We start from the raw sequence: 115,343 nt of genomic DNA, 5'->3' as shown, positions 1-115,343 counted from the left end.
ACATGGCTGGGGGCATGGCCCATACCGAGACCTTTGACCCCAAAAAATACACCCCCTTCCGGAAAGGTATGGAGTCCAAAGAAGTCTTGAGTACGTTCAAGTCTGTTCCTACAGCCCTGGACGGAATTTCCTTTTCAGAAGGCCTTGAAAATATTGGACAGATCATCGACAGGGGAACCCTTATCCGTTCCTACGTTGCTGCCGACCTGGGTCATATCCTGCACACCCGCCACCAGTACCACTGGCATACCTGCTACGAGCCACCACAATCTGTGGCAGTACCGCATATGGGGTCCTGGATGGCAAAAGAACTGGGGCCGGTCAATCCGGTAATTCCGCCCTTTATCAACATCGGGCAACGCTTTACTGTAGGAGAAGGCGAGGAGCTGAAAGCCTTTCACAGCGCCGGATTTCTGGGTAGCGAGTACGGCCCGTTTCTGATACCTGACCCTACTTCAGGGCTCGATAGTGTGCGGCCACCCGTAGGCATGACTACCAAAAGATTTGAAGCCCGTAACCGGCTGTACGAGCAATTGGTACAGGAAAGTGCCATGGGTGAATTCGGATCCGACTACCAGAAGGAATCGCTTAAAAGGTCCATGGAACAGGCTTACATGCTGCTGAATTCGCCTGAAGCAAAAGCCTTTGACCTGAGCCAGGAGCCCAAAGAAAAATATGACATTTACAATACCGGCAAGTTTGGACTGGGTTGCCTGATGGCGAAGCGCCTGGTGGATCAGGGAGCCAGATTTATCAGTGTCACTTCCGAGTATGAGCCTTTTATGGGCTGGGATACGCACGAAAACGGCCATACCCGTCTGAAGGACATGAAGAAGATGATCGATGCACCCATAGCGCAGCTGATCAAAGACCTGGATGAAAGTGGCAGGTTGGACCGGACCATGGTGATCGTTGCCAGTGAATTTAGCCGCGACATGCTGACCGAGGGTAGGCCAGGTGCCAAAGTAAAGGATCAGGTAGAAGTACCCGATATCATAGATGACATGAAAAATTACGGCATGCACCGGCATTTTACCGATGGCTGCTCTGTACTTATGTTTGGCGGCGGAATCAAAAGGGGGCATGTATATGGCAAAACCGCAGATGAAAGACCATGTAAAAGCATTGAGAAACCGATCAAAATTGCAGCACTACACCAAACCATCTACCATGCCCTGGGTATAGACCCGGAAACCAATTACGAAATAGAAAAAAGACCTTTTTATACCACACCGGATGGTGATGGAGTGGCAGAAATGGATTTACTGGCTTAAAAAATTAACATGAAAGACAACTTAAACCCAAGAAGGGAATTTATCAGGAAAACCGGCCTCTCGGTACTCGCAGGTGCGGTGGTTCCCAATATCATTATCAACAAATCCTACGGCATGAAAAAAGAAACCATAATAGGACACGGATCCCACCGCTATCGGGTCATTGAAGGATGGGGAAATCTGGACCCTTCCAAAAACCCTGTCAATGACTGCCACGAGATGGTGGAAGATGCCCGGGGCAGGTTGATCCTTCTCACCAATGAGACCAAAAACAATGTCATCATCTACGACAAGTCCGGAAAATTACTGGAGACCTGGGGCAACAGCTATCCTGGCGCCCATGGCCTGACCATAAGCGACGAGGGCGGTGAGGAGTTTTTGTACATTGCCGACAATACCCGCAGTCAGGTCATCAAAACCGATCTGAAAGGGAAAGAAATTATGGTACTGGATTACCCCAAAGAAACGGGAAATTATGATTACCCCCGGCAGTTTGTACCTACCGAAACAGCCATCAACCCCGCCAATGGAGACATTTACATCGTTGACGGCTATGGAAAGAATTACGTGACACAGTACGATGCCAATGGAAAACTTATCCGGCAATTTGGGGGTTCCGGCAATACAGACGATACCTTTAATTGCTGTCATGGTGTGCTGGTAGACACCAGGGATAAAGCAAACCCTACCTTGCTGATCACGGACCGGGGTCACATGCAATACAAGCGGTTTACCCTGGATGGAAAATACATCAAGACCATACCTACACCAGGTTCCTTCGTCTGCAGACCAGTACTGAGAGGAGACAATATCTATGCAGCCGTATACAGGAGTACCTCGCAGTCCTATCCCAACTCTGGCTACATCACCGTGCTGGATGGCAACGACAAGGTGGTATCTACTCCTGGAGGTACGGCTCCGGAATATGTGGGAGGTAAACTGCTGGAGCAGCGAAAGGACCTGAGCTTCCAGGGCTTTATGCATCCCCATGATGTTTGTGTAGACAGAGACGAAAATATCTATGTCCCTCAATGGGCTTCTCAGAAAACCTATCCGGTGAAGCTGGAGCGGGTATAGGTTTTTGTAGTTAGCATCTGAGGGTTTAAAAAGGGTCTGATGGTTCTAAATCGTCAGACCCTTTTTTATCCTAGGTTTTTTTATATCGGCAGGACATATTGGTTATTGCTTTCGTATAGGCTAAAACTAAATCTTAAAAGGTATGACCAAGCACCAATTACCGGCTGCGCTATTTATTTCCCTGGTATTTTTTTCTGTCCTGGCCTGCACCGACTCCGGAGACGACTTTGACCATGCAGGACTATACGGTTCCTGGGAAACAGTCGATTTCAGGGAAGAATACGGCTTAAACGAAGTCAATTCTCTGGTGCTGAACCACAACGGGAGTTACCAAAAATCCATTACCTATCGTGATCCGGATACGGATGCAATCGTTGGTTATTACCATTTTCAGGAAGGCACCTTTACACTTGCAGGAGAAACAATCGCTTTTGAAGCTGAACAAGACCTTTTTATCGGAAACGAAGCTTCATGGGGAACCATGGAAGAGCTCACTGAAATGGAAATCAATACCGAGGCTCAGCCTGTAATCTCCACGCTCGAATACCGGGATGGGGGATCAAAATTGGCGGTTATCACCGCATGCAATGATGTGTTATTATCCATGTGTGCACCCCATCCGGTATATTCCCGGGTATCCAACTAAGCCTGGATTAATCGACACTCCTTACAGGGTTTGATAAATGGGCACTATTAAAAAAACCTGATGCGAAGCAAATCGAATATGCTTGATAATCCGAACTGAAAGGTGCCCCAAATTTCATGTGGCGGGGAATCTGCAAGGTTCCACCTAAACTTTTCAAAACAAATTACAGACTTATGAAATACACGCTTTACTTTGCAGCTTTGATGGCATTTGGGTATTTGGTTTCTTCCTGCGTATCCGATGATCTTGAATACGAGAACGAATTTGAGGCAAGTCAAACTGCGTGGACGAATTTCAAGGAATCGTCAGGCAATTCCTATACCTACACCGTCGTTTTTGGAAGTTGGGTTGGTTTTTCCTGGGAAACCAGCCTGACTATAGTGGATGGCTACGTTACAGAAAGACATTTTGAATATACAACCTTACCGGACGATCTTTCTGAAGAAGTGCCGGAGGAGGAATTGGAATGGACGGAAACCGAAGCCGAACTGGGCAGTCACCAAATGGGAGCCGAACCTATGACACTGGACGAAGTGTACGCAAAAGCTCGGGATGAATGGTTGGTGAAAAGAGAAAACGCAGTAACCTTTTTTGAGCGGAAAAACGACGGGATGATCTCCACCTGCGGCTATGTGGAAAATAATTGTGTCGACGATTGTTTTATCGGGATAAAAATCAACCGTATTGACGCACTTTAACAATTTGTTTCCCGGCGAGCGGATAAAACCATTATAATGCTGGGAAACCTCTGTTAAGCCAGCGGCCTGTTTCGTCGGTGAAACAGGCCGCTGTTTTTTAAATTTTTTCCGATCGTCTAAATTTCTTTGTGTTTGCGCATGAAAATTTCTAGCTTTTGAACAATTTATGTCTAGCACGATTGAAGGTCAATTTAAGACGCCAAATAAACCCAGATACGATGAAATACCAGATAGTAGCCCTTTTAGTCTGCTCACTTTTGATTCTCCAAAAGGCCATAGCTCAGGAGCTGGCACCGCACGAGCGTGTTTTGATAAGCAACAATGCAGAAGCCACCGGGATTAGCACCAATGAAAACGGGGAATTGGTGGTGAATGTTAACCCGGAAGACATGCGCACCTTTATGACGCAGTCCTTTGTTCGCTACAGTGATCTGGGTGCAAAGGGTGATGGGAAGACCGACGACATAAATGCGATCGCTGCCACCCATGCTGTCGCAAACCAACAGGGCCTTCAGGTAAGGGCAGATGAGGGCCATACCTATTATATCAGCGGAAAAATGCGGACGGCTGTTATCCAGACGGATACGGATTTTGGTACGGCGGAATTTATCATCGACGATACCCATGTGGAAGACCGTACCAAACATGTTTTTCTGGTAAGTTCCACGCTGAGACCCTTTGACCTGCAGGGGGTAAGCTCACTGAAACGAAATCAGGATAAAATCGAAGCCGAACTTCCCGGTCCCTGCCTGGTGACGGTGACGGATGCCAATGTGCGGCGTTATATCCGCTACGGCCCCAATCAGAATGACGGATCGCCACAGACGGACATTTTTATAGTAGACAAGGATGGAAACGTAGATGGGGATGCGCCGATCATCTGGGATTTTGAACAAATCACCGAGATCACCGCGTTACCCATGGACCAGGAGCAGCTCCGCATCAGTGGGGGCAAATTCACCACCGTTGCCAATCAGGACGAATCCAGGTATACCTATTACAGCCGCGGCATTGCCATCCGGCGATCCAATGTGCTGGTAGACGGCCTGGAGCACCGTGTCACCGGCGAAGGAGAGCAGGGGGCCCCCTACGGCGGGTTCCTGAATTTCCGGGATTGCGCCTATGTTACGGTTAAAAATACCGTGTTGGCCGGTCACAAAACCTACCGCACCATCGGATCAGCCGGGGTGCCCGTGTCTATGGGTACTTATGATATCTCCCTGAGCCGCTCGCTGAATGTTTCCTTCGAGCACTGCAGCCAGACAAACGACATCAACGACCGCACCTATTGGGGTATCATGGGTTCTAATTTTTGCAAAAACCTGATACTCGATCATTGCACCTTTTCCCGATTTGACGCCCATATGGGGGTAGCCAATGCTACCGTGAAAAACTCCACCCTTGGGCATATGGGTATCAACGCCATTGGCACCGGTACCTTTCTGGTAGAAAATTCTACCCTAAACGGCCGTACCCTGATCAATTTGCGCTCCGATTACGGCAGCACTTGGGAGGGGGAGTTTATCATCCGGGATTGTATATTTATACCTGCCGGCGGTGCCAGTACCAGTGCCAGCCTGATAGGCGGCTCCAATTCCGGGCAGCATGATTTTGGCTACACCACCTATATGCCAGAGCGGATTGTCATAGAAAACCTGCATATCAAAGATTCCAACCATCCCGAAGATTACCAGGGCCCGGCCATTTTTGGCAATTTTAATCCCAAAATGACGGATGACTCCTATGTGGAACAGTACCCGCATCTGCGGCCCGAAGTAGTGGTCCTGAAAAATGTGACCACAGAAAGCGGCAGGGACCTGCGGCTCAGTGACAACCCTTATCCGTTTAGGAATGTAGAGATACGCAAGGAATAGGCAGGATTTTCAAACTTAGATTGTGTACGGCAATTGAATTACAAATTCTGATTTGCAATGGTTCAGATTTGCAATTGTCAAACGAAGCCGATCTGAGGAAAATGTAACTCCTCTGAACAAATGGGAGATAATCAGGCATGGATGTTTGCCGGAACAGCAATAATATTTGGTTTTATAATTGCCGAACTCCTCCTCAATTCATTCCATCCTTAGCAGAAATTTGACCTATCTAATCAATAATTTCTTTAATAATAGCTGCTAACTTACGGTCATTTGGAGCTGTAAAAAGCTCCGTGTGGATACCCTCTATATCGATGATTCGCATGGACTCTGAGCGGCCTTTCCATCCCAGATATTGCTGGTCAAAGAAGTACTTTGTCTGGATTTTGGCCCGGATCAGGGTGATTTCACCTTCATAAAATCCAGGGTTGTACGCCTGGCAAGCAGCTACAAGCATGTCCTTAATTTTGCTGATCCGTTGGATGACGGGACTTTCAGCATTCTTGGTTTTAACACCTAAACTGATAAGGGTATTGTGTAATTTTCTGTTCAGAGATTTCACTTTAATCGCCTTTAAGATGCCTGGATGCTTAACTAATAACTTCAGTTCATGAGATCTTTTATGATATTCAAGATGAAGTTTCGTAAAAAGCTTATCCTTGGGGAGATAATCACTATCTGAAAATGTTGCAAATGTGTCAAACAAAATGAGGTGTTTGACAGAAATAGCCGATGCTCTTAATTGTTTAGCCATTTCGTAAGCAATGATTCCACCCAGGGAATAGCCGCCAAGGACGATTTCGCCGGAGGAATGGTTTTTCGTTATCTCATCCAAATAGGACGAAGCAATTTTTTCTATAGATTCATATTCGATGTTACTACCGTCCAATCCTTTTGATTGCAAACCATATATTGGTTGTTCGAGATCGAAGTATCCTGCCAGCTGTTGGAACGGCATAACATTTAATCCTGCTCCATGAACAAGGAACATCGGCGCTTTTTTCCCTTTGGGTTGAATAGATACCAGCGAGTCCCATTCGGTGTTTAATGTGGATTTTTTTTCCAGGAAGGCAGCTAATTGCATTATCGTAGGGTACTTGAAAAGGATGGAAAGCGGCAAGCGGGTACCCAGGTCTTTTTCGATTAGGGTCATCACCTTTACTGCAACCAATGAATGTCCTCCTAAATCGAAAAAATTATCATTGATGTCAATGTTTGACAGCCCCAAGGTCCTCTTCCATATTTCAGCAAGCTTCTTTTCTTCAGGAGTTTCGGGCAGATAAATGGCTTCCTGATCTAAGGCCTCCGGACCAGGGAGCTTAAGCCGGTCCACTTTTCCGCTGGCTGTATGAGGAAAGCGGTCTACTATAACGAAATCAAAAGGCAGCATATATCCGGGCAGGTTGGTCGACAAATCTTTTTTCCAGGATTTGACCCTTTCTCGTTTAAATAGCTTATCGTTTTCAGGCGAGGTACCTGTATCAGCGTTTAGCAGCAGGTAGGCTACCAGGCCTTTGTCCCCACGAGAAGTCGTTCTATACAATACTACACTATCCTTTACCCCAGCCAGCATCTTGATGGCTTGCTCAATTTCTTCAAGCTCAATCCGGTGTCCTCTGAGTTTGATTTGGTTGTCTATGCGACCCAGGATCTGTATTTCGCCGTTGGGTAATAATTTCGCCCTGTCGCCGGTTTTATACATATACCCCTCGGCATCATTCTGAAATGGGTCAATAGAAAATTTTTGTCCGGTCAATTCCGGTTGATTCAGGTATCCTTTTGCTACACCTTTGCCAGCAATATAAATTTCTCCAACTGAGCCTTGGGGAACATGTTGTTGTTTCTCATCAAGAATGTAGATTCTTGTGTTCAACACTTCTCTTCCGATCGTAACAAGTGGCTGATTCTTCTCAATTTTTTTTATGGTAGAAAAGACAGTGGTTTCGGTAGGCCCGTAAATGTTCCAAAGACTGTCGCACAATCGCAGTAATTTGCCGGCCAATTCCTGGCTCAATGCCTCTCCTCCACTTATAATTTGCAGGTCATCCACAGGAGATGTCCAACCGCTTTCAAGCAGCATTTTCCAGTGAGTGGGTGTGGCAAACATAATGTTTGCCTTATGCTGCTTAAGATAGTCTAAGATAACCCCTGGGTCCTTTCTTTCAATCTGATCGAGAACGACCACCTGGGCCCCGTGGACAAAGGGAAGAATTAATTCCAGTAGCGCAATATCAAAGGAAGCAGAGCTAACCGCGAGAAATTTATTAGCTGAAGTAATGCCTGGCCTATGGCTTACCGTTTTCAAGAAATTGTACAGATTTCCATGACTAAGGATAACTCCCTTTGGTTTCCCGGTTGAACCGGAAGTATAGATAATATACGCCGGGTCTTTTGGGTCGTTATCAGAGGAAGGATTTTCTTTGGAAAAATGCGACCTATGCTGCCAGAATTCCTCCCAAAGTACTTCCTCCGAAGAGGTATTGAAGCGTCCAGCGTGTTTTTTGTGGGTAATATGAACTTTAGCTGCATCTTTAAGCATGTATCCGATCCTTTCCGGGGGAAAGTCCGTGTCTACCGGAAGGTAAGCAGCGCCCGCTTTTAAAACCGCAATAATCGCGGTGATCATTTCGATAGATCGATCCATCACAACTCCCACAATATCGTTTCTTTCTACCCCTTTTTGGGTAAGTAGGTCAGCCAATTGGTTAGAAGTCTCGTTAAGTTGCTGATAAGAAAATGACTTGTTCCTGGCTTTGATGGCTTCTTTGTCACCGAAGTTCAAAACCGCCTTTTCTATTAATTCCTGGACTGGTATAAATTCCTCATCAAACCCACTGGAAATTAATTCAGAATGGCTGCTTATATCCCTTGCTTTTTTGTTTGATAATTGATCAAACGTGACAGATGGATTGTCGCATATTATTTCCAATAAATGAAGATAATTTCCGATGATGCTATCAATTTCGCTGGAAGTAAATGCGGAGGTTTTGAATTCCATCAGTCCTCTTAATCCGGATTGGATTTCCGAAACAAAAAATGTTAAATCGAATTTGGCATTTGAAGAGGTACTTCCAAATTCTTTTACTTTTAGATCACCTATTTTCCATTCCCTGTCGTCATAGTTGTCTTGAAGTAAAAACATCGCCTGAAAGAGGGGATTGGTTCCTACTGTTCTTTCAGGTTTTACCGCTGCAACGATTTTTTCAAAAGGAACATCCTGATTGTCGAAAGCCTCCAGACAATTGTTTTTCACCTCACTTAAAAACTCAGAAAAAGTAGATCCGGGATTCAATTGAGAACGGATAGGTAAAGTATTGATAAAGTAGCCAATTAATTTGTCGGTATACTGATACTGTCTGTCTGCCACTACCGTCCCAATACACAGGTCCGTATTTTTAGTCAACTGATACAGCAATGTTTTGAAGGTGCTCATCATTAGCATGTATAAAGTTGTGCCTGTATTGCTTGCCAAGGTCACAAGTTTTTCGCTTGTTTCTTTCGGTATTATAAAGGAGTGGGTTTTGCCGCCAACGTCTTTTAATGTTGCGGTACTTACTGATTTGGTTAGGTTTAGGGCTTGTACTCCCCTGAGCTTCGTTTTCCAATAGTCAATTTTATTCTCAAACGCATTGCCCTGAAAGTGCTTTCTCTGCCAAAGGGCATAATCACCATATTGGATGGGAAGAGGTTCGGTGTCAATTTTATCCTGATTTTTTTGCTGTTGATAGAATGATTCAATTTCTTTCATTAATATCCCTACGGACCATCCGTCAAAAGCTATGTGATGGAATGTCATAACTAGGATATGTATCCCTTGACTTTGGCGAATCAACCGGGCGCGGAACATCAGGTCAGTTTCCAGATCAAAGGGGCGATTGATTGTTTCCTGAATATCATCACGTAACTGCTGCATCTTCCAGCTTTCAGTGGAAATATCTTTCACATCCAACTGCCAGTTTCCAAGATCCCGAACAACCTGTTGCACCTTGTCGCCATTATACTGATAGACGGATCTAAGGACTTGGTGTCTATTAAAGATGGTCATTAGTGTGGTTTCCAAAGCACTGACATCGAGTGCTCCGGTAAGTTCCAATACCAATGGAATATGGTAATGACGCGATCCCTCCAACTGGTCTACCAGCCACAAGCTTTCCTGGCTAAACGAAACCGGAAATTCCTTCATGCCGGAAGAGCGTTGAATTGATTTCGTAGAGAAATTATCAGTGCTATCGCCTTTTATTAACGAGGCGAGCTGATGAATGGTAGGATGCTGAAATATCTCGGCAAATTTTATTTCATAATTAAAATGTTCTCTGATGGCATTTATTAAGCGTAAAGCAAGAAGAGAATGTCCGCCTATTTTGAAGAAATCATCTTCAACCGAAATGTCGTCCCTTTTCAATAAACCGGTCCAGATAAGTTTCAACTTGTTTTCAACAGCATCATCCACCTGGGAGCTGATACGCCGGACTGGTAAGGCTGTTTCCATTTCCGAAAGTTTCTTACGGTCTATTTTTCCGTTTGCAGTAAAGGGCAGACGGGCTTCAAATTTCCACTGAGATGGAACCATGTAGGCGGGCAAATTATTGGATAGGTGGACTATAAGTTTATGAACTTTTTGCTCGTCTGACAGAAAATTAAAATCGCTATTGGTGAGAATGTGGCCAACTAACTTTTGACTTTCAGAAGCTTCACCGGATAGTGTAACTACTGCCCTGGATACAAAATCCAATCCGTTTGTGAGGGTCTCAATTTCTTCAAGCTCTATTCGGTACCCCCGCAGTTTTACCTGATTGTCTAGCCTTCCCATAAACTCCAGGTTTCCGTCATGAAGTAATCTTGCTTTATCACCAGTCTTGTACATCATGCCTTTGCCCTCGCTTATAAAGGGATCGGAAATAAAACTGGACTTGGTTAAATCAGGCCGGTTTAAATAGCCTTTAGCCAGGCTCTCCCCGGCAATGCATAACTCTCCCGGAATACCAACAGGGCATAATTTTCCATTGGAATCCGTGATATATACCCTGAGATGGGGAATTGGCTTTCCTATTGTAATAAAGTCCTTTTTTGTTTTCAATTGCGTTACGGTGGCCCATACTGTAGCTTCCGTAGGACCGTATTCGTTAAATAACTTTGCGCTTTCGTTTTTTTCAAAGTGTAAGGCCAGAAGGGAGACATCCATTTTTTCGCCGGCCACAATTACTCGTTTGATCTGCTGGGAAGGAATTATGTTTTCTGTAAGTAAGAAATGATAAAATGAGGGGACACATAAAATGGATTCGGTGAGGATCAGCAATTCCTTTAACGCTTTGGGATCTTTAAGCTGACTGGGTTTTGCAAGAATTAGTTTACTACCGCTTGTCAAGGCTCCAAATATAACCGCAACGGAAGAATCAAATGAAAAAGACGGAATTAGTAAGGTAGAAGCACTTTCCGGATAATAACTGTTCCGCGAATTGGTGGATAACAACAAGCCTCTGTGCGTAATCATTACTCCCTTAGGCTTTCCGGTGGTACCGGAGGTGTAAATAAGGTACACGATATCGTCCGGATCGTGAAGGATCTCTGGTTTTTCAGGACTCTCCCGGTTTATCTCTTCTAGTTTATCCGTAAGTGTTAAAATGGAAAGTTTTTCAAAATGTGCTTGAAAAAAGGCTTCATTTTCCTGATCCGTAATAATCCAGCTGGCACTGATATCTTCAATAATAAATTGAATTCTTTCCTTCGGAAATGTCGGGTCAATCGGGATATATGCCGCACCCGACTTTATGATTCCTAATATCCCTATTATCATGTGAGGCGAATTGTCCAGACAAATTGGTACGAAGCTGCCTCTGCCAATACCTTGAATGAATAAATAATTGGCCACTTTATTGGACAAATTGTCCAATTCAGCGTATGATAGTCCCGTCTCATTAAAACAGACGGCTTCCCGGTCAGGGTGGCGTTTTACCATCTGATCAATCAGATTCAAGACCGTTTGTTTAGAGACATCAATTGAAGGAGCAAATTCCCCACGCCCTTTTAATATAAAGTTTCGCTCCGCAATGCTTAAAAGATTGATGTTATCTATGGTTTCCGTAGGCTGCAGCACTACTGACCTGAGCAGTTCCACCAGGTGCACTGCCATTGTTTCAATAGTAGAATGACTAAATAATTCCGTTTGGTATTCAAAACCTGCATGTAACTGGCCCTGCCTTTCTTCTATTTCCAATGTCAACTCAAAACTGGAAGTTTTGCCGGGGATTTCCACCATACGGGTCTTAAGTCCGGTAAATTTCAAATCTGCCGATTCGTTATTTTGCATCACAAATAGCACCTGAAATACCGGATGCCTACTGACACTCCGAAAATCTTCTGACAATTTTACTATTTCACTAAACGGAACATGGGCATGGTCAAACGCTTCCAAGGTGTTGGCTTTCACCGCCTGTAGTAAAACGTCAAATCCGGAAGTACCGTCCACCAGGGTTCTGACAGGTAGGGTATTTACGAAATACCCAATGAGTTGATCCAATCCTTCGATATCCCTGCCGGCGACCGGAATACCGACGCAGATATCTTCCTGGCTGCTATGCCTTTTAAGCAATGCATTAAAACCGGCGAGTAAGACCATAAAAAGCGTTGCGCCATGTTTTTTCCCCAAGGCTTTTAATTTGTCAGTAATTTCTTTATCGATAATGAATTTGTGACTTCCTCCTGTCAGTGGATCGTCCAGAATTCTGGGGAAATCGGTTCTGAGCTGACTCGGTACGACTCCACCAAGTTTCGCTCTCCAATATTTGAGAGACTGATCGAGTAACTTACCATGGAATTGGTCCCTCTGATAAATTGAAAAGTCGGAATACCCTAGTTCAGAGACCTCGGTTGAAATTGGAACACCTAGATTAAAATGGTCATAAAGCAGTGACAGCTCTTTTTTAAAAAGCAAAGTAGACCATCCGTCCCAGGCAATATGATGGGCGACGATACCAAAAAGGTATTTTTGGGGCTGAATATGAAACAATCCGGCCCTAACCATGTAATCACCAGCCAAATCGAATGGCCGTTCTACCATCGATTCAAAGGGCCAATCGTTAAGAATCTCTTCCTCAGTTTGTTCGGAACTAATTTCCTGCAAAGTCCAGGAGCCCGGGTCAATCAATTGTTGTTCGAGCCCTTCTTCACAGGTTTTGAACACCGTGTGTAACGGAGCGTGTCGTATGACGATTTCCTTTAAAGCAGCCCTTAGAGAAGAAACATTCAATTCCCCATCTATGGTGAATAATATAGGTAAATGAAACTGACGGCTACCACCAGTGCTGTGCAGGAAATATAATGCTTCCTGATTATGGGACAAGGGGATAAATTCCGCCTGCTGTTTGGTGAGTCTGTATCTGGAGTTATCCTCCGATTCGTCGATCAGTTGGCTTAAACCGGCAATCGTGGGAAAATCAAAAAAATCCCTGACCTTTAGCCGTTTAGCGTATGTATGCTTAATCGCCGCTATCGAACGGATAGCCTGTAATGAGTCACCTCCAAGGTCAAAAAAATTATCCCTGACGCCGATATTTTTCAAGCCCAGAATCTTTTGCCAAATGCTATGAAGTTGTTTTTCTGTCTCATTGGTTGGGGGTTGGCGAATATTAGTGGAGGAGACTCTCCAATCCGGATCTGGCAAGGCCTTTCTATCAATTTTCCCATTGCTATTCAGCGGCATTTTTCGAAGCTCTACCCAATATTGAGGAATCATATACGGCGGTAATTTTCCTTTGAGCTGAATCTTTTGTTGCTCCCTGTCAAATTCATCTTTAGGAACAAAATAAGCAACCAGGAACGTTTTTTGTTGATGATTTTTTTTGGCCATAACGGCGATTTGCTTAATTTTTCCGGACTGATAGATACATTTCTCAATTTCCCCGGGCTCAATCCGGTTTCCGTTTATTTTAACCTGATCGTCGATGCGCCCCAGGTAGAAAATTGTACCGTCCTCAGTAGATTTGGCCAGATCACCGGTGCGGTATAAGAAGCCTCCTTTTCTCCCGGAATAAAAATCAGGTATAAAACTATTGGCCGTAGCTTTGGGTAGATTGAGGTATCCCCTGGCGACACCCTCTCCTCCGATGAATATTTCTCCAATTTCTCCGGGCTTCACCCTTTCAAAATCCTGGTTTAGAATGAGTACAAAAGAATTTGAAAAGGCTCTTCCGATGGGTATCTGCTCATAGTGCCTAGTCAGATCTACCTGATGAATCGTCTTTGAAATTGAAGCCTCCGTGGGTCCATAATGGTTAAACACATCCCCTGCGAAATGGCTTTTTCTCAACAATGAATGAATGGATACTGGAAAAATTTCCCCGGCAAACAATAACTTTTTAGAGGGTAATGGAATCAAGCCACTTTCTGTGTGACTTAGCCACAGGGAGGGTACGATTTTCAAGCAGTCAATTTTTTCCTCGGTAAGGTAATTGCTTAACTTCTCACTGTCCAAAAGCGTATCATCCGACAGCAGATGCACAGCGGCACCCTGAATAATACCGATATGCGTACTGGAATGACTCACGTCGAATGCCATTGGCGATGTTATCAGGTAGGACCTGCATTCTTGCAGGCGCGCTGCTGCAATTAGCCCGTAACAGTGATCCATTAAACCCCTATGGTGGACCATGACGCCCTTTGGAAACCCGGTAGAACCGGAAGTGTATATGGTATACACCAGATTTTCAGGCCCGGATTTGCGTAATGGGTTGCTCTTTGAAAGCGAATCCAGGGGAAGGGAAGAAAAATCCCAAACTTCCACTTTTCCTGAAAGGGATAATTTTTTGGGCAATCCCTTACTTACAAATAACAGGCCGGCAGCCGTGTCATTTACAATATATTGAATCCGTTCCTGTGGATGCTTTGGATCAATGGGAACATAAGCAGCCCCGGATTTTAAAATCCCGAAAAGAGCCACAAACATGTCGATTGACTTTTCCATACAAAAGGGTACCAGGGTCTCTGTGGAAGTGCCTTTCTTAATCAAAAAATTCGCAAGCTGATTAGCCCTCTCATTTAGTTCCTGAAAGTTGATATGTTTGTCCTCATATACCGCCGCAATATCTTCCGGGCAGATTTTAGCTTTTTCCTCAAGTATGTCGACAATGGTTTTATCTTCAGGAAAACTAACCGTCGAAACAGGCAGATCAGATGTTTTTAGGGCAATGGTAGATTCTCTCTGGAAGGTATCTCTCTCCAAAGGTTTTTCCTGTTGATTGTTGAAAGGTAGTTTCATTCTGTTTTGCGTTGATACCAAAAATCATTGTTTTAACCTATTGGTTGAAGCAATAGGGTATTTTTACTGTACCATAGATCCATTCACCGTCCCCTGTACAGGCCTGATTGCCTAACCTTAACAACAGAACGGTTAATATTTCACCTGCACAATGATAAAATGACTAAAACCTGGTGCTGAAACACGTTTTGAATTATCGGATTGTTGAGGTTTCCTTTCTTTAGCCATCCCGGATGTATATACGATATATATGTAGTGCTTGGATTTTTTCAGGCGTGTTTTACTGGATTTGCAACAAAAAACTAGAACTAAGCGTCGTCCATAAGCCCGGATATTACTGCTGTTAGCGAACTACACCAGGTCTTTGTCAATGCAGTAGTCTGGAGGAGCTCAATCTATAAGCTTAAATTTTATAGTACTGTTTTTATTTCTTTTTAACACCCGTTTATCAGCTCGTTACACTCTCCCATGAGTCTGTTAGAGTAGTGCAGAAATGTAGTTGTGTGAGACATTTGCCCGAAAGATCAAGAGTAGTAAACGGAAAGAGGACCCAGGTTCCCTCCCTCATCGCAAATGCCGAATAATACAGCTCCTCGGAATTTTCCATTACATGGCAAAAATCACGGAAGATATCTGATCCCCTGACGGCAGGAATTCGGTATTTCTTCTCCGGTATCTTTGTTTTAGGTGGTTAGCGACTGCATTCTTCCTAAGTCATTTCTTCTTTGAAAAAAACGCTTCCCGGCATACGAAACTTAATGATCATTGAAGAAAGAATAGTCAGTGCCCCAATAAGAAAAATGGCATGATCTATACCGAAAAAATCGGCGGTAATCCCTGAAATAACCGCGCCGAAGGCGTAACCCAGATCCCGCCACAGGCGAAACGTTCCAATGCTCTCGGCACGTTGCCCTGGACTGGTAGTCTGGGCAATGGTAGAGAGAAAGGTGGGATATACCAGGGCTGTCCCCAATCCCAAAATGACAGAAAGGGAAACCAAGAGGTAAAAACCAACGCTAAAGGGAATCAACAAGATGGCCAGGCCCTGCGCCAGCATGCCCCAAAAGAGCATCGCTTTTTTGGAATAATTGTCGGACATTTTACCGGTAAAAAGTTGGCCTATTCCCCATACGGTAGGGTAAATAGCCGTAATGATGCCGATGTTTTCGTGGTTGTAATCCAGTGAGACAAGCAGGATCGGCAGCAATCCCCAGATCATGCCATCGTTCAGGTTGTTGATCAAACCTGCCTGGGTCACAGAACTTAAGGTTTTGTTTCTAAATGTGCTTTCCATAAACACATTCTTTAGCTCTTCGGTAGTATCGGTAGCATTTTCTTTGTGGACAAATGCCCGGGTGTCCTTTACCCAGAGGGCTGTCAGCACAAATCCTATCACGGAGATAAAAATTCCAATGTAAAATGGGTAAGGCGCTATGCCGTATTTATTGGCCACATAACCTGTCAGAAAAGCCACCAGGCCTACCGCTAAATACCCGGCAAATTCATTTAAACCCATGGCCAGTCCCCGGTTTTTCTCTCCGACCAGGTCTATTTTCATGACTACGGTACTGCTCCAGGTCAAACCCTGGCTTATCCCCAGGAGCACATTGGCAAAGATCACCCAATTCCAGCTGCCTGCATAGATCAAAATAAAGGGTATGGGGATGGCCAGTAGCCAACCAAATAGCAGCAGGTTTTTTCTCCCAAACCGATTGGCCAATCGTCCTGTATAATAGTTGGCAATGGCTTTGGTGATACCAAAAACCGTGATAAAGGAAAGTATGGCCGTTTTGGAAGCAATACCAAATTCCTCCTCTGCAAATTGCGGAATGATCGTTCGTTCCATTCCGATCATCCCACCTACAAAGCCATTGATAATTACCAGAATGGTAAATTGTTTCCAGTTTTCCCTTAGCCCCAGCTTGACAGAATTGGTATTCATACAAATCTTTTTATCCCGCAAAGGTCCAATGACTGCAGTAGAAAAAAATTAACAAATGATAAAAAATCAATCCTGTAAGCTGGATCGGATCCGACTCAGAGATACCTGGGTAATACCCAGATAGGAGGCGATGTATTTGAGAGGCACTTTTTGAATCAAATTTGGGCTGTCCACTAGCTCAAGATACCTTTCTCTGGCAGATTTAAACTGAAAGTTCTCAATTCTCTTGAGCGTGTTCACATACTCCCGTTCAAAAATTAGCCGGAAAAGCCTTTCCAAATCGTGATATTCATCGTATAGCTGGAAGAGCTTTACTGAATCAATGACCACCATCACCGTGTCATCAATAGCCTGAATTCCCTTGGCTGTTGGTTTTCCGGTAAACAGGCTTTCCGCCCGGACAATCACCTCATTTTCAAACGCAAAATGCTCCGTGATATCGTTTCCCTCTTTGTAATAAAAGATGCGAGCTGCCCCGCTTTTTACCATGTACACAGTGCGGCAGCGACTGCCAATTTCCTGTATGATCTCGTTTTTGGAGTAGGTTCTTTCCCGGATAATTTCCTGCAATGCCGCCCTGGCCTCATTGCCCACCCTGTAAATACTATCGAAAAAACGCTGCATAGCCTTTTGATTTGCCCGTAAAATAGTGCTTATCCTTACCCTATCCAATCAATCAGCGGTATTCTGTCAGCAGAGATAAAAAAACCAAATCCTGTCTATGAAGCACAAGAATTTACGCTGCCGGTACAGGTTCTTCCAGGTCCTCCAACACGGATCCCTCATCCACCACCTGAATGCCCCGGATAAGTGGAATGCACAAAAGACTAATCACAATTGCCGCATATCCAATCATGTCAAAATTGTACAATCGGCCATCCGATCCCTCCACCAATACCAATCCTCCTACAAAGGAGGCCAGGCCTGCACTTAATTGTTGCACAGCTGAATTGAAGCTCAGAAAACTGCCCCTGTTTTCAGGTTTTGCGGTACCGGTTATCAAGGCTGCTGCGGGTACCATGCGGCCATTAGAAGTGACGAAAAAGAGGGTAGACACGAGCAGCGCATAGATGATGGGCGTTTCTCCCAGATGTGTAATAATGGCTATCGGGACCACATTTAGGCTCATGAAAATGGTGAAAATCCGGATCTTTCCGTATTTATCTGTCATCCTTCCCACCCAGGGGGAGGTAAAGACGGTAAATAAACCTCCTGACATATAAATAAAGGTGAGCTGCAGCTCTGTAAAGCCAACATTAGACACCATAAAAGGGCTGAGAAAGGGAATGATCATAAACTGACCCAACATCATCATTACGGTAAGCGAAATGGCCCTCATTTGGTTGGAATTGCCGGTTACTCGCCGAATGACCTGCAGTGGACTGGATTTCACCTGGTCTGAGCGCAGGTGGCTGGTGATCGAAGGCACATATTTATAGATCAACACCATGATGATCACCGCCATAATCGCAAGGAAGAAAAAAGGTGCATGCCAATTGGAAATACTTGCAATATACAGCCCGAAAGGTACCCCTAGAACAGAGGCTACGGAAAAAGCAGCCATCACCAGACCCATGGCACGGCCGCGGCGTTTGTCAGGTATGGCATCACCCACAATGGCAAATATCAAGGCCGAGGTCATCCCACCAAACAGACCTGATAAAATACGTGCGCTAAGCAGAAACACGTAGTTGCCTGCCAGGGCACAGGCGATAGTACCCAGCAAAAAACCCATAAATACCCACATAAGGATGGTCCTCCGGTCATATTTATCCAAAATAAACGCTCCCAGAAAGCTGCTTAGCCCTGCACTGAAGGTATAGGAGGATACCAGAAGGCCAAACTCCTGCGGACTTACATCAAAAATCCGCATGAGTTGCGGTCCTAGCGGCATAAGGATCATAAAATCCACGATGTGGGTAAAATTGACTGCCGCCAATGTCCAGAGTAAAAGTTTTTCTTTGTTCATGCTGCCAAAAGGTATCCATAAAGAACCTCAAGGCGCTGCTGAAAGTTCGAAGAACTATAGATTATTCTGTCGAACATGGTTTACAATAATCAATTATTAATTAAATATGGTTTTTTGTGCCTATTACCATAATATATTTCTAACTTCCTTTCCAGTACCTTTTTGATCCAGATTGAGCGTTAACCTCAGAGGCAGGACCAGATGTGGAAAATCCGGCACAGACAAAGCAGAATGGATAATCACGGCCTGGGGAAAAATATACCGCTGTGTTCATTTCCACCGTCCTGCAGCATCTCTGCCCTGATTTGCCTAATTTTACTTACCTTTGCATCTTTTAAGATTATCAGTTATCATATGATACTCTTAAATCATATATAACTAACGATACAATGACGTTTGAAGATCTCAAAATAATACCCCCATTATTAAAGGCGCTGGAAGAAAAAAACTACAAGGAGCCAACCGCAATCCAGGAAAAAGCCATTCCTGTGGTATTGAATCAAAGGGATATACTGGGCAGTGCACAGACAGGGACGGGCAAAACCGCAGCTTTTGCCCTGCCGATCATTCAACTGCTACATACTACCGACACACAGGAGAAAGGTCGCATTAAGATCAAATCCCTGATCGTGACGCCTACCCGCGAACTTGCGATCCAAATTGACGACAACATTGCCTTGTATGCCAAACATACCAGGCTCCGTCATGCAGTCATCTTTGGTGGAGTAAAACAGGGTGCACAGGTCAATGAGCTGAAAAGGGGGGTAGACATCCTGGTAGCCACTCCAGGCAGGTTGCTTGACCTGATCAATCAGGGCTTTATCACGCTGCAACATGTCAAAATCTTTGTGCTGGATGAGGCTGACAGGATGTTGGATATGGGATTCATTCACGATATCAAAAAGTTGCTGAAACTACTGCCCACCAAAAGGCAATCGCTGTTTTTCTCCGCCACCATGCCAGCAAGCATTGTGGAGCTTTCCTCAAAAATATTAACTGATCCGGTAAAGATTGAAGTCAACCCCGTATCCTCTGCCGCAGAAACATTGCAGCAGAACGTGTACTATACCAACAAGTCTACCAAAAAGGAACTGCTGCTGCATATCCTCAAAGACAGGAATATGAACCAGGTATTGCTTTTTTCCAGAACCAAGCACGGGGCAGACAAAATCACCAGAAACCTGAAATCCGTAAACATCAGCGCCGCTGCCATCCATGGCAACAAGGCCCAAAACCACCGGCAAAAAGTCCTGGGGCAGTTCAAAGATGGAAGCATCCGGGTCCTCGTGGCCACTGACATCGCGGCCAGAGGCATCGACATTGACAAGTTGCAATATGTGATCAATTATGATATCCCGGAGGATCCGGAAACCTACGTGCACCGCATAGGAAGGTCGGGGAGAGCCGGAGAATCGGGTATCGCCATTTCACTCTGTGAGCCGGAAGAAAATATCTATCTCAGGGATATCGAAAAATTGATCCGTCAGAAAATCGATGAAGTCAAAGACAATCCCTTTCCGCAGACAGATAAACCAATGACGGCGCAGGAGAAGAAAGAATTCAATAAGGAAAAGCAGCGAAAAAAGCAGGCTTTCTTTGCCAACAGGAAGAAATCGAGGTAAGCGACATAAAGGATCCTACAAATAGGCAATAAATTTTCTGGCTCTCGTCAACACCAGTTTTTCCTGCGCCTTGCGGATTCTTTCCCGTTTCTCTTCCGCCTGAGAGGAAAGCAGTTCCAGACTTACTTCCCAAACCTCATTTCTCCATGAACTGATTAGCCGGGATAGGAGCCATTCGTCAACCCTGCCCATCAGTTCATCTATGGCAGCCATGCTCCATGAGCTGGGATTGATGATGCTGTCCTGCACTGCATCGATGGTATTGGCGATGATTTGATTTACCATTTCATGGTCTTGCTTCAGCAAACCCCTTTCTTTTTCGGGAAGGTCCCTCCAGGTTTTCACCAGGCAATCATAAAGGGCCAGAGGCAAATCATAATTGATGTGGGCATTGACACCCAACAGGAGGTTTTGGGTTACGCTGATTTCCGGATTCAGGCTGGCATCATGTACCTGCCTCCATACAGCCGGAGCAATGGCCGGCTGTTTGTCATAATGCGCCAAAGCATCAAAATAATATTCGGAAAACCGCAGCAGTAAACGACTTACCCATTCAGCATTGACAAATTGCTTCATGCCAATGGCATCGTACATGTTTTGGCTCATCATGCTGTAACAGCCCAGAAAAACATGTCTCTGATCACCGGCATTTTTCCAGTTTTCTGCCCTTGATTGCATGTTTGCCAATAACGATTGTACTTCCTGCATGTTTGTTACAATGTTTATAAAATAGCGATTCCTGAAATTCCAACGGAAACAAATATAAAACCGGGCCTTTTCCTATTGGGCATTGTATATACCGTCTTTCCTGAAAACCGGCCACTCCAAATTATGATAATGAACATACAACATTAAGATGGATTGATACCTTCCCGGACAATAAAAAAATATACTAACATTTGGCGAGAGGAATAAATAAACAGGCAAGTAACTGTTTTGGAGATGTTCCGCCTGCCTCCGTAAACCCAAATCGCTTTACCCAAACAGGGATCAGTTGGCGAAAAAAATATCCGGTTCTCCATCAAAGCTAAACTGCCCGTTTTCCAACACCAAAACTCGTTGCGCCATGCGCCTGATTTCTGAGGAATCGTGACTGACCAGAAGGGTAGTAAGCGCAAAATCCTTGTGGAATTGGACAATGTATTGCTGCAGGTTGGCCCGCATTTGCATATCTAAAGCAGAAAGTGGTTCATCCAATAAAAGGAGCTTTGGCCGCCGGACCATGGCCCTGGCAAGTGCTACCCGCTGTTTTTGACCACCGGATAAAACCATCGGCCTTTTTTGGGCCAGCTTTTCCAGGCCCACTCTTTCCAGCATTTCCGAAACAATGCCCGGCTCCTGACCCTTATCCAGGGCAAATAGCAGGTTTTCCTCAACCGACATATTGGGAAAAAGGGCATATTCCTGAAATACCATCCCCATATTTCTCCTTTGGGGCTTGAGGTTTATCCTTTGGTCCCGATCATACCAGGACTTACCAAAAACGTGCAACTTCCCTGCATCAGGCCTCATCAATCCGGAAATCATCCGCAAGATACTTGATTTCCCTGCGCCGGAGGGACCATATAGCCCTACCAGTTCCCCCTGCTTGATCTGACAGGACACCTTTAAGCCCATTTTTCCATCCGGCCCAAACAGCGATTTTTCCAGATCCAACTCAATCATATCCCAGTACCCTGTTTTTATCGTGATTGACCCAGTAGGTGATCAGTAATACCAAAAAAGAAAACCCAATGAGCAGTAGGCTGTACTTATTGGCCTGTTCATAATTCATGGCCTCTACCTCATTGTATATGGCAACAGAAATTACCCTTGTTTCCTCAGGAATATTGCCTCCGACCATCAGTACCACTCCAAATTCACCAACCGTATGCGCAAAGGATAAAACAGCGGCGGTAAGCAAAGCACTTCTCATGTTGGGCAACAATACCCGGGTAAGTGTGATCCACCGTCCCTTTCCCAGAGCTTGAGCCGTATCCAGCCAGGATTTGGGTATGGAGGTAAAGCCGGACCGCAGGGGCTGTACCATAAAGGGCAGGCTGTAGATCACAGAGGCCAGGACCAAGCCGGGAAAAGTAAATACCAGGCGCAAGTCTACAAATTCGTCCAAAAATGCTCCCAGCGCATTCTCCGGACTAAAGGCCAGCAGCAGGTAAAAACCCAAAACAGTGGGCGGCAATACCAAAGGCAGGCTCACAATCGCTTCTACTGCGTATTTTATCCGGTATTTACTATAGGCCAGCCAATAGGCCAGTGGTATACCCAAAAAAAACAAAATCAAGGTAGTGAACAAAGCCAACCGCAAAGTCAATATAAAGGGGCTAAAATCCATTACCCTTCAGGCTGGTTAAATCCATAATAATTAAGAATTTTAATGGCCGTTTCGGTTTTCAAAAAAGCCATAAAGGAGGCTGCTCCTTTACTATTGCCCCCATGACTGGTCATCACAGCACCTTGCAGCAGTGGCTGATGGCTTTCTTCAGGAATCAGAAAATAAGAGGTTTGGTAGCGTTTCATAGTAGGTGACAGCGCCAAAGATAGGGCAATAATGCCTGCATCTGCTGCTCCGGTGGAAACAAATTGTGCCGCCTGGGAAATATTTTCTCCCAGCACAAGCCGGCTGGAAAGGGAATCATACATTCTGTAATAAGTCAATGCTTCTACCGCACGCTCCCCATATGGGGCATGATCGGGATTGGCTATGGCTATCTTTTTTACCCCGGCTTGCTGAAAAGCAGTCATGCCCAAGGGGGCCGTATCTATTTTCCTGCTCCAGATGACCAGTCTTCCCAGACCATAAAGGTAAATTGCTGAAGACGTTAAAGCCTTTTCTTCCAGCAATTTAGGGTATGCCACATCGGCAGACATAAAAATATGGAAAGGTGCCTGATTAGATATTTGTTCATACAATTTACCGGAAGATCCGTAAATCGGACGAATAATCACCGGGTTAGTTTCAGAGAAAACAATAATGATGGAATCCAGGGCAAATTTAAGGTCTGAGGCTGCCGCTACTAAAACCGGTTTTTCTCTTTGCGCTGCAGCCAATTGAAAGACCATCATGGCACCAAAAAACATTACTATCGCTTTTTTAGCAGTTTGCATGTTTTCTATTTTAAGTAAAGCTATTCATTCGCCATTTTTATTTCAATTCCAGTTATACCCACCTGGCCTGCTTTTTCTCATGGGGAACTACCAGTCGGAACGGGCCGATTCCCGGTGGAAGGGGCTTCCCATCCTCTTCAAATGCCAAAAGCACCCTTTTATGTGTAAAAGCAGGATTCGTTATATATCTAAATATATATCGGATTGCGGTAATTGCAAAAAATTTGGGATTAAATAATGCTGCTTCCCACAAATGAAAAATGATCAAAATTATTGGTATGGATTACAACATATCCATGATGGCTGCTTCATCAGCGGCTATTTTTTCCAGCTTTCTTTCCAATGCCGCAAACCTGTTTATAAGTTTTTTTGCATGGTCGGTAATTTCGGCACCCCCACCTTTCTCTCCCCCTTTTTTGAAGATGACATAAGCCTGGCTTCCGCGGCTGTTGAGGTCATTGACCATGTCCCAGGCTTTTTTGTAGGACATGCCCATTTGTCGGGCGGCTTTTGAAAGAGATCCTTCGGACTGGATCAGGGTAAGGAGTTGCAGCCTTCCCGGACCGAAAAATTTCTCCTGATCCAGGGTAATCCAACACCTGATTCTTAGTTTTTTTTCCATGAGCTAAATTTTGAAGCAGGGTTTTAAGATGAAAGAAAACATATTACGGACCATAATAAACCGACAGCGATCCGGAACGCATTCTATATCCGGAATTAAAAGTACGATCCTTTTTGCTATTTTTGAATGAATAGTCTGTCTGTTCCCGCAATAAAGACTACTATTGTAGTGATATTAAAGCGTTATTCGATTCAAATCACACGTGAAGAGGATGGTGGCGTACCAAAAGCGGTATTGAAAAAGTCATTGAATCCTGAAATTATTATTTCTGGAAGAAACAACCCCGATTTCAATTATGGCGAATTCGCCACAATTAAAAGTCAGCCCGGATTAAACAGCTACAAAATAAGTGTTAAAGAATGGACCGAGAAGACCAATGCCATTGGATTGAGAGCCAAAGCAGGTCGATACGGTGGAACCTATGCGCATTCAGATATTGCATTTGAATTTGGCATGTGGATCAGTGCAGAATTTAAAGTTTACCTCATTAAGGAGTTCAAACGACTCAAAATCGAAGAAAACGACCGCTTGCAATTGGAATGGAACTTCCAGCGAATCCTCGCCAAAGTAAATTACCACATAAACACAGACGCGATCAAGGAAAACCTCATCCCTGAAAAGCTTTCCAAAAAGCAGATATCATTCGTCTATGCCAATGAAGCAGATGTGCTGAACATGGCGCTGTTTGGTAAAACCGCCAAATAATGGCGGGATGAAAAGCCTGATGCCAAAGGAAATTTTTGCGACTAGGCGTCTTTAGAGCAACTGGTAGTGCTCTCGAATATGGAAAGCCTCAATGCCATGCTCATTCATCAAGGAATAACACAACCTGAACGATTGACACAGCTCAATAAAATGGCTATCACGCAAATAACATCCCTTCTAAAGCATAAAGACCAAAAAAAAAAGAATACTTAAATCCGAATACCGGGCAATTGTTGCATAAGCCCTCCACGGACTTTCTAGCTTTAAGAGGCTTTTTTATATAGAAAGTATTGTTTAGTTTGTGATTATTATTAACCTTATTGTTATTATTCTGGGCATTTAAATACCTTTTCCTATGAATCCAATCCCATTCTCTTCGATTTTCCACATTTTTTTGACGGTCAATCGCATTTTCCGACTCAAGTTAGTTTTTGTTTTTCTCCTATTTGCCTCGCTTGTTTTTTCTTATAAAGCGAACGCAGTAGAAGTAGTTATTGAGGGAGCATCTGCTTTTGTCTGTCCGAATAATTCGGTTACTTACACTGCAAGAACATTTAATGAAACTTTCGGCTACGAAATTTATTCCTGCGGTATTGTTTGGAATGTATATAAAGGTAATGACATCGTAGGTGGGGGATCAGGTATAAATTTTACTTACACCTTTGAGGATGTTGGAGTCTACGAAATTAAAGCTGCTGCTTCAAGTTGCGATGCCCCTAACTTTGGTAGCGGAGAAAAAACGATTATGACAACTTCAAGAGTACCGGTTCCAAGTCCAGTTTCAGGTCCTGCGATGTGTTCTCCGGGACAACCCTATACATATACCACAAGTCCTAGCTTAGCTAGTATATTCCCTGTCACCGGAAACTGTTACTACCATTTTCCTTATTCATGGACTGCTCCTGCCGGTTGGTCTATCAATGGAGAAGGAAATACGGCGTTTACGAATGAAACGATCAGTATAACTGCGCCTGTTAATACTCCAGCAGGAAGTTATACCATTTCAGTACAAGGGTCTATAGAAAAGCCAGGACAAAATGGTTTTTGGGAAAGTACTAAAAGAGACTTTTCCGTCCAAGTTGGACCATTTAGTACCTCCCAAGTGACGGTTTCCGGTACTGTAATGGTATGCAATGGCAATTCTTACACCTACACAGCAAATATGCCAGGAGAACATCAAAATGGATATACCTACAACTGGACCTATCCCCCTGGGTGGATTGTAGAAAATACCTCTGAAAATACCATAAGATTTTATGTTCCTTCATCATACAATTCCTACGATGCAGTTCGTGTATCAATAAATAACGGCTGTGGAGCCACTCCTTTGACTGGAATTACTGTCTTCCCTTGCAGTTTTATGATGTCTTCCGGTGATTTTAAGATTTATCCTAATCCGTCATTTGGCGAATTGTATGTTGAATATGATGTTGAAGGAAATAACTTAAGTGAACCTTTTGATGAAGAATCACAGACTCAGGAAGTTAAACCGGTTAAATTTAAAGTAGATATTTTTGATCGAACTGAAAAGCTGGTAGGAACCGGAGAGTCTAAAAACAATAAGGTTCATTTGGACACTAAAGGATTACTGCCCGGAACTTATTTCCTTCATATTTATTCGGGTAAAGAGGTTTGGAGAAAACAGATTTTGATAAAAAATTGACGAAGTAACTATTAACCAAATGTTCTTCCGTAAAATTAGAAAGCAATGAACCTTAAACACAAATACCTTTTTTTCTTTGTTTTGTTTCTTATTGTTGCTATTTCCTTTAGGGGAACTGCTCAAACAGAAGATGTTAAATTTACCGCAAAACAGGCGGTCTATCTTGAGGTTGGTGGAAATGCAGGCCGGTATGCAATCAATTATGGGCGAATAATCCATCAAAAAGGGAAACTAAAGCTAAATGCGAGTGCAGGTTTTTCAATGTTTCATGACAGATTAAATGCTAAAACAACATGGCTCCCGGTAGTACCCGTAGAGATATCAGCATTATATGGTAAGTCAAACCATCATTTGGAATTGGGTATGGGAGTTACTTCTTACCTAACCAGACGTTTAGGTTTTGATTCGGAAACATTTCAAACAACCGATAAAGTGGTTTTTGATGCGGGCATACCTTTAAGAATTGGCTATAGGTATCAAAAGCCTGAAGGGGGATTCTTTTTCCGTGCGGGATATACTCCAATTATCAATTTTCCAACTGGCGGAGGAGAAGAATGGTCCTTTGAGCCAAGGTTTGCAGGATTGAGCATAGGAAAGAGTTTTTAGTGTGCTTGGATGGCTTCAAAAAAAAATTAAATCATAGTACGATGTCATTTAAACTCAATTCAGCAATTATAGGGACTTTAGTTCTGGCATTGGCGTTCTCTTTCGATTGCTCCGCTCAAACAGAGGTCGAAAAATTTACAGCTAGGAATTCAGTCTATCTTGAAATTGGAGGAAATGCAGGTCAATATGCTTTTAATTATGGCGGTTTGATTTATCAAAAGAGAGCGTTTAAGGTAATTGGAAGTGTGGGTTTTTCCCTGTGGGCGGAACCTATAGAAGGTCCTACAATTTGGAATCCAGCGATACCTCTTGAAGTTTCTACCCTGTTTGGGGCGAAGAAACATCACCTGGAATTTGGGGTGGGAATTACCCCTTTTTTACAAGCGGGAGTAAATTCGTCTTGGGAGTCTGGGAATTTAGTCCAATCAAAGGGGGCTAGCCATCTGGGTGCCATTCTTCCAATTAGGGTAGGCTATAGGTATCAAAAGCCTGAAGGGGGCTTCTTTTTTAGAGTGGGGTACACACCATTTTTTGCCATGCCTAATAAGACCCGCGAAGATTGGGCTTTTCAGTCGGTTTTTGCAGGCTTGGGTTTGGGAGTGAGTTTTTAAACCGCCATCAATCAAACTCCTTGATTTTATTCTTTTTGCAGCTGAAGTCCATCCATTCGTCTGTCTTAAGGATACACTGTAAAACATCATGGTCATAAATCACAAGCCTATTCACTCCAAACTTTAAAAGAAGTGTGTAGTTGGATGAATGTTTACGATTGAATTAGACCATGGAAGATGTACTATCCAGTCTCTAAAGTCTCCCCCTCTCTTCGTTCTCTCCAGTCTCCCCTTCTTAGTACAAAAACCTTCTTTAGTAAGTGCAATATTCCTGATTGAATGAACTTGTCCTCCTAAAAGAATCTTTTACCAGCTCCTTGCGCCACCTCTTCCAGGTCCGCGAAATCCTCCTGGTCCATCTTCAGGTCCATCTGATTTTTTGAAGTTTCCAATAATATAAGTAAAAGAAACCATCGCGTACCGGGTCAGCACATTAGAGAAAACATCGGTGACCGCAACATCCGAAACGGTTCTGGAAATGCTGTTGTTTTGCTTGAGCAGGTCAAAGACATATACCTTTAATTCCCCCTTGTTGTTTTTCAGGAAACGGTAACCGGCTTCAATGTTCCATAGCCATACCGATTGGTCCAGCCCTTCAGAAAGACCCCGGTAAAGCATGTTGTTCACATTGTTGGCGATAAAGGTTTTGCCATCATTGGGGGAATAATAAAACCTCAGGTTACTGTTTTGGATGTAATAATTCTGATCCAGGTTGCTCTGCAAACTACTGTTCACTATAGTGTAGGTACCATTGGTGGAAAGTGTAAAATCCACATCCTTGCTAATATTGCTGGCAAAAGTGACTCCCTGCCTGAAATCGATGTTCTCGTTCACGTTGGTCTGCCCGTTGATGATACCCGGTGTCCTGCCGTAGCTGATGCCAGGGTTAAAATTAACTTTTGTTTTCCATCGCGGAATACTGGTGCCGAAATTTACAAACAGACGGGTATTCATTTGCCCGTTGAGGTTTACCGGACTGGTGATCTGACCGCCTCTACGAAGCAGGACTTCGTTGTTAATCAGCGTATCCTGTGGGGCCACAAAGGTATTGGTTCCGATGAAGTTGCTATTGAAGTTGGCAAAAAGGAACATGAAAAGGCTTTTGTTGGTCTCCATATCAAATTTTGACATGTTGGCAAAAAGCGTGTGGTTATAGCTCTGGCCCAAAGCCGGATTACCAACAGAAAGATTCAAGGGGTTGTTGTTATTGATCACATTTTGCAGTTGGTTTACACTGGGTTCATCTGTGCGAGTCCGGTATCTAAACCGGTAATTGGTGCCCCCCTCATTCCGGTAGTTCAGCGTAACGGTGGGCATAACGTTCCGAAACTCTCTGTAGAAGGTGCCCTCCGTGGGGAACACACTTTCGTTGTCCAGGACTGCATACTGATAGTCCAGGTTCAGGTTGATATTCAGTCCTTTGTTGTTGTAGCGGTACCCCAGGCCGGTCCTTTGTGTGAGGAATTTATTGTCAAACTCATTGCTGAGTGCGGTATCCAATACCATGATGCCCTGCTCATTGGCAAGTTGAAAGGTTTTCTGGTCCGCTGCACTCTTATTGTTGCCCACCTGATAGGACAAGGTGCCCACTGATCTTTCACTAATAGGTTCGGTATAGGTGAAGTTTGCCCGGTAGTTGAATCCATCAGACAGGGCTGTGGTTTCCTGGACCAGGGTGTCAAAGGAATTTCTTACATAATCTTTATTAGAGGAGATCAGGTCTGTCAGTTGGTCCCTCTGGTTCCAGGAAGTAAACAGATCGGTAGAAAAAGTACGGCCCGTTTTGTTAAACTTGTAGCGGTAGGTCAGGTTATTGGAAATGTTATATCCCTGGGTTTCGTTTTCGGTAAGGTTACGGGTGTCACTTAGGGAATCCAGGGATTGATCCAGGTTCAAACCTTCCAAATTGCTGTACCGGCTATTGTCCTGGAAACTGATACTTGGATTGATAATCAAGGCATTTTTTTCGTCAATATCATATTCCATGCGGGCATTCATGCGGTGGTTTTTGTTGGCAATTGTGCTGATCTGGTCTTCCTGATAGACCTGACTTTGGTCCTCATTGATGACCGTCTGCCTATTGGTGTTTTCAAAAACGGTGTTGTCTGAAGAGTTGAAGAAATAACTTCCGGTAAAATTCACCTTTTCCCCCCATTTGTCGCTGTAATTCAATCCAATCGAATTGGTCGTAACGATGCCATTGTTTGACGAGACGCCAAAATTATTGCCTCCTCCACCTGGGCCTCCTCGTCTGCCCCGGCGACCCCCGCCACCCAGGCCGCCGCTCACACCTAATAGATCGTCCGAGGCAAAATTCTGCTGGTTGACGTTATTGGACATGCCAATGATGGAAATGCGTCTGTCTCCATTAAAAAAATTTATGTTTCCTCCTACTGAATAGGTATTGTCGGTACCGTAGCCACCGTAGACCCTTCCGAAATAGCTGTTGCGCATGTTGCCTTTTGTAATGATGTTGATGGTCTTGGCATAATTGCCATCATCCAGTCCTGTAAGCCGGGACTGGTCAGAACGCTGATCCAGGACCTCCACGCTGGAGATGGCATCTGCCGGAAGGTTTCTCAAGGCAATAGAGGGATCGTTTCCAAAAAATTCTCTTCCATCTACCAATATCTTCTGCACCTGTTCGCCCTGCGCCTGAACCTGACCGTTTTCTATGGTGATACCCGGAAGCTTGCCAATCAGGTCTTCGGCCATGGCATTTTCCTTGGTTTTGAAGGCATTGGCATTAAAGACGGCGGTATCGCCTTTCATTTCTCCTACTGCATTTTCGCCTTCAATGACTACTTCCCCCAGCAGGTTGCTGTCTTCACTTATGGCGATGGTACCCAGGTCCAGGGGCATTCCCCGGCTGAATTCCCGGGTGACTTTTTCAAAACCCACGTAAGTAATTTCAAGTTTGAAAACCGGTAGACGGGGATAGGCAATACTAAAAGTTCCGTCCGGACCAGTGGTGGTGTTGCTGATCAGGGAGTCCTGCTGCGTCTTTAACAAGACATTGGCCCCAATCATGGGATCCTCGCTGCCCTTGTCAACGACTTTTCCGCGAATCAGGGGTACATTTTGGCGATCCTGCCGCGCCATCAGATCAGTGGTGGCAAACCAGCCGATGCAGACGAATAGAATAAAAATCCTCATATGATTGATCTGTTTTTTGATATGAGGATTAGACCACTAATCTGTCCCGGAGTTTAACGGCTCACTTAAAAAAATTTAAACGGTTGAAAAACAGGAACTGGCGGCTCAAATAAGGGGCAGAAAATTGCTGACCAAAATAGATCCTTACGCACCCATGGCCACGATATCCCGATAATTGATTCCCATATGGCTGTTGTCATAAATGGCCTCGCCATCTTTGATAACAATCACCTGGGGAGAAGCATGGTCTACACCAAATTCTGAAACAATGGCATTAGAAATATCCCTGTGGGCAATCAAATCGAGAAAATATGCAGACAAGCGATCACTGTCTTCGGCTTTCCAGCTACGTTCCATGCGATTCCAGGCCATGCTGCTGATAGAACAACGGGTGGAATGTTTGAAAATAACTACCGGCCTGGCTTTGCTTTCCTCCCTGATGTGATCCAATTGGGATAAATTATCTAGTTTTTTCCAGCTCATAATACTATTTTATTTTCGGATAGGATAACCAAAACACAAGGGTTTAAAGTTCAAAACCGCTAATAAATTTTGAATTCCCTTATATTTGTCTTCACAAATAAAATAATCTGAATGTTGCATGCCATTTGCTCCATTCTATCGTTCTTTCTATTGATGCATAAATATTCTATCTATCTCATCATTCTTTTCTTTTCAATTTACGGTTGGGCTTGCCGAAGCCTTCCCATGGACGGACCGGAGGCCCTTGATCCGCCTCCTCCGCTTCCCGAGGCACCGGCGACAGTAAACCTCAACATGGAAATACCGCTTTCCTTCGCAGAGGAAAAAATCAATTCCGGTCTCGGGGAGCAGCTCTTCGACGAAAAAGACCTGCAAATCGGCGATGGGCTATTTGCCGATATTGACCTGAAAAAAGCTGGCCTACTGGGTCTCACTGCAAAAGAAAGTGGCCAGGTGGTCCTGGAAATGCCGGTCTCGCTGGATGGCAAATTGAGAGTGGAGAAGACACTTTTTGGACAACGGATCGCTACCGCATTGCCTTTTCAGGAAGAATTAAACCCTCAAATCAGTTTTTTACCCGTGCTGAAGCCAAACTGGGAGTTTGATATAGAAGACTTGGAAATCCTGTCCTGGGGCAAACCGCTCGAGTACGACATGCTGGGTTTCAAAATCGATTTTGAACCCCTCGTAAAGCGGCAGATAGTACGCATCATGGAAAACCAACTGCGGACCGGTACCCTGGCGGCCCTGGACTTCAAACATATAGCGAATAATTTCTGGTCCTCCTTTAGCAGGCCCAGGTATGTGGAAAATGGTTTTTCCGGCACTTATATCTATCCGCACGCTGAAAAATTAATAGTACACGACAGGTTTACGGCCGATCAGACCCTGCTACTGAGCCTTACCCTGGAGGGTGAAATGAGAAGCCAGAAAGACAGACCTCTGGCAACCCAGCTGGCATCACTGCCTGACATCTCGCTGGAGAAAACCACCGGTGAGGGGCTGGACATCACCACTCCGCTCAGGATTGGCTTTGAGGACATCAGTTCCTACCTCAATGAGACACTTTCAGACAGCCTGTTTGTGCTGGACAGCAGGACTACACTTAAGCCGCTCCGTTTTACCCTGCGGCATTATGGTGCGCAAACCATGATCATCATGGATTTTTTGGCCAGACGCCAGGGCAAAAAGGATCTGGAAGGCAAATTCTATCTGGCCGGACAGCCGGTATTTGATCCGCAATCAGAAGTCATAAGGATGGAAAACGTGGATTTCAGGCTGGATACCAAAAGCTTCTTTGCCAACTCATCCAACTGGATGAGACGGAGGAAAATCATGAAAGCGATCAGGAAACTGGGCGTAATTCCCCTGACCGGATATCTCGAAAATGCCAGAAGCAGCCTGATGGAAATGGGTGAATGGCAAACCGGATTTGCGACGTTCACGCTGGACCGACCTGACATTTCGATTTCGGGGATTTATCCCACCAGCAATGATTTGGTCATATTTGTTCAAACCAAAGCAGGCATTCAGATGGAATGGATCAAGTGAGTTGTCAGCCCATCAGCTCACCGAAGGTTTTGATCCCCTTTTTCTCGGCCTGCTTCAATAGTTTGACCAATAGCTGGGCGGCCAGAAAGGCGTCTCCAGCTGCTGTATGCCGGTCATCCGGTACTATATTGTATCGCTCACAAAGTTTGTCCAGGGAGTATTCACTGCTGACTATTGACCGGGGATCGTAATATTTGCCCATATCCAGCCTCACCGCCAGGTCAAAAGTATCCAGGGCAGGGCTTTTTATTTTCCGAAGCCCCAGGGACCTGCCCACTCTTTCCATCATGGCCAGATCAAAGCCCAGATGGTGGCCTACCAATACCCGGTGCCGGGCATCCTCCAGGAAACTGCGGATCAGCGCTTCCCTGCTGACAAAAGGCCTCTCCCGTACCAATCCGTGTACTTTTATCGCCTCCCTGTTTCTTTTTTTAGGTCTGAGGTAATATTCCTTTGCGGAGGAAATTTTTATGCGATTATGGCTGACCTGCACTGCCCCGTAGGAAAGCACATGGTCCCTTTTGGTGTCCAGGCCGGTGGTTTCCGTATCAAGCACCAGAAATTCCAGTTCGCTGACTGGTTTACGGCTGGCGATTCTGCGCTCCAATGTCTTTTCATAGGCCCTGATATACTCTGGTTTCGGGAGGGTTGCAAACCCAAAAAACGTTCTCCAGTCCATGTCAACTGCCAAAATAGTCCAACTGAAAGCGTACCTTCAGGATCTTCTGTATCTCCTCTATGGGAAAAAAGGCATTCTTTAGTAATTGTCGCTGCAACTTTCCCAGCGAATCGGGATTAATAAACCTTCCCGAGGAGTTGGTTGACAAGCCCTCCAATGCCCTGATACGCATAAAAATCTCGTAGGCCTTGCCTGCATCCTTAAACAAGGCCGCCTGAGCAGGTTCCAGTTCAGCGAGCTTTTCATATCTTTTAAACGTATTGTTGATGCCTACCACCTGATGGCTCAATATTAGGACCCTGGCGGCATCTGCCAATGGCATCATGGCGCGCAGCTTGATGTCAAATTTTTCCGCATGTTTTCCGGATTTTTCTACCATGAAATTCCTGAAAAAACCAAGAGGCGGAGGGTTTAACAGTGCGTTCTTGGCAAAAAAATTCAGAAATACTTTTCCCTGGTTGATTTCTTCGTACACATGCTGGGTAAGCTCATCGGCGAGACCCTGCTTTCCACTCACCGCCCTGAAATCAAAAAATATCGTGGCCATCATCAGCGATTGCGGATCGGGTTCGCGAATCCACCGGCTGAAGTATTTTTTCCATTGACTCAATGGCTGGCACCAGCGCGGGTTGTTGGCCATCATCTCGGCAGGGCAGGAGTGGAAATCGCAGGCAAACAGGATATCCATTACATCTCTTGCTATCAGGTGCATGAAGTTTTGGGCCTTTTCTTTAAGGCCTTCAGGAACATCCTCGTATACGATGGCATTGTCCAGGTCTGTTCGCAGCAATTGCTCTCCCCTGCCTTCCGAGCCCAATGCCAGAAAACAGAATGCGATATGCCGTACTTCCGGAAAATCTGCCTCATGCCGGGCTATGGCCATGGCTATGGCCTGCCGGATTAAGGTATCGTTGATCTCGGTAACAATTCCTGCGATAAAATCTATGGCCAGCTCATTTTCAAGGTAATACCTCAGCATACCTTCCGCCTGGTTTCTGTATTTGGCCATTTCGTGTATGTCCCGGCTCTCCTGCAAAGCCTTTATCAACACCGCAGGACTATTGCCCTGAGACAGCAGGATATCATGATCGGAAATTATACCCACTAGCGGAGAGTCTGCGCTGCCATCTTCAGTGAAGACCAGGTGGTGCAGGCGGTGCTTGACCATATTCAGGTATATCTTTGAAAACTCCAGGTCCTTGCTGGCTGTGACTACAGGCTGGCTCATGATACTTGCTACAGGCGTATCGTAGGGAAGGTTCTGGCCTATCAGCCGGTTTCGGAGGTCTTTGTCAGTAATGATTCCCTTCGGATGTTTGTTTTCATCCACCACGATGATGGAACCTACCTTGTGCCGGTTCATCCTGGCTACAGCCTCTGCTGTACTCTCCCCGATAGGACAATAGATGACCGGATGGGAATATTGAATGGCAGTCTGCCCAGAAAAAAGCATCAGGCCATTTTCGCTGTCACTTCTTCCAAAAAGGGCCCTCACTTTCTGTGTCTGCGACAGTCCGGAGCGCACCACCAATTGCCCCGAAGCAAATCCCGAGGCAAAATATAGACTTACCCTATTGTTTTCATTCAGTATTTTTTCGAAGGTAGCTACCGGTACAGCGATGACCAGACTGGGTTCATCTGCGCGGGCATTGAGAATATAGGGCCTTTTGCCCAGCAGGGCCAATACGCCAAATACATCTCCTTCATCGCAGATTTCTACTGTTTCCTCTTTTCCGGAAACATGATCTGTCAGCTTGATGGCACCCTCCCGCACCACAAAAAAGAAACTTTTGGCCGGTTCTCCTTTCTGAAATAAAAATTCTCCTTCTTCAAAATAGACCAAATCCACCTCCTTTGCGACCTGTGCAAGCAATTCGTCAGACAAAAAGCTGAACGGAGGATACTTTTTGAGAAAATCAATGACCCTATTGACTACGACATTGGCCATACAATGTATGTTACGGGGAGATGAAAGAGGGAAGGTGAAGGCATACCCTCACCTTCCGAAAAGAAAGGCTAAGATAACTTACCCGATCCTTCCTGCGATGATTTTGTCTACAACATCCGGATCCAGCAGGGTGGAGGTATCACCCATATTGTCCATGTTTCCTTCTGCTACCTTTCGCAGAATTCTACGCATGATTTTACCCGAGCGGGTTTTGGGTAGTCCCGGCACAATCTGGATTTTGTCTGGCTTGGCGATAGGTCCTATGATTTTGGTCACCGTATCCTTGATCTCATTGGTAAGGCTCTGCTCAGACCGGTTTTTCATATCACATATCACATAGGCATATATTCCCTGACCTTTCACCTGATGGGGATAGCCTACCACAGCAGATTCTACCACCAGGGGATGCTCATTGATCGCATTTTCTACCTCAGCCGTACCCATGCGGTGTCCTGATACGTTGATCACATCGTCTACCCTGCCCAGGATCCGGTAGTATCCGTCATGATCCCGCTTTACGCCATCTCCGGTAAAATACATGCCCTTGTAAGCGGCAAAGTAGGTCTGTTTGCAACGTTCATGATCTCCATATGTAGTACGGATCATCCCGGGCCAGGGAAATTTGACGCAGAGGTTTCCTTCTACTGAGTTGCCCTTCATTTCATTGCCCTCCGGGTCCATGATGGCCAGTTGTATGCCCGGCAGGGGCAGGGTAGCATAGGCGGGCTTGGTCGGGGTAATACCCGCGAGCGGGGAAACCATAATGCCGCCGGTCTCGGTTTGCCACCAGGTATCTACAATGGGGCATTTGGTTTTTCCGATATGGGTATGGTACCAGTGCCATGCTTCTTCGTTTATGGGTTCTCCCACGGAACCCAGCACCTTCAGCGAGTCCAGCTTGAAGGGCTCTATAGGTTCTGTTCCATGAGCTTGCAAAGCCCTGATGGCCGTGGGAGCAGTATAAAACTGATTTACTTGGTACTTGTCCACGATCTCCCAGAATCTTCCTGCATGGGGATAGGTAGGGACCCCTTCAAACATGATAGAGGTAGCTCCTGACAATAAGGGACCATATACGATGTAAGAGTGTCCGGTGATCCAGCCAATATCTGCCGTACACCAGTAAATATCCCCGGGATTGTACTGAAATACGTTCTCAAAAGTATATTGGGAATAAACCATATATCCACCACAGGTATGCACCACACCTTTTGGCTTGCCGGTGGAGCCTGAAGTATAAAGGATAAAAAGGATATCCTCGCTGTCCATTTCTACTGCTTCCTGATGGACCTTCTTTCCTTCTATTGCTTCGTGCCACCAAAAATCCCGTCCGGACTGCATATTGATTTCCTGACCCGTTCTCTGGTAAACAATAACCGAAGTGACCGTGCTGGTGTTTTCCAACGCCTCGTCCACCACCGCTTTAACGGGGATTTTTTTGTTGCCCCTGAAATTGCCGTCTGCAGTCAATACTACCTTGGCTTCGCAGTCATTGATGCGGTCTGAAAGAGCATTGCTGGAAAAACCTGCGAAAACTACAGAATGGATAGCACCCACCCTGGCGCAGGCCAGCATGGCCACCGCCGCTTCCGGCACCATAGGCATGTATATGATCACCTTGTCCCCTTTCTGTACTCCTTTTTCCTGCAAAACATGGGAAAACCGGCACACCTCTTCATAAAGCTGCCGGTAAGTGAGTGTTCTGCTCTCCTCCCCGGGTTCATTGGGTTCCCAGATGATGGCCGGCTTGTCTCCAATGGTGAAGAGGTGCCTTTCTAAAATATTCTCGGTAATGTTCAACTTACCGTTGAGGAACCATTTGACGTCAGGTCCGTCAAAATTCCAGTCCAATACTTTGTCCCAGCGCTTTTTCCAGTGGAAAGAGTCAGCCACCCTCGCCCAGAAATTTTCCGGATCAGCTACACTTTTCTGATATTCATGGAAATAACCGCTAAGGGTATGTATTCTATCACTCATCTTCAGTTATTTTTGGTTTCAAATATGCTATAAATTACGCTAAATTTATTCAATTCTAACAATTTGGGTAGTAATCCTGGTTGTTGATCAATGCTCCGATGCTTTACCCGCTCCCCGCGGAATTCTGATCTCCTGTATCATTTCCTGAACATCCTCCGGAGGGTCGGGAGTAAATTTAGAAACCACAAAGCAGGCTGCAAAATTGATCAGCATGCCCAGAGAGCCGATGCCCTCGGGGGAAATTCCAAACCACCAGTGACCCATATCATTCAACTCCGGATGGATAAATTTAAAATAAATAATGTAGCCCAGGGTAAATACCAGGCCACAGATCATGCCCGCTATGGCTCCTTCCTTATTCATGCGGGTAGAAAAAATACCCATGATGATGACCGGGAAAAAAGAGGCTGCTGCCAGGCCAAAGGCGAAGGCGACTACTTCGGCGACAAACCCCGGGGGATTGATACCAAAATATCCCGCTACTATTACCGCCAGTGCTGCGGCCAGTCTTGCAATGATCAGTTCTGTCTTTTCTGTCATTCCGGGTACAAAGGTCCTGAACAGATCTCTGGAAACAGCCGTAGAAATGACCAAAAGCAGGCCTGCAGCCGTAGACAATGCAGCCGCCATTCCGCCAGCAGCCACCAACCCTACCACCCAATTGGGCAATTCCGCAATTTCCGGTGCCGCCAGCACCATAATGTCCTTGTCTACCGTAAGCTCATTGACTTCCGGGTCGGCCAGGTACTGTACCTGCCCATCGCCATTGAGGTCCTCCACGACAATCAGATTGGTTTTTTGCCAGTTTTCCACCCAGTCCGGCAGGTTGTCCACCGGCTGCCCTGCTACAGTATCGATGGCATTGTAAATACCAAATGCAGCCACCGCAGGAGCAGTCGTGTACAAAATGGCGATAAATACCAGCGCATATCCGGCAGATAGCCTGGCATCCCTCACCCTTGGGACAGTAAAAAAACGAACAATCACATGAGGTAAACCGGCGGTGCCCACCATCAGGGCCAGGGTGATCGCAAACATGTCAATTATGGATTTTCTGCCGGAGGTATACTGGTGAAACCCCAAATCAACCAGGATACCATCCAGCTTGTCAAGGAGGTAGGTCCCATCCTGCACCGTCCCTCCCAATCCCAACTGAGGTATGGGATTGCCGGTGAGCTGTATAGAAATAAATATGGCAGGCACCATGAAAGCAAATATCAACACACAATACTGGGCTACCTGAGTATAGGTGATACCCTTCATGCCACCCAAAACGGCATAGAAAAACACGATGGTCATCCCAATCAAAACACCTGATTCGATGTCTACTTCCAGATATCTTGAAAACACAATACCCACTCCCCGCATCTGCCCGGCAACGTAGGTGAAAGAAATGAAAAGTGCACAAAATACGGCTACTACTCTTGCCTTGTTGCTGTAATACCGGTCGCCAACGAAATCGGGTACGGTAAATTTACCGAACTTCCTCAGGTAGGGAGCCAGGAGCAATGCCAGCAAAACATAGCCTCCCGTCCAACCCATCAGGTAGACCGAGCCATCATATCCCGAAAAAGCGATGATCCCTGCCATAGATATGAAAGAAGCCGCTGACATCCAATCGGCTGCGGTAGCCATTCCATTGGCCAATGGCGAAACCCCGCCTCCGGCTGTATAAAATTCCTTGGTAGAACTGGCCCGGGTATAGATGGCGATACCGATATAAAGGGCAAAGGAAAGGCCTACAAGAATGTAGGTCCAGGTTAAAATATCCATAGTGGGGTTATTGGCGTTTATTTCTCGTTGACATCAAACTTTTCATCCAACTTGTTCATCTTATAGACATAAACAAAAATCAGGATTACAAACGTGAATATGGAACCTTGCTGGGCAAACCAAAAGCCTAACTTGTATCCACCAATTTTTATTGCGTTTAGCGGCTCTGCCAGCAGGATGCCAAAACCAAAAGAAACAATAAACCATATGGAAAGCAGGACCAACACCGTTTTGATGTTTTGTTTCCAATATTTTTTCATTTGTTGTTTATGGTCGTTCATAGGTTTTGTTTTGGGAATTTTGAAGTGTTGAAAATATTTAAAATTTTGGGAAAAATCAGCCCTTTTCCGGTATCCTTTTCAAATTATGATAGTTTCGGTGAAAGAACAAGTTAAATGGCTTGCCAAACCAAACAGATTTGCCGGTTAATGTCTATTGCTATTCTCAATGGCGGCAATGCCAGCCCGTAGCCTTTGACCCGGATTTCCGGAAATTTTTACCCAGGGCACCCCGGTCGAGACCAGCACCTTTTCATACAGCCGCATGAAATAGCTCCGCATTTCCGGGTCGGGGTGCTCCCTCAGGGGATCATCCTGCCAGGGAATGTCTATATCGGTGAGCAGGTACAAATCGTATTGTCGTTCTTTTATTTTCTGTGTTATCCAGGGATGCGTACGTCCGAATTTGTGCGTACTCCAAACATGAATTACATGAAGGTCTGTATCGCAGAAAAGCAGTTTGCCTGCCTTTTTAGCCAGGCTGTCCTCCAGTTGTATCTGCCCCCGGGCGATGGCGAGCAAATCCTCAAATGCATAAGGTCGGTCCAGCATAGCAAGGTATTCCCGGGCATACTCCGGCACCCAGGGTTCGGAATAATGGCCCGCAAGGCCCTGGCTAAGGGTGCTTTTTCCAGTAGACTCTGGCCCTATGATGACTATTCTATCCATTGTCCCTTGCATAAGCTGCGGCCAGGCGAACCCAGGCTACCAATCCCATGGCCGCCAGTATTGTAAAAACCAGAAATTGAAAGGAGGTGAGCAAAAGGCCTTTGTAAAGGTACAAGGGTACCGATACCAGATCGGTAATAATCCAGGCAATCCAGTTTTCTACTTTCTTTTTGGCCATCAGCCACATGCCCACAAAAGCTGAGGCGGTGGTGAATGAATCCCAGTAAGGCACATCGCTGTCCGTGTAAGTACGGAGTACATAATACAAAAGCCCATAAGAAATCAGCAGCAAAAGCAGGGCCCTCAGAATTCCCCTGTGGTCCAGCCAGGTGATGGGTACACTGGCTTTGCCGGGTCTGGGATGAGTCCAGACATACCAGCCAAAAACAGACATGACAAAATAATATCCATTGATACTCATGTCAGCATATAACCTGACCTGAAAACAGATCCATACATAGATGAGCGTACTGATGATACCGGTGGGAAACACCAGTATGTTTTCTCTCATGGAATAATAAACAGAAGCCAGACCGAAAAAAACGGCCAAGGCTTCCAGCCAGCTCATTTGCTGTATGCCTGCATGCATACCTTCTACGATGTATTGCCAATCCACGGGTCGAAATTGAAATAAAAAACTTAGATAAAAAAATCAAAAAACACTATATACTGACCTTTGGGGTTTCCAAAACCCCGAAGGTCTTTTTAGAAACAAAAACGTTAAAAACCTTCGGAGTCCCAAAGACCTCAAAGGTTAGCATGAAACCATGACCTTTGGGGTTTCCAAAACCCCGAAGGTCTTTGTAGAAACGAAAACGTTAAAAACCTTCGGGGTCTCAAAGACCCCAAAGGTTAGCATGAAAACATGACCTTTGGGGTTTCCAAAACCCCGAAGGTCTTTTTAGAAACAAAAACGCTAAAACCTTCGGGATCTCAAAGATCCCAAAGGTTAATCCATTTACCCAATATTCTTCTTTTTCAACTGATCCACGATGTATTCAGAAGTCCGGATCGAAAGCGCCATGATGGTCCAGGTGGGATTTTTATCGGCCTGGGAAACGAAGGAGGCAGCATCGACTACAAAGAGATTGTTACATTCGTGGGCCTGTGCGTATTTGTTCAGCACCGAGGTTTTGGGATCATCACCCATTCTGGCCGTGCCCACCTCATGGATGATCCTGCCGGGTGCTGCCAGCCCATATTGAATTTCGGCTCCTGGTTTATTGCCCATAACCTGGGCCCCCATGGCATGAAAGATTTCTTCAAAGGTATCCTGCATGTGCCGGGCCTGCTTTACCTCATGGTCTGTCCACTTGTAATGAAACCGAAGAACCGGAATACCAAACTTATCTACGGTATTGGGGTCAATTTCACAGTAGTTGTCGTATTGCGGTACGCTCTCGCCTCTTCCGGCGATGCCCACGGTAGCCCCGTACACACTTCTGATATCTTTTTTCAATCCGGCGCCATATCCTCCATTGGGGCCGGCATTGCCAAATTCATCCTTGATGTATTTCCTCATGGAGTCCATCCCAAAGCCGAATCCATAATTGGGCATGCGCATGCCCCCGCCGAATTCCAGGTGATATCCCCTGGGAAAGTCTAGTTTTTTGTTATCCAGCCACCAGGGCGTATAGACATGCATGGATCCTACGCCATCTTCATTGTACTTGTCCCTACCTAAAAATTCAGGCATCAGTGCAGACCTGCTGGCTCCGGTGGAATCGTGCAGGTAGCGGCCAAGCGTACCGCTACTGTTGGAAATTCCGTTTGGGTGCCGGGGCGAACTCGAGTTCATCATGATGCGGGCACTTTCACAGGCGGAAGCGCCCAAAACCACTACCCGCGCTTTCAGTTTGTACTCCTGCATGTCTACTTTGCTGACATAGGAAATTCCTGTCGCCTCACCTTTTTCATCGGTCGTCACCTTGCGTACCATGGCATAGGTATACAGGTCTACATTGCCTTTTTTGATCGCAGGTTTTACCAGAACGGTTCCGGCAGAAAAGTCCCCATACACCTGGCAGGCCCTGTTGCACTGGGCACAGAAAAAACATGCTCCCCTTTCATTATTAACCGGTCGGGTAAGCACCGATATTCGAGAAGGGATGACGGGCAGATTGATTTTTTTACCCCCCTTCATAAATGCCAGTTCGTGCAGCCTGGGCTTAGGCGGAGGCAGAAAATAACCATCGGGTTCGTTTCGAATACCCTCTTTCGTTCCAAAGACGCCAACGATTTTGTCTACCCTGTCGTAGTAGGGTGCGACATCTTCATAGCCAATGGGCCAGTCATCTCCCAGCCCGTCAATACTTTTTCTTTTGAAATCATCGGGACCAAACCGGAGGGATATCCTGCCCCAGTGATTGGTCCTGCCACCGACCATTCTGGAGCGAAACCAGTCAAACTGAGTACCGTCCTTACGGGTGTAAGGCTCACCTTCTATGTCCCATCCACCGTAGGCGGCATCGAAATCCCCGAAAGCCCGGACTGTATTGGCTCCCCTGCGGGGAGATTCCCATGGCCAGCGCAGTTGCGTGCGGTATTCCTCCAGGGCCGGATCAAAATCGCTTCCAGCTTCTACCACGGCGACACTAAGTCCAGATTCAGAAAGTATTTTACTGGCCATGCCACCTCCGGCTCCCGAGCCGACGATGATCACATCATAGCTGTCCATGGATGATTGAATTTCAAAACTCATTATTTTTTGTTTTTAATTGACAGACCAAAATAGGGCATATTCCGTAATATATCACCATAAATGTTGTGGAAACCTTTTTGCAATACCGGTTTCCCTGCCCCCAAACCAAATTTTGAATCGGTTTGCGGGCATTTCCCATTTGAATATACCAGAGGACTCAAACTTTTTCCGGTGCTTTCCGATGAATATTTTTAGGCGCTGTGCCGAAGATTTATACTCCGCCCAATCCGTAAAACAATCTTCATGAGGGAAAGCATGATTTTAGAGGTATAAATGTTAATTTGCCCGAACATTTACTAATCTTATACTTCCAAAATAACAAAAGTACTAGCCGTAAGGAAAAGATACTTTTTCGATAAAATGCCTAGCAAAATATGAGCAAAAAAGAAAGAAGAAGCCAGGGCTGGTTTGGTAAAACCGGCAAGGACGGCCTGATCTACAGGTCGTGGTTTAAAAAACAGGGTATTCCTACCCACGAGTTGGGTGGCAAACCTATCATCGGTATATGCAATACCTGGTCAGAACTGACGCCATGCAACTCCCATTTCAGAGAATTGGCTGAGTTTGTAAAAAAAGGAATTCTCGAAGCCGGGGGTTATCCGGTGGAGTTTCCCGTGATGTCTCTGGGAGAGACCGTCATGAAGCCTACCGCCATGCTTTACCGTAACCTGGCCAGTATGGACACCGAAGAATCCATCAGGGCCAATCCGCTCGATGGCGTGGTCTTGCTATGTGGGTGTGACAAGACAACACCCTCCCTGGTCATGGGAGCCAGCAGTGTGAACCTCCCCACCATCGTGGTATCCGGCGGCCCCATGCTTACCGGAAGATACAGGGGAGCTGATGTGAGTACCAGTGATATCTGGCGGTTCAGCGAGGCTTCCCGGCAGGGAAAAATGACGCAGGAAGACCTTTACGTAGCTGAATCGGCCCTATGCAGAAGCGATGGACACTGTGGAGTCATGGGCACTGCCTCCACCATGGCCTGCATGGTGGAAGCTTTGGGACTTAGCCTACCGGGCAATGCGGCGATACCCGCCCCCGATACCGCCAGAAAGGTGCTCGCCCACATGTCCGGGATGGAAATCGTAAAAATGGTCGAAAACGACCTAAAAATCTCAGATATTCTAACCAGGGAGGCTTTTGAAAATGCCATCATGGTAAACGCGGCCATTGGAGGTTCTACCAATTTTGTGATCCATCTGCTCGCCATAGCCGGAAGGATCGGGATCAATTTGAACCTGGAAGACTTTGATCGCTTTTCTTCCAATATCCCCCTGCTGGCCAATCTGCAACCCTCCGGCAAGTATTTCATGGAGGATTTTTATTATGCCGGCGGACTGCCTCCGGTGATCCGGCAATTGAAAGATCACCTACACAGTAGTGCCATCACGGTGACCGGAAAAAGCATCGGGGAAAACAACGAAAGGTTTGAAAATTTCAATCAGGAAGTAATTGCGACCATCGATTCTCCTTTCAATCCCATTTCGGGAATCGTGGTTCTCAAGGGCAATCTCTGCGAAACGGGCGCCATCATCAAACCATCCGCTGCCAGTCCTTCGCTGATGAAGCACACCGGAAAGGCGGTGGTCTTTGAAGACATTGACGACTACAAACAAAAAATTGACGACCCTGACCTGGATATAGACGAAAATTCTGTGATGATCCTGAAAAATGTAGGGCCAAAGGGATATCCGGGAATGCCGGAAGTAGGCAATATGGGACTCCCCCCAAAAGTTTTGGAAAAAGGGATTCAGGACATGATACGGATTTCGGATGGCAGGATGAGCGGCACCGGTTTTGGAACGATAGTGCTGCATGCTACTCCGGAAGCTGCCGAGGGAGGCAATTTTGCGGTAGTTCAAACGGGAGATATGATAGCCCTTGACGTGGAGGGCCGTAGACTGGACCTTTTGGTTTCAGAGGAGGAACTGGCAAAAAGAAAAGCGGCCTGGAGAAAACCGGCAGCGCCTGTGGAAAGGGGGTACGTGAGCCTTTATGTAAAACACGTGGAGCAGGCCAATCTGGGTGCCGACCTGGATTTTCTCAAAGGAAACTCAGGCAGCGAGGTAACCAAAGACTCTCATTAATCAAAAAATTACTGTTATGCTGATCAAATGTCGTAAACCAGGTAATGGAAACAAAAAATAAGTCTGCTCCTCAAGTCGCCCTGGTAACCGGTGCAGGTATGGGTATAGGTTTTGAAATATGCAGGAATTTTGCATCAGAAGGGATGGCGGTGATGCTCAATGATCTGGACCCCGGCCTCACGCAACAGGCGGTGGAAAAAATCAATGCGGAATTCCCCAATCGCTGCAAAGGCCTGGCTGGAGATGCTTCCGATACGGATTTTATTTCTGACCTGACCCGGCAAACCGTCGCGGAGTTTGGCAGGCTGGATGTGGCAGTCGCCAATGCTGGCATCACCGTCTTTGGTGATTTTCTCGATTACAAAGAGGCCGATTTCCACAAACTCGTACAACTCAACCTGGTGGGCAGCTTCTTTCTGGCCCAGCAGGCTGCCCGGCAAATGATCGCCCAGCAAACAGGTGGAAGTATTCTGTTCATGTCATCCGTCACAGGCCATCAGGCGCATAAAAACCTTGCTGCCTATGGCATGAGTAAAGCGGCTCTGGAAATGCTCGCCAAAACCCTGGTATTGGAACTTTCTCCTTACAAAATCAATGTCAATGCCGTAGCGCCCGGGGCCACAATGACCGAACGAACCGCTTCTGAAGCAGGCTACGAGCAGACCTGGTCCAGGATTACTCCCATGGGACGGCCGGCTTTTCCAAAAGACATCGCTGCAGCAGTGAGCTTCCTGGTGTCTCCCCGGGCCAGACATATCACGGGCCAAAGTTTGGTGATCGATGGCGGCTGGACCGCCACCAGCCCATCTCCCTACCAGGAATGAGCTAAAAAACGGTTTTTTCGGAAAATGGCACTAAAAACACTAAAAAATAAGTGTTTTTCACGATTTCCACCGGTCGGATTGGAGTATAACGCTGGTTTTTATTGATAATATCACTTTCGATCAGCATAGAACAGGACAGTTGAAAATATAAAATAATTTAAATTCGCTAATCTATAACACAGCAATCAAAACTATACATATCTAAAATATGGCAATTACTAAAAACACTTTTAAGCACGTAGATTACTTGTGGGACGAAGAAAAAGCAAAAGCCCTGGGGGACGATCAGATCGCCCTGCTGCTCTACAGGTCCAATATTTTGGGTGCTGACTTAAGAATAACCAACTACGGCGGTGGTAATACAAGTTGTAAGACCATCGAAAAGGATCCGCTAACCAAAGAAGATACCGAAATCATGTGGATCAAGGGTTCGGGTGGAGACATTGGCACTTTGAAAAGAAGCGGGCTTGCTGGGTTATATATGGACAAGCTGCTTGCCTTGAAAAACGTCTACCGGGGACTTGAATTTGAAGACGAAATGGTTGCTCTTTTCAATCATTGTATTTATGATCTGGACTCCAAGGCTCCGTCTATCGATACCCCGTTGCACGCCGTTTTGCCTTTTAAGCACATTGATCACCTGCACCCTGATGCAGCAATAGCCATTGCTGCCTCCAAAGATGGGGAAAAGATCACTCAGGAGTTGTTTGACGGACAGATTGCCTGGGTTCCCTGGCAACGTCCCGGTTTTGACCTGGCCCTGAAACTCGATCAGGCCCTGAAGGAAAATCCCGGCATCCGCGGCATCATGCTGGGCGGGCACGGGCTCTTCACCTGGGGAGAAACTTCCTATGAATGCTACATCAATAGCCTGGAGGTAATCGACATGGCCTCTCAATACCTGGAAGAAAACTACGGCAAAAAACGGCCGGTATTCGGCGGTCAGAAAGTATCTTCTCTCCCTGCAGAACAACGAAGAGAGCAGGCTTCTAAAATTGCCCCCCACCTTAGAGGTTTGGCTTCCAGCTTTAACCGCATGGTAGGACATTTTTCGGACGATGACCGGGTACTGGAATTTATCAACAGCAATGACCTCGAAAAACTGGCTCCTCTTGGAACCAGTTGCCCAGATCACTTCTTGCGGACCAAGATCAGACCTCTGGTATTGGATATTCCGGCCGACAAGGATCTGGAAGATATGAGTGAGGTAAAAAACTACCTGGAAAGAGAATTTGAAGCTTACCGTCAGGACTATACCAAGTACTACGAAGACCACAAAAGGCCCAATAGCCCTGCCATGAGGGATTCAAACCCGGTAGTTATATTGTGGCCGGGAGTAGGCATGTTTTCCTATGCCAAAAACAAGCAAACAGCAAGGGTAGCCAGTGAATTTTATACCAACGCCATCAATGTAATGAAGGGTGCGGAGGCGATTTCTTCTTATGTATCCCTTCCGCTTCAGGAAGCCTTCGACATTGAATACTGGCTCTTGGAAGAGGCCAAGTTACAGCGTATGCCCAAAGAACAGCCCCTTTCCAGAAAAGTGGCTTTCGTAACAGGCGGAGCTGGCGGTATCGGAAAGGCCATCGCTGACAAACTCGCTGCAGAGGGTGCCTGTGTGTTCATCACCGATATCAATCAGGAAAGACTCGATGAGGCCGTCAATACCTACAATAAAGATACTGGTGCCGGATCCATCATGGATGTATCTAAAATGGAAGATATCGAAACAGCCCTTAAGGCGGCTTGCCTGAAATTTGGCGGTATTGATATCCTGGTGAACTGTGCCGGGCTGGCCATCTCCAAACCGATCGATCAGACCTCAGAAAAGGATTGGGACCTCCTGCAAGACGTTTTGGTAAAAGGTCAGTTTGCTGTTTCCAAAGCGGGAGTAGCTATACTCCGGGCCCAGAACAAAGGTGGCGACATCATCAATATAGCAAGCAAAAATGCCCTGGTATCCGGACCGAATAACGTAGGATACGGTACAGCCAAAGCCGCTCAGGTACACATGAGCAGATTGCTGGCTGCTGAATTGGGGCCTGACAAAATCCGGGTCAATGTGGTGAACCCCGATGCAGTAATAGAGGGAAGTAAAATCTGGGAAGGCGAATGGGCCAGGGGCAGAGCCAAGGCCTATGGCATCACTGTGGAAGAACTTCCTGCATTTTACGCCAAACGTACGATAATGAACGAAATCATTGGCGTCGACGATATTGCCAATGGTGTATTTGCTTTCGTTGGCGGCCACCTCAGCAAAAGTACCGGTAATATTTTGAACGTTGATGGAGGTGTAGCTGCCGCCTTTGTCAGATAAGTGAATTTCATGCGAATTGATAAAAATCAAATCAATACTCTCAATGATAAAGCTCTCCCGGATCACCGGGAGAGTTTTGAGTATATAAGCCATAAGCTTACAGCCAGGGATATCCCGGTCGCGTCGCTGATCGAAAAAATCCAATCCTTTCAGATAGCCATTCCCAGTTGGGCGCTGGGCACGGGAGGGACCCGCTTTGGGCGTTTTCCCGGCGGCGGAGAGCCCCGTACGCTCGAAGAAAAAATCGATGATGTGGGTTTGCTTCATGCGCTTAATGCCGGCTCCGGAGCCATTTCCCTGCACATACCATGGGATATTCCCGAAAATGTAGCCCAGATAAAAGCCCATGCTGCTTCCCATAACCTGCTCTTCGATGCGGTGAATTCCAATACCTTCCAGGATCAGCCGGAACAGCAGAAATCCTATAAATTCGGGTCCCTTTGCCATTCAGATGCGGATGTAAGAAGTCAGGCTGTGGCGCACAATATGGAGGTAATCCGGCATGGAGAAGCCCTGGGCTCCAAATCCCTCACCGTTTGGTTGGCGGATGGGTCTTCGTTTCCAGGTCAGATGAACTTCCGGAAGGCCTTACAACGTACCCTGGATTCCCTACGGGAAATATACGCCCGTATGCCGGAAGATTGGAAGATGTTTATCGAATACAAACCCTACGAGCCTTATTTCTACCACACCGTCATACAGGACTGGGGCACTTCCCATTTGCTGGCTTCGCAATTGGGAGAGCGGGCATTTACCCTCGTAGACCTTGGCCACCATTTGCCCAATACCAATATAGAACAAATTGTCGCCACCCTGATGATGCAGGGAAAACTCGGAGGATTCCATTTCAATGATTCCAAATTTGGCGACGATGACCTCACAGTAGGCGCCATGAAACCCTACCAGTTATTTTTGATTTTCAATGAATTGGTAGCTGGAATGGAGGACAATACCTCCAAAAATCCCTACCCGGCCTGGATGATCGACGCCAGTCACAACCTCAAAGATCCCCTGGAAGACCTGCTCCAGTCCGTAGAGGCCATCCAACTGGCTTATGCCCAGGCGCTGCTGGTAGACCGGAAAGCGCTGGAGAATGCTCGTGAGGACAACGATCCCGTCCTTGCCCAGGAAATATTGCAACGAGCCTTCCGGACAGATGTGAGACCACTGGTGGCCGAGGCCAGGATGGAAGCCGGCGCAGCTCTGGATCCTCTGGCAGCTTTCAGAACACTATCCGTCAGGGAAAACCTCGTACGGGAAAGAGGCAAAAAAAGCATGGCCACCGGACTGTAATCAATCATTGTATCCAAACTAACCATATAAACTATGCCCATACCGGTAATCGCCATATTTGATATTGGAAAAACCAATAAAAAATTTTTTCTGTTTGACGAAGATTTAAATGAAATCAAGGAGGAGTATGTCAAATTTCCAACCATTACGGATGAAGATGGTGAAGAGTGCGACGACCTTGAAAAAATCACGGAATGGGCGCGAGAAAAGGTACAAACATTGTGCAATGACCCGGCTTATGAGGTTCGCGGGCTGAATTTCTCGACCTACGGAGCTTCCTTTGTCTCTATTGGGGAGGACGGAAAGCCAGTTACACCTATCTATAACTACCTGAAAGATTTTCCTGAAGACCTGCACCGGGAGTTTTATGAGGCGTATCCCGAGGAGAAAATCAATCAAACGACTGCCTCACCCACGCTGGGCATGCTCAATTCCGGTTTGCAGTTGTATTGGATAAAAAGGAAGCGGCCGGAAATTTTCAGTAAGATCAAATACTCCCTTCATCTGCCACAATATATCTCCTACCTGTTTACTGCGGAAGCAGTCACTGAACCCACTTCAATAGGCTGTCATACCAAATTGTGGGATTTTCCGAAAGGAGACTACCATGAATGGGTATACAAAGAAGGTATACACGAAAAACTTCCCCGGCAGGTGCCTACTACCCATACTTTTGAAAAAGAGATTTGTGGCAGGAAGGTAAAAGTAGGAGTCGGTATTCACGACAGCTCATCGGCATTGGCCTCCTACCTGATCAAGATAAAAGAGCCATTTTTATTGATTTCCACCGGCACATGGAGCATCACATTGAATCCTTTTCCCAAAGGAGAGCTCAGTTCCGCGGAACTTCAAAACGATTGTCTCAATTTCCTTTCCATCCATGGCAAGACTGTTAAAGCAAGCCGGTTTTTCCTTGGCTACGAGCTGGACCATCAACTGGAAAAACTGAACGCTCATTTCCAAAAGGAGGCCAGGTATTACAAAAACATAGCCCCTGACGAGGAGCTGGTGCACAAATTGCTGTCCGGAAAGGCAGCAAATGGATTTTACCCCCAGACCATTGCCCGTACGCCCTTAGTGGCAGAGATATTTCCCGATGATCACTGGGATATAACGTCCTTCAGTGATTTTGAGACCGCCTACCACCACCTGGTGTTTGGGCTGGCCAGGATGCAGGTGGCTTCATTGCTCCTTGCCAGGGGGGCTTCCGAAACCAGGAAGGTGTATATTGATGGGGGCTTCGTCCACAACAAAGTATTTATCCGCTTTCTGAATGGTTTGCTCGAGGATTATGACCTTGAGTTTTCAGATTTTCCATTGGGTTCGGCTTACGGAGCTGCCCTCATGCTCAAAGCCTTCAAATGATACCAAAATACCGATAGTGATGTTTAAACGATACCTTATTGCCTGCCTGACCATGACAATTGGATTTGCCAACGCACAAAACCAACCCATTACGCTGGACATTTATCCCGGAGAAGCTCCCTTTCAGAAACCGACTGAGGTGCAGGAAGAAGTCCGGGAAAACGATATCCTTGTGATCAGCAAGGTACAGAAGCCTCAAATTCAGGTTTTCCTGCCTGCCAAAAGATCCGCTACGGGCAAGGCCGTGATCATCTGTCCTGGAGGAGGCTATGGCGTTTTGGCTTACGACTGGGAAGGCCTTGACATCGCCAAATGGCTCAACAGCCGGGGTATCGCTGGCATTGTACTGAAATACCGCCTTCCCTCCTCAGAAACCCAAAGCAGCCCACACATTGTACCGATGGCGGACGGTCAGCGGGCAATCCGCCTGGTCCGGCATCATGCAGAGGACTGGGGTATAGATCCGGAGCAAATCGGTATCATGGGCTTTTCTGCCGGCGGTCACCTGGCTTCAACCCTGGGCACCCATTTTGATGAGGGCAACCCCGGAGATGAGGACCCGATAGAGCAGCAATCGAGCAGGCCGGATTTTATGATTCTGGGCTATCCGGTAATTTCCTTCACCGAACACATCACCCATATCGGGTCCAGAAACAACCTCATCGGCAAAGACCCGGAACAGAAATGGGTGGAATATTTCAGCAACGAAAAGCAAGTGAGGGCCGATTCCCCCCCTACATTTATTTTCCACTCCCAGGACGATACCGGAGTACCGGTACAGCACAGTTTGTTGTTTTATCAGGGGCTTTTGGAAAAACAGATACCTGCCGAAATGCACCTGTATCCCACAGGAGCCCACGGATTCTCGCTCTCAATCAACAAAGAGGGAACCCAGAAAGGCTGGATGGAAAGTTGCATCAACTGGATGCATCATTTACCTTAGGTAGATGATGCAACATCTGCCCTCACTTCGGATAAGCAGCAATGGACGTTTTCTGGTTACTTCAGACGGGCATCCCTTTTTCTGGCTGGGCGACACCGCCTGGGAGATGTTGCACCGGCTGAGTCTGGAAGAAACCAGGCATTATTTCAATAATCGCAAAAAGAAGGGTTTCAGTATCATCCAAACAGTAATCCTGGCGGAGCTTGATGGCCTGCAGACTCCCAATGCCAATGGCCATCTGCCCTTAAACGACCTGGATCCCAGGCAACCCAATGAAGCTTATTTTGATCACGTAGACCGTGTAGTTTCGCTGGCAGAGGAAATGGGATTGTACCTGGGGCTGCTGCCTACCTGGGGTGACAAATTCAACAAAAAGTGGGGCACCGGACCGGAGATCTTTACAGCAGAAAATGCAAAAAGCTACGGCCGCTTTCTGGCCAGCCGCTATGGCAGGTGGAAACACATCGTGTGGATATTGGGTGGTGACCGCATTCCCGAAAATAAGCAGCACAAGCTAATTATCGAAGAAATGGCCACCGGAATACGTGAAGGGCATGAAGGTGCACTCATCAGCTACCATCCCAATGGGGGGTATGTAGCCAGTGACCTTTTCGGAAAAGCTTCCTGGCTGGACATTGATCTCTTCCAGACCCGACACCAGAAAGGGTTCAGGGAGTACCGCTTCACGCTAAAAGCCAGAAAAAGAAAACCTACGAGGCCTGTTATTGACGGGGAGCCCGGATACGAAAACATTCCAAACCTGCTGAACAAATGGAACTTTCAACGGCTCGATGCCGCTGATATTCGCAGATCTGCGTATTGGAACATGCTTTCGGGAGCTGCGGGATACAGCTATGGGTGTAATGAAATATGGCAGATGTATGGTGGGACTGAGGCCCCTAAATTCGGTGCTCAGTTTTCCTGGAAAGAAGCGCTTGATCTCCCGGGTGCACATCAGATGGGTATCCTGAAGCGCCTCTTTGAAAGCATCCCCTGGCAGGAAATGGCGCCCGACCCAAAGGTTTTGGCAGAAATGAACTGGATCTGGCAGCCCCGAAAGTTGGTTTTGTCCACGGCTGACCGCGATTGGATCCTGGTGTATTGCCCGGGAAGTCAGAAAATTAAACTTAAGGCTGGTTTGTTTCGCAAAATCCGGAGAACGGCCTTTTGGATAAATCCGGTAAACGGTGAAGTAAAGCGCACAGATGGGGATTCGGGGCCGGTTTTCAGTTGTCCGGACAAAAATCAGGATTGGCTCCTCCTTGTGCTCTTACGGCAGGCAGCAGATCAATGGGATTACTCCGGAATTACTCTGACCAGCAAGCTGTAAACCTGCGACAATCTGATAGACGGAGATAGAGACAAAAAATAGTCCGGCCACCTGTCTTTTTCCCTGATTGCCGAGTCGGCTACCGACCCATGCCCAAGCCTGATGCCAGGCTAAAATTTCACAGGTCGGTAATTTTATCTGCAAGTGGCCAGATAGCGTCCTGCGTGCTTTGTAATCCTCCCAATGTGCCAGGTAATCGTCCTGCCCGAATTCATGTAGCTACAGTTTTTCAGCGATTGCCATACATTAACCCTAGTTTTCTATTAACTTTACGCCTTCTTTTGAGGCACAATGGATTGCCGCTGAAAGTAGCGATGAAGCATTACAGAAATATTTTCGATTTACAGTGAAGAAATATCAGGAGTACAAACAGGTTGATTATCCCGGCATCGGGGAAGACATATTGGCTTTTTGGAAGAGCAACCAGATCTTTGAAAAATCAGTAGAAAACAGGGAGGGCGCGCCAAGCTATACCTTCTATGAAGGCCCTCCTTCTGCCAATGGCACTCCTGGTATTCACCATGTGATGGCCCGTGCCATTAAAGATGTTTTTTGCCGGTATAAAACACTGAAGGGCTTTCATGTGAAAAGAAAAGGGGGCTGGGATACCCACGGCCTTCCGGTCGAATTGCAGGTAGAAAAAGAGCTGGGAATCACCAAAGAAGATATCGGCACCAAAATATCTGTGGCCGGGTACAACCAGAAATGCCGGGAAACCGTGATGCGCTACAAGCATGAATGGGACGAGTTGACAGAAAAAATCGGCTATTGGGTAGATTTGAATGACCCTTACATCACTTTTGATGTAGACTATGTAGAAACGCTCTGGCACCTGCTTAAGAAACTGTTCGAAAAGGACTTACTGTACAAGGGCTACACCATTCAGCCCTACTCCCCTGCAGCCGGCACCGGTCTCAGCTCCCATGAACTCAATCAGCCCGGTTGCTACAGAGATGTAAAGGACACCTCCGTCACTGCCCAGTTTAAGGTAGTGGGCGAAACAGACCTGTATATTCTCGCCTGGACCACCACACCCTGGACCTTGCCTTCCAACTCGGCTTTGGCCATAGGTGAAAAACTGGACTACGTAAAGATAAGGACTTTTAACCCCTACACCTTCGCACCGCAAACAGTGATCCTGGCCAAAGCCAGGGTATCTGCCTATTTTCATCCCAGGGGGGAAGATTTGCCACTGGAGGATTATAAGGCGGGAGATAAAATTATTCCCTACAAAATCATTGATACGCTCAAAGGTAAGGAACTGCTGGGCATGAAATATGAGCAATTGTTTCCCATCGAAGCACTTGCCCTTCCGGACCCGGCTTTTTCTGTAATCGCCGGGGACTACGTGACCACAGAAGACGGCACCGGAATCGTCCACCTGGCCAAGGCTTTTGGTGCGGATGACTTCAGAACCCTGGAACAGCAGCAGATCCCCGGAATATTTTTAAAAGATGAACGGGGCCAGGAAATTCCTGTGGTTGACAAAAAGGGAAAATTTCTTCCGGAAGTAGGAGCATACCTGAAAGCCAAAATGGCCGAGCATGGCATCCATGCACACAAGACTTTCACCGAAGATGATTTTTATGTCAAAAACTATCTGTTGGATGATGAAAGTGATAAAGAGTATAAAAGCACGGATGTAATCATTTCGATTATCCTAAAAAATGAAAACAAAGCTTTTCGGGTCGAAAAATATGAGCACAGCTATCCGCACTGCTGGCGTACCGACATGCCCATATTGTATTATCCTCTGGAAAGCTGGTTTATCCGGACCACCGCCTACAAAGACAAACTGGCGGCGCATAACAAAACCATCAATTGGATGCCTGCCTCCACCGGTACCGGGAGGTTCGGGAACTGGCTGGAAAATCTGGTGGATTGGAATCTCAGCCGCTCCAGGTTCTGGGGTACACCGCTACCGATCTGGAGAAATAAAGCGGGCAACCAAACCAAATGTATTGGCTCCGTAGCTGAGCTTCAGGCAGAAATACAGCGGTCCATAGAAAAAGGCTTCATGAAGGAATCGCCTTTCGGGGAGGGAAATGTGGATTTACACCGGCCGTATGTGGACGAGATCATTTTGGTATCAGAAAACGGTGACAAAATGTTCCGTGAGCCGGATTTAATTGATGTCTGGTTTGACTCCGGAGCCATGCCTTATGCCCAATGGCACTATCCCTTCGAAAATGAAGAACTCTTCAAAGCCAACTATCCGGCAGATTTTATTGCCGAAGGAGTGGATCAGACCCGAGGTTGGTTTTTCACGCTGCACACCCTGGCAGTCATGCTTTTTGACACTGTGGCCTTCAAAAACGTCATCGCCAACGGGCTGGTGCTGGACAAAAACGGCAACAAAATGTCCAAAAGGCTCGGAAATGCTGTAGACCCATTTCAGAGTCTCAAGACCTATGGCCCGGACGCCCTGCGCTGGTACATGCTGAGCAATGCCAACCCCTGGGACAATCTTAAATTCAACGAAGAAGGAGTGATGGAGGTGCAACGCCGCTTTTTTGGCACCCTGCAAAACAGCTATAATTTCTTTGCGCTGTATGCAAACCTCGACGATTTTGTGTACCTGGAACAGTCAAAGATCCCCGAAAAGGAGAGACCCGAACTGGACCAGTGGATCATTTCCAAACTACAGTCGCTTATCATTGAAGCTGAGACAGCCTACGAAGGCTATGACATAACACCCGCTACCCGGGCGATCATGAATTTTACCGTAGATCAGTTGTCCAACTGGTATGTGCGCCTGGCCAGAAAAAGATTTTGGAGGGGAGAGATGAATGCCGATAAGCAGGCAGCATATGAAACCTTGTATGAATGCCTGATCAGTATCTCGAAGCTTATGGCACCGGTGGCTCCCTTTTACGCAGACTGGCTCTACCAAAACCTCACCGCCAGTCAGCCGCGAAAACCTCAATCCGTACACCTGACCGATTGGCAAAACGCCAGCACACCGCTGGTCAACGAAGGCCTGGAAAGCAGCATGCAGCTCGCTCAGGACATTTCTTCATTGGTGCATTCCCTGCGAAAAAAAGAAAAGCTGAAAGTCCGGCAGCCGCTTCAGAAAATTCTAATTCCTATTCTAAACCCGGAAACCCGCGGTTATATCCAGCATGTAGAGGAACTCATCAAGTCCGAAGTAAACGTGAAAACTGTCGAATATATAGATGATACCTCGGGAATATTGGTCAAAAGTGTCAAACCCAATTTTTCCCTGCTGGGAAAAAGGTTTGGTCCAAAAATGAAATTGGCAAACCAAACCATCCAGAGGTGGGGTAAGGAAGAAATCGCAAGAATAGAAAGAGATGGTCAAATAGAAATTGAATTAGATGGAAAAACTGAAATCCTGAGTAGGGAAGAGGTACTGATTCAATCGCAGGACATTCCGGGTTGGTCTGTGGCCAGTGATGGGGGCCTCACCGTGGCCCTGGATGTGACGCTCACCGTCTCGCTCCGGGAAGAGGGTATAGCCAGGGATTTTGTAAATCGCATACAGAATCTGCGAAAAGATCTCGGACTGGAAGTTCAGGATAAAATCAAGATCAAAGTGATGCCTCAGGCGGAACCCGTTGACGCGGCCCTGATGCACTTTGCCGATTACATAAAAACGGAAACCCAGGCTTTAAACCTTACGTTGGATGATCAGATAACAGATCCTACCCTGCTGGACATGGATGATTTTGAGCTTGCTGTAAAAGTAGAGAAAGTATAAAGAGATGAATTATTGGAAATATTTTGGCGTCACGCTGATCGTTATCCTGATAGATCAGGCTGTTAAAATGCTGGTGCACAACGGAATGGATTTCGGTACTGCCGGGCAGATAAAGGTATTCGGAGACTGGTTCAAGCTCCACTATACCACCAATCCGGGGATGGCCTTTGGCATGCAGTTGGGTTCGGAGTACGGGAAGTTGATTCTTACGAGTTTCCGCCTGATTGCCATGTTTGGGATAGGCTACTACCTCTACATGCTGATCCGCAAAAATTCCCACCCCGGATACCTGGTCTCTATCGCCTTGATCCTGGGAGGAGCTGTGGGCAATCTGATTGACAGCGTATTTTATGGGGTCTGGTTAAAGAATGCCCCATTTGACGCTCCTAATCCCTGGTTTCACGGCCAGGTGATCGATATGTTTTATATCGATATCTGGGAAGGCTTCGTGCCGGAGTGGATTCCACTCTTTGGCGGTAGCTACACAGCCCTCTGGCCAATCTTCAATATCGCAGACGCTTCTATTTTTATCGGTGTCGCCATTATTCTTATTTTTCAGAAACGGTTCTTTGAGGAGGACAACGACAAGGAAACGGAGGATGAAGTGCAAAAACAATTTATCGACGAAAAACAGGCCTGAGCTTTCTGATACCGTGTCTTTCCGGAAATTTCCGAAAGACAGCTAAACTACTTATCTGATCAGCAGAAAGGTACCTGAGCGGAACGCTTCACTGCCATCAGGAGCGGTATACCGGAGTTTATACACATAGGTTCCCGCCATGGCCTCCTTTCCCTGAACAGTGCCATCCCAGCCGGACCCATTTCCATCATCGGTGTAGAAAATCACTTCGCCCCACTTGTTGTAAACCCAAAACTCCAGTCCATCGATCTTTTCAAAGACAGGAAAGTAATGGCTGTTGCTTCCATCTGCTGAACCGGGTGTAAATGCATCTGGCATCCGGATCTGAAACTCCCGTATGGAAATTGGCCTACTTTCACGGGCTACACATCCATTGGCATCTGTCACTTCTAAAGATACCTGAAAATCGCCCTGGCGGCTATAGCTATGGCTGGGACTGGCCTCTTCACTACTCGTGCCATCACCAAAATCCCAGAGATAGGAACGGATATTGCCTATCGAAGCAGCTTCAAAGCGGATTTCATCCGCGATGAAAAATGGCGTTCCCGCTGTAGGGTCAGGGCCGTAAAAATCAAATCCGGCATTAAGCGCATAGGGGAGCACTTCCACCTGTTGTTCCGAAACACATCCGTTTTCTCCCCTCACGCTTACGGTATAGCTCCCCGGCTGTGAACTCACCATTTCCCTTCCATCTGCGGAGCTTTGTCCACCGCTCCAGATAATGTCCACGTCTTCCTCATCTGCAAGCTCTACGAAAAACGTGGTCTTTAGCCCCGGAGCACCGCAGACTACTTCTGTTGCCGAGGAAACTGCAAAAGATAGCGGTTCCAAAGGCGCTATGGTAAATTGTTCCTCCCTGCTGCATCCGAACGAATCTGTGATCCTAACCGAATAATCTCCGGCAGCCAAACCTTCAATGCCTGCCGTAGTGGCGCCGGTGGACCAGAGGTAGTTGATGGTATCTGCATCTCCATCCGGAATAATCAGAATCGCACCACTCTCTGGCTCCTGGCAGTTTTCCAGAGGGCTTACTGAAGTGCTGTAGGACAGGGGTTGAATCCCTTGCACCTCAAAAGCCAATTCACTGGAACACTGGTTTGCATCGCTGGCTTTTATAACATATCTCCCGGGCAGCAGGCCCTCAAAGCTAAAGGTTCTATTGGTACCGGATTCATATACATCCACAGACTCTTCCGTTCCGGACGCTCCAACCGATAGCAAAGCTGCTTTAACCGGCAGACTTCCACCCCCAACTTCAAAGACAACAACACCTCCATCAGACCCATCACAATCAAGATTGAAAACTGAATTTTGTGTATCGAGTTGAATGTCCACAGGCTGTGGCTGTTGCAAGGTAATGGAAGCAGTGACCGAACAGGACTGGCTATCGGTGACAGTGACTGTATAAGTGCCTTCAGGTAGGTTTTCCACACTTTCGGTGGTTGAATTTCCGGGGTTGTCCCATTGGAAGGTATAGGGTGGGATACCGCCTTCTACAGTAGCTACTGCTGTTCCATCGGATGCACCCTGGCAGGAGATACTGGCTCCGTTGTAATCTGAACTGATGCTGACAGAGACCTGCATAGACTGGTAATCGAGCAGGAATGGTCGAAAACAGCTTTCATCTCCCTCCAACACTGCAAAATACTCCCGGCTTTCCGCTACCTTTGGGAAGGGATTTGCCCCATCGTAGGCCCTGGCTGAAGGACCCGGCGGAAATGCATCATAAAACTTTGTCCCCTCCGGAAAATTATCCGCTATTTCAGAAACAGGTATCCCATCCCCAGGTAGCTCACAAAGGTTAATCTCCAATACACCTTCAACGGAAGAGCAGAATTCCCCCTCAGAAATTACTTCAAACTCCATGGGACCCGAATTTGGACTGGAAGGACAATCTTCATCTTCCGGAAAACCCTGTATCAGAGGGGCTGAAAAAGCCACACCGGTTTCGGCATTTGCGCCGGTCACCTCTCCTGACAATGAAAAATCTGTATCACACTGAAACCCTTCCGGACCGGCACAGTTGTCGGGAGAGACAAGCGTATATTCCAGGTAGCCCAAAAGTTCATCCGGATCCGTGGTACCCGGAACGGATCCGATCTCCCAGATAATTGAGCCTCCAGGCCCGATGGAAGCATCGAAATAAGCTTCTCCGGGGTTCCCTGAGCCGAGCAGCCAGGTGCTGGATACGGAAGAAAAGTCTGTGAGTGCAGACAGGGATATTTCTACGCGCGCATCTTCTATCGGCTCCTGACCCCTGTTGCGGATTTCCAGGCGGAATGGCAGCTCCTCATTGGCATTCACCTGATATACATCATTTATTGGCTGAATGTCATTTCCCAATTCATTTTTTGCCTCCAGTCGGGTTTGCCTGGCATTGATAGAAAAGGTGATGTTATAAATGACATAGGTGTCAATAACGGTGGTATATTTGATCCTCGTACTGCTTTGTCCGTTGGCGATAATGCTATTATCTTCATTGGGAAGCTCAAATACAGCCAGATCTATCCCGGTATTGTTGATCAGTTCCGGATTGCGGGGATTGCCACCGGTATAAATACTGGAGTTGAAAAAATTAAAGGTATCATTGGCCTCATGTGAGAGGCGGACAAATTCTCCTGAATTTTTGCCCTTTTCAATTTCAATATAGTCTCCTGTTCCTCCTCTTTCCCCCTCTGCTCCCATCATGCCCATTTTGACCTGCACAGCACCGGATGCTACGGCGGAAAACCCTTCCAGATCTAAAAAATAATCATCATCCAGATAGGATGCCACGTAGGCGTAACCGTCAAAAACTACCACATCTCTGGCCTCCATCAGGGGGTTTTCGTAAACGATCACCATACCCCAGCCCCCGTAAAATCCGATAGAACCGCCAGTTCCCTCTTCCAATGCAATATCTGCCAGCCAATACTCTCCCTGCCCTGCTGCCTGTACCAAATCAGTCACATCTGCGTAGCCAACAAATAATCCGTCCTGTTCGAGATAGGATCCTGGAAACCAAATTTCCTCATTTTCGGGCCTGATGGTGGTATAATTGGTCTGTCCCGGGGTTTTAAAGGAAACGGCATGTTTGTCAAAGCTTTTGGTAACACCGGATTTGCTGACTTCAAATTGTCGCTCTTCTCTGGATCTGCCTGTCCAGTACAGGCCTGCATACACCACCCGGGTGCAGGTTGGGTCTGCACCATTTTCGTTGGGAAATACCAGATCTGCTGAAGATGAATTGAGCGTTTGCGGATCGTCATCGGCATCCACGTACACCATCGGATAATTATTCTGAAAATTCAGGCTGTAATTCTCCAGCGTCAGGTTGGTGTTTCCGATAATCGAAAAGTCTCCATTGATATTGTAAATGCTGGTGCTTGGTCCGCTATCCGGTACCCGGGGTTGAAAGGGCTTTACCAATTGTGCTTTGGAATCTGTGGCAGCCAGCAGCAGCAAGAATGCAGCCAGGCAAATTTGCCAAAGGTAGTTTTTAGAAAATTCCGGCGCCGCACTCACTTGACCAATTGATTCGGGTTGAAAGAATCAATTATACAAAGAATAATTGAATGGCAGACAATTTAGGAGGTAAAATATAAGCACCTGTAGGAGAGCAGAAAGCCTCATGGTGCCTGTTGCTCCTGAAACCAGGCAGTTACCTGATCTTTGGGTAAAGCTTTCACCAGGCGGCCATTTTTACCCTTCATGTCATCGGCAGCAAAAAGGGAATTGACGATTGCCTCCTCTGTAGCTTCGATTACCGCCAAAAATAAGGGGCTTATCTCATCATTTGCCAAAGCGGCCGTCTCTCCGGAGGTCAAAAGCTGCTCTCTCGTGGTACTGAATGCCAAAACATAATCACCACTTCCGTTAGAGGCAATTCCTCCGGTCCTTGCCAAACCCATCATGGCCCTCTTGGCCATTCGCTCCAGGCTCCGGTGATCCAGAGGTGCATCTGTGGCAAGTACCATCATACAAGATCCGTCTGCAGACTCCAGTTGGTTTTTGAAACTATATTGGCCCAGGTTTTTCCCTACCGGTATGCCGCCGATCTGCAGCACTCCGCCAAAATTGCTCTGGACCAGTACGCCTACCGTATAGCCACCGAGCCGTTCCGGCAGCTTGCGTGAAGAAGTGCCAATACCTCCTTTAAATCCAAAGCAAACTGTGCCTGTACCTGCCCCCACATTTCCTTCCTTCACCGGGCCGCTTTTCGCTTTGTTTATGGCTTCAACCACATTTGCCGGCTTTACATGCCTGCCCCTGATATCATTCAGGTAACCATCGTTGGTTTCACCCACCACCGCATTGAGCGAGCCCACATTTTCGTTTCCTTCTAAAAAGAGCATATGGTCCAATATTCCCTCGATACCTGCAGCAACGCTGAGCGTGTTGGTGAGCACAATCGGAGATTCCAGGTTTCCGAGTTCCTGTACCTGAGTACTTCCTGCCAATTTGCCAAAACCATTTCCCACATATACTGCTGCGGGCACTTTTTCCTGAAAAAGATTGTCCGTATGGGGCAAAATAGCTGTGACACCGGTACGGATATTGTCCCCTTCCTTCAGCGTTACCTGACCAACAGCTACTCCCGCCACGTCTGTAATGGCATTCCATTTGCCCGGACTCAGCACACCAAGTGTAATGCCGTAATTTCTGGCACTATTCTGGGCGCTTGTTTTATGGCATGCCAGCCCTGTAATTAAAAACAAAATCAATAAAAAGCGCATGACTTCAGTGGTTTTTCAGGATGGACGCCAGGTTGGCGGGTGAGTAATGAATGGATTTTAAGGTTTTGTTGTCTGATTTCCGGTACACCAGAAACAGCCCGTCCATTTCCTTATAATAGCAATCGGTACCCTTACTGATGTAAAATGCTACCGTTTCCCGGGCTTCTGCCTCGCTTTTACAGGCTTTGCTCATGTTTGAACGCTGCACTTCTTCAAAGAGGGACTGGAATTTATCTGCCAGACCAAACTCCAGTATGGCTCCTGAAAGCACATACTGAATATCGCACAAAGCATCTGCTACTTCTACAAGATTCTGGTTTGCGATGGCTTCTTCCAGTTCCTGCAATTCTTCGGCGATCAAATCTACCCGAAGCCGGCACCTGCTGGCATCGGGGATGCTCGGTTCTGTTAAGACAGGATGTTGGAAAGCCTGATGAAATCTGGCTACAGCGGAGAGGCATTGAGGTTCTTTCATTTCATGTATTGTTAGTGTCTGTGCTCCTCAAATAAAAAAAGAGCCTGCTTAAGAAGCAAGCTCTTTCAAAAAAATAAAAAAATGTCTGCACTTAAGATCCACTTTCAAATTTTACAGCAGACTCCAGATTGGCTTCGATTTGGCTATACAAATCGGCGTTGCCATCCAGATCACCCGGTGCTATTTCAATTACACCATCAGAATTTGCATCAGCGGCAGCCTCAAAATCTACATTTTCAAACAAGTCGTCCAAATCGAATACCAGCATCAATTCGGTACCTTCATTGACTTCATGCCCCTCTTCATTTTCCGCACTAGCACTGATCACACTTTCTGTATCCATCCAGACCTGACTGGTCTCCCCGTTGATCTCTCCGCTTATCCACAGGGATTTACCATACATGGGATCTTCATTTTCCACTGTCGTGTTTTTATACAATTCAAATTGTATTTCCTGATAATTGCCTTTCGGAGTGCTGCCCTCTCCCACGGCAGAAACCCTGCTCTGTCCTTCACTTATCAAAATCAGGGTCTGAGGCTCGCTGGCGTCTGCACCAAGTTCCGTATCTATATTCGATTTTAGGCTGATACTGCCCAAATCGATACCTGCAACGATATCTGCTTCAGCAGCATATTTCATTTCTATCTCCCTGGTACCTACCTGAAAGTCTGACACCACCATGGTGTTTACCATACTTCTGCCCCCGGGGTCTGTTTCTCCTGTCTGCCTGGCTGTAGATTGTAGCTGGACCTCTTCCTGGTTTTCCGGGGGATTGGTATCCTCCTCCATCTCGCAGGAAATCATTCCAAGAAAAATTCCAAAACTGAGGCCGGAGCCAATCCATTTTTTCACTGTAGTTTGCATAATTAATTGGTTTGGTTCAGGAGCTCACTACGCAATCAATATGCCAGAAAACAGGTGAACTGTGTAAAAATGAATGTAAGTGTCTGTTTTTTAGGTATTAAAATCATGCGGTTTTTCCGATTCGTTTTTTTGCAGATCTGTTCAGGTTCGCAAAGATTTCGTGACAAGCTGTGGAAAAATCCTACGCCCGAAAGCGATAAGCAACGGCCATCGGACCCGGATAATACCCACGCAAAGCACTGCCTTGTTTCTCTATCCAGGAAAGTTTTTGCGCTTCTGCGTTCAAATCCAATAGTTAATTGAATATTAACCCATAATTTCGGACAAGATGATTATTTTTGTATCTCATTCGGATATTGGTGAGGTTTTTGATCGGGCATTTACCGCAAACCTGCTGAAATAAAATGAGCAAATCATTTGTTCTTTCGAATGCAACAGATTTGTTTTCAGATGGATATCAGATTTTACAAATACCAGGGTACAGGAAATGATTTTATCATGCTGGATGGCCGGGAATTTTCTCTGGGAGAGGATCCGGTCCCACAGGTAAAAAAGCTGTGCCACAGAAAATTCGGTATTGGTGCGGACGGACTGATTGTGCTACAGGAAAAAGAGGGGTATGACTTTGAGATGTGCTATTACAATGCGGATGGCAGCCAAAGCATGTGTGGCAATGGAGCCCGGTGTGCGGTGGCTTTTGCTGCATTTCTGGGAATCATCACGGAAGAAACCCATTTTCTGGCCATTGATGGACCTCATCGCGCCAGGATCTCGGGAGACTGGGTCGCACTCGAGATGGGAAAGGTACAAGGGATACAAAGCAGGGAAGAGGCATTTTTTGTAGATACCGGATCTCCACACCATGTGGTATTTGTGGATGATGTAGCAAACCATGATGTGATTGGACTAGGAAGAAAGATCAGAAATGACAGGGAGCGTTACCCCCACGGCACCAATGTGAATTTCGTGCAGCCCATAGGTAAGGACCACATACAGGTGAGAACTTATGAACGGGGGGTGGAAGATGAAACACTTTCCTGCGGCACCGGGGTTACGGCCTGCGCATTGGTCTACGGATCCCGCCACAAACAACAATCCATAAAAATCAGCACCCCTGGGGGCAACCTTGAGGTGAGTTTTGCCGAAGATAACAATGGGGGTTTTGAATCCATCATTCTTTCAGGACCAGCAAAGCAGGTCTTTTCAGGTACAATATCTTTGGCAGTAGAAGCGGTCAGAGAAAGAGAAAATTTAGAATAGAGATAAAGAATTAAAGTATATGATAGAAGCAATAGCAAAAGGCCTGGCTAAAGTTTTTGGTACCAAATCCGATAGGGACATCAAAAGCTTGAGCCCGGTAGTGGCCCAGGTCAATACAGCTTATGCCCAGCTCTCCTCCGTGACGGATGATGATTTAAGAAAAGAAACCAGAAATATCAGGGAAATCATCGATGCTGACCTGAAGGATTTTGACGATAAAATCAATCAGCTAAAACAAGATATTGAAGCGCTTAAACCCGAGCAGGTTCAGGCCAAGGATGCCTTGTTTACCGAAATAGACAAAGTAGAAAAGGAGCGGGACGATGCTTTGGAAGTTAGCCTGGAAAAAGTCCTTCCCCGGGCTTTTGCCGTGATCAAGGAGACCGCCCGCAGGCTGAAGGAAAATACATTCCTTAAGGTAAGTGCTTCGGAATCTGACAAGGAAATGGCAGCAGCCAAATCATATGTAGAAATCGAGGGAGACCAGGCCATATGGCACAACAAATGGACCGCGGCGGGGGTGGAAGTGACCTGGGACATGTTGCACTACGACGTGCAGCTTCTGGGTGGCGTCGCCCTGCACCGGGGCAATATTGCCGAAATGGCGACGGGAGAAGGTAAAACCCTGGTTTCTACCCTTCCGGCTTATCTCAATGCGCTCTCCGGGAGAGGGGTGCACATAGTCACCGTAAACGATTACCTGGCCAGGAGGGATTCGGAATGGAATGCCCCGCTTTTTGAGTTTCATGGCCTGAAAGTAGACTGTATCGACAAATACCCGCCCAACTCAGAAGGCAGGAGGAAAGCGTATCAATGCGATATTGTCTATGGTACCAATAATGAATTTGGCTTTGACTATCTCAGGGATAACATGGCCAGGGACGCCAAGGACCTGGTACAAGGCAAGCACCACTTTGCCATGATAGATGAGGTTGATTCCGTGCTGATTGACGATGCGAGAACCCCTCTGATCATATCCGGACCGGTACCCAGGGGTGATCAGCACGAATTTTACGATATGAAACCAAGGGTCTCTACTCTGGTGGATGAACAACGCAAGCTCGTGCAAAACTACCTCACCGAAGCCAAAAAGCTGATCAGGGAAGGCAACGAAAAAGAGGGTGGGCTGGCCCTGTTCCGCGCATTCCGGGGTCTTCCCAAATACAAACCCCTGATCAAATATCTTTCTGAGCCGGGTATCCGGGTTATTTTGCAAAAGACAGAAAATTATTATTTGCAGGACAACAAGCGCAACATGCCCGAGGCTGATGAACCCCTGTTGTTTACCATAGATGAAAAGTCGAATAGTGTAGACCTGACAGACAACGGCATAGAAACGATTACCAAAAAGAATGAAAATACGAGCTTCTTTATCCTTCCGGATATAGGAAGTGAAATTGCCGACCTGGAAAAGGACGAAAGCATAGATGAAAAAGAAAAGCTCATCAGAAAAGAAGAGCTGATCAAGGATTACGGTGTCAAGGCCCAGCGCATCCATACTGTAAACCAGCTCCTCAAGGCCTATTGCATGTTTGAAAAGGACACCGAATACATTCTGGTGGAAGGCAAAGTAAAAATTGTCGACGAGCAGACAGGCCGGGTAATGGAAGGAAGAAGGTATTCTGACGGACTGCACCAGGCCATAGAGGCCAAGGAAAATGTAAAAGTGGAAGATGCCACGCAGACTTATGCCACCATCACCCTGCAGAATTATTTCCGCATGTACCACAAGCTATCCGGAATGACAGGTACAGCCGAAACCGAAGCCGGAGAATTCTGGGAAATTTACAAACTGGATGTCATCGTCATTCCAACCAACAAACCTATACAGCGAAAAGACCGGGAGGACAAGGTGTATAAGACGGTACGGGAAAAATTTAATGCCGTAGTGGATGAAATCAATGAGCTGACCGACGCAAACCGGCCGGTATTGGTGGGTACCACTTCAGTGGAAATTTCCGAACTGCTTAGCCGGATGCTGACGATCCGGAAGATCAAACACCAGGTGTTGAATGCCAAACAACATGCGCGGGAAGCCGATGTGGTGGCAGAGGCCGGAAAACCCAAAACGGTAACCATTGCGACAAACATGGCAGGTAGAGGTACGGATATCAAACTTACCCCGGAATCGAAACAGGCGGGCGGTTTGGCCATCATTGGCACCGAAAGACATGAATCGAGACGGGTAGACCGGCAGCTTCGCGGTAGGTCTGGTCGTCAGGGAGATCCTGGTTCATCACAGTTTTTTGTGTCCCTGGAAGACAACCTGATGCGACTTTTTGGTTCCGAGAGAATAGCAAAGCTGATGGATAGGATGGGTCTGGAAGAAGGAGAAGTCATCCAGCATAGTATGATCACAAAATCCATAGAACGCGCGCAGCGCAAGGTTGAAGAAAACAACTTTGGGGTGCGTAAACGCCTTCTTGAATACGACGATGTGATGAACAGCCAGCGGGAAGTCGTCTACCGAAGGCGGAAAAATGCCCTGGTCGGTGACCGCCTTGAGCTGGACATTCTGAACATCATGTATGATGTCTCCCAGGACCTGATCGAAATGGCCAAATCCACAGAAGATCTCGAAAACCTGAGGATGAATATCTTCAGCTCCCTGGGTCTGGATTACCAGTTTTCGGAAACCGACCTGAAGGAGAAAGATGTAGCCAGCCTGACCAAAACCTTGTTCAGTGCAGCCTATGAAAATTATACCAAAAAAAACCAGAACATCCTTGAACGTGCCATGCCCATACTCAGGGATGTATATAAAAACCGCGGCGCTACCGTAAAGGAAATCATGGTGCCCATTTCCGATGGTATCAAGCAAATTGGCGTGGTCATCAACCTGGAATCTACCATCAACAACGATGGGCGTGATCTCATCAGGGCGGTAGAAAAAACAGTGACACTGGCCATCATCGACCAGAATTGGAAAGAGCATCTGCGTGATATGGATGATTTGAAGCAGTCGGTGCAAAATGCTGTTTATGAACAGAAAGATCCGCTGCTGATATACAAATTCGAAGCCTTTGAAATGTTCAAACGCTTCCTTGGTAAACTTAACGACGATATCATATCGTTTATTTCCAAATCTGATCTGCCCAAGCAGGACCCCGAGCAGGTCAAAGCGGCACAGGCCCAGAAAAAAGCCGAACCGCAGGTAACAGCTTCTAAGGAAGAAGCAGGCAGCAGTCTGGGGAACCCATCCGGACAAAGAGCCGCTATTGCCAGCAGCCGTGCTACAGCCAACAGGGAACCGGTGAAACCAAGACGGTCCGACAAAACCTATGGCCGGAATGACAAGGTTTCTGTCAGGTACGTGGACGGTAAGGTGAAAAAAGATGTCAAATACAAAAGTGTGGAGCAGGACATCTCTGAGGAAAAATGTGTGGTAATAGAAGATTAAACCAAACAATATGTTAAAAAAGGCCAGTATATATTTGCTTTCCTTATTCTTTCTGAGTGCCTGTGGTATCATCAATATCCGCAAGACCGGAGATACCAGCGAAAAATTTGACAATTATTCAGAAGATCTTTCCGATTCGCGGATAACATTCGATGATTTGCCTGTTCCCAGCTTTTCTACGGCCGGGGGTTCAGACGCCGGACCGATCAATCAGGAGCTGCAGCGCAGGATCAATCAGATCAGCGAGGAAAACAACAGGGAGAATTTCATCAATGGGTACACGATTTTGGTATATAGCGGAGCTGATCGGGAGCGGGCCTTTGAAGTACGGAATGAAGTCTACTCCGAATACCCGGATATACAGACCAATATGGAGTACAATGAACCCCGCTATCTGGTAAAGGTGGGTCGCTTTGTCAATAAAATTGAGGCGCTGGCAACTTATGAGAAACTAAACGATCTGTTTCCCAGCTCCCGGATACAACCGGACCGCTTTCTGAAAAAGCGCGAATCTGAAGAAGAAAAAGAAGATAATTTAGAGAATGCTGAAAGATAAAATTCGCCAACTGGCTGACCAATTCAAATCAGAAACAATCGACACCAGAAGACACCTGCACGCCCACCCGGAATTGTCTTTCGAAGAGAAGGAAACGGTAGCATTTGTTGAAAAAAAACTGCGTTCTTTTGGGATCAGCAAACTGAGCCAGAAAGCCAACACCGGACTGGTGGCCTTAATAGAAGGAAAAAATCCTGGTAAGAAAATTATTGCCCTAAGAGCAGATATGGATGCGCTTCCCATCACGGAAGCCAATGATGTTCCCTATAAATCTACCAACCGGGGTGTGATGCATGCCTGTGGGCATGACGTCCACACCTCCTCTCTTTTAGGTACTGCCCGTATTCTGAACGAGCTCAAAGATGAGTTTGAAGGGACAGTAAAACTCATTTTTCAGCCAGGAGAGGAAAGGGTACCAGGAGGAGCCTCTATGATGATCGCAGACGAGGCACTCCAGAATCCTAAACCTACTGCTATTCTCGGGCAACATGTCATGCCATTGATACCAGTGGGTAAGGTGGGTTTCAGAAAGGGCATGTACATGGCCAGTGCCGACGAGCTGTATATTAAAGTAATCGGCAAGGGCGGTCACGGCGCCATGCCGGAGACGCTGGTTGACCCGGTGCTGATCAGTGCACACATCCTGGTAGCACTGCAACAGGTAGTCAGCAGGAAAGCAGATCCCAAAACCCCTTCTGTATTGTCCTTTGGCAGGGTAGTGGCGGATGGGGCCACCAATGTTATACCCAACGAAGTGAATATTGAAGGGACATTCCGAACGCTTGATGAAGACTGGAGACAAATGGCCCACGAGCAAATGATTAAAATAGCGAAAGGCATCGCCGAGGGTATGGGGGGAGAAGTAGAATTTGAGGTTCGCAAAGGCTATCCATTTCTAAAAAACGAACCGGAACTCACCGAAAGAGCCATTCAGGCGGCACGGGACTACCTTGGGGATGAAAATGTGGTAGATCTGGATATCTGGATGGCTGCAGAGGACTTTTCCTATTATACCCATGAAATGGATGGTTGTTTTTACCGGCTGGGAACCAGAAATGAAGGCAAAGGTATCGTTTCTGGCGTACATACACCCACTTTTGATATAGACGAAGATGCCCTGGGCCTCAGTACCGGGTTAATGGCCTGGTTGGCCCTGGAAGAATTGAAATTCGATTGATTTAACTTTTTTTGTAAGCCGAAAAATGAAAAGGATCACACTCGTCCTGATGATCGTATCAGGCTTTGTCGCAAATAGTTTTGGTTGGGGACAAACCGGACACCGGGTAATCGGGCAAATTGCGGCCTGGCATCTGAGCAAAAAGGCCAGCAAAAACATTGAAGCCATACTGGGTCCGGAATCCCTCGCAATGGTATCTACCTGGATGGATGAAGTCCGTTCCGATCCCGCCTATAACCACCTGAACACCTGGCACTACCTGACGGTTAAGGCAGGTCAGGGTTACGATCCGGATATACAGGAAAGTGGGGGAGACGCCTACGGCAAAACCAAAATGGTGATTGCAGCGCTGAAAGAAGGGAATTTGTCTGAAAGACAAAAAAGCGAATACCTCAGGATACTGGTACACCTGGTAGGAGACCTGCATCAGCCCCTGCATGTGGGAACCGGTGAGGATAGAGGCGGAAATGACATCAGACTAAGTTATTTCAACGAAAGCACGAATCTTCACGCCGTTTGGGACACCAGGGTAATTGAAGGAAGAAATCTGAGTTTTACTGAGCTGGCCCATCATTTGAACCGACGCGTAAACAAGCCACTGATCAGGAAATATCAAGCCAGTACTATGGACCAATGGCTGGACGAGGCAGTGGAGCTACGACCGCTCATTTATGACCTGCCGGAAGATCGAAAACTATCCTATGCCTATGGATACAGGACATTTCCTGTGATGGAGGAGCGCTTGCTGGCCGGAGGCATCAGACTTGCAGGCATACTAAACGATATATTTGGATAATCCTAGTTACCTGCGGCCAGCGCAATAAAGTCAATGGATTTTGGCTGGTGAAGATCCAATGTCCTGGCACATGCTGCCAGCGTAGCGCCGGTGGTAAGTACATCGTCTACCAGAAGCAGTTTTTTGTTTTTGATGGTTTCAGGATGCCTTACTTCAAATACCTCAGCTACATTTTCCCATCTCTCCATCCTGCTTTTGTTGGTTTGTGTTTGGGTAGGAATTTTTCTGATCAGGTGATTTATCGCAGAAATTTTCAATGACCCGGCCAAACCCACAGCAAACTGTTCACTTTGGTTATAGCCCCGTTTGTTCAGCTTTTTCTGGTGTAAGGGCACCGGGACCACCTCGTCCCATGCCTGTGAAAAGCCCTTTTCTACCAGCAACGCGCCATACATTTCTCCCAATAATCTGGCCAGTAAAGGCTTGTTTTTATATTTGATCTGATGGAGTAGCTTTTGACTCAATCCCTTTTTAGAAAATCGCAGATAAGACATGACCATGCCCACCGGGGCCAGGCCCAGTACTTTATGCTTCAAATCGTTGTCTTCGGGAATGAGATGGTAATGGGTAATCGGTAATCGGGATATACAAATCCTGCACAACTGCTTTTCAAAAGGAAAGAGGCTCCGCTTACAGGTACAACAGGTTTCAGGAAAAACCAGGGACAAAAAATCTTGCCAGTAATTGAAACGCATAGCTTATTTGGGTTGTTTTTACACTCAGAGCCATTATACCTGTTATATTTGTATTTTGCATCCTGCGATGAATTTACAGAAAATTTGCTGCGGATAAAAGTTACAGGATAATGGTGCTTTCTTTAAAAACGGATTGTATATGGCATTATTAAAAAAGGACCTGGATCTTGAAAAGAGATGGGGCAAATTACTGGAAGGACTGGGGGAAATCTTCGGCAAAAAACCTGCTGACTTAAATGCCGTACTATTTATCATTGGAGTTCAGGAATTGGGCAAAGGACCCCGCCACTTTTCTAAAGAAGAAAAACAGGACTTGATGCACATTGCTACCTGCAAAGTGCTGAGCCTTTCGGGATTTTATGTTTTGGATTTTATCGATCAGGACGGCTGGCCGCATTGGAGTCTGCGCAAGCAGGTACCCCACCTCAATACCGCAGAGCAGGAAAAATTATTAAAGATTCATGTGTTGGACTACTTTGAAGAAGAATTTGAAATAGACATTAAATGAAAATCATATCCTACAACGTCAATGGTATCAGAGCAGCTTTAAAGAAAGGATTTGCTGACTGGCTGAAAGCAGCTGATCCAGACATCCTGGGTCTGCAGGAAATCAAATCCCTGGAAAATCAAATTGACCTGGACATATTTAAAGACCTGGGATACCATGTTTACTGGTATCCCGCAGTGAAAAAAGGATATAGCGGAGTGGCCATCCTGAGCAAGAAAGCAGCTGAAAAGGTCACCTATGGGATGGGGGTAGATGTGTATGATGACGAAGGCAGGGTGATTCAGGCCGATTATCCTGATTTTTCATTTATCAGTGCCTATTTCCCATCAGGTACTACAGGTGATATACGACAAGACTTCAAATACCGCTTTTTGGATGATATCTATCACTACAGCCAGGATTTGATACAGTCCTATCCGAAACTGATCCTGAGCGGCGATTATAACATATGTCACAAGCCCATAGATATCCATAATCCCGTAGCAAACAAAAACACCTCCGGATTTTTACCTGAGGAGCGGGCCTGGATGGATAAGTTTACTTCCTCGGGACTAGACGACAGTTTCCGTTTGCTAAACAGTGCACCACATCAGTATAGTTGGTGGAGTTACCGCGCCAATGCCCGTGCCAACAACAAGGGATGGCGCATTGACTACCACATGACCACGCCATCGGTAAGCCAAAAAATCAAGATGGTAGACATATTGCATGAGGTACATCATTCGGACCATTGCCCAATCAGCATTGAGCTCTAGTAATTTATAATAATTAAATCATGATTAAAGCCTAAAAAATCAATGAAATCAATTAAAATTTCTATCCCATCTATAATTGAAAACATAACAATTATTGAGAGTTTCATTGATAACGCCAAGGAGAAATTTCACATCAGTGATGACATTTATGGTAATATCATGATTTCGGTAACAGAATGTGTCAGCAATGCCATTATTCATGGAAACAAGGAAGACAAACGGAAATCTGTTCGCCTGGAGGTCCGTTTTCTCGACGATCAACTAAAATTCATCGTGGAAGATGAGGGGGAGGGGTACGATTACCAACATCTGAATGATCCGACATCACCGGAAAACCTGGAGAAATCTGGCGGTAGGGGTGTTTTTATCATGAGGCATCTTTGCGACGAGATTCATTTTGACAATGAAGGGGCCAAGATAACACTTACCTTTTACATGAATTGAGATGGCAATACATTTCTTCGAAGAAGATATCCGTTCAGAAATTCAGCAGAAAAGAAACCTAAAAAATTGGATAAAGAAAGTAGCAGCGGGAAAATCCTTCCGTATCGGCAATATCAATTATATCTTTTGCACTGACGAATATTTACTAGAGATCAACAAAGCTTACCTGAATCATGATACCCTTACAGATATCATCACTTTTGACCAATCCGAAAGATTCGGAGAAATCGATGCCGATATTTATATCAGTGCCGAACGAATCCGGGAAAACGCCGACATATTGGGCAAAACTTACCAGGAAGAACTTCGGCGCGTTTTAATTCATGGTATTCTGCACCTCTGCGGGCATAGAGATAAAAGCCCTGCAGAGAAAAAAAGCATGCGGGAAGAAGAAGACAAAGCGCTGAACTTGTTTGATTCCGCAGATGTTCCACGTGGAACACTCAAGAAATAAAAATCCATACATTAAAGTGTTCCACGTGGAACACTAAAAAAATTAGAATATGTTTCCAGAATATGATGTGATCGTGGTGGGCGCTGGGCATGCGGGTTGCGAGGCTGCACATGCAGCAGCAACCATGGGTTCCCGCGTAATGCTCTGTACGATGAACATGAACACAATCGCACAGATGTCTTGTAATCCCGCAATGGGTGGCGTAGCAAAAGGACAAATCGTGAGAGAAATAGATGCATTGGGTGGCAGGTCAGGAATTGTGGCTGATAAGTCTATGATTCAATTCCGTATGCTCAACAGGTCTAAAGGGCCAGCAATGTGGTCGCCAAGAAGCCAAAATGACCGCATGCGCTTCGCGGAAGAATGGAGATTGGCCCTGGAACAAACGCCAAACATAGATTTTTGGCAGGAGATGATCACAGGCCTTATCATAAAGGGCAAGAGAATAAGAGGCGTTAAGACTTCTCTGGGTCTGGAAATTCCTTCCAAATCCGTAATCCTGACCAACGGAACCTTTCTTAATGGAATTATCCATATAGGAGAAAAACAAATGGGAGGGGGGCGTACCGGAGAACGGGCAGCAAAAGGTATCACTGAAGATCTCAGGCAACTTGGTTTCGAATCGGGCAGGATGAAGACCGGCACACCCCCACGGGTAGACGGCAGAAGTCTGGACTATACCGTCATGGAAGAACAACATGGTGATGCAGAACCAGAAAAATTTTCTTATTCCCCGGAGACAAAAGTGCTTTCTAAGCAAAGAAGTTGCTGGATTACCTATACCAATAACAAAGTTCACGAAACCCTTGCCACGGGATTTGATCGCTCACCCATGTTCAACGGCAGAATACAGGGACTGGGCCCAAGATATTGTCCATCTATCGAGGACAAAATCAATCGGTTTGCAGAGAGAGACAGGCATCAGATATTTGTAGAACCTGAGGGCTGGGATACCGTGGAAATTTACGTGAATGGATTTTCAACATCACTCCCGGAAGATGTACAGTTGAAAGCGCTGAGACAAATCAGGGGTTTCGAGAATGCCAAAATGTTCCGGCCAGGATATGCCATTGAATACGATTATTTTCCTCCGACACAGCTCAAATTGAGTCTGGAAACAAAATTGATCGACAACCTGTTTTTTGCAGGTCAGATCAATGGAACTACCGGTTATGAAGAAGCCGCCTCCCAGGGACTACTCGCTGGTATCAATGCACACCATAAAGTAAAGGAAAAGGAACCGTTTATACTTAAACGATCAGAAGCCTATATCGGTGTTTTGATAGATGACCTGATCAACAAAGGTACCGAAGAGCCTTACCGCATGTTTACCTCCCGGGCCGAGTTCAGGCTATTGTTGAGACAGGACAACGCTGACCTCCGGCTCACCCGTTATGGTTATGAAATGAACCTGGCAAGCAGACAACGATATGATCTCATGCAGGAAAAAGAGGCCAGAACTTCAGAGCTGATCAAAAAACTCGAACAGGTCCGGCTCCGGCCAGAAGGCATTAACGGCGCCCTGCAAGAAAACAATACGGCACCCGTAAAGGAAAATATCACGGTTGAGAAACTACTTAAAAGACCACAGTTAGGTATCAGAGACATTATAAAAATGGACCATCGATTGGAACAGGAACTCGCCCAATACCATGAAGCCGTACTCGAACAAGCAGAAATTCAAATCAAATACCGTTCATATATAGACAAGGAAAGACAAATGGTGGATAAAATCAATAATCTCGAGAACCTGAAAATACCCCACCACATGGATTATTCTTCCATTAAGGCCCTGTCTGCCGAAGGAAGGCAAAAATTGTCCAAGATCAAACCGGAGACCATAGGACAGGCATCCAGGATCAGCGGGGTATCTCCGGCTGACATGTCCATTTTGACCATATATTTAGGAAGATAGCATGTATGAAAGGTTACACAAATGCCCACTTTGCAAAAGTGAGCTTTTTATTAATCACATGGTGGTAAAAGATCATGCCTGCAGTAAAGAATCCTTCATCATTTGCGCCTGTAAAAATTGTGATTTGTGGTTTACCAATCCCCGGCCTGACCAGGAAAATATATCCCGGTATTACCAAACGGATAATTACATCTCTCACCAAAGTAGTATCAGGAGTACAAGGGATTTGATTTATAATATTGTGAGAAAATATACCCTAAAGCAAAAGCTAAAACTTCTCAACCAACGAATCAAAACCAAAGGGCGACTATTGGACTTTGGCTGCGGTACCGGCCTTTTCGCCAAAACCTGCCAGTCTGATGGCTGGCAAGCATATGGTTTCGAGCCGAATCAGTCCGCTGCAGCACAAGCCCAATCAAAAAACCAAATCCAACTGATAGCCGATTTCAATGCCCTGGAAAAACATAAGAAATTTGATGCCATTACGTTATTCCATGTACTGGAACATGTGCATGACCTTAACAAAACCATCAAGACCCTTTTGGGAAAATTAAAAAAACGGGGTTTGCTGTTCATCGCCGTCCCAAACAGATCTTCTAAAGACGCAGGCCTGTTTCGCGAAAATTGGGCAGCTTTGGATGTACCCAGACACCTCTACCACTTCAATGAAAAATCGATGAGGTACCTCGTGGAAAAACATACCTGTCGTATCGCCGAGATACTGCCCATGCCATTTGATGCCTACTATGTGTCCCTTTTAAGCTATCAGTATACCAATGCGGACTACCGCTATCTGAAAGCGCTTAAGTCGGGCTATCTTTCTAACCAGGCCGCCTCTAACTCTAATAATTATTCCAGCTTACTTTTTATCATTAAGAAAAAATGAGAATAATCTTACGGCTTTTATCTTTTCTCATCGCTATAGGCCTTTACTCCTGTGCCAAACAAAGCTCACCAATGGGAGGCCCCAAAGATGAAGAACCACCCATATTGCTTTATTCTAACCCACCTGACCAGAGTACCAACATCAAACCATCAGAAATCGATCTGGAATTTAACGAATTTGTAAAGATCGAAAATCCCAATCAGTCCGTAATCATTACACCACGTCTGGAAAAAGACAAAATCGAATACCTGGCTATAAAAAACAGGATTAATATCAATATCAATCAGGACCTGGAAGACAATACCACATATCTGTTTAACTTTCAAAAAAGTGTTCAGGATATCACAGAAAGCAATCCAGCAAATCGATTGAAACTTGTATTTTCTACAGGGGAATCAATTGATAGCCTCAGTGTATCCGGACAGGTCGCCTTTACCGATCCATACGCGGAGCTCGAATTTGATGATGTCCTTGTAGGTTTATACGCCGCCGATGATACCACAGATCTGTTCACCGCACCACCATACTATATCGCTCAGCCCGACTCTACCGGACGATTTGAAATCACCAATATCAAAGCAGGAGAATTCAGAGCTTATGCCTGGCATGACGAAAACAACTCCCTCAAAGCCGAATACCGAAACGAGGCATATGGATTTGCACCAGACATCATAAGCGTAGACACCAATAAAGAAGGGCTGTTTATCAATATCGCGAAGGGTGATTTGTCAGACCTTAAAATCAACCGCGGCACCATCACAGGTAGAAACTTTGATATCGTTTTAAGCAAACCCATAGCTGAATTTTCCGTTTCTCACCCAGATAAAAACAAGCAGCTATTCTACCGCATACAAGATAAGACCATCAGACTTTACCATACGGAAATGCGAAATGACAGCACCGAAATTGGCCTGCTGTTAAAAGACTCTGTAGGTTTTCTGGTTGACACAACTTTCTACGCCACTTTTGAGGAAAGTGATCGATCAAAAGAGAAACTTGAAATAACTACCAACACAGGCCTCAAATTTGTCAACACCATACAGGCAAAACTACATTTTAACAAACCGATCGTTGATATCAATTACGATTCGCTATACTTAAAATATGACAGTGCCAGGTTGATCCCTATCCTACCTGAAATGGTCCGGCTACCAGACAGTACCCATCTGAGAACCGATATTTTTATCGATATCCCACTACCCGACACCGTCAGCAACAATGCTTTTACGCTATATGCATCAGATTCAACTTTTCGTGACGCAGAAGACATGTGGAACGAAGATCCGGTAGAAGCTAAATACACACGTCTAAAAACTGATAACCTCGCTGATGGCATAAATGGAAAAATAAATACGCCAGAACGACCTATCATCCTGCAATTACTAAACTCAAAAGGGGAAATCATCCAGGAAAAATATCTGCTGGATACAAACTATTTTGAATTCAACAATATTGAAGCCACTAACTACTCAATCCAGGCAATAATTGATAAAAACGAAAATGGGCGATGGGATCCAGGCAACTATTACCAAAATATCCAGCCAGAACCGATTTATGCCTTCTTCGATGAGGAAACCAAAAAATATGAATTCATATTACGGGGTGGATGGACGCTCGACGGCCTGATTATCGAACGCAGGAATTCCTCAGGCTTTATCGAAGACCAAAACAAGCCCGACTTAATTGATAACATACGGCTACCCATCGAAATCATGGAGATCGATCCGGAGGATTTACACAACTAACTGTAAACCTGTATCTTGTGAATAAATAATCAATATATGGAGTTTGTTGATAAAGAAAATAAAAACGTGAATAAGTAAGTACTAGCTGAAATTAACCAACAAGTTTAGCTATCAAAAAGATACCGAAGATTGAAAATTAAAATGTGCTGGTGATAAACCTGAATTTATCCACCCTTATCCACCGGTAAACACCAGAAGCTTTATACACCTTGCAGAAATACGCCGTTTCCCACCATAATCCAACCGGATAAAATAACACTTTGATTTCAAGCAAATTAGAAATAGAAGCTGTGTGGGTAAGATGTGAACAGAAATTGGCTTACCTGAGGGAAGAGGTTGACAACTCAATCCAATCCACTTTACCCACATATCCACCTTATAATAGTATCCATACTTTTTCTAATTAATAATTTTTTTAAAATAATTACCGTGTGGACATCTTTATCAGAATCGTGCGGATACCGGAAGCCAAAAGATAGCAGTGCTTTAAATGGCCTGGTATGGGGGCGTACCGAGAGTATACTCCCTGAAGGCTCTTCCAACATCCCTCTAATACTGGATTAAACAAAAATCAGTTTGCTTAGACCATGGGAAAAAACCTTTAATAGGCAGATAACTCACTGTGCCCGAAAAAGTTTAAGCATCTCCATTAAGCTAAGGTTGAAAAACAGAAAAATTTTTCATTTTATTATGCATGCATAATTTTTTTCCTTAACTTTTAAGTATGGATTTCAGCGATAGATGAAAAAGGAAGAAACCATAGACTACCACATCAAATCCTGTTGGCACTCGATTTCCAGAATGTACAATCAGAAGGCCAACATGGAGGGAATAACCACATCTATGGGATTTGTACTTATCAATATCGATTCCCGGGAAGGAACACCGGCAACTAAAATAGCCCCGCTTATGGGTTTGGAATCCCGCAGCCTGACGAGGATACTGAAATCCATGGAACAAAAGGGTCTGATTAGAAAATCCCGCGATCCCAATGACAGGAGATCTGTAAGAATTTTTCTTACTCCCCGGGGCAGGGAAAAAAAAACCGCTGCCGTAAAAACGATCAACCATTTTAACGAGGAGCTCAGGAATGATCTTTCAGCGAACGAAATTGAGTCCTTTTTTAACCTGTTTGAAAAGATCAATCAGGTGATCCAAAGGATTCAAAACTCCTGAATACAAATACTGATAATTCAGGTGTGAGAAGGAGCAAACAAAGATTGCACAAAATGACAAAAATGGTTGGCTCAGGGTATTTCATAAAAATTGGACAGTCAGCCCGGACAAAGGATCGGAGCTTGATTTAGCCGCTTAAAGATAATTATACGCATATGAAGAGAACCATAGAAAAAGTAGCTGTTTTAGGATCAGGAATCATGGGATCCAGAATCGCTTGTCACTTTGCCAATATAGGGGTCAAGGTACTGCTTTTGGATATTCGTCCAAAAGAGCTTAGCGAAGCGGAAAAGAAGAAAGGCCTTACTTTAGAAAGTCCATCGGTGAAAAACCGGATTGTGGACAAAGCGTTGGCAGATACGCTTTCCTCCAAACCTTCCCCTATTTATGAAAAGGACTTTGCCGGTCGAATTACTACTGGCAACTTTGACGATGACCTTCACAGGCTCAGCGACTACGATTGGATCATAGAAGTCATCGTCGAAAATCTAGAGATCAAACAGGGTCTGTTTGAAAAAGTCGAAAAATACCGCAAGGCGGGATCATTGATCAGTTCAAATACTTCCGGGATACCCATTCATCTGATGGCAGACAACCGTTCTGAAGACTTCCAAAAATGCTTTGCCGGAACGCACTTTTTTAACCCTCCCAGGTATCTTCGCTTGCTCGAAATCATACCCGGACCACAGACCAAACCCGAAATTGTTGATTTTCTCATGGATTATGGGGATCGTTTTTTGGGGAAAGAAACCGTGTTATGTAAAGACACACCAGCTTTTATCGCAAACAGAATCGGGGTCTATGCCATCATGTCTGCAATACATACCATAGAAGATATGGGTATGGGTGTATCCGAGGTGGACAAACTTACCGGTACTGTTATAGGAAGGGCCAAATCCGGTACTTTCCGGACGTTAGACGTGGTCGGATTGGATACCACAGTGCATGTTGCCAATAATCTTCACAAGGTTCTTGAGCATGATGAATCCAGGCAGCGATTTGAACTTCCCAAGAGTGTATCGGTGCTGAAGGAAAACGAGTGGTACGGAGATAAGAGCGGGAAGGGATTTTATCACATGATCCGCCATGATGACGGAAGCAAAGAACTAAAAGAAATAGACTTCAGTACCTATACCTACAAGCCTGCCGAAAAGCCGAAAATCAAAGCGCTTGATGCAGCGAAAGGAATCGAAAACCTGAGGAAACGAATTAAGTTCTTAGTGAATTTTGAGGATAAATCGGGCGAATTTTACCGAAAAACCTTTTTTGATCTTTTCAGGTATTGCTCAAACAGAATTCCGGAAATAGCGGATGATTTGTACCGCATAGATCAGGCCGTTTGCGCAGGTTTTGGCTGGGAGTACGGACCATTTGAAAACTGGGATATTCTTGGCGTCAGCGACACGGTGAAAAAGATGGAGGAATCCGGCGATAAGCCAGCCGAATGGGTGTATGAAATGCTGGATGCCGGAATCGGCAGTTTTTATCAGGTAATAGATGGCAAAAGGAATTACTATCATATAGGTTCCAAATCCTATCAGGAGGTTCCGGGCTTGGAAGATTTCATCTTACTGGACACGCTCAAATCGGCCAATAAAAAGATATGGAGCAATGAAGGCGCTTCCATTTACGACCTAGGTGAGGAGGTAATTGGTTTGGAATTTCACACCAAAATGAATTCCCTGGGTCAGGAAGTAGTGGAAGGCATCAACAAGGCCATCGGTCTGGCAGAGCAATCCTACAAAGGTCTGGTAATCGGTAATGAGGGCCCGAATTTCTCAGCCGGAGCCAATTTGGCCATGCTCTACATGTATGCCGGCGATCAGGATTTCGATGAAATAGACCTGATGATCGCACAATTTCAGCAGACCATGATGCGGGCTAGATTCTCCTCTGTTCCGGTAGTAGTGGCTCCACACAATATGGCATTGGGAGGCGGATGTGAACTTTCATTGCATGCAGATCTGGTACAGGCGCATGCGGAATTGTACATGGGATTGGTAGAAGTAGGCGTAGGGCTCATTCCTGCCGGAGGGGGCACCAAAGAAATGACACTTAGGTTTTCTCAAAGCCTGACTTCCGGAGATGTGGCCCTGAATCGTTTGCAGGAAACGTTTATGAACATCGCTACAGCCAAGGTATCCACTTCCGCCGCCGAGGCAGCAGGATTGGGTTATCTCGAACAAAAAGACAGTATATCCATAAACCGAAAACGGCAGTTGGCGGAAGCCAGACAAAAGGTATTGATGCTTCATGATGCTGGCTATACCCAGCCACTCGAAAGGAAGGATATTCGTGTGTTCGGAAAATCTTCATTGGCTTTGTTTGAGGCTGGCATTACTGGTATGCGGTATGGTTCCTATATCTCTGAGCACGATGCTAAAATTGCCCGCAAGCTGGCATGGGTAATGAGTGGGGGAGACCTGTCGGAGGCAACAGAGGTGAGTGAAAAATATCTTCTCGAACTGGAAAGAGAAGCCTTTCTAAGCCTTACGGGCGAAAAGAAAACCCTGGAACGGATCCATAGCATTTTATTTAAAGGCAAACCGCTCAGGAACTAAAAATGCGAAGGATCCAATTTCGGAGTACGGTAGATTTATCTTTGCTCACATCTTACATACATAAATAGAATTTTACAATGGACGCATATATTATCAATGGTTTTCGCTCAGCAGTAGGAAAAGCTAAAAAAGGTGGTTTTCGTTTTTATCGCCCGGACGATCTGGCCGCCGATGTAATCAAACACCTGGTCAATGCAGTTCCGGGCCTGGAAAACAAGATGGTGGATGACCTGATTGTAGGCAATGCGATTCCTGAGGCCGAGCAAGGCATGCAGATGGGACGTATGATCGCGCTGCTGGCCCTGGGCCAGGAAAATCCGGGATTTATTGTCAACAGGTATTGTGGTTCTGGAATCGAGGCCATCGCTTTGGCGACTGCAAAAATTAAAATGGGCATGGCGGATTGTATCATTGCCGGAGGAACGGAATCCATGTCAATGGTACCCATGATGGGATATAAAACGGCATTGAATTGGAAGATAGCATCGCAAAACCCGGATTATTACCTGAGCATGGGCCTGACAGCCGAAGAATTGGCTAAGGATTACAATGTGAGCCGGGAGGACGCAGATTATTTTTCGGTGAGATCCCATGAAAAAGCGATAGATGCAATAAAAAATGGCAGATTTAAGGAGGAGATCGTGCCGGTGACCGTAGAGGAGACATTTGTGGATGAAAACCAGAAGCGGAAGACAAAAACTTTTACCGTAGATACCGACGAAGGTCCACGCCCGGGCACCACCATGGATGTTTTGGCCAATCTGAAGCCCGTTTTCAAACAGGGAGGTCAGGTAACCGCAGGGAATGCGTCCCAGACTTCTGATGGAGCTGCCTTTGTGGTAGTGATGTCCGGGCGCTTGATGAAAAGTTTGAATCTGGAGCCGAAGGCACGTCTGGTTTCTTACAGTGTGGCTGGAGTAGAACCCAGGATCATGGGCATAGGTCCGAAGGAGGCTGTGCCAAAAGCCCTCAGGCAGGCAGGCCTGGCGCTCCAGGATATCGATCTGATAGAGTTGAACGAAGCTTTCGCCACGCAGGCCCTGGCGGTAATACGTTCACTGGATTTTGACCCGGAGATTGTAAATGTAAATGGTGGCGCGGTGGCCCTGGGACATCCACTGGGATGTACCGGAGGCAAATTGACCGTGCAGATGATGTACGAATTGGCCAGGAGACAAAAAAAGTATGGCTTGGTCACCGCTTGTGTGGGCGGCGGACAAGGAGTAGCGGGAGTGATCGAAAGGCTCTGATGCCAAAGCAAATATAAAACGAGCTAGCTAAAATCATGTAAAATGGAACCCTTAACGAAAAATAAAGCCTTGAATGGTGGGGAATACCTGATCCGGGAATCGGCTGCAGCCGACGTCTTTATCCCTGAGTCCTTTAGTGAAGAACAGAAAATGATGGCTGCCGCCAGCCAGGAATTTCTGGACAGGGAGATATTGCCCCATATGGAGGAGATTGACAGCATGAAAAATCCCGATTTGGTCCCCCAAATATTGAAAAAGGCTGGAGAACTGGGTTTGCTGGCCATATCAGTGCCGGAGACCTACGGTGGACTGGGCATGAGCTTCAATACCTCCATGCTGATTGCGGATATCATAGGCGCTGCGGGATCTTTTTCAACCACCTACGGTGCCCATACAGGCATTGGTATTTTGCCCGTCCTTTACTACGGTACAGACCAGCAAAAAGAAAAGTATCTTCCCAAACTTTCCAATGCCGAATGGGCTGCCTGTTATTGCCTGACGGAGCCGGATGCCGGATCGGATGCCAATAGTGGACAAACCAGGGCTGTTTTAAATGAAGAAGGCACCCATTACCTGATCAATGGCCAGAAAATGTGGATTTCCAATGCCGGATTTGCAGATTTTTTTATCGTTTTTGCCAAAGTAGATGATGATAAAAACCTTACCGCCTTTTTGGTAGAAAAGACCTTTGGCGGTATCAGCATGAACGAAGAAGAGAAGAAAATGGGCATCAAGGGTAGCTCCACCCGTCAGGTTTTTTTCAGGGATTGTCCCGTGCCAGTAGGCAATATGCTTTCAGAAAGGGGTCAGGGTTTCAAAATAGCAGTCAACATTCTGAATATCGGGCGTATCAAGTTGGGTGCCGGCGTATTGGGTGGCTGCCGCAGATTGCTGGGTCTGTCCATTCAGTATGCCTCTGAAAGAAAGCAGTTTGGCGTACCGATTAATTCTTTTGGTGCCATCAAGGCCAAACTTGCGGAGATGGCCATCAAGACCTATGCCTGTGAATCACTTTGCTATCGGGCCGGGCAGGACATTGAGGATCGTATCGCCGCGCTCGAGGCGGCGGGTATGGAAGCCAGCAAAGCCAAGCTTAAAGGCGTAGAAGAATTTGCCATAGAATGCGCCATCGCCAAAGTGCACGGTTCGGAAGTGCTGGATTTTGTGGCAGACCAGGGTGTACAGATTTTTGGTGGTATGGGCTATTCTGCCGAAGCCCCCATGGAACGTGCCTATCGCGATGCCCGGATTTCCAGAATTTATGAAGGCACCAATGAAATCAACCGGATACTGATGGTGGGCATGTTGCTCAAGCGGGCCATGAAGGGTGAATTGGCCATTATGGATGCGGGAAAGCAGGTAGGAGAAGAACTGAAAGCCGTGCCGGATTTTACTTCCCGGGATTATTCTGCCCCGCTTTCCCGGGAAAAGGCCATTTTGCAAAACCTGAAGAAGGTGTTTCTGATGATCGGAGGGCAGGCCGCAAAAAATTTGGGAGATCAACTCGAAAGCGAACAGGAAATCATGATGCACCTGGCAGATATCATGATAGAAATTTATGCTGCAGAATCTACGCTGCTCAGGACGGAAAAATTGCTTTCAGAAAAAGGGACAGAGGCAGTGAAAACCCATCTGGCGGCCAGCCGGGTCTATCTGTATGAAGCCGTTGACAAAATCAATGTAGCCGGCAAAGAAGCCATTTATGCCTTTACTTCCGGAGATGAACAAAAGCTGCTGTTGATGGGCCTGAAAAGATTCACAAAGACCGATGCTGTCAATACCAAAATGCTGCGAAGAGAAGTGGCAGATGCCCTGATCGCAGAAGGCAGGTACTTCTTCTTTTATGCCTGAAATTCAAAATAGAGCTACCGCTATGAGCAAACCAGAAGTATGGCTTAGAGGTCCGATACCTGATATCCCCTTTCTTCTGCAACCAGCCGCCCATGCCCTGCTGCAAACGGCAGAGGAGCTGGAGGTTTACCTGCAGGAATTTCCGGAAGACAAATTGTGGCAGAAAGTATATGGCAGGGCATCAGTAGGATTTCACCTGCGGCACCTGACAGGCGTGCTGGACCGGTTGATTACCTATGCAGCAGCAAAGGAACTGAGTGAAGAACAGTTGACTTACCTGAAAAATGAAGCCGTAGCGGATCAAGACGGAGCTGACCTGCTCTTAGATAACTTTCGGCAGAAGGTAGCTCAGGTGCTGGCAATATTTAAGAATACCTCAGAGGAAAAATTAAGAGAACACCGGACAGTAGGGAGAAAAAAGCTTCCCAGCAGTGTATTGGGTTTGTACTTCCATGCGGCCGAGCACAGCCAAAGGCATCTGGGGCAATTGCTGGTGACGGTATCGGTACTTAAGGAAAACCGTTCAGGAACTCAAGTTGGATAATTTGGCCCTGGTGGATTCCGGGGAGACCACTTATTTTCCAGAATATCTCATTTGGGCCCATCCTGCAAGCAAAAGAAAATCGTTATATTTATTTCACAAAACCGATAATTTATAGGGTAGGGAAGCTTTTTGCATAAGGGATTTATCGGAAGAATTCAGGACTACGACTGGCCATTGATAAATAACCGGAAAAAATGAACAAAACTGCTTTATTGCTGATGGTATTGGGCTTGAGCTATGGGATGGCTATCGCCCAAAAGGCCACAAAAACAGAAAATATCTTCCTGATCACAGTGGATGGCCTCCGCTGGCAGGAATTTTTCAAAGGTGCCGACTCGCTTTTTGTAGACGATACAGGCATGATCAAAGACCAGGGGTCCTTGCTGCCTGAATTCTGGCATCAGGATCCCTTAAAACGCCGCCAAATGCTGATGCCTTTTACCTGGTCTACTCTGGCAGAAAAAGGACAGTTGTATGGTAACCGGGCTTTTGGCAACAAGGCTGACCTGAGAAACGATATGCTTTTTTCTTACCCCGGCTATAACGAGATACTGACAGGAGCCCCCGATGACGAGAGGATCAACTCCAATGCCAAAACCAATAACCCCAATACCACACTGCTGGAACACCTGCAGCAAATGCCGGAGTTTGAAGGGAAGGTGATGGCCTTTGGCAGTTGGGATGTATTTCCCTACATCATCAATGAGGAAAGAAGTGGAATTCCCGTCAACGCCGGCTTTGACAAGGCAGAGGGCGCTAACCTTAGCCCTGCTGAGCAAATGATCAACCGGATGCAAGCCGAAATCCGGGGTCCCTGGGGAGGGGTGCGGCTGGATCCTTTTACCCACCATTATGCGATGGAAGCCATCAGAAAGCAGGCACCGAGACTGGTGTTTATCGGCTATGGCGAACCCGACGACTGGGCGCATGGCAACCGTTACGATGAATACCTCCATTCCATTAAACAGTTTGACAGCTACCTGAAGGAATTGTGGGAATACATTCAGACTACGCCGCAATACAAAGACAAGACCACCATGATCATAACCACGGACCATGGTAGGGGCGTAGAAAAAAGAACCTGGACCGGACATGGCGCTGGCATTCCCCGCTCACGGGAGGTGTGGATAGCCGCTATCGGCCCGGATAGCCCGGCCCTGGGAGAAGTAAAGCAGGAAGCGCAGGTCTATACGGCCATGATCGCCCGCACTGTTTTCCAACTGCTCGGCCTGAGCTATCCTGAAGAAAAGGCCGATGATGCCATAGCATCCATCTTGCCTTGAAAATAGGCATATATTTTTCCTCTGACTCAGGAGGAGCAGCTTGACCGCCATCAGTATCCGGGACAGAGATATCAGCAGAGAAAGTGACGCGATTGGCCAGGTTTCGCCGTCTTTCAAAAAATTGCCTATTTTTAGGCCATGAAGATGCGAACAAACCAACAACTGGTCCTTGCCCTATGCCTGGCAACATTCATATTGGTACAACCCCTTGCTGCACAATCGGGAGCCAAACCCTATTTTATGGAGGGCGAGGCTCAGGTAGTGCCCGCCTTTCAGGATCCCGCCCGATGGATCCGCCACGATCTCTGGGTAGAAACCGAATTTGATTCCGATGCCGACGGACTCCCCGACCGCATGCATGTGGCAGTGACCCGTCCTTACCAAACCGAATATGAGGGATTAAAATTGCCGGTGATTTATGTCAGTAGTCCCTATTTTGCAGGAGTGGCACCGGATGTAGAAGGCTTATTCTGGGATGTGCGCCACGAACTGGGCGCACCGCCCGAGAAGCGGGTATCTCCGGAAGTAGAGGCCAGCAACAACAGACCCTTTATTTCCGATTCCCATATCCAAACCTGGGTGCCCAGGGGATATATACTGGTGCATTCTTCCTCTCCGGGGACAGGCTTATCACAAGGCAGCCCTACCGTGGGCGGAAAAAACGAATCTCTGGCTCCCAAAGCCGTAATTGACTGGCTCTGCGGAAGGGCCAACGGCTTTACCCAACCTCAGGGAGGGGAGCCTGTGGAGGCCTACTGGTCTACCGGAAAAGTAGGCATGACCGGCACTTCCTATAATGGCACCATCCCTCTGGCCGCAGCCACTACCGGCGTGGAGGGACTGGAGGCCATCATTCCCATAGCACCCAATACCTCGTATTACCATTATTACAGGTCTTACGGATTGGTGCGTTCTCCCGGAGGATACCTGGGAGAAGACATTGATGTATTGTACGATTTTATCCACAGTGGCGACACCGCCAAAAGGGCCGGGAACAATACCCGCATCCGCGATACAGAAATGAAGGAAGGGATGGACCGGGTGACCGGAGATTACAATGATTTTTGGGCGGGCAGGGATTACCTGAATCAGATGGAACCCATGAAAGCCGCCCTGCTGATGGCGCATGGATTTAACGACTGGAATGTGATGCCCGAACACAGCTACCGGATCTATAAAAAGGCCGAATCCATGGGATTGCCGGTACAGTTGTATTACCACCAGGACGGGCATGGGGGTCCGCCTCCGATGCGCATGATGAATCGCTGGTTTACCCGCTACCTGCACGGCGTGGAAAACGGGGTAGAGGAAGATCCAAAAGTATGGATCGTGCGGGAAAATGACAGCCAGGACAACCCGACTCCCTACGATGCCTATCCCAATCCCGGAACAGAACCCGTGTCTCTTTATCTCGAAGGTGCGGCCCCGGCAGCGGGAAAATTGCATTTGCAGAAGCCTTCCCGGCAGGGGAGGGAGACACTGGTAGATAATTTCTCATTTGATGGGGCATCCCTGGCAAAGGCAGAGATCACGGAACACCGCCTGCTGTTTTTGAGTCCGGAGCTGAAAGAAGACCTGCACCTCTCGGGGCTGGCAGAGATGCGTATCCGCCTGGCATCCAGCAAGCCTGCCGCCAACCTTTCTGTATGGCTGGTTTCTCTGCCCTGGAACGACTCAAAAAACGCAAAAATAACGGACAACATCATTACCCGGGGCTGGGCGGACCCGCAGAATCACCAGTCCCTCACCGAAAGCGAGCCTTTGAAGCGGGGCCGGTATTATTCGCTTGCCTTTGCGCTGCAGCCCGATGATCAGATCATTCCCAAAGGCCAGCAGATCGGTTTGTTGATTTTTTCCAGCGACAAGGAATTTACCCTCTGGCCCGATCCCGGCACGGAGCTGACGGTAGACTTGGATGCCAGCTATCTGGAATTGCCGGTAGTGGGCGGCATGGAGGCCTATGAGGCTGCTACGAAATAGTTTTATTCACCACAGATAACACAGATTAGCACAGATAAATAGGTGAACGGCAGGTTAATATTTAAGTAGTTAAAAATAATCGGTGTGAATCTGTGGTAAAAAGAATTCACCACGGATAACACAGATTAATACAGATAAATTATGGATAATAAGGTTAAGTAGAAAGAACCAAAATAATCTGTGAAAATCCGTGCGAATCTGTGGTGAAAAAGGAATTTACCACAGATACCACAGATTAACACAGATAAATTATGGATAATAAGGTTAAGTAGAAAGAACCAAAATAATCTGTGAAAATCCGTGCGAATCTGTGGTGAAAAAACTATACACCAAAGATTTATTTGATTCATCCCTATGGAATTGAATGATTTAACATATCGAATCATTGGATGCGTCTACAAGGTTCATTCCGGATTAGGACCTGGGCTGCTGGAATCTGCTTACGAAGTTTGTTTGGAGCATGAATTACTTAAGGCAGGGTTAAAGGTAGAGAGACAGAAACCGCTTCCAGTGCAATACGACCAAATAAAAATGGATGCCGGCTATCGGATAGATCTGTTGATCAACGATCAGGTCATTGTAGAAATAAAGTCTGTAGAAGCAATTGCTCCTATCCATAGAGCACAAGTCATGACTTATTTAAAATTATCCGGATTGAAGGTAGGTTTATTGCTGAATTTCAATGCCCAGGATATGAAAAAAGGAATCACAAGAATTATCATGTGAATGACAGATCCTAATAACCTAAAATGTGTGTAAATCCGTGGTGAAAAAAAGTGGAGGCACCACAGATAGCACAGATTAACGCAGATAACCAGGTGAAAGGCAGGTTAATATTTAAGAAGCCGAAAAAAAATCTGTGTAAATCCGTGAGAATCTGTGGTGAAAAAAACGGTGGCACCAGGGATTGGTTGGCCTATATCCGTATAAAGGCCACTAAAACCCGAAAGACAAATTTCATGGAAATGCATTTTTCCCTTCCAAAAAAAGCCACTATATTGTTAGGGAAATTTCGTCATTATGTAGTTTTTTTGAAAATATCGTAGCATACGGTTTAGAGAAAAACGAGAAAAGTTAATCCTTATGTTTCATGAGCTTTTATGATCAATTACTGAAATTTTTAAGTCAAGCAAAGACAGATAACTTAAAAACGAAACACTATGAATCGGAGTACTCCGGAACAAAAGTAAGTGTAAGCTTCGGAAAAGGGAACACTGCAAGAATACCCTGGATTTCCTTTCTGCGAAAGCCGAATACAACTAGCAATGGAATATATCCTGTTTACTTATATTTCAAAGATTACGATTTATTAATTTTAGCCTATGGAGTAAGCGAAACGAATAAACCAGAGATAAATTGGAAAGCTAAAAATAGACAAACCATTACGAGGTTTTTTAAAGAAAAATATTCTCAAAATCCCGATCGATATGGAGAATCGTATATTTATAAAACATATGATGTAAAAAACCTGCCTTCAAAGGATGTAATAGATAATGATTTAAATAATTTAATAACTGAATATGTTGATTTTCTGAATGCTTTTACAGACTTAGAAAAAGACCGAGAGGAATTTAAATTAAGTCTATTGATTGAAGATTTGAATGCCTCAGAATTAAGGTATTCGAACGAACTGCTAATTAGGTTAACGGCCTCCCTCCTCACCAAGCCATTCGTAATTCTCACCGGCCTTTCTGGTTCAGGAAAAACCAAATTAGCACAAGCATTTGTGCAATGGATATGCCAAGATGAAAACCAATATTGCCTCATTCCAGTGGGTGCCGACTGGACCAATCGTGAACCCCTGTTGGGGTACCCCAATGCCTTAAATCCCAAAGAATATGTAAAGCCTGACAGTGGCGTACTTGATCTGATCATTCGGGCAAATAGTCATCCGAATTTACCTCACTTTTTGATTTTGGATGAAATGAATCTGAGCCATGTGGAACGGTATTTTGCGGATTTCCTAAGCGCAATGGAATCAAAAGAAGAAATACCATTATACGGACAAACAAAAGTAGAAAACGGTGTTCCTGCAAAACTAAAAGTCCCTTCCAATTTATTTATTATCGGAACAGTCAACATAGACGAAACCACAAATATGTTCAGTCCAAAGGTGCTAGACAGAGCCAATACCATTGAGTTCCGGGTTACGCAGGATGAAATGAAATACTTCCTGGGCAATATTAAAAACATTAACATGAATGCCTTAACCGGCAAGGGTTCAGGAATGGCTAAAAGTTTTTTAGGCATGGCATCAAGCAAAACGTTGGAATCAGATAATGAAATAAATGAGACATTGATACAATTTTTTGGGGAATTAAAAAAGACAGGAGCGGAATTTGGCTTTAGGAGTGCCACAGAGATTTTGCGATTGGTTCATCACCTTTCCGTTTTAGATAGTAACCTTACAAAAGCCCAGAAAATAGATATTGCTATCATGCAAAAATTACTTCCCAAGTTGCATGGTTCACGAAGAAAACTCTGCCCTGTACTGGAAACGTTGGGTACATTTTGTTTTTCAGATGGTACAAATGTCTTGAAAGAAGTGTTTGAAAACGAAGTTTTTGAATACAATGACTCAAGGGTAATTTATCCTTTGTCGCTAGAAAAAATTTCTAGAATGTACAAAGGAGCCTTAGACCATGGATTTGCAAGTTTTGCAGAGGCTTGATCTATGATATCTTCGGACTCCATAGAGATTAACCTAGATTCTGTAAGTGAAGGATTGCGTCTATGGATTGATGCCCGGCAGCCAAAAACACTTTTTGATGCCTCTGATAGTGCCTCAGAAAATAACGAAGCAAATATTCAGTTGGTGGAGGGTTGTTTTTACGATTATCAGATTAACAGTGAAGACTATCTGCTTGCAGACCCGTTCGATAACATTGTCCAGGCACATAAGCGCAGGCCCAACCTGGGCACTATTGCTCCTAATATTTATGTGGGGACCCTCGAATTACCGCTGATACAGAATGAGACCGGCGAAAAAATGGCTGACATTTACCTGGAAGTACAATCTGTAAAATCAGGGTATCGGGATGATTATCGGGACATGCTGGCCATGATCACCGAAAAATGTACCGATTTATTATTGCATGCCAATTCACCTGTATCTCACCGCTTTGAAATTGATTTTAATCAGGACAGCAAAACCCTTTATCAGCGTTTTGCATTTGTCAAATCGGTGATTGGAACAGATGAATTTGCTGAGGCCGTTCATAGAATAGTCAGCATGCCTGTTACCAAATGGGCGGACATTTCGGAAACAAGAGATATCCGAAATGTTCGGAGATTTTCTAATTCAAATATTCGGCAAATACTCAGCACGGGAAATCGGACTGTATTGCCCGAAAATCATTATTTAAAAGGGTTTGGGATTAAAACTTTACCAGAGCGAATTACCACTGTTCGAAAAACAGATTCTGTAGATACCCCTGAAAATAGGTTTATCAAATATGCACTCGAAACCTTTCTGAAATTCTGTACAGATATTAATTCCATAGCCAAGGCAAAAAACCACAAAAAACTATATCAGGAGTCTTACTTACTTATTCAGGAGCTAGAGGGTCAATTGCACCATACCGTATTTAGAGATATCTCAAGTCCTAATACGCTGAAGTTGAATAGCCCTGTGCTTCAACGAAAGGAAGGATATCGTGAAGTGTTGCGCGTTTGGCTCCTTTTTGACCTTGCAGCAAAGTTGATCTGGAAAGGTGGCGAGGATGTTTACGGAGCTGGGAAAAAAGACATCGCTACTCTGTACGAATACTGGCTGTTTTTCAAATTACTGGAATTGCTCGAGGATATCGTTTCCATTGAACCGAAGGATATTTCTGACTTGATTGAACCGACAGACGATGGCTTGAGTCTGCGGATCAAGCAAGGGACATCAACTCTCCTTCAAGGAATTTATGATTCGGGAAGTAGAAAAATAAATATCCGGTATACCTATAACCGTTCATTCTCTGGGAAAAGGAATTATCCTGATGCAGGAAGTTGGACTACCGCTTTGAGACCGGATTACACGCTATCGTTCTGGCCTGTTGGAATATCGGAAGCGGAGGCGGAAAGGCAGGAATTGATCGTTCACGTTCATTTTGATGCAAAGTATAAAGTTGCGAACCTGTGGGATTACCTGAACCCGGATACCGAAGGGAAGCTGGACCAGGAAAAAAATGAAAACAGGAAAGGGGTTTACAAAAATGCCGATCTGCTGAAGATGCATGCTTACAAAGACGCCATTCGGAGGACGGCTGGAGCTTATGTGTTGTATCCGGGAGACAAACCTTTAACGAAAAGAGGCTTTCATGAAATTATTCCCGGCCTTGGTGCCTTTCCGGTAAGACCAATGAAGACTGATAGCGGAATTGGAGAGCTAAAGGCCTTTATTCTGGAAATCATGGATCATTTTATAAATAGAGCTTCCCAAAGAGAAAAAACCGCTTTCAGAACTTTTGACATTCACAAAGATCCTCCTGAATCAGATAGTGAAATAAGGGAAGCACTACCAGAAGCCTACCATTCCAATAGAAGCCTGATTCCGGATGAAACCTTTGTTTTAGTTGGTTATTACCATTCAAAGGAACAATATACCTGGATTGCAATAAATAAACTTTACAATTTTAGAATGGGATCAGGTTCGGGTTCGCTTATTTTGGATAGAGAAACCGTGGGATCCAGGTATTTATTGTTACACACTGCGGGAGACAAGCAATCTGGAGACTTATGGCGGATTGTCAGCAAAGGCCCCAAGGTGTTTTCGAAAGAAGACATGATCAAAACAGGTTATCCGGATCCTTCTCAGGATCATTACCTGCTCATACGTTTGGAGCGGGTAAGCGATCCGGAATTTCAAGGGGTAAGCTGGGATTTCAAAAAGCTAGCAAACTATTCCCCCGGAAGGGCCTCAGCTTTTCCGTTTTCCTGCAGCCTGGCGGAATTGATGCGGCACAAAATCAGGTAAGCATTCGTATTTCTTTATAAAGGCAAAAAATAGCCCTGGCAAATCGGTGCTGAAATCAAATCTATCCCGGTTTGATTATCGTGAATAATCAGTTTTCGAATATGGAATAACGTGTTTAAACCCGATAAGGTATTTTAGCAACCATACCTTTATCGTAGCCCCATCCAGGCCCTTATACCGTTTATGTGGTTTTCCTTTTTTGACGCTATCACAGTCATTGAAGGTGATGTATAGATAACACAGGTTTACACGGAGAAAAATTTGAGAAGACCTATACGCTTATGTGGAAGGATCAAAATATCGTATATCGAGATAAGCGATATTTAGTTGTAAATACTTGTAAATCATTTATAAATACCTTATTATTGCGTATCGCGATACATAATAATAATGAATAAAATGAGAATTTCGGTCATGCGACCGCAGGATGTAGTGGTCATTTTGAAGCTCATTCTTGAGCAGGATACTTCCTGGACCCAGACTTCCTTGTCACGAGATCTTCATTTGAGTCAGTCGGAGATTAGTGAATCCATCGCTCGCTCCTCGTATGCTCGGTTGGTTTTTGACAAGGGGCGGATGGTACAACGCCAGGCATTAATTGATTTCATTCAATATGGCCTACCCTATGTATTTCCACAGCAGCCCGGCATGGTTCAACGCGGCTTTCCAACTGCACACAGTGCTTTGCCATTATCCGAGGAAATTGTAAGTGAGGAGAAATACGTGTGGCCATCGGCAAAGGGCACAGCACGAGGACATTCTATTTTACCGTTATACCCATCTGTCGTGCAGGTTATCCAGTCAGATGCTTCGCTGTATGAACTATTGGCACTTGTAGATGCTGTAAGAGTTGGCCGTGCGCGTGAGCGTAACCTGGCCATGGATATGATTAAAAGCAGGTTATTGTGAAAAACACGTTGATCAATCGACTGGCTACCTTGAAAGTGGCCAAGGCGCTGGATGACTTGTGCGAGGAAGTGGTGTTTGTAGGTGGCGCCATGGTCAGTCTTTACATAGATGATCCCTATGCGGAAGACATTCGTCCGACTAAGGATATTGACGTTACATTTCAAATTACCACGGCGTGGGAGTTGGAGCGTATTCGCATTTTACTCAATCAGAAAGGGTTTAAAGAAGCCGCAGACTCCCCGGTAACCTGTCGATTCAAATACGATGACTTGCCGGTAGATGTGATGTCAACACAGGGAATTGGCTGGGCTCCAGGCAATCAATGGTTTTCGAAAGGATTCGATCAGGCTATACCCGTTTTAATAGATGAAACCAAAATTAAGGTATTGCCTTTGCCTTACTTCCTTGCAACAAAGTTCGATGCGTTTTTTCATAGGGGCATCAAGGACGTTTATGCCAGTAAGGATTTGGAGGATATCGTGTACCTGTTTAATCACACATCTGAAATCGTAGATCAAATAGTAATCGCAACTGACGATGCTGGTCTATATGTAAGAGAATCTGTACAACGGTTGATGAATGATCCGATAGCAATGGGTGCTATTCCGGGTCATTTATTCTTTGAAAATGCCGATGAGCAGTATCAGGAAATAAAACAGAAATTTAACAAACTGGCACGTGAGCTTTAACGAACTCAATAGCGTAGAACATTACATCATCCACCAGCTAAGTGAGGAGAATCAAAATGCTAGTGGTGTTCAGAAAGGACAAACAAGTTATAACAAATAAATTACCCGCCCGCAATAGATCCGGAATTTCAAGGCGCTGTCTGGGAATTGATGGGTCTGTCGGGATATAAGGCAAGAACGGGCTTCGGCCCTGCCATTTCCCTGCAGCCTGACGGAATTGATGCGGCACAAAATCAGGTAAGCATTCGTATATTTTTTAAAGGGCGATAAGCAGATGAACTATTGGCTTGCTGTCTATTCGTTGAAAAAAGCGGTTTCATTGATGCCGCCCTGCTGCAGGTTCTCCAGGCGCTCATTTAGGGCATTTGAAATTTCCGGTTCGTTATTTCTGGCATAAATTTCCTTTAAAGCAATGAGCGTCTCCACGCTGTTCGGGTTGATCCTTTCCGCACTCTGGAAATAGGGAAGTGCCTTGCCAAAGGCAGCGAATACTTCAGCTTCCCTCTTTTCGTATTTCTCCATCCCCGCTGCGCTGAAGTCCCGGGACAGCTCTTTCAACGTCGTCGTCAGACCAGCAGCGCGGTTGTAGTACAGGGTACCGCTGCTATACAGCGCGTCGAAATTGGTCGGATCTTTTTCCAGGGCCTGATGGTAATAACTGAAGGCCTGGTCGAAGTAGTTCCCGACCAGGTCGCTGTTTCCGGCAGCGGATTCGCGCTGGTACAAGTTATCGTATACCCCGCCCAGTGTGATATAGAGTGTCAGGTTGTCCGGTTCGCTTTCGATGGCCATTTTCAATTTATCAATGAGTTCATCGGGTCGGTTGAGTTTCAGGAAATGGTTGATCTCGGCAAACAGCAGGGATACTTCCCCGGGATATTTTTCCCTACCGGTCTTCAGGTACTGGTAGGCAGTTTGCAGGTCGGCGTCTTCGCCGCTGGCATGGATGGTGTACAGGGATTCATAGATAGCCGCCTGATCGTAATTCGCCTGGTAGAGCTCTTCAAAGAGCGGCCTGGCCGCTTCTGTCATGTTGTTGTTCAGGGCCGCCAGGGCCGTAGTGTATTTCTGGTCCATCATGGCGATGGCATCATCCAAAACGCTCTCCTGGCCTTCTTTCTTCAGGATTTCATGGGCGGCCAGACCCGAGGAGAAGTTGAGATAAGCCGATCCGTAGTCCCGGGTTTCGAAGGCGTAGATCCCAAAGTTGTACAGGTGCCCTTGTGATTCCTGGATACCTTTCAGCACATCCCGAAGAAGATACCCCGGCGAATTGATAGCCTGTGCATGTTTTTCTACAGCAGTTGCATGCGCGTTAAAAGCCTTGACCGCTACACCTTCTACCTGCGGAAGTTCATCTAAAGAACCCAGGCCGGTCTCTTTCACAACGACGATCTGGCTAGCCAATGTGTTCAATATTTCCCCTTTCAGGATGTAAAATTTCGGATCGCCCACATCTTCGCCAACAGGGTCCGGCAAGATGGCGGCTAGGGCTTCCTTAAGCCTTTCTTTTGAAGCATGGGGATCGAGATTGTAAGCGGTCATGGCTCTCGCAGCGGCTTTCGCATCTGCATGTTGCGCCTGTACCGAAACGGCAACGAAAACAAGGGCAAGCATTCCTGAGATTATTTTATTCATAGCCGTTTAAATTTAATGGATCAGGAAACAGGGGTTTTGATCGTAAAAACCAAATTAGCGCATGTGAATTGGGATTCAGTAAGTTAGGAAATGTTTCTGTTAGAAACTGTCAAAACCTTTATTCTTTTTTTTTGCCAAATGCTGGCCGGTCCTTTTCGTTTTGGGAGAGATCGAAATGAGGATGGAAAGCCTGCCTGTGAAAGGTCAAGTTGCTTCCTGCCAAAAGTCCTGGACCCAATGCTTTATGTACCTCAATGGCAGCACCATTAACCTGGTAAACTAAATTCTTTAGGAATCGCCTGGTTATTTTCATCTATTGCAAGCTTTGGACCAACACAATATAAATTTTTCCCGAAAAAACCACTAATTTCTATTGATTCAAATTGGCCATTTTTTACATTAATCTCGTTATTGTAACCAATTAAGTTTTTTGTGGGCAAATTTATTAACAATCAACCCCTTCGGTGCCCTTATGTACTTTATAGGGTTCTATTGCCTAAACACAAACCACAGTAGAAAAGGGAAACTTTTAATTTGGAATCATTTGTCGTAAATTAAGGCTTTACCAAACTTCTTAGCGATTTTTAGGGTTTGCATTATTTATTCAATCTAAAACCAACCAGCCCTGCATGACTTTACCGATAATCATTGCTTTGTGTATATTGATGCTCTCGGCCTATTTTTTCGATATTACTTCGGCCAGGACCAAAATACCCCCTGTGATCTTGCTTTTTGCCCTGGGATGGGCAGTAAAGCAGTTGGCGGAGATCTTCTGGCTGGGCATTCCGGACCTCAGTACGGTACTCCCCTTTCTGGGCACCATCGGGCTGGTGCTCATCGTATTGGAGGGCTCCCTGGAACTCGATTTTGACCAATCCAAGTTCTCTTTTGTGGGCCGGGCCATTTTGATCGCCATCATACCGGTATTGGTTTTCAGCTTTGGTATGGCTTTCGTTTTCCGTCAGTTTGCAGATGTCACCTTCAAAACCGCTCTGCTCAATGCCATTCCCTTCGCTGTGATCAGCAGTGCCATTGCCATCCCCTCGGTAAACAACCTGAGTGCGAAAAACAAGGAATTTGTCACCTATGAAAGTAGCCTTTCAGATATTTTTGGTGTAATCTTTTTCAATTTTCTCCTGGAAAATGAAAGGATAGGTGTGGCCTCGGTGGGCTATTTTTTCGGAGAAATTGTATTGATACTCATCATTACGTTCGTGGCCAGCATTATCCTGGCCTTTCTGATCAGCAGGATCAAGCATCCCGTTAAATTTGCGCCGATCATATTGGTCATTGTGCTCATTTTTGCAGTCTCGGAAATGTATCACCTGCCGGCATTGATATTTATTCTGCTATTCGGCTTATTTATCGGCAACCTCAACCAACTCAAGCAGCAGTTGTTTGTCAAAAAATTGCATACCAAAAGTTTCAAGAAGGAGATTAGAAAATTCAAGGAGCTGACCATGGAACTCACTTTTTTGATACGCACCCTGTTTTTCCTGGTTTTCGGCTTCCTGATCAATACCCGCGAATTGATCAATACCGAAACGCTGATCTGGTCGCTAACCATCACCGGCGGTATTTTTCTACTGAGGGTATTGATCCTGCAGGTCTTTAAAGTAAAAATCCTCCCGCTATTGTTTATTGCTCCGCGTGGCCTGGTGACCATATTGCTCTACCTCAGCATTCCCGCTTCTTTGGCGATCGATATTGTGAACGATTCCCTGATCATACAGGTAATTATCCTTACCTCTGTGGCCATGATGGTGGGCATGCTCACCGCCAGGCCCAAAGCGGCGGAAGCCCCGAAAGAGACCGGTTGAGCTGCATTACAGACTGATCCGCGCCGTAGGCTACCAGTGGATCCGGCCCGCAACAGAAGTGGAAAGATGCTACCTGGACATGCCCCTGGCCATTACCGGAATGATCATTTCTACCTTTCCCCGGCGAATGCCGTAAATCCGGACGTACAAATTGATGACCGGGTCACAGTGCGGCACGATCACCTCCAGTCTGTCTCCAACACGGTAGGTCTTATTGGAGCGGTCAAAAGTAATGGTACCGTATTCATCCGACCCGGCATTGTAGCTAAAATCCGGCTCGCCGATGACCATGCCGCCGGGCTTGTTGATGGTAAAGGCCTTGGCCCCAGAATCGGTAATCAGCCGGTTTGGATGATTGGTATTGATCACGGTGCACATGACAGTAAGGGAAGGATCAAAATCGTCGTAAAGGGTATCGTTATCCCGGCTGCCGATAGCCATGTACTGGGTATCCATAAAGAGATAGCTGCCTACCTGTACATCGGTAAATCCGGGCACCTCGCCCATCATGTCATAGGTGCCGGTGCCGGCTCCACTGAAAATTTCTACATTCAATCCCGATTTTACCATGCTTTCATAGGTAGCCACCACGGGTTCAAAAGTCTGAATGGTACGGGCTTTTCTGGCGGCATGCCCGCGCATATGCTGCGCACCGCCATCATAGGCCAATATTCCCAAAAAGCGAAGGTTTGGAGCACGGTCTACCAGCTGCGCCAATTCAAGAGCAGGCTTCCCGGTTGGCACTCCCGACCTTTTGATCACATCCAGGTCTACCACTACATCTGCGGTAACCCCCGCAGACCGGGCTGCATCCTGCAGCTCAGCTGCATTTTTCGGGTTGTCCACCGCCTGGATAAAACCGGGGTGCCTTTTCCTCAGGGCCATGGCTTTTTCTATCTTTCCCTTCGTCACGTTTACCCCTGTCATGAGCACCTGGGGTATCCCGTTTTCGAGCATGATTTCAGATTCAGACAATTTTGCAGCGCACACACCGACAGCGCCTGCGTCCATCTGCAGTTGCGCCAGGTAGGGACTTTTGTGGGTTTTGACATGGGGGCGTACGCCAATGCCCGAGCCCTCAAGGGCCTGGTGCACCTTTTTGAGATTGGCTTCCATCACCTCCAGCTCCAGACAGAGGGAAGGAGTCTCCAGCTCCCATTTGGAAAGGCCGATTTCGCTGTTGCTCAGAAGAAGTGGCTGTCCTGCGGGACTTTTTCCCGGAAGAAAAAATGCACCGCCAGCCATACCGGTGTACTGAAGGAATTTTCTGCGGTCAAAATGATGTGCCATGGAAAGTGGTTTTGGTGAGTTTAAAAATAAGTAATTTGGTTGAATGCAACCTTATGATTTTACCGCAGCGGGTAATATTTCTCTAAAATCAACCAGTCCCGGCACAATGGGTGAAAATAATTGCCTTCAGCCTCAACCCTAAGATTTTCTCTTCCTCAAAAAAGAGCTATATTGAAATGACTTTAGAAAATAGCATGCAACAAATCGCCATAGTAAAACATGGAGCAGCCAGGGAGGCTTTCGAGCTGCAGCAGGTCTCCCGCCCCACACCCGCATCCGGTCAGGTACTGGTAGAGGTGGAGGGCTTTGGCTTGAACTATGCCGACGTAATGGCCAGGAATGGCCTGTACAAGGAGGCGCCGAAAATTCCTTTCGTACCCGGTTATGAGATCACTGGTCGGGTAGCAGGTATGGGTTCCGATGTGCCGGGGGAATTGCAGGGCAAACGCGTGGTGGGATTTACCCGTTTTGGGGGCTATGCCGATGTAGCACTGGCAGACTACAGGGCAGTTGTACCCATTCCGGAAGACATGCCCGGGGGAGAAGCTTGCGCTCTCGCTACGCAATATTGTACAGCCTACTACATGACAGACTACCTGGGCAGGCTGCATGCGGGGGAGACAGCGCTGATACATGCTTGCGCCGGGGGCGTTGGCACGGCTCTCACCCAGCTTTGTAAACGCAGCGGGCTAAAGGTGATCGGACTCTGCAGCTCAGCGCAAAAAGTTGCTTATCTGGAAAAAACAGGCGTAGATTTTCCTGTCAATTACAAAGAGGTAGATTATGCACAGGCCATTGAAAAAGCCTTTGGCAAGAGAAAGATAGACCTGATCTTCAACACCGTAGCAGGCAGCAGCATCAAAAATGACTTCAAGCTGCTTTCCCATGGGGGCCGGTTGTTTTGCTTTGGCGGGGCTGCGCGAAGCGGACAAAAAGCACATTTGTTCAATGATCTGGCATTTTTACTGAAAACCGGTTTTTTCAGCCCCCTGTTTATGATGATGAAATCCCATACCCTTATCGGGGTAAATATGTTGCGCCTGGCGGATCACCGCATAGACATTATCGGCCAATGTCTGCATGATTTGGTCGATTTATGGAAAAAAGAGGAGGTCAAACCCCATGTAGGGGGGACATTCGCTGCCAGGGATATAGGGGCGGCACATGAATTGCTTGAATCCGGTACCAGCACCGGCAAAGTGTATGTACAGTGGTAATACAAAGCAAACCCTTACCAGTAGACGCCTTTTGCCGGCTGTTAACCGATTTCAATACCATTAAATCAGAGGGAAATAGATGATACTCTTGTTTTTTTATTTGTTTCTGGCCATAGGAGTATCATTTGTATGTTCCGCGCTGGAGGCTGCCTTGTTAAGCATTACTCCGTCTTATATCGAATCACTGAAACAAAAAGGCAAAAGCTACGGCAATACGCTTGAAAAGCTCAAGAGTAACGTGGACCGTCCGCTGGCAGCAATATTGAGCTACAATACCATCGCCCACACGGTAGGTGCTGCAGGGGTGGGCGCTCAGGCTACAAAGATCTTCGGAGAAGCCTATTTTGGACTGATCTCTGCGCTACTGACCCTGGCCATCCTGGTTTTTTCAGAAATTTTCCCGAAATCCCTGGGCGCTACCTATTGGAAGCAAATGGCACCCATTATGGGTAAAATCCTCAATTTCATGATTCTATCCATTTATCCGCTGGTAAAGGTGTCGGAGTGGATGACCCGTTTCTTCAAAGACCAGGGGGCGAAGCAAACCAGTAGGGAAGAAGTGGCGGCGCTGACCAATATGGCGACCAGGGAGGGTGTTCTGGAGGAAAATGAATCTAAAATCATTTATAACCTGATTCGCTTTCAGTCCATATTGGTATACCATGTGATGACACCAAGAACAGTGACGGTTGCCCTGGAAGAAAACATGGGTTTGAAAGAATTTTTGCTGCATCCGGGAATTAAAAAATTTTCCAGGATACCCATTTATGAAGAATCCATCGATCAGGTTACGGGCTATATTTTGAAGTATGATGTGCTGGAAAAGCTGGCTCAGGACCAGTTTGGCTATGTATTGAAGGACCTGAAGAGAAATATTATCGTGGTAGCGGTGGAAGATCCTATTCCGGAAGTCCTCGAAAAGCTGATGCAGGCGCGGGAGCACCTTGCCATGGTTACCGACGAATATGGAGGCCTGGCCGGTATTGTGACCATGGAAGACATTCTCGAAACGCTGCTTGGACTGGAAATACAGGATGAAACGGATGGAGTAAAGGACATGCAGGAACTGGCCCGTATGAAGTGGAAGAAGCGGGCGATGAAAATGGGTTTGTTTCCACCCGGAGAAAATATAGATTAAATGTTTTTGGACTTCACTCCATGAAATAAGCGATACTTCATGAAAAAATACCAAACAGAAATCAAATGGGGACTCATATTTGGGCTGATGAGCCTGCTTTGGATGGTGCTGGAGCGGGTGGCAGGACTTCACGGGCCGTACATTGAGCAACATGCCATTTATACCAATTTTGTGGCTATTCCGGCCATTGCCATTTACGTTTTGGGTCTTTTAGAAAAAAGAAAAAAATACTATGGCGGAAGCATGAGCTATGGACAGGGCTTCAAAGCGGGGCTTTTTATCACCCTGGTGGTAACTCTTTTGACGCCATTGACCATGTGGCTTACCCTAAACGTTATTACTCCGGATTTTCTGGACAACGCGGCTGCCTATGCAGTGGCATCCGGAAATATGGAAGAGCAAGCCGCAAAAGAATATTTTTCCAAGCGCAACTACATGATTCAAAGCATCGTGGGGGCACCGATAATGGGCATTTTGACAGCGGCGATAGTAGCCTTGTTTACCAGGAAAAAATAAAACCCGCTGCCACTGCCAAAAATCAACCCCAGGGATAGATTTGTTGGGTTTTTTAGGTACCTTCCAACAATTCATTCCATTTTATATCATGAAAAAACTCTTGTTTTGGTGGTCAGAGCTAAAGTCTACTTTTTGGTTTGTACCAGTTTTCATTATCCTTTCCGGCATCTTTCTGGCAGTTATGCTGGTATACTGGGACAGCCAATCGGACTTTGATCCCAGCGAAGTCACCAAATTCTTTTTTCCCGGCAGCCCCGATGCCGCCACGGATATATTGACCATTATTTCCGGCGCCATGATCGGAGTAGCCGGCACGGTATTTTCCATTACCCTGGTGGCGCTTACCCTGGCGAGCAATCAGTTTGGGCCGAGAATGGTCAAAAATTTTATGTATGACCGCATCAACCAAACTGTGCTGGGTACCTACGTATCCCTTTTCATTTATTGCCTGATCGTACTCAACACTGTAAAGCATGCGGGAGATATGGAATTTATTCCTTACTTTTCTGTGGCTTTTTCCCTGCTTATGGCGATTGCCAATATCATCCTGCTGATTGTATTCATTCACCATGTAGCCACAAGTATACAGGCAGATTATATAATCGGCAATATCTCATTAAACCTATCCCACAGCCTGAAAAGCCTGTTTCCACAAAATATGGGAGAGGATTTGGAAGAGCATGATCCAGAAGGGGTAAAAAGCGGCTACAACCAATCTCAGCACCTCGGTTGTGGTTTTGACGGGTATCTCCAATACATTGATAGCGAGGGATTGATGAATGATGCAAGGGAGTTGGACATTTTTATAGAATTGTACCATCATCCGGGAAGTTATCTGGTTAAAAAGCTGGACCTGGGCAAAATCTATTCCAATAAAAGCCTTGCAAAAGACGACCTGGATCGCCTCAGGAAGCATTTTCTGGGAGGCAAAACAAGAACTCCGCAACAGGATGCCGAACACGCCATTCACCAGATGGTAGAAATAGCGGCAAGAGCGCTTTCTCCTGGCATTAACGACCCATATACGGCAATTTCCTGTATCGACAACCTTTGTAGCAGCCTGACATACCTTACCCAGGTGCAATTTCCCTCTCCCTACCGGAAAGACGACTCCGGCAAATTGCGCATACAAGCAGCTGTCCTCACCTTCGATGGCATGATGGATGCCGCATTCAACGCCATCAGGCAGTTTGCCAGAGACAGTCCGCCGGTGATCATCCGGCTGATGGAAGGCATGGTGACGCTAAACAAATTTGCACAAACTGTGGAGCAGCGGGAGGCAGTAAAAAAACACGCGGAAATGACCTGGAACCTGGCGAAAAAGCAATTTGATGAAGCAAAGGATTTGGATGATTTGGAAAAGCGCTACAAAAAAATATCCTGAACCGTAACATCCTTTACAAAGGAATTATTCGTAATATTGCATCCCATCAGCATTTGGGCTGATTGAAATGGAGATTTTAAATAGGCTTATATTAAAAGTGCTTAAAAGATTTACTTTTTTTCCTGCATTCGGGTGTGTGCTGTTTTTCATTTTACTGTTGGCAGGAATAATTTCTACCGGTGCTCAGGCCCAGCAGTATTCCATAGGTGTACAGTCGGGAATGTTTACTCCCAATGATTATGGCAGGTACCCGGGTGCCCGATTGGGTTATTCCATGGGCCTGAGTTTTGATTACCGGTTTCAAGGTAAGCTATCTCTAGGCTCCCATTACCAGTTTGGAAGTTTTACCTATGCCCCGGAGGGCTCACAGCACTCCGGGCTGCCGCAAAGGTCGGCGGTAAGCGTACACCTGATCTACTGGACGCTGCAAAGAAATTTTGCATTCGGAAAGGATTGGAATCTGGCCGTGGGCTCTGGTCCAGGATTCTTCCTGGCCAGCTTTCCCGACGAAAGGGATGTACAGACCGGCTTTGCACTTTCCAGCCGGGATTTTAGCATGCCCCTATTGCTGAATTTATCCAGACCTCTGGGCAGCATCGGTACCGTAGGGCTTAAGTCGGGTTTGTTTTTTACGCCGTTTTATGCCATTGGCGGTTTCCATTTGGGGCCTGAAATCCGAATCCTATTCTGATGATGAATTTCAAATCGACCATTTTATTTCTTTTGCTGATTGGTCTGGGACATTTTTCGAAGGCCCAGGGCCTGGAAAGCCGGATAGGGCTGGGATCCTTTGCCCTGAACCGCGACTATGGCTACGAAAGACCGGCTCGGGGCTGGAACTTTTCGGTAGGTTTTACCTATGACTGGAGGCCGGACTGGGCGATGGGCACGGTGTATAACCGCTCCTTCAATACCTATTTTCGCGAATCTGTGGCCGAAACCCCATTACTGAATGGGAGTCTGCCCACGAGAAGTGAGCTCATTTCGGATCACTTTTCGTTCCTTATTGGCAGGAAATTTCCCCTTCCGCTGTACCTGAGAGGACAGATTGGCCTGGGCCTTGGTTTGGCGATAGACGAAAACCGCTTCTACCAACCGATATTCTTCGATGAAGATCGCGGCGCCTACCGGGGCTTTAACCTGGTAGAACAATACCAGATAGGGTTGATTTTTCCTGCTCAGATCTCCATCCGCAAAAACCTGGGGGATCGTTGGCGTTTAGGTCTGGAAGCGGGACTGTTTATGGACGATCGCCTGCGGGTGCGCAGTAGTTTCTGGGGGCCAGCCATTCATTTTAGTTTCTGAAAAAAAGCTATCAATATCACAACACAACTAAATGTTAGTAAATAAACTAAAAAATAGTTGTGTAATTAAAAAAGTATTTATGCATTTATTTCATGAAAGAACTGAACGAAAATGAAGAAAAGGTCATGCTCATACTCTGGCAGTTAAAAGAAGCCATGGTAAAAGAGATCATGGACAAGATGGAGGAACCTGTGCCTCCATACACTACTGTTTCTTCCATTGTACGTCTCCTGGAAAAGAAGGGCTACGTAGACCATAAGGCATATGGTAAAACGCACGTTTACTTTCCTGCTATACCCCAGGGACTCTACAGAAAAAGAAGGTTCAATAAAATGATGGCTCATTTTTTTGACGGATCGGTGAGCAATGTATTGTCCTTTTTGGTTCAGGAGAAAAAGCTGACAAAAAAAGAAATAAAAGAATTGCAGCATATTGTCGATCAAATGGAAAAGGAGGAAAAGTGATGTACTGGATTGAATATGCTATCAAAGCCAATATAGCACTTCTTTTTCCTTTGAACAACTGTCCGGCCCGGATGTCAGTGCCATGGTGGCCGGAGGAGAGGCGCTGCATGTAGGCGGCCGGTTTTTGATCCGGGCAGACGGAAGCTACAAAATATTTGATCCGAAGGGGAACCAGAATGGAGAAGGACACTGGGAGGTAAATGATGGAATTTTAAGGACCAGTACAGCGGACCAGCCGGATCAGGAATATCAGCTCATTGAACTGAATGAGGATAGTTTGGTGACTCTACATCAGGTAAGCATGGACACACCTGAGGGAGAGGTCAAAGGTAAAATCAAACTTACTTACACCCGATAAAAATTTATCCTAAATAACTAAAAATCCGTTATAAAACTAACTTCCCCTGGATCCTGTCACTGATCAGGATTTCTCCAGGGGGAGTTCGATTAAAAGAAATGAATCAGGCAAACAAGTCATTGACTACATTTCCGGCCACATCTGTGAGCCGGAATCTTCTCCCCTGGTGCTTGAAGATCAATTGCTCATGGTCCACCCCGAAGAGGTGCAGCAGGCTGGCATGAAAATCATGTACATGTACGGGATCCTGAGTCACATTGTAGCCAAAATCATCGGTAGCACCATAGGAGAAACCTGGCTTGACACCGGCACCAGCCATCCACATGGTAAAACACCTGGGGTGGTGGTCGCGTCCGTAGTTGGTTTCTGTGAGCGTACCCTGACTATAAACCGTCCTGCCAAATTCACCTCCCCAAACCACCAGGGTATCTTCCAAAAGGCCCCTTTGTTTTAAATCCTTGATCAGAGCCGCCGTGGCCTGATCTGTTTTGGCACACTGGTTTCGGATACCCCCCGGCAGATTGCCATGCTGATCCCAGCCCTGGTGATACAACTGGACAAACTTGACATCTTTCTCGATCAGTTTTCTGGCCAGCAGGCAATTGGCGGCGTAAGTTCCGGGATCCCGGCTGTCTTCACCATACAGATCAAAAACCCAGTCGGGCTCATCAGATAGGTCGCTTACCTCCGGTACAGAACTTTGCATGCGAAAGGCCATTTCATACTGCGATATCCTGGCATTGATCTCCGGGTCCCCGTAGGTATTGTATTGCAGGCCGTTCAGCTCCTTCAGGTAATCCAGCATTTCCTTTCTGTCTTCTCCCTCATAATTTTCAGGATTGCTAAGGTACAAAACCGGGTCCTTGCCCGAGCGGAACTGTACGCCCTGGTGCTGGGAGGGCAGGAAGCCATTGCCCCACAGCCGGGCATAAAGGGGTTGGTCCCTGACGGCATTTTTGGACACCAACACCACAAAGCCGGGTAGGTTCTGGTTTTCTGATCCCAGTCCATAAGACATCCAGGCACCCATGGAGGGCCTGCCGGGGAGCTGGTGGCCGGTTTGCATAAAAGTAATGGCAGGATCATGGTTGATTTGCTCGGTGATCATGGACTTGATAAAACACAAATCGTCTACCACTTCAGCGGTGTAGGGCATGAGTTCGCTTACCCAGGTGCGGCTCTGTCCGTACTGGTTGAATTCAAAGGCAGACCGGGCCACGGGAAAAATGCTTTGGTTGGCACTCATGCCGGTAAGCCGCTGGCCCCCGCGAATGGACTCCGGAAGATCCTTCCCATGCATCTTGTCCAATGCGGGCTTGTAGTCATACAGGTCCAGTTGGGAGGGGCCGCCACTTTGAAACAGGTAGATGATCCTCTTGGCCTTTGGCGGATGATGGGGCAGTCCGGGTAATCCCCCGCCGGGACCCAGGCTTTTTGCCATCAGACCATCCTGGGTAAAAATAGAGCCCAGGGCCAGTGCGCCCATGCCCATGGCCGTTCTGGACAGAAAATCCCTTCTACCCATCTTTTTTTCCAGTTCGTGGAGCTCTGGTATGCCCTGAAATCGGTGTTGTTTATGGTGATGACACATGTTATCTTTTGGTTATGGTAGCATCCGAGTTTAGGATAGCACTGGCTACCACCGTATTGGCGGCCCATGCCAGCCTGTCTGGATGAGCTTCTACCGGGTAGGAACCGGTATTGAGCCATCCGGCTGTTTTTTCGGGTGCATCTTTAAATTTGTCGAGTTCATTGTCCCTCAATGCCAGTAAAACATCGATTTCCCGGTTTTGCGGAAGCCTCCCGGTAAGTTTTCGGAAGGCTTCCCGGATGCCCTGCCGGGCATCCTGGTGCCGGGTGATACTGGCCCCCATTACTTTGGCTATTTCAACATATATGGGATCATTCATCAGCACCAATGCCTGCAGCGGGGTATTGGTTTCCTGCCTTTTAATGGTGGATTCAGACCGTTCCGGGCTGTCGAAAATGTGCAGGGTAGGGTGGGGGACAGATCTTTTCCACAGCGTATACAGGCTGCGGCGGAAGAGGTTTTCGCCGCTATCTTCGGTGTATTGGCCGCCGTTGACCGACCAGAGACCGTCGGGCTGGTATGGCTTCACGCTGGGGCCGCCGATGGTTTTGCCCAGCATGCCACCAGCCATCAGCGCATTGTCCCGGATCATTTCTCCCGGCATCCTTCCGGAGGGTCCCCGCGCAAGCCAGAAGTTTTCCGGATCCTTCTCCAAAAGTTCCGGGTTGGTCACCGAAGACTGCCGGTAGGTAGCGGACATAACGATCATTTTCTGCAGTTTTTTTACATTCCATCCAGACTCCCGGAAAGTGACCGCCAGCCAATCCAGCAATTCCGGATGGCTGGGCATTTCTCCCTGGTTGCCAAAGTCTGCTGCGGTAGCCACCAGGCCCCGGCCAAAAAACTGCTGCCAGAGCCGGTTTACCGCTACCCTTGCGGTAAGCGGGTGGCGTTCATCGCAAAGCCATTTGGCCAGGCCGAGACGGTTTTTGGGGAGATCGCTGTCCATAGGCAAAACGGATTCCGGCGTGCCGGCATGTACCTCTTCTCCATGGGCATGGTATTCTCCTCTTTCCAACACATAGGTAGGCCGTCTGGGCTCCATGTCCTGCATGATCATGACCTCCTGGACCGGTTCTACAGCTTCAGCCTGTTTTTTTCTGGCGGCTTCCAGGGATTGCCATTGTTTGTTGTAGGCCGAAGAAATATTTCTCCAGTAATAGCTGGTTAATAACTCTTTTTCCTGGGTGGTAAGAGCCGTAGCTGCCTTATTCTTCAGAGCTTTAAGGGCTCCCGGCTGAATCAATGCCATGATTTCCAAAGCAGTGAGCTCCCTGTCATACACCTGAAATTCGTCCACCGTAGCCCCCTTGAGTCCTTTGCCTCTCCATACGGCCCCTATCTGCAGCCCTGGCTGTTGATTGCCCGGAAAGAGTATGTCCTTGTAGAGATTGTCCCTGTGCATCTCGCTTTCCATCAAATGACCGTTTAGATATACCTTTAGTCCACTGGCCTTTGACGAGCCATCGTAGGTCATCATCAGGTGTATCCACTCCCCGCGTGGCACATCCTCCTTACTGAGGTTGATGATGGCATTGTAGGGGGCAGTATGGGCAAGCGTCATTTCCAGGCGGTTATTTTTCAGATAGAGGTGGTAGCCTCGCCTGTTGTACAATACCGCGCCAGTCCCGGTATGAAACAGGGCACCATTTTCCAGTTGCTCTGGAATATTGACCCAGATACCTACACTGAAATCTTGACTTCTGCCAAAGCTACCTACTCCTCCCATCCGGAGCCAGGCATCTCCATCAAGAAGTGCGGCTTTTCCCTTTTTGCCGCTTACCAGCTCGGGTTGCTGGTTTTTTACTTCATTGCTTTCCATCACGCCGGTGATCGAAGGTTGCAGCCGGTTTCGCATGGGTACCTGCTCAAAATCAAAATGGGCCTGTAAATGACGGTTGGGGCCGGCAGCATCAATTTTCCTGTATTGCTCCTGGCTGATCCAGTCTTCCAGTGCAGCAGCCTGGTCTTTTCTGATTTGCTCAAGTGTATTTTCCGCCTGGTCCACTTCGTTTGTGAGCATGTCCAAAAGGCTGTCTTTTGCGGTATCCGTCCAGAGCATGGTTGGTACCGGCATGGCATTGTCCCAGGAAATCTGACCAGCCTCGTCCACCTGGTTAAAAAAGCTGCTCAGTTGGAAGTATTCCTTCTGACTGACAGGATCGTACTTGTGGTCGTGGCAGCGGGCACATTCCAGACTCAGGGCCATAAATGCCTTTCCCAGCGTATTGGTGCGGTCTGCCACATATTCCACGCGAAATTCTTCTTCTACGATGCCTCCTTCCATATTTTGGGGGTGGATGCGGTTAAATGCTGTGGCCAGCATCTGGTCTTTTGTGGGATTGGGCAGGAGATCTCCTGCCAACTGCTCCAGAATGAACTGGTCGTAAGGCATGTTCTGGTTGTAGGCCTGAATCACCCAGTCCCTCCAGGGGGACATGTCGCGGTATCGGTCCACGGTATATCCGTGGGTATCGGCAAAGCGGGCAAGGTCCATCCAGTGCATGGCCATTTGTTCACCATAATGTGGAGATGCCAGCAGCCGGTCTACCTGTTTTTCATAGGCCTGCCGTGAATCGTCGTCTAGAAAAGCATCCAGCTCCTCCAGACTGGGAGGCAATCCGGTAAGGTCCAGACTCAGTCTTCTCAGCAGCAATTCTTTGTCTGCCTGTTCCGAGGGACTGAAGCCGTTTTCCTCTAGTTTCCGGCCTACAAACAGATCAATGGGCTGTTCAGACCATTGCCGGTTATCAGTATCGGGCAAAGCCGGCAGCGAAGGAGTAATAAATGCCCAGTGTTTTTTATATTCCGCACCGGTTTTGATCCATTTGACAAGTATTGCCTTTTGGCGAGCAGATAGCGTAAGGTGTGATTCCGGACTAGGCATCAGGTAGTCGGGATCAGACGAGAGAATGCGGCGAATCACCTCGCTTTTTCCCGGATTTCCCGGATTGATGGGAATGAGGCCACTTTCCTTTGAGGCAGCATAAGCCGCATCGGCCAGGTCTAGCCTGATCCCCGCCTCCCGTGCAGCTTCGTCGGGTCCATGGCAGGAATAGCAATTGTCGGAAAGAATGGGCTTGACATGGTGGTTAAAGTCCAGTTGCTCCGGCAGATCCGCCATGGCCATTTCTACCTCGTCCGGCAGATCCGGCGTACAGGCAAAGACCAGAATGATACTTAATAGGTATAAAATACGATGCAACATTATTTTACCTGGGACAAATGGATGAATAAATCTAAAATTAGCCGAAATTTTACTCAGTTCCCATATTTTCATAAAATAATAAGCCCTCTGGTGGAAAGGAATTTCCCTTGTATTCCTTTGTCCGTTAGCGCATTTTAAAATTGGCCTCGTTTTTGAAATGGAGCTATTCTATCTAAAACCAACGATTAATTTACCATGAAAAAGCTACCATTTATCTTCACTTTAGTGCTGCTGGGAGGCATGGCTTCCTGTGTTTCGAAAAAGAAATATACTTCCCTGCAGGGAGAGTTGTACAGCACCCGGGCTGAGTTGGCACAGACTACCACAGAAAAGGAAGCATTGGAGGCCAAATTTGAACAGATCGAACGGAGGGTCGCAGAGTACAATGCCAAGATCAATTCCCTTCGCGGTGACAATGAGCAATTGCTGGAGAGAACCGGAAAGATGATGACTCAAAATGGAGATATTCTCGTCTCCGAGCAACTGAGAAAACAGTTGGAACAGACGATCAGCCAGATCGATACGGAAAAACTGGCTCAGGCAAAGACGCTGGAGGACTCCGTGAACCTGGCCATCTCTCATAACCTCTTTTCGGCCATAGGCGGCCACGAAGAGGGACAGGACGAGGATATCGTAATCGATGTGGACAAGACGGTGGTGATGATATCGGTATCAGACCGTCTGCTGTTCAATACCGGTAGTTTCCGGGTAAACCAGCAAGCCAATCCGCTGCTGGAGAGGTTGTCGGCAGTGATCAATTCTGAGCCCAGCCTGGAGGTAATGGTGGAGGGACACACAGATCCCAGATCTATCTCTACAGCTACCGTTCAGGATAACTGGGACCTGAGCGTAAAACGTGCTACGTCTATCGTCAGGAAACTGGTGGAGGAACACGGTGTGGCTCCGGAGCAGTTGATCGCTGCAGGGAGAAGCAGTTTCTTTCCGCTCGTAGAAAATGATAGTCCGGAGAACATGGCTAAAAACCGCAGGACACGGATCATTCTGATTCCGGATCTGGACAAGTTTTTTGCGATGATGTGATCCCAAAGAGAAGCCCGGTCATGTGATCGGGCTTTTTTATGTTAAAGATTTCCTCTTGCAGGCTGGGGCCGTTTAGCCCGATGGCCGGCACCGATACCTCCGCTGTTAGGATGAATATTCATCGTTGTAGATGACGGGCATTTGTCCTTTCCATTTTTCCCAGAAGCTATCTTCTTTGATTAGCTTTGCCATAACATGTCCTACATTTATTCTACTGGTTTTGCCCGGATTAAAAATCGCGCTCCTGCTGGGTGAAGGACAAAGCACATAGTCACTTACCTCCTTCCGGTCTGTAAGTGTGTCCGGCCGCACCACCACCCATTCAATAAAAGGATGGGATTGGCCGATTTGGCTTCTAATATATTCGGCCGCCGCTTCATTGTCGGTATGAGGGGGCAACACCACCCGGATCAGGCGGATCAGGCATTTTTCTGCAAAGGAGATGGGTTCTGACAGGTCCCTGTTTTGGTTTCCTGCCGTATTCATGAGGAGGAGTTTTACCGGCTTTTCGGGTTCGTTTAAGGAAATGGCCTTGCAAAGCAGTTGGATAGCCTGGCTTACCAATTTCCGTGGTTTCCCGTAAATCCCCTTCCAGGTCAGGTTGTGGCCCAGACAACAGGCTACTGCATGACAATTCCTGACAAGGGTAGCCAGAGAGGATTCATCGGTTTTTGATATCTCAGCCCGGATGATGTTGATATTTTCATCCTCCGACCAGACATCCGGTATTTTTGCACCCGGGCGAACGATAACCTTGACGTTTTGACCCGAGTGCAGCAGTTGGCTTACGAGGTGCTTTCCTGTGGCACCACTTGCACCTAAGACTACTGTTTTATGGTTTACCATAGTTATATTCCCTTACATCAGTAAAACTGCTCAGTGCTTAAATTCTCTCAGTCGGAACAGCATTCAGGATGATATTCATTACATGTATTTCCAGGTACTAACGGACAGGGGAACCTGTAATATAAATCTTTTCGGGCCTAATCAGAATATCTATTTAAATAGCCGGATATAATCGTCAAACCAATACTGTTTTCCTCTTTTTGCTCCCGTGAGCCATTTTAATAAGCCTTGACGACAAGGGTAAATCATCAAGAGATTTAATTGCTGAATTCAGTGCATTGATATAGTTCTGAACCTCTTCCCAATCATCACGTTGCTCTTCTTTAAGCTCTTCTCTGTCTTGCAACGCCTCTTCAATATTCGTTTTGGTCCCTTCTATTTTACTAGATTTGGTAGCTTCCTTTAAAACGTGCATGGAAATAAAGAGATCAATGTTTGGCGTGTGTTCCGAGTACATGTCAAGTCTACCAAGCTGTCTATCTGCCTGGCTTAATAGCTCTATTACCTCCATATCATCAAGCGTCCATTCTCTATTTATCTCTTCAGAGATAACGCTTTTGAAGGATCCTTGATTAATGTAGGTCCCCGCTTTAAAGTTCTTCATGAAAGTTCTTCATGGTTTATTCATTAGTATTTTCACTAATTTAAGAAAATAATTAAAATCTTTAATAAGGAAAGGATGTTTTTAAGAATATGGTGAAATTCTTTAAAAAAAATTGTTGTTTTTAAACTTTTCCCAATGCTCTGCCAAAGTGTTCTTAATTTATCATGCAATGGAAAGCCAATCTAGCAGGTTCCCAGGTTTTGAAGGAGTTTGGATATAGGTTATCGTGAATTTGAGGGAGGTATCTCCATTTATCTCCTTAATAACTTCAATCGGCATGGCTGACCGGGATCCGGTTCAAGATTTGTTTTAATTTCTTCCAGTTGGGTAGACGATGATCCATAAGCGATTTAAAGGTATGGTCCTGGTGCCTTTCCAATAGGTGTACCATGGAAAGGTTTTTCCTGGTGGGCTATTCCGATAAAAACCAGCCTTTAGAAATCTTTATTCCACCTGGGACAGTGAGTGGCCCAAGCTACTGAAAATGGCCTCATCTACCGAATCCTGAAAATTGATCAGGTTGAGTTGAACTGCTGCTTTCCCTTGTTTGCTGCTGAGGTTTACCTGAAGAGGAAGCCCATCTACGCCGAATTGCTCAAACTGCTCCAGCTCATCCTGCGATTTTCCGGCCCCTACCGTTTGATAACTTAAGATTTGCATCATGTTGAGCGGGATCTCATGGGTAATCCACATCTCGGCTTTATAATCACTGCTTTCGGCATATACCTTTTCGCAGGAATAGCCTTCAATGGTCCGGGATTCAAATCCTGAGGTCGGCGGTACCTGGGTCACAGAAACGATTATTTCGTCCCAAATTTTTCATTCTCGCCTAAATCCGGGGTTTCTGATGGTTTCAGGTTGGATTTGGCAATTTCGAATAGCTGTACCAGCTTGTTGTTTTTTGAGTCCCAATGCTCTCCTTTATGTATTTTGATTTCCAGCATCGCCAGGTCAGGATCTTCTTTTCCATTCTCAAACCAGGCAGCTACAAATGGATTCCAGTATTTGTCAATCAATTCCTTGTCTTTAGTAATGTTGCCTTTTCCGGAAAGGGATACATATACATTGTCTTTGGGATTGCTGAAAGTAAGGCAGGTATCCGTATCATTTGCGATTTCAAAGGCTTTGGCGTCGCTTTTAGAGGTGTAAAAAAACAGGGTGCCGTCGTAGGCGTCCTGCACCAGGCTCATAGGCCGCGCCCTCAAGCTTTCATCTGTTTCGGTAGTTTTGGTGACAAGCATCCCCACTTTAATATCCTTGATGAGGTTCCAAATTAATTTCTTGTGTTCCGGACTCGACATATCTCCTTGATTTTGAGTGAATAAAATGAAATAAGCTAGCTGAAAAAAATTGTTCTACAGAAAAATTTTCCAGCAGCCCATCATAGGAGTGCAAAAGACATTCCAAAAAGATTCAAATGTTCACCGGGATAAACTTCTCGTCTACCAGACGTCTGAAAGCAAAGAAACCCTGCTCCGAAGAACAAGGTTAAAAATGTTTATGTACCTACCCTGCATCCCTGGCCCAAGCCTAAAAATGTCCTTGGGGACATTTTATTAACGGCTTGTCCTCGCTGGGGCTTCCCGAATCAGCCCGCAGCCGGCCCTGCATCGGGATAAACTTCTCGCCCATACCAGACGTCTGAAAGCAAAGAAACCCTGCTCCG

At 46.2% G+C, this 115,343-nt stretch carries 86 protein-coding genes (1 of these 86 running past the window's edge); 54 read left to right on the top strand and 32 right to left on the bottom strand.

From position 1 onward, the window contains the following. The 5 genes from BUB19_RS00440 to BUB19_RS00420 all read left to right on the top strand — a co-directional run. Nucleotides 1–1,274 carry the 3' portion of a DUF1501 domain-containing protein gene (locus BUB19_RS00440; protein ID WP_073090022.1) on the top strand. The gene continues 154 nt to the left of window position 1, outside the view, so 1,274 of the gene's 1,428 nt are visible here — the last part of the coding sequence; its start codon lies off the left edge, out of view; its stop codon occupies nt 1,272–1,274. Between the two features lie 9 nt (nt 1,275–1,283). Then, entirely contained in the window at nt 1,284–2,351 is a 1,068-nt protein-coding gene (locus tag BUB19_RS00435) for an NHL repeat-containing protein (protein ID WP_073090019.1), read from the top strand. 142 nt (nt 2,352–2,493) lie between these two features. Further along, complete coding sequence (locus tag BUB19_RS00430; RefSeq protein ID WP_073090015.1) at nt 2,494–2,997, top strand: hypothetical protein; 504 nt, start codon at nt 2,494–2,496, stop codon at nt 2,995–2,997. Nucleotides 2,998–3,170: 173 nt separating this feature from the next. Beyond that, nucleotides 3,171–3,695, top strand: a complete 525-nt coding sequence (locus BUB19_RS00425; RefSeq protein ID WP_073090012.1) for a hypothetical protein — start codon at nt 3,171–3,173, stop codon at nt 3,693–3,695. 218 nt (nt 3,696–3,913) lie between these two features. Beyond that, a complete protein-coding gene (locus BUB19_RS00420) occupies nt 3,914–5,569 on the top strand; it encodes a hypothetical protein (protein WP_073090009.1) in 1,656 nt (551 codons plus the stop codon). A gap of 229 nt (nt 5,570–5,798) precedes the next feature. Here the strand turns inward: BUB19_RS00420 and BUB19_RS00415 are convergent, their stop codons facing one another. From BUB19_RS00415 to BUB19_RS00400, 4 genes are all read right to left on the bottom strand, one after another. Then, nucleotides 5,799–14,822 (bottom strand): non-ribosomal peptide synthetase, encoded by a 9,024-nt coding sequence (locus BUB19_RS00415; RefSeq protein WP_073090005.1) that lies wholly within the window; start codon nt 14,820–14,822, stop codon nt 5,799–5,801. Nucleotides 14,823–15,531: 709 nt separating this feature from the next. Continuing rightward, nucleotides 15,532–16,764 carry an MFS transporter gene (locus BUB19_RS00410; RefSeq protein ID WP_073090002.1) on the bottom strand — a complete coding sequence of 411 codons (1,233 nt, stop codon included), beginning with the start codon at nt 16,762–16,764 and terminating at the stop codon, nt 15,532–15,534. Between the two features lie 66 nt (nt 16,765–16,830). Continuing rightward, nucleotides 16,831–17,388: a Crp/Fnr family transcriptional regulator gene (locus BUB19_RS00405; protein ID WP_073089999.1), complete on the bottom strand. Its 558-nt coding sequence runs from the start codon at nt 17,386–17,388 to the stop codon at nt 16,831–16,833. A gap of 112 nt (nt 17,389–17,500) precedes the next feature. Next, nucleotides 17,501–18,733: an MFS transporter gene (locus BUB19_RS00400; protein ID WP_073089997.1), complete on the bottom strand. Its 1,233-nt coding sequence runs from the start codon at nt 18,731–18,733 to the stop codon at nt 17,501–17,503. A 389-nt stretch (nt 18,734–19,122) separates the two neighbouring features. On the opposite strand from BUB19_RS00400, the gene BUB19_RS00395 reads away from it, so the two are divergent. After that, on the top strand, nt 19,123–20,355 hold the full coding sequence (locus tag BUB19_RS00395) for a DEAD/DEAH box helicase (protein ID WP_073089994.1): 1,233 nt from the start codon (nt 19,123–19,125) through the stop codon (nt 20,353–20,355). 15 nt (nt 20,356–20,370) lie between these two features. Here the strand turns inward: BUB19_RS00395 and BUB19_RS00390 are convergent, their stop codons facing one another. From BUB19_RS00390 to BUB19_RS00365, 5 genes are all read right to left on the bottom strand, one after another. After that, entirely contained in the window at nt 20,371–21,063 is a 693-nt protein-coding gene (locus tag BUB19_RS00390) for a DUF5995 family protein (protein WP_073089991.1), read from the bottom strand. 282 nt (nt 21,064–21,345) lie between these two features. Further along, nucleotides 21,346–22,020: an ABC transporter ATP-binding protein gene (locus BUB19_RS00385; protein WP_073089988.1), complete on the bottom strand. Its 675-nt coding sequence runs from the start codon at nt 22,018–22,020 to the stop codon at nt 21,346–21,348. Further along, nucleotides 22,013–22,687, bottom strand: a complete 675-nt coding sequence (gene modB / locus BUB19_RS00380) for a molybdate ABC transporter permease subunit (RefSeq protein WP_073089985.1) — start codon at nt 22,685–22,687, stop codon at nt 22,013–22,015. Before modB ends, BUB19_RS00385 begins: the two co-directional genes overlap by 8 nt. Then, on the bottom strand, nt 22,687–23,460 hold the full coding sequence (gene modA / locus BUB19_RS00375) for a molybdate ABC transporter substrate-binding protein (protein WP_073089982.1): 774 nt from the start codon (nt 23,458–23,460) through the stop codon (nt 22,687–22,689). Before modA ends, modB begins: the two co-directional genes overlap by 1 nt. Nucleotides 23,461–23,743: 283 nt before the next feature. Further along, entirely contained in the window at nt 23,744–24,082 is a 339-nt protein-coding gene (locus BUB19_RS00365) for a winged helix-turn-helix domain-containing protein (RefSeq protein ID WP_073089977.1), read from the bottom strand. A 126-nt stretch (nt 24,083–24,208) separates the two neighbouring features. Here BUB19_RS00365 and BUB19_RS00360 point away from each other — a divergent pair, with 126 nt between their 5' ends. The 4 genes from BUB19_RS00360 (at nt 24,209) to BUB19_RS00345 (ending at nt 27,667) form a co-directional block, all read left to right on the top strand. Next, complete coding sequence (locus BUB19_RS00360; RefSeq protein ID WP_245802744.1) at nt 24,209–24,787, top strand: KilA-N domain-containing protein; 579 nt, start codon at nt 24,209–24,211, stop codon at nt 24,785–24,787. 355 nt (nt 24,788–25,142) lie between these two features. After that, on the top strand, nt 25,143–26,450 hold the full coding sequence (locus BUB19_RS00355) for a T9SS type A sorting domain-containing protein (RefSeq protein WP_073089974.1): 1,308 nt from the start codon (nt 25,143–25,145) through the stop codon (nt 26,448–26,450). 45 nt (nt 26,451–26,495) lie between these two features. Further along, entirely contained in the window at nt 26,496–27,056 is a 561-nt protein-coding gene (locus BUB19_RS00350; RefSeq protein WP_073089971.1) for a hypothetical protein, read from the top strand. Nucleotides 27,057–27,097: 41 nt separating this feature from the next. Next, on the top strand, nt 27,098–27,667 hold the full coding sequence (locus BUB19_RS00345) for a hypothetical protein (RefSeq protein WP_143155867.1): 570 nt from the start codon (nt 27,098–27,100) through the stop codon (nt 27,665–27,667). 306 nt (nt 27,668–27,973) lie between these two features. Here BUB19_RS00345 and BUB19_RS00340 read toward each other — a convergent pair whose 3' ends face one another. Both BUB19_RS00340 and ytxJ read right to left on the bottom strand, forming a co-directional pair. Beyond that, nucleotides 27,974–30,823: an outer membrane beta-barrel protein gene (locus BUB19_RS00340; protein ID WP_073089965.1), complete on the bottom strand. Its 2,850-nt coding sequence runs from the start codon at nt 30,821–30,823 to the stop codon at nt 27,974–27,976. Nucleotides 30,824–30,967: 144 nt separating this feature from the next. After that, complete coding sequence (gene ytxJ, locus BUB19_RS00335; RefSeq protein ID WP_073089963.1) at nt 30,968–31,306, bottom strand: bacillithiol system redox-active protein YtxJ; 339 nt, start codon at nt 31,304–31,306, stop codon at nt 30,968–30,970. Between the two features lie 111 nt (nt 31,307–31,417). On the opposite strand from ytxJ, the gene BUB19_RS00330 reads away from it, so the two are divergent. Continuing rightward, entirely contained in the window at nt 31,418–32,857 is a 1,440-nt protein-coding gene (locus BUB19_RS00330; RefSeq protein WP_084096869.1) for a DUF4403 family protein, read from the top strand. Between the two features lie 4 nt (nt 32,858–32,861). Here BUB19_RS00330 and BUB19_RS00325 read toward each other — a convergent pair whose 3' ends face one another. The 8 genes from BUB19_RS00325 to BUB19_RS00290 form a co-directional block, all read right to left on the bottom strand. Further along, nucleotides 32,862–33,536, bottom strand: coding sequence for a 3'-5' exonuclease (locus BUB19_RS00325; protein ID WP_073089957.1), 675 nt, complete (start codon nt 33,534–33,536; stop codon nt 32,862–32,864). A gap of 1 nt (nt 33,537) precedes the next feature. After that, a complete protein-coding gene (locus tag BUB19_RS00320; protein ID WP_073089954.1) occupies nt 33,538–35,484 on the bottom strand; it encodes a DUF294 nucleotidyltransferase-like domain-containing protein in 1,947 nt (648 codons plus the stop codon). A gap of 78 nt (nt 35,485–35,562) precedes the next feature. After that, on the bottom strand, nt 35,563–37,461 hold the full coding sequence (gene acs, locus BUB19_RS00315) for an acetate--CoA ligase (protein WP_073089951.1): 1,899 nt from the start codon (nt 37,459–37,461) through the stop codon (nt 35,563–35,565). Nucleotides 37,462–37,548: 87 nt separating this feature from the next. Next, on the bottom strand, nt 37,549–39,234 hold the full coding sequence (locus tag BUB19_RS00310) for a sodium:solute symporter family protein (protein ID WP_073089948.1): 1,686 nt from the start codon (nt 39,232–39,234) through the stop codon (nt 37,549–37,551). 17 nt (nt 39,235–39,251) lie between these two features. Then, entirely contained in the window at nt 39,252–39,515 is a 264-nt protein-coding gene (locus BUB19_RS00305; RefSeq protein ID WP_073089945.1) for a DUF4212 domain-containing protein, read from the bottom strand. A gap of 144 nt (nt 39,516–39,659) precedes the next feature. Next, nucleotides 39,660–40,181, bottom strand: a complete 522-nt coding sequence (locus tag BUB19_RS00300) for an AAA family ATPase (RefSeq protein ID WP_084096905.1) — start codon at nt 40,179–40,181, stop codon at nt 39,660–39,662. Next, nucleotides 40,174–40,797, bottom strand: coding sequence for a nicotinamide riboside transporter PnuC (pnuC, locus tag BUB19_RS00295; RefSeq protein ID WP_073089940.1), 624 nt, complete (start codon nt 40,795–40,797; stop codon nt 40,174–40,176). Before pnuC ends, BUB19_RS00300 begins: the two co-directional genes overlap by 8 nt. 342 nt (nt 40,798–41,139) lie before the next feature. Beyond that, nucleotides 41,140–42,882: a GMC family oxidoreductase gene (locus BUB19_RS00290; RefSeq protein ID WP_073089936.1), complete on the bottom strand. Its 1,743-nt coding sequence runs from the start codon at nt 42,880–42,882 to the stop codon at nt 41,140–41,142. Between the two features lie 374 nt (nt 42,883–43,256). On the opposite strand from BUB19_RS00290, the gene BUB19_RS00285 reads away from it, so the two are divergent. The 9 genes from BUB19_RS00285 (at nt 43,257) to BUB19_RS00245 (ending at nt 57,405) form a co-directional block, all read left to right on the top strand. Continuing rightward, nucleotides 43,257–44,972, top strand: coding sequence for an IlvD/Edd family dehydratase (locus tag BUB19_RS00285; RefSeq protein WP_073089932.1), 1,716 nt, complete (start codon nt 43,257–43,259; stop codon nt 44,970–44,972). A 44-nt stretch (nt 44,973–45,016) separates the two neighbouring features. Continuing rightward, nucleotides 45,017–45,796, top strand: coding sequence for an SDR family NAD(P)-dependent oxidoreductase (locus BUB19_RS00280; RefSeq protein ID WP_073089929.1), 780 nt, complete (start codon nt 45,017–45,019; stop codon nt 45,794–45,796). Nucleotides 45,797–46,004: 208 nt separating this feature from the next. Continuing rightward, nucleotides 46,005–48,113, top strand: a complete 2,109-nt coding sequence (locus BUB19_RS00275; RefSeq protein WP_073089925.1) for a bifunctional aldolase/short-chain dehydrogenase — start codon at nt 46,005–46,007, stop codon at nt 48,111–48,113. A 9-nt stretch (nt 48,114–48,122) separates the two neighbouring features. Next, nucleotides 48,123–49,406: a sugar isomerase gene (locus BUB19_RS00270; RefSeq protein ID WP_073089922.1), complete on the top strand. Its 1,284-nt coding sequence runs from the start codon at nt 48,123–48,125 to the stop codon at nt 49,404–49,406. Nucleotides 49,407–49,439: 33 nt separating this feature from the next. Then, nucleotides 49,440–50,771: an FGGY-family carbohydrate kinase gene (locus tag BUB19_RS00265; RefSeq protein WP_073089919.1), complete on the top strand. Its 1,332-nt coding sequence runs from the start codon at nt 49,440–49,442 to the stop codon at nt 50,769–50,771. Between the two features lie 19 nt (nt 50,772–50,790). Then, a complete protein-coding gene (locus tag BUB19_RS00260) occupies nt 50,791–51,714 on the top strand; it encodes an alpha/beta hydrolase (RefSeq protein ID WP_073089909.1) in 924 nt (307 codons plus the stop codon). A 4-nt stretch (nt 51,715–51,718) separates the two neighbouring features. Beyond that, complete coding sequence (locus tag BUB19_RS00255; protein ID WP_084096868.1) at nt 51,719–53,044, top strand: glycoside hydrolase family 140 protein; 1,326 nt, start codon at nt 51,719–51,721, stop codon at nt 53,042–53,044. A gap of 346 nt (nt 53,045–53,390) precedes the next feature. Continuing rightward, nucleotides 53,391–56,765 (top strand): isoleucine--tRNA ligase, encoded by a 3,375-nt coding sequence (gene ileS / locus BUB19_RS00250; protein WP_073089905.1) that lies wholly within the window; start codon nt 53,391–53,393, stop codon nt 56,763–56,765. A 4-nt stretch (nt 56,766–56,769) separates the two neighbouring features. Next, on the top strand, nt 56,770–57,405 hold the full coding sequence (locus BUB19_RS00245; protein WP_073089903.1) for a lipoprotein signal peptidase: 636 nt from the start codon (nt 56,770–56,772) through the stop codon (nt 57,403–57,405). 51 nt (nt 57,406–57,456) lie between these two features. Here BUB19_RS00245 and BUB19_RS00240 read toward each other — a convergent pair whose 3' ends face one another. The 4 genes from BUB19_RS00240 to BUB19_RS00225 all read right to left on the bottom strand — a co-directional run bounded on the left by BUB19_RS00240 (nt 57,457) and on the right by BUB19_RS00225 (nt 63,460). After that, entirely contained in the window at nt 57,457–60,909 is a 3,453-nt protein-coding gene (locus tag BUB19_RS00240) for a PKD domain-containing protein (protein ID WP_073089900.1), read from the bottom strand. Between the two features lie 104 nt (nt 60,910–61,013). Then, nucleotides 61,014–62,120, bottom strand: coding sequence for a DmpA family aminopeptidase (locus tag BUB19_RS00235; protein ID WP_073089897.1), 1,107 nt, complete (start codon nt 62,118–62,120; stop codon nt 61,014–61,016). 4 nt (nt 62,121–62,124) lie between these two features. After that, nucleotides 62,125–62,595: a pyrophosphohydrolase domain-containing protein gene (locus tag BUB19_RS00230; RefSeq protein WP_073089894.1), complete on the bottom strand. Its 471-nt coding sequence runs from the start codon at nt 62,593–62,595 to the stop codon at nt 62,125–62,127. A 91-nt stretch (nt 62,596–62,686) separates the two neighbouring features. After that, the gene (locus tag BUB19_RS00225; protein WP_073089891.1) at nt 62,687–63,460 is read right to left on the bottom strand and encodes a hypothetical protein; all 774 of its coding nucleotides are present in this window, start codon (nt 63,458–63,460) and stop codon (nt 62,687–62,689) included. 429 nt (nt 63,461–63,889) lie between these two features. Here BUB19_RS00225 and dapF point away from each other — a divergent pair, with 429 nt between their 5' ends. The 5 genes from dapF to BUB19_RS00200 are packed head-to-tail and all read left to right on the top strand — an operon-like array spanning nt 63,890 to nt 70,649. Further along, nucleotides 63,890–64,720 (top strand): diaminopimelate epimerase, encoded by an 831-nt coding sequence (dapF, locus tag BUB19_RS00220; protein ID WP_317041563.1) that lies wholly within the window; start codon nt 63,890–63,892, stop codon nt 64,718–64,720. Nucleotides 64,721–64,739: 19 nt separating this feature from the next. Beyond that, nucleotides 64,740–68,120 carry a preprotein translocase subunit SecA gene (secA, locus tag BUB19_RS00215; protein WP_073089885.1) on the top strand — a complete coding sequence of 1,127 codons (3,381 nt, stop codon included), beginning with the start codon at nt 64,740–64,742 and terminating at the stop codon, nt 68,118–68,120. A gap of 10 nt (nt 68,121–68,130) precedes the next feature. After that, nucleotides 68,131–68,676 carry a hypothetical protein gene (locus BUB19_RS00210; RefSeq protein ID WP_073089882.1) on the top strand — a complete coding sequence of 182 codons (546 nt, stop codon included), beginning with the start codon at nt 68,131–68,133 and terminating at the stop codon, nt 68,674–68,676. After that, nucleotides 68,663–69,853: a M20 metallopeptidase family protein gene (locus BUB19_RS00205; protein WP_073089879.1), complete on the top strand. Its 1,191-nt coding sequence runs from the start codon at nt 68,663–68,665 to the stop codon at nt 69,851–69,853. The genes BUB19_RS00210 and BUB19_RS00205 overlap by 14 nt, the downstream gene beginning before the upstream one ends. A gap of 25 nt (nt 69,854–69,878) precedes the next feature. Next, the gene (locus BUB19_RS00200) at nt 69,879–70,649 is read left to right on the top strand and encodes a S1/P1 nuclease (RefSeq protein ID WP_073089876.1); all 771 of its coding nucleotides are present in this window, start codon (nt 69,879–69,881) and stop codon (nt 70,647–70,649) included. Nucleotides 70,650–70,651: 2 nt separating this feature from the next. Here BUB19_RS00200 and BUB19_RS00195 read toward each other — a convergent pair whose 3' ends face one another. Beyond that, the gene (locus tag BUB19_RS00195; protein ID WP_073089873.1) at nt 70,652–71,344 is read right to left on the bottom strand and encodes a ComF family protein; all 693 of its coding nucleotides are present in this window, start codon (nt 71,342–71,344) and stop codon (nt 70,652–70,654) included. A 139-nt stretch (nt 71,345–71,483) separates the two neighbouring features. On the opposite strand from BUB19_RS00195, the gene BUB19_RS00190 reads away from it, so the two are divergent. The 19 genes from BUB19_RS00190 to BUB19_RS00100 all read left to right on the top strand — a co-directional run bounded on the left by BUB19_RS00190 (nt 71,484) and on the right by BUB19_RS00100 (nt 95,257). Further along, complete coding sequence (locus BUB19_RS00190; protein ID WP_073089870.1) at nt 71,484–71,852, top strand: hypothetical protein; 369 nt, start codon at nt 71,484–71,486, stop codon at nt 71,850–71,852. Then, nucleotides 71,849–72,607 carry an exodeoxyribonuclease III gene (locus BUB19_RS00185; RefSeq protein WP_073089867.1) on the top strand — a complete coding sequence of 253 codons (759 nt, stop codon included), beginning with the start codon at nt 71,849–71,851 and terminating at the stop codon, nt 72,605–72,607. Before BUB19_RS00190 ends, BUB19_RS00185 begins: the two co-directional genes overlap by 4 nt. 42 nt (nt 72,608–72,649) lie before the next feature. Beyond that, nucleotides 72,650–73,051 carry an ATP-binding protein gene (locus BUB19_RS00180; RefSeq protein ID WP_073089863.1) on the top strand — a complete coding sequence of 134 codons (402 nt, stop codon included), beginning with the start codon at nt 72,650–72,652 and terminating at the stop codon, nt 73,049–73,051. A 1-nt stretch (nt 73,052) separates the two neighbouring features. Beyond that, nucleotides 73,053–73,505 carry an rRNA maturation RNase YbeY gene (gene ybeY, locus BUB19_RS00175; protein WP_073089860.1) on the top strand — a complete coding sequence of 151 codons (453 nt, stop codon included), beginning with the start codon at nt 73,053–73,055 and terminating at the stop codon, nt 73,503–73,505. A gap of 49 nt (nt 73,506–73,554) precedes the next feature. Further along, nucleotides 73,555–75,420 carry a tRNA uridine-5-carboxymethylaminomethyl(34) synthesis enzyme MnmG gene (gene mnmG / locus BUB19_RS00170; RefSeq protein WP_073089857.1) on the top strand — a complete coding sequence of 622 codons (1,866 nt, stop codon included), beginning with the start codon at nt 73,555–73,557 and terminating at the stop codon, nt 75,418–75,420. A gap of 58 nt (nt 75,421–75,478) precedes the next feature. After that, entirely contained in the window at nt 75,479–76,306 is an 828-nt protein-coding gene (locus BUB19_RS00165; RefSeq protein ID WP_245802743.1) for a class I SAM-dependent methyltransferase, read from the top strand. After that, complete coding sequence (locus tag BUB19_RS00160) at nt 76,303–78,051, top strand: Ig-like domain-containing domain (RefSeq protein ID WP_073089850.1); 1,749 nt, start codon at nt 76,303–76,305, stop codon at nt 78,049–78,051. The genes BUB19_RS00165 and BUB19_RS00160 overlap by 4 nt, the downstream gene beginning before the upstream one ends. A gap of 741 nt (nt 78,052–78,792) precedes the next feature. Then, nucleotides 78,793–79,227: a MarR family winged helix-turn-helix transcriptional regulator gene (locus BUB19_RS00155; protein WP_073089847.1), complete on the top strand. Its 435-nt coding sequence runs from the start codon at nt 78,793–78,795 to the stop codon at nt 79,225–79,227. A 155-nt stretch (nt 79,228–79,382) separates the two neighbouring features. After that, nucleotides 79,383–81,788: a 3-hydroxyacyl-CoA dehydrogenase/enoyl-CoA hydratase family protein gene (locus tag BUB19_RS00150; RefSeq protein ID WP_073089844.1), complete on the top strand. Its 2,406-nt coding sequence runs from the start codon at nt 79,383–79,385 to the stop codon at nt 81,786–81,788. Between the two features lie 77 nt (nt 81,789–81,865). After that, nucleotides 81,866–83,038, top strand: a complete 1,173-nt coding sequence (locus tag BUB19_RS00145) for a thiolase family protein (RefSeq protein ID WP_073089841.1) — start codon at nt 81,866–81,868, stop codon at nt 83,036–83,038. A gap of 42 nt (nt 83,039–83,080) precedes the next feature. Next, on the top strand, nt 83,081–84,889 hold the full coding sequence (locus tag BUB19_RS00140; RefSeq protein ID WP_073089838.1) for an acyl-CoA dehydrogenase family protein: 1,809 nt from the start codon (nt 83,081–83,083) through the stop codon (nt 84,887–84,889). 22 nt (nt 84,890–84,911) lie between these two features. After that, nucleotides 84,912–85,433: a DinB family protein gene (locus BUB19_RS00135; protein WP_073089835.1), complete on the top strand. Its 522-nt coding sequence runs from the start codon at nt 84,912–84,914 to the stop codon at nt 85,431–85,433. A gap of 194 nt (nt 85,434–85,627) precedes the next feature. After that, nucleotides 85,628–86,716 (top strand): alkaline phosphatase family protein, encoded by a 1,089-nt coding sequence (locus tag BUB19_RS00130; RefSeq protein ID WP_073089833.1) that lies wholly within the window; start codon nt 85,628–85,630, stop codon nt 86,714–86,716. A gap of 138 nt (nt 86,717–86,854) precedes the next feature. After that, nucleotides 86,855–88,696, top strand: a complete 1,842-nt coding sequence (locus tag BUB19_RS00125) for a Xaa-Pro dipeptidyl-peptidase (RefSeq protein WP_245802742.1) — start codon at nt 86,855–86,857, stop codon at nt 88,694–88,696. Between the two features lie 354 nt (nt 88,697–89,050). Then, complete coding sequence (locus tag BUB19_RS00120) at nt 89,051–89,422, top strand: GxxExxY protein (RefSeq protein WP_073089830.1); 372 nt, start codon at nt 89,051–89,053, stop codon at nt 89,420–89,422. 364 nt (nt 89,423–89,786) lie between these two features. Beyond that, complete coding sequence (locus tag BUB19_RS00115; RefSeq protein WP_073089827.1) at nt 89,787–91,367, top strand: McrB family protein; 1,581 nt, start codon at nt 89,787–89,789, stop codon at nt 91,365–91,367. Nucleotides 91,368–91,370: 3 nt separating this feature from the next. Further along, nucleotides 91,371–93,659, top strand: coding sequence for a DUF2357 domain-containing protein (locus tag BUB19_RS00110; protein ID WP_073089824.1), 2,289 nt, complete (start codon nt 91,371–91,373; stop codon nt 93,657–93,659). Nucleotides 93,660–94,049: 390 nt separating this feature from the next. Next, the gene (locus BUB19_RS00105; protein WP_245802741.1) at nt 94,050–94,568 is read left to right on the top strand and encodes a hypothetical protein; all 519 of its coding nucleotides are present in this window, start codon (nt 94,050–94,052) and stop codon (nt 94,566–94,568) included. Further along, on the top strand, nt 94,565–95,257 hold the full coding sequence (locus tag BUB19_RS00100) for a nucleotidyl transferase AbiEii/AbiGii toxin family protein (RefSeq protein ID WP_073089821.1): 693 nt from the start codon (nt 94,565–94,567) through the stop codon (nt 95,255–95,257). The genes BUB19_RS00105 and BUB19_RS00100 overlap by 4 nt, the downstream gene beginning before the upstream one ends. Nucleotides 95,258–95,551: 294 nt before the next feature. Here BUB19_RS00100 and BUB19_RS00095 read toward each other — a convergent pair whose 3' ends face one another. Then, nucleotides 95,552–96,895 carry a tetratricopeptide repeat protein gene (locus BUB19_RS00095; protein ID WP_143155866.1) on the bottom strand — a complete coding sequence of 448 codons (1,344 nt, stop codon included), beginning with the start codon at nt 96,893–96,895 and terminating at the stop codon, nt 95,552–95,554. Nucleotides 96,896–97,524: 629 nt separating this feature from the next. Between BUB19_RS00095 and BUB19_RS00085 the strand changes: the two genes are divergently transcribed. After that, on the top strand, nt 97,525–98,715 hold the full coding sequence (locus BUB19_RS00085; RefSeq protein ID WP_073089814.1) for a cation:proton antiporter: 1,191 nt from the start codon (nt 97,525–97,527) through the stop codon (nt 98,713–98,715). Between the two features lie 69 nt (nt 98,716–98,784). Here the strand turns inward: BUB19_RS00085 and BUB19_RS00080 are convergent, their stop codons facing one another. Then, nucleotides 98,785–100,005 (bottom strand): DSD1 family PLP-dependent enzyme, encoded by a 1,221-nt coding sequence (locus BUB19_RS00080; protein WP_073089811.1) that lies wholly within the window; start codon nt 100,003–100,005, stop codon nt 98,785–98,787. 176 nt (nt 100,006–100,181) lie between these two features. Between BUB19_RS00080 and BUB19_RS00075 the strand changes: the two genes are divergently transcribed. From BUB19_RS00075 to BUB19_RS00040, 8 genes are all read left to right on the top strand, one after another. Then, nucleotides 100,182–101,222 (top strand): quinone oxidoreductase family protein, encoded by a 1,041-nt coding sequence (locus tag BUB19_RS00075; protein WP_245802740.1) that lies wholly within the window; start codon nt 100,182–100,184, stop codon nt 101,220–101,222. Nucleotides 101,223–101,301: 79 nt separating this feature from the next. Further along, the gene (locus BUB19_RS00070) at nt 101,302–102,360 is read left to right on the top strand and encodes a CNNM domain-containing protein (protein WP_073089808.1); all 1,059 of its coding nucleotides are present in this window, start codon (nt 101,302–101,304) and stop codon (nt 102,358–102,360) included. Between the two features lie 39 nt (nt 102,361–102,399). Continuing rightward, nucleotides 102,400–102,876, top strand: coding sequence for a DUF4199 domain-containing protein (locus tag BUB19_RS00065; protein WP_073089805.1), 477 nt, complete (start codon nt 102,400–102,402; stop codon nt 102,874–102,876). 88 nt (nt 102,877–102,964) lie between these two features. Then, nucleotides 102,965–104,260, top strand: a complete 1,296-nt coding sequence (locus BUB19_RS00060) for a DUF2254 domain-containing protein (RefSeq protein ID WP_073089802.1) — start codon at nt 102,965–102,967, stop codon at nt 104,258–104,260. A 97-nt stretch (nt 104,261–104,357) separates the two neighbouring features. Continuing rightward, complete coding sequence (locus BUB19_RS00055) at nt 104,358–104,951, top strand: hypothetical protein (protein ID WP_143155865.1); 594 nt, start codon at nt 104,358–104,360, stop codon at nt 104,949–104,951. Beyond that, on the top strand, nt 104,951–105,565 hold the full coding sequence (locus tag BUB19_RS00050; RefSeq protein ID WP_073089795.1) for a hypothetical protein: 615 nt from the start codon (nt 104,951–104,953) through the stop codon (nt 105,563–105,565). The genes BUB19_RS00055 and BUB19_RS00050 overlap by 1 nt, the downstream gene beginning before the upstream one ends. Before the next feature lie 92 nt (nt 105,566–105,657). After that, the gene (locus tag BUB19_RS00045; RefSeq protein WP_073089792.1) at nt 105,658–106,029 is read left to right on the top strand and encodes a BlaI/MecI/CopY family transcriptional regulator; all 372 of its coding nucleotides are present in this window, start codon (nt 105,658–105,660) and stop codon (nt 106,027–106,029) included. 82 nt (nt 106,030–106,111) lie between these two features. Next, complete coding sequence (locus tag BUB19_RS00040; RefSeq protein WP_073089786.1) at nt 106,112–106,387, top strand: hypothetical protein; 276 nt, start codon at nt 106,112–106,114, stop codon at nt 106,385–106,387. Between the two features lie 103 nt (nt 106,388–106,490). Here BUB19_RS00040 and BUB19_RS00035 read toward each other — a convergent pair whose 3' ends face one another. Both BUB19_RS00035 and BUB19_RS00030 read right to left on the bottom strand, forming a co-directional pair. Continuing rightward, nucleotides 106,491–107,978 (bottom strand): DUF1501 domain-containing protein, encoded by a 1,488-nt coding sequence (locus tag BUB19_RS00035; protein ID WP_073089781.1) that lies wholly within the window; start codon nt 107,976–107,978, stop codon nt 106,491–106,493. A 1-nt stretch (nt 107,979) separates the two neighbouring features. Further along, complete coding sequence (locus tag BUB19_RS00030) at nt 107,980–111,186, bottom strand: DUF1553 domain-containing protein (protein ID WP_073089779.1); 3,207 nt, start codon at nt 111,184–111,186, stop codon at nt 107,980–107,982. Between the two features lie 195 nt (nt 111,187–111,381). Here BUB19_RS00030 and BUB19_RS00025 point away from each other — a divergent pair, with 195 nt between their 5' ends. After that, nucleotides 111,382–112,227 carry an OmpA/MotB family protein gene (locus tag BUB19_RS00025; RefSeq protein WP_073089777.1) on the top strand — a complete coding sequence of 282 codons (846 nt, stop codon included), beginning with the start codon at nt 111,382–111,384 and terminating at the stop codon, nt 112,225–112,227. A gap of 105 nt (nt 112,228–112,332) precedes the next feature. On the opposite strand, the gene BUB19_RS00020 is transcribed toward BUB19_RS00025, so the two are convergent. From BUB19_RS00020 to BUB19_RS00005, 4 genes are all read right to left on the bottom strand, one after another. Further along, nucleotides 112,333–113,073 (bottom strand): NAD(P)-dependent oxidoreductase, encoded by a 741-nt coding sequence (locus BUB19_RS00020; RefSeq protein ID WP_073089773.1) that lies wholly within the window; start codon nt 113,071–113,073, stop codon nt 112,333–112,335. Nucleotides 113,074–113,248: 175 nt separating this feature from the next. Continuing rightward, complete coding sequence (locus BUB19_RS00015; protein ID WP_084096866.1) at nt 113,249–113,677, bottom strand: Fic/DOC family N-terminal domain-containing protein; 429 nt, start codon at nt 113,675–113,677, stop codon at nt 113,249–113,251. A 444-nt stretch (nt 113,678–114,121) separates the two neighbouring features. Continuing rightward, nucleotides 114,122–114,469 carry a DUF4412 domain-containing protein gene (locus tag BUB19_RS00010; protein WP_073089770.1) on the bottom strand — a complete coding sequence of 116 codons (348 nt, stop codon included), beginning with the start codon at nt 114,467–114,469 and terminating at the stop codon, nt 114,122–114,124. A gap of 8 nt (nt 114,470–114,477) precedes the next feature. Then, nucleotides 114,478–114,978: a pyridoxamine 5'-phosphate oxidase family protein gene (locus tag BUB19_RS00005; protein ID WP_073089766.1), complete on the bottom strand. Its 501-nt coding sequence runs from the start codon at nt 114,976–114,978 to the stop codon at nt 114,478–114,480. Between the last annotated feature and the right edge of the window lie 365 nt (nt 114,979–115,343).

It is taken from the genome of Cyclobacterium lianum, from assembly GCF_900143075.1.
Lineage (GTDB): Bacteria > Bacteroidota > Bacteroidia > Cytophagales > Cyclobacteriaceae > Cyclobacterium > Cyclobacterium lianum.
The sequence above is the reverse complement of the archived record's forward strand: the minus strand, read 5'-3'. Positions and strand labels throughout refer to the sequence as shown.

Bases quoted from the DNA above. Each gene is read 5' to 3' on its own strand.
- BUB19_RS00290 (WP_073089936.1), bottom strand. From the start codon at position 42,882: ATGAGTTTTGAAATTCAATCATCCATGGACAGCTATGATGTGATCATC.
- acs (WP_073089951.1), bottom strand. From the start codon at position 37,461: ATGAGTGATAGAATACATACCCTTAGCGGTTATTTCCATGAATATCAG.
- BUB19_RS00200 (WP_073089876.1), top strand. From the start codon at position 69,879: ATGAAAAGGATCACACTCGTCCTGATGATCGTATCAGGCTTTGTCGCA.
- BUB19_RS00195 (WP_073089873.1), bottom strand. From the start codon at position 71,344: ATGCGTTTCAATTACTGGCAAGATTTTTTGTCCCTGGTTTTTCCTGAA.
- BUB19_RS00245 (WP_073089903.1), top strand. From the start codon at position 56,770: ATGAATTATTGGAAATATTTTGGCGTCACGCTGATCGTTATCCTGATA.
- BUB19_RS00345 (WP_143155867.1), top strand. From the start codon at position 27,098: ATGTCATTTAAACTCAATTCAGCAATTATAGGGACTTTAGTTCTGGCA.
- BUB19_RS00210 (WP_073089882.1), top strand. From the start codon at position 68,131: ATGTTAAAAAAGGCCAGTATATATTTGCTTTCCTTATTCTTTCTGAGT.
- BUB19_RS00085 (WP_073089814.1), top strand. From the start codon at position 97,525: ATGACTTTACCGATAATCATTGCTTTGTGTATATTGATGCTCTCGGCC.
- BUB19_RS00400 (WP_073089997.1), bottom strand. From the start codon at position 18,733: ATGAACAAAGAAAAACTTTTACTCTGGACATTGGCGGCAGTCAATTTT.
- BUB19_RS00015 (WP_084096866.1), bottom strand. From the start codon at position 113,677: ATGAAGAACTTTAAAGCGGGGACCTACATTAATCAAGGATCCTTCAAA.
- BUB19_RS00340 (WP_073089965.1), bottom strand. From the start codon at position 30,823: ATGAGGATTTTTATTCTATTCGTCTGCATCGGCTGGTTTGCCACCACT.
- BUB19_RS00020 (WP_073089773.1), bottom strand. From the start codon at position 113,073: ATGGTAAACCATAAAACAGTAGTCTTAGGTGCAAGTGGTGCCACAGGA.
- BUB19_RS00270 (WP_073089922.1), top strand. From the start codon at position 48,123: ATGCGAATTGATAAAAATCAAATCAATACTCTCAATGATAAAGCTCTC.
- BUB19_RS00110 (WP_073089824.1), top strand. From the start codon at position 91,371: ATGATATCTTCGGACTCCATAGAGATTAACCTAGATTCTGTAAGTGAA.
- BUB19_RS00390 (WP_073089991.1), bottom strand. From the start codon at position 21,063: ATGCAGGAAGTACAATCGTTATTGGCAAACATGCAATCAAGGGCAGAA.
- BUB19_RS00310 (WP_073089948.1), bottom strand. From the start codon at position 39,234: ATGGATATTTTAACCTGGACCTACATTCTTGTAGGCCTTTCCTTTGCC.
- BUB19_RS00330 (WP_084096869.1), top strand. From the start codon at position 31,418: ATGTTGCATGCCATTTGCTCCATTCTATCGTTCTTTCTATTGATGCAT.
- BUB19_RS00385 (WP_073089988.1), bottom strand. From the start codon at position 22,020: ATGATTGAGTTGGATCTGGAAAAATCGCTGTTTGGGCCGGATGGAAAA.
- dapF (WP_317041563.1), top strand. From the start codon at position 63,890: ATGCAACAGATTTGTTTTCAGATGGATATCAGATTTTACAAATACCAG.
- ybeY (WP_073089860.1), top strand. From the start codon at position 73,053: ATGGCAATACATTTCTTCGAAGAAGATATCCGTTCAGAAATTCAGCAG.
- BUB19_RS00395 (WP_073089994.1), top strand. From the start codon at position 19,123: ATGACGTTTGAAGATCTCAAAATAATACCCCCATTATTAAAGGCGCTG.
- BUB19_RS00030 (WP_073089779.1), bottom strand. From the start codon at position 111,186: ATGTTGCATCGTATTTTATACCTATTAAGTATCATTCTGGTCTTTGCC.
- BUB19_RS00355 (WP_073089974.1), top strand. From the start codon at position 25,143: ATGAATCCAATCCCATTCTCTTCGATTTTCCACATTTTTTTGACGGTC.
- secA (WP_073089885.1), top strand. From the start codon at position 64,740: ATGATAGAAGCAATAGCAAAAGGCCTGGCTAAAGTTTTTGGTACCAAA.
- BUB19_RS00155 (WP_073089847.1), top strand. From the start codon at position 78,793: ATGAAAAAGGAAGAAACCATAGACTACCACATCAAATCCTGTTGGCAC.
- BUB19_RS00300 (WP_084096905.1), bottom strand. From the start codon at position 40,181: ATGGATAGAATAGTCATCATAGGGCCAGAGTCTACTGGAAAAAGCACC.
- BUB19_RS00160 (WP_073089850.1), top strand. From the start codon at position 76,303: ATGAGAATAATCTTACGGCTTTTATCTTTTCTCATCGCTATAGGCCTT.
- BUB19_RS00235 (WP_073089897.1), bottom strand. From the start codon at position 62,120: ATGCGCTTTTTATTGATTTTGTTTTTAATTACAGGGCTGGCATGCCAT.
- BUB19_RS00150 (WP_073089844.1), top strand. From the start codon at position 79,383: ATGAAGAGAACCATAGAAAAAGTAGCTGTTTTAGGATCAGGAATCATG.
- BUB19_RS00005 (WP_073089766.1), bottom strand. From the start codon at position 114,978: ATGTCGAGTCCGGAACACAAGAAATTAATTTGGAACCTCATCAAGGAT.
- BUB19_RS00305 (WP_073089945.1), bottom strand. From the start codon at position 39,515: ATGAACGACCATAAACAACAAATGAAAAAATATTGGAAACAAAACATC.
- BUB19_RS00265 (WP_073089919.1), top strand. From the start codon at position 49,440: ATGCCCATACCGGTAATCGCCATATTTGATATTGGAAAAACCAATAAA.
- BUB19_RS00430 (WP_073090015.1), top strand. From the start codon at position 2,494: ATGACCAAGCACCAATTACCGGCTGCGCTATTTATTTCCCTGGTATTT.
- BUB19_RS00420 (WP_073090009.1), top strand. From the start codon at position 3,914: ATGAAATACCAGATAGTAGCCCTTTTAGTCTGCTCACTTTTGATTCTC.
- BUB19_RS00410 (WP_073090002.1), bottom strand. From the start codon at position 16,764: ATGAATACCAATTCTGTCAAGCTGGGGCTAAGGGAAAACTGGAAACAA.
- BUB19_RS00140 (WP_073089838.1), top strand. From the start codon at position 83,081: ATGGAACCCTTAACGAAAAATAAAGCCTTGAATGGTGGGGAATACCTG.
- BUB19_RS00060 (WP_073089802.1), top strand. From the start codon at position 102,965: ATGAAAAAACTCTTGTTTTGGTGGTCAGAGCTAAAGTCTACTTTTTGG.
- BUB19_RS00130 (WP_073089833.1), top strand. From the start codon at position 85,628: ATGAACAAAACTGCTTTATTGCTGATGGTATTGGGCTTGAGCTATGGG.
- BUB19_RS00425 (WP_073090012.1), top strand. From the start codon at position 3,171: ATGAAATACACGCTTTACTTTGCAGCTTTGATGGCATTTGGGTATTTG.
- BUB19_RS00080 (WP_073089811.1), bottom strand. From the start codon at position 100,005: ATGGCACATCATTTTGACCGCAGAAAATTCCTTCAGTACACCGGTATG.
- BUB19_RS00125 (WP_245802742.1), top strand. From the start codon at position 86,855: ATGAAGATGCGAACAAACCAACAACTGGTCCTTGCCCTATGCCTGGCA.
- modA (WP_073089982.1), bottom strand. From the start codon at position 23,460: ATGCAAACTGCTAAAAAAGCGATAGTAATGTTTTTTGGTGCCATGATG.
- BUB19_RS00040 (WP_073089786.1), top strand. From the start codon at position 106,112: ATGGTGGCCGGAGGAGAGGCGCTGCATGTAGGCGGCCGGTTTTTGATC.
- BUB19_RS00135 (WP_073089835.1), top strand. From the start codon at position 84,912: ATGAGCAAACCAGAAGTATGGCTTAGAGGTCCGATACCTGATATCCCC.
- BUB19_RS00115 (WP_073089827.1), top strand. From the start codon at position 89,787: ATGAGCTTTTATGATCAATTACTGAAATTTTTAAGTCAAGCAAAGACA.
- BUB19_RS00325 (WP_073089957.1), bottom strand. From the start codon at position 33,536: ATGGACTGGAGAACGTTTTTTGGGTTTGCAACCCTCCCGAAACCAGAG.
- BUB19_RS00280 (WP_073089929.1), top strand. From the start codon at position 45,017: ATGGAAACAAAAAATAAGTCTGCTCCTCAAGTCGCCCTGGTAACCGGT.
- BUB19_RS00180 (WP_073089863.1), top strand. From the start codon at position 72,650: ATGAAATCAATTAAAATTTCTATCCCATCTATAATTGAAAACATAACA.
- BUB19_RS00350 (WP_073089971.1), top strand. From the start codon at position 26,496: ATGAACCTTAAACACAAATACCTTTTTTTCTTTGTTTTGTTTCTTATT.
- BUB19_RS00050 (WP_073089795.1), top strand. From the start codon at position 104,951: ATGATGAATTTCAAATCGACCATTTTATTTCTTTTGCTGATTGGTCTG.
- BUB19_RS00065 (WP_073089805.1), top strand. From the start codon at position 102,400: ATGAAAAAATACCAAACAGAAATCAAATGGGGACTCATATTTGGGCTG.
- BUB19_RS00120 (WP_073089830.1), top strand. From the start codon at position 89,051: ATGGAATTGAATGATTTAACATATCGAATCATTGGATGCGTCTACAAG.
- BUB19_RS00145 (WP_073089841.1), top strand. From the start codon at position 81,866: ATGGACGCATATATTATCAATGGTTTTCGCTCAGCAGTAGGAAAAGCT.
- BUB19_RS00105 (WP_245802741.1), top strand. From the start codon at position 94,050: ATGAATAAAATGAGAATTTCGGTCATGCGACCGCAGGATGTAGTGGTC.
- BUB19_RS00365 (WP_073089977.1), bottom strand. From the start codon at position 24,082: ATGGAAAAAAAACTAAGAATCAGGTGTTGGATTACCCTGGATCAGGAG.
- BUB19_RS00435 (WP_073090019.1), top strand. From the start codon at position 1,284: ATGAAAGACAACTTAAACCCAAGAAGGGAATTTATCAGGAAAACCGGC.
- BUB19_RS00025 (WP_073089777.1), top strand. From the start codon at position 111,382: ATGAAAAAGCTACCATTTATCTTCACTTTAGTGCTGCTGGGAGGCATG.
- BUB19_RS00360 (WP_245802744.1), top strand. From the start codon at position 24,209: ATGAATAGTCTGTCTGTTCCCGCAATAAAGACTACTATTGTAGTGATA.
- BUB19_RS00205 (WP_073089879.1), top strand. From the start codon at position 68,663: ATGCTGAAAGATAAAATTCGCCAACTGGCTGACCAATTCAAATCAGAA.
- BUB19_RS00405 (WP_073089999.1), bottom strand. From the start codon at position 17,388: ATGCAGCGTTTTTTCGATAGTATTTACAGGGTGGGCAATGAGGCCAGG.
- BUB19_RS00320 (WP_073089954.1), bottom strand. From the start codon at position 35,484: ATGGCCAATGTCGTAGTCAATAGGGTCATTGATTTTCTCAAAAAGTAT.
- BUB19_RS00230 (WP_073089894.1), bottom strand. From the start codon at position 62,595: ATGAAAGAACCTCAATGCCTCTCCGCTGTAGCCAGATTTCATCAGGCT.
- modB (WP_073089985.1), bottom strand. From the start codon at position 22,687: ATGGATTTTAGCCCCTTTATATTGACTTTGCGGTTGGCTTTGTTCACT.
- mnmG (WP_073089857.1), top strand. From the start codon at position 73,555: ATGTTTCCAGAATATGATGTGATCGTGGTGGGCGCTGGGCATGCGGGT.
- BUB19_RS00190 (WP_073089870.1), top strand. From the start codon at position 71,484: ATGGCATTATTAAAAAAGGACCTGGATCTTGAAAAGAGATGGGGCAAA.
- BUB19_RS00035 (WP_073089781.1), bottom strand. From the start codon at position 107,978: ATGTGTCATCACCATAAACAACACCGATTTCAGGGCATACCAGAGCTC.
- BUB19_RS00045 (WP_073089792.1), top strand. From the start codon at position 105,658: ATGAAAGAACTGAACGAAAATGAAGAAAAGGTCATGCTCATACTCTGG.
- BUB19_RS00260 (WP_073089909.1), top strand. From the start codon at position 50,791: ATGTTTAAACGATACCTTATTGCCTGCCTGACCATGACAATTGGATTT.
- BUB19_RS00225 (WP_073089891.1), bottom strand. From the start codon at position 63,460: ATGCAAACTACAGTGAAAAAATGGATTGGCTCCGGCCTCAGTTTTGGA.
- BUB19_RS00095 (WP_143155866.1), bottom strand. From the start codon at position 96,895: ATGAATAAAATAATCTCAGGAATGCTTGCCCTTGTTTTCGTTGCCGTT.
- BUB19_RS00165 (WP_245802743.1), top strand. From the start codon at position 75,479: ATGGTGGTAAAAGATCATGCCTGCAGTAAAGAATCCTTCATCATTTGC.
- BUB19_RS00255 (WP_084096868.1), top strand. From the start codon at position 51,719: ATGATGCAACATCTGCCCTCACTTCGGATAAGCAGCAATGGACGTTTT.
- BUB19_RS00285 (WP_073089932.1), top strand. From the start codon at position 43,257: ATGAGCAAAAAAGAAAGAAGAAGCCAGGGCTGGTTTGGTAAAACCGGC.
- BUB19_RS00070 (WP_073089808.1), top strand. From the start codon at position 101,302: ATGATACTCTTGTTTTTTTATTTGTTTCTGGCCATAGGAGTATCATTT.
- ytxJ (WP_073089963.1), bottom strand. From the start codon at position 31,306: ATGAGCTGGAAAAAACTAGATAATTTATCCCAATTGGATCACATCAGG.
- BUB19_RS00185 (WP_073089867.1), top strand. From the start codon at position 71,849: ATGAAAATCATATCCTACAACGTCAATGGTATCAGAGCAGCTTTAAAG.
- BUB19_RS00415 (WP_073090005.1), bottom strand. From the start codon at position 14,822: ATGAAACTACCTTTCAACAATCAACAGGAAAAACCTTTGGAGAGAGAT.
- BUB19_RS00075 (WP_245802740.1), top strand. From the start codon at position 100,182: ATGACTTTAGAAAATAGCATGCAACAAATCGCCATAGTAAAACATGGA.
- BUB19_RS00275 (WP_073089925.1), top strand. From the start codon at position 46,005: ATGGCAATTACTAAAAACACTTTTAAGCACGTAGATTACTTGTGGGAC.